The 115343-nt window shown below is 36.6% G+C and carries 108 protein-coding genes and 1 tRNA gene (2 of these 109 cut by a window edge); 53 read left to right on the top strand and 56 right to left on the bottom strand.

Annotation, left to right across the window (positions count from 1 at the left end):
- From uvrB to BMW39_RS08140, 3 genes are all read right to left on the bottom strand, one after another.
- A protein-coding gene (gene uvrB / locus BMW39_RS08150) for an excinuclease ABC subunit UvrB (protein ID WP_034973693.1) crosses the window boundary here: on the bottom strand, positions 1 to 1817 show its 5' portion. The gene continues 175 nt to the left of window position 1, outside the view; the window shows 1817 of its 1992 coding nt (coding positions 1-1817); it begins with the start codon at positions 1815 to 1817; its stop codon lies off the left edge, out of view.
- Between the two features lie 66 nt (positions 1818 to 1883).
- On the bottom strand, positions 1884 to 3242 hold the full coding sequence (locus BMW39_RS08145) for a M56 family metallopeptidase (protein ID WP_074719315.1): 1359 nt from the start codon (positions 3240 to 3242) through the stop codon (positions 1884 to 1886).
- Positions 3242 to 3613, bottom strand: a complete 372-nt coding sequence (locus BMW39_RS08140; protein WP_034973689.1) for a BlaI/MecI/CopY family transcriptional regulator — start codon at positions 3611 to 3613, stop codon at positions 3242 to 3244. Before BMW39_RS08140 ends, BMW39_RS08145 begins: the two co-directional genes overlap by 1 nt.
- A gap of 75 nt (positions 3614 to 3688) precedes the next feature.
- Between BMW39_RS08140 and BMW39_RS08135 the strand changes: the two genes are divergently transcribed.
- On the top strand, positions 3689 to 4138 hold the full coding sequence (locus BMW39_RS08135; protein WP_034973687.1) for a hypothetical protein: 450 nt from the start codon (positions 3689 to 3691) through the stop codon (positions 4136 to 4138).
- 27 nt (positions 4139 to 4165) lie between these two features.
- On the opposite strand, the gene BMW39_RS08130 is transcribed toward BMW39_RS08135, so the two are convergent.
- Positions 4166 to 6610, bottom strand: coding sequence for a TonB-dependent receptor plug domain-containing protein (locus BMW39_RS08130; protein ID WP_245750465.1), 2445 nt, complete (start codon positions 6608 to 6610; stop codon positions 4166 to 4168).
- A 217-nt stretch (positions 6611 to 6827) separates the two neighbouring features.
- Between BMW39_RS08130 and BMW39_RS08125 the strand changes: the two genes are divergently transcribed.
- Positions 6828 to 8027, top strand: a complete 1200-nt coding sequence (locus tag BMW39_RS08125; RefSeq protein WP_083391908.1) for a PQQ-dependent sugar dehydrogenase — start codon at positions 6828 to 6830, stop codon at positions 8025 to 8027.
- 1 nt (position 8028) lies between these two features.
- Here BMW39_RS08125 and BMW39_RS08120 read toward each other — a convergent pair whose 3' ends face one another.
- The 8 genes from BMW39_RS08120 to BMW39_RS08085 all read right to left on the bottom strand — a co-directional run bounded on the left by BMW39_RS08120 (position 8029) and on the right by BMW39_RS08085 (position 13972).
- Positions 8029 to 8745, bottom strand: a complete 717-nt coding sequence (locus BMW39_RS08120) for an energy transducer TonB (RefSeq protein ID WP_034973685.1) — start codon at positions 8743 to 8745, stop codon at positions 8029 to 8031.
- Complete coding sequence (gene tsaB, locus BMW39_RS08115; RefSeq protein WP_034973683.1) at positions 8745 to 9437, bottom strand: tRNA (adenosine(37)-N6)-threonylcarbamoyltransferase complex dimerization subunit type 1 TsaB; 693 nt, start codon at positions 9435 to 9437, stop codon at positions 8745 to 8747. Before tsaB ends, BMW39_RS08120 begins: the two co-directional genes overlap by 1 nt.
- Positions 9434 to 9979, bottom strand: coding sequence for a hypothetical protein (locus BMW39_RS08110; protein ID WP_131474279.1), 546 nt, complete (start codon positions 9977 to 9979; stop codon positions 9434 to 9436). Before BMW39_RS08110 ends, tsaB begins: the two co-directional genes overlap by 4 nt.
- Positions 9961 to 10530, bottom strand: coding sequence for a virulence RhuM family protein (locus BMW39_RS08105; RefSeq protein WP_083391907.1), 570 nt, complete (start codon positions 10528 to 10530; stop codon positions 9961 to 9963). Before BMW39_RS08105 ends, BMW39_RS08110 begins: the two co-directional genes overlap by 19 nt.
- A 42-nt stretch (positions 10531 to 10572) precedes the next feature.
- On the bottom strand, positions 10573 to 11004 hold the full coding sequence (locus BMW39_RS08100) for a nuclear transport factor 2 family protein (RefSeq protein ID WP_131474278.1): 432 nt from the start codon (positions 11002 to 11004) through the stop codon (positions 10573 to 10575).
- Positions 11005 to 11011: 7 nt separating this feature from the next.
- Positions 11012 to 11764: an SDR family NAD(P)-dependent oxidoreductase gene (locus tag BMW39_RS08095; RefSeq protein ID WP_034973677.1), complete on the bottom strand. Its 753-nt coding sequence runs from the start codon at positions 11762 to 11764 to the stop codon at positions 11012 to 11014.
- Positions 11765 to 12021: 257 nt separating this feature from the next.
- A complete protein-coding gene (gene msrB, locus BMW39_RS08090) occupies positions 12022 to 12564 on the bottom strand; it encodes a peptide-methionine (R)-S-oxide reductase MsrB (RefSeq protein ID WP_034973675.1) in 543 nt (180 codons plus the stop codon).
- Positions 12565 to 12613: 49 nt separating this feature from the next.
- Positions 12614 to 13972 carry an acyl-CoA dehydrogenase family protein gene (locus tag BMW39_RS08085; RefSeq protein WP_034973673.1) on the bottom strand — a complete coding sequence of 453 codons (1359 nt, stop codon included), beginning with the start codon at positions 13970 to 13972 and terminating at the stop codon, positions 12614 to 12616.
- A 359-nt stretch (positions 13973 to 14331) separates the two neighbouring features.
- Here BMW39_RS08085 and BMW39_RS08080 point away from each other — a divergent pair, with 359 nt between their 5' ends.
- From BMW39_RS08080 to BMW39_RS08060, 5 genes are all read left to right on the top strand, one after another.
- Entirely contained in the window at positions 14332 to 15207 is an 876-nt protein-coding gene (locus tag BMW39_RS08080) for a DUF4349 domain-containing protein (RefSeq protein ID WP_034973671.1), read from the top strand.
- Between the two features lie 251 nt (positions 15208 to 15458).
- On the top strand, positions 15459 to 15803 hold the full coding sequence (locus BMW39_RS08075; RefSeq protein WP_131474277.1) for a hypothetical protein: 345 nt from the start codon (positions 15459 to 15461) through the stop codon (positions 15801 to 15803).
- A 140-nt stretch (positions 15804 to 15943) separates the two neighbouring features.
- Positions 15944 to 16336: a heavy-metal-associated domain-containing protein gene (locus tag BMW39_RS08070; protein ID WP_034973667.1), complete on the top strand. Its 393-nt coding sequence runs from the start codon at positions 15944 to 15946 to the stop codon at positions 16334 to 16336.
- 20 nt (positions 16337 to 16356) lie between these two features.
- Positions 16357 to 18687, top strand: coding sequence for a TonB-dependent receptor domain-containing protein (locus tag BMW39_RS08065; RefSeq protein ID WP_034973665.1), 2331 nt, complete (start codon positions 16357 to 16359; stop codon positions 18685 to 18687).
- A gap of 200 nt (positions 18688 to 18887) precedes the next feature.
- Positions 18888 to 19334 carry a hypothetical protein gene (locus tag BMW39_RS08060; RefSeq protein ID WP_051879837.1) on the top strand — a complete coding sequence of 149 codons (447 nt, stop codon included), beginning with the start codon at positions 18888 to 18890 and terminating at the stop codon, positions 19332 to 19334.
- A gap of 81 nt (positions 19335 to 19415) precedes the next feature.
- Here the strand turns inward: BMW39_RS08060 and BMW39_RS08055 are convergent, their stop codons facing one another.
- The gene (locus tag BMW39_RS08055) at positions 19416 to 19640 is read right to left on the bottom strand and encodes a putative signal transducing protein (protein WP_034974276.1); all 225 of its coding nucleotides are present in this window, start codon (positions 19638 to 19640) and stop codon (positions 19416 to 19418) included.
- 89 nt (positions 19641 to 19729) lie between these two features.
- Positions 19730 to 20737, bottom strand: a complete 1008-nt coding sequence (locus BMW39_RS08050; RefSeq protein WP_034973663.1) for a quinone-dependent dihydroorotate dehydrogenase — start codon at positions 20735 to 20737, stop codon at positions 19730 to 19732.
- A gap of 373 nt (positions 20738 to 21110) precedes the next feature.
- Here BMW39_RS08050 and BMW39_RS08045 point away from each other — a divergent pair, with 373 nt between their 5' ends.
- On the top strand, positions 21111 to 22670 hold the full coding sequence (locus tag BMW39_RS08045; RefSeq protein WP_165569336.1) for a tetratricopeptide repeat protein: 1560 nt from the start codon (positions 21111 to 21113) through the stop codon (positions 22668 to 22670).
- A gap of 101 nt (positions 22671 to 22771) precedes the next feature.
- Positions 22772 to 25066: a T9SS type A sorting domain-containing protein gene (locus tag BMW39_RS08040; RefSeq protein ID WP_034973659.1), complete on the top strand. Its 2295-nt coding sequence runs from the start codon at positions 22772 to 22774 to the stop codon at positions 25064 to 25066.
- An 85-nt stretch (positions 25067 to 25151) separates the two neighbouring features.
- Here BMW39_RS08040 and BMW39_RS08035 read toward each other — a convergent pair whose 3' ends face one another.
- Positions 25152 to 25853, bottom strand: a complete 702-nt coding sequence (locus BMW39_RS08035) for a pseudouridine synthase (RefSeq protein ID WP_034973657.1) — start codon at positions 25851 to 25853, stop codon at positions 25152 to 25154.
- Between the two features lie 125 nt (positions 25854 to 25978).
- Here BMW39_RS08035 and BMW39_RS08030 point away from each other — a divergent pair, with 125 nt between their 5' ends.
- The 4 genes from BMW39_RS08030 to BMW39_RS08015 all read left to right on the top strand — a co-directional run bounded on the left by BMW39_RS08030 (position 25979) and on the right by BMW39_RS08015 (position 29396).
- A complete protein-coding gene (locus tag BMW39_RS08030; protein ID WP_034974275.1) occupies positions 25979 to 26464 on the top strand; it encodes an RNA polymerase sigma factor in 486 nt (161 codons plus the stop codon).
- The gene (locus BMW39_RS08025; RefSeq protein WP_034973655.1) at positions 26451 to 27050 is read left to right on the top strand and encodes a hypothetical protein; all 600 of its coding nucleotides are present in this window, start codon (positions 26451 to 26453) and stop codon (positions 27048 to 27050) included. The genes BMW39_RS08030 and BMW39_RS08025 overlap by 14 nt, the downstream gene beginning before the upstream one ends.
- A gap of 44 nt (positions 27051 to 27094) precedes the next feature.
- Positions 27095 to 27580, top strand: a complete 486-nt coding sequence (locus BMW39_RS08020; protein ID WP_034973653.1) for a hypothetical protein — start codon at positions 27095 to 27097, stop codon at positions 27578 to 27580.
- Between the two features lie 274 nt (positions 27581 to 27854).
- A complete protein-coding gene (locus BMW39_RS08015; protein WP_034973652.1) occupies positions 27855 to 29396 on the top strand; it encodes a glycine--tRNA ligase in 1542 nt (513 codons plus the stop codon).
- A 71-nt stretch (positions 29397 to 29467) separates the two neighbouring features.
- Here the strand turns inward: BMW39_RS08015 and BMW39_RS08010 are convergent, their stop codons facing one another.
- From BMW39_RS08010 to BMW39_RS07995, 4 genes are all read right to left on the bottom strand, one after another.
- The gene (locus BMW39_RS08010) at positions 29468 to 29896 is read right to left on the bottom strand and encodes a hypothetical protein (protein WP_034973650.1); all 429 of its coding nucleotides are present in this window, start codon (positions 29894 to 29896) and stop codon (positions 29468 to 29470) included.
- A gap of 95 nt (positions 29897 to 29991) precedes the next feature.
- Positions 29992 to 32112, bottom strand: coding sequence for a prolyl oligopeptidase family serine peptidase (locus BMW39_RS08005; RefSeq protein WP_034974274.1), 2121 nt, complete (start codon positions 32110 to 32112; stop codon positions 29992 to 29994).
- Between the two features lie 85 nt (positions 32113 to 32197).
- Positions 32198 to 32839, bottom strand: a complete 642-nt coding sequence (locus tag BMW39_RS08000; protein ID WP_034973648.1) for a tetratricopeptide repeat protein — start codon at positions 32837 to 32839, stop codon at positions 32198 to 32200.
- A gap of 107 nt (positions 32840 to 32946) precedes the next feature.
- Entirely contained in the window at positions 32947 to 35136 is a 2190-nt protein-coding gene (locus BMW39_RS07995) for a TonB-dependent receptor (protein WP_245750464.1), read from the bottom strand.
- Between the two features lie 289 nt (positions 35137 to 35425).
- Here BMW39_RS07995 and BMW39_RS07990 point away from each other — a divergent pair, with 289 nt between their 5' ends.
- Positions 35426 to 35926 (top strand): superoxide dismutase family protein, encoded by a 501-nt coding sequence (locus tag BMW39_RS07990; protein ID WP_034973646.1) that lies wholly within the window; start codon positions 35426 to 35428, stop codon positions 35924 to 35926.
- Positions 35927 to 36017: 91 nt separating this feature from the next.
- Here BMW39_RS07990 and BMW39_RS07985 read toward each other — a convergent pair whose 3' ends face one another.
- The 6 genes from BMW39_RS07985 to rpiB all read right to left on the bottom strand — a co-directional run bounded on the left by BMW39_RS07985 (position 36018) and on the right by rpiB (position 43048).
- Positions 36018 to 36386, bottom strand: a complete 369-nt coding sequence (locus BMW39_RS07985; RefSeq protein WP_034973644.1) for a YraN family protein — start codon at positions 36384 to 36386, stop codon at positions 36018 to 36020.
- Between the two features lie 34 nt (positions 36387 to 36420).
- Positions 36421 to 37356 (bottom strand): S66 peptidase family protein, encoded by a 936-nt coding sequence (locus BMW39_RS07980; protein ID WP_034973643.1) that lies wholly within the window; start codon positions 37354 to 37356, stop codon positions 36421 to 36423.
- Between the two features lie 323 nt (positions 37357 to 37679).
- Positions 37680 to 38357 carry a LysE family translocator gene (locus BMW39_RS07975; RefSeq protein WP_034963621.1) on the bottom strand — a complete coding sequence of 226 codons (678 nt, stop codon included), beginning with the start codon at positions 38355 to 38357 and terminating at the stop codon, positions 37680 to 37682.
- A gap of 206 nt (positions 38358 to 38563) precedes the next feature.
- A complete protein-coding gene (gene rnr / locus BMW39_RS07970; protein WP_034973641.1) occupies positions 38564 to 40714 on the bottom strand; it encodes a ribonuclease R in 2151 nt (716 codons plus the stop codon).
- 63 nt (positions 40715 to 40777) lie between these two features.
- Positions 40778 to 42439 (bottom strand): ATP-binding protein, encoded by a 1662-nt coding sequence (locus BMW39_RS07965; RefSeq protein WP_034973639.1) that lies wholly within the window; start codon positions 42437 to 42439, stop codon positions 40778 to 40780.
- A 177-nt stretch (positions 42440 to 42616) separates the two neighbouring features.
- Positions 42617 to 43048, bottom strand: a complete 432-nt coding sequence (gene rpiB, locus BMW39_RS07960; protein ID WP_034973637.1) for a ribose 5-phosphate isomerase B — start codon at positions 43046 to 43048, stop codon at positions 42617 to 42619.
- Between the two features lie 682 nt (positions 43049 to 43730).
- Between rpiB and BMW39_RS07955 the strand changes: the two genes are divergently transcribed.
- Positions 43731 to 44921 (top strand): phosphoglycerate kinase, encoded by a 1191-nt coding sequence (locus tag BMW39_RS07955; protein ID WP_034973635.1) that lies wholly within the window; start codon positions 43731 to 43733, stop codon positions 44919 to 44921.
- 223 nt (positions 44922 to 45144) lie between these two features.
- Here the strand turns inward: BMW39_RS07955 and BMW39_RS07950 are convergent, their stop codons facing one another.
- The 6 genes from BMW39_RS07950 to BMW39_RS07925 form a co-directional block, all read right to left on the bottom strand.
- Positions 45145 to 45966, bottom strand: coding sequence for a class I SAM-dependent methyltransferase (locus BMW39_RS07950; RefSeq protein ID WP_034973633.1), 822 nt, complete (start codon positions 45964 to 45966; stop codon positions 45145 to 45147).
- A 92-nt stretch (positions 45967 to 46058) separates the two neighbouring features.
- Positions 46059 to 47921: a tRNA uridine-5-carboxymethylaminomethyl(34) synthesis enzyme MnmG gene (gene mnmG / locus BMW39_RS07945; protein ID WP_034973631.1), complete on the bottom strand. Its 1863-nt coding sequence runs from the start codon at positions 47919 to 47921 to the stop codon at positions 46059 to 46061.
- Positions 47922 to 48147: 226 nt separating this feature from the next.
- Positions 48148 to 48564, bottom strand: coding sequence for an rRNA maturation RNase YbeY (gene ybeY / locus BMW39_RS07940; protein WP_034973630.1), 417 nt, complete (start codon positions 48562 to 48564; stop codon positions 48148 to 48150).
- A gap of 4 nt (positions 48565 to 48568) precedes the next feature.
- Positions 48569 to 50725 (bottom strand): patatin-like phospholipase family protein, encoded by a 2157-nt coding sequence (locus tag BMW39_RS07935; RefSeq protein ID WP_034973629.1) that lies wholly within the window; start codon positions 50723 to 50725, stop codon positions 48569 to 48571.
- 1 nt (position 50726) lies between these two features.
- Complete coding sequence (locus BMW39_RS07930) at positions 50727 to 53171, bottom strand: bifunctional UDP-N-acetylmuramoyl-tripeptide:D-alanyl-D-alanine ligase/alanine racemase (protein ID WP_034973628.1); 2445 nt, start codon at positions 53169 to 53171, stop codon at positions 50727 to 50729.
- A gap of 18 nt (positions 53172 to 53189) precedes the next feature.
- Positions 53190 to 53777: a thymidine kinase gene (locus BMW39_RS07925; protein WP_034973626.1), complete on the bottom strand. Its 588-nt coding sequence runs from the start codon at positions 53775 to 53777 to the stop codon at positions 53190 to 53192.
- Positions 53778 to 53902: 125 nt separating this feature from the next.
- Here BMW39_RS07925 and BMW39_RS07920 point away from each other — a divergent pair, with 125 nt between their 5' ends.
- The 5 genes from BMW39_RS07920 to BMW39_RS07900 all read left to right on the top strand — a co-directional run bounded on the left by BMW39_RS07920 (position 53903) and on the right by BMW39_RS07900 (position 58364).
- Positions 53903 to 55261 carry a hypothetical protein gene (locus tag BMW39_RS07920; protein WP_034973624.1) on the top strand — a complete coding sequence of 453 codons (1359 nt, stop codon included), beginning with the start codon at positions 53903 to 53905 and terminating at the stop codon, positions 55259 to 55261.
- A gap of 163 nt (positions 55262 to 55424) precedes the next feature.
- A complete protein-coding gene (rsmI, locus tag BMW39_RS07915; protein WP_034974272.1) occupies positions 55425 to 56099 on the top strand; it encodes a 16S rRNA (cytidine(1402)-2'-O)-methyltransferase in 675 nt (224 codons plus the stop codon).
- Between the two features lie 3 nt (positions 56100 to 56102).
- Positions 56103 to 56927, top strand: coding sequence for an XAC2610-related protein (locus BMW39_RS07910; protein ID WP_034973622.1), 825 nt, complete (start codon positions 56103 to 56105; stop codon positions 56925 to 56927).
- Positions 56928 to 56978: 51 nt separating this feature from the next.
- Entirely contained in the window at positions 56979 to 57722 is a 744-nt protein-coding gene (gene fabG, locus BMW39_RS07905) for a 3-oxoacyl-[acyl-carrier-protein] reductase (RefSeq protein ID WP_034973620.1), read from the top strand.
- Between the two features lie 69 nt (positions 57723 to 57791).
- Entirely contained in the window at positions 57792 to 58364 is a 573-nt protein-coding gene (locus BMW39_RS07900; protein WP_034973617.1) for a 5'-methylthioadenosine/S-adenosylhomocysteine nucleosidase family protein, read from the top strand.
- Positions 58365 to 58401: 37 nt separating this feature from the next.
- Here the strand turns inward: BMW39_RS07900 and BMW39_RS07895 are convergent, their stop codons facing one another.
- Together BMW39_RS07895 and BMW39_RS07890 are read right to left on the bottom strand one after the other, a co-directional pair.
- Positions 58402 to 59097: a hypothetical protein gene (locus BMW39_RS07895; RefSeq protein WP_034973615.1), complete on the bottom strand. Its 696-nt coding sequence runs from the start codon at positions 59095 to 59097 to the stop codon at positions 58402 to 58404.
- 10 nt (positions 59098 to 59107) lie between these two features.
- The gene (locus BMW39_RS07890) at positions 59108 to 60148 is read right to left on the bottom strand and encodes a GMP reductase (protein WP_034973613.1); all 1041 of its coding nucleotides are present in this window, start codon (positions 60146 to 60148) and stop codon (positions 59108 to 59110) included.
- Positions 60149 to 60382: 234 nt separating this feature from the next.
- On the opposite strand from BMW39_RS07890, the gene BMW39_RS07885 reads away from it, so the two are divergent.
- From BMW39_RS07885 to BMW39_RS07875, 3 genes are all read left to right on the top strand, one after another.
- Positions 60383 to 61585 carry a glycosyltransferase gene (locus BMW39_RS07885; RefSeq protein WP_034973611.1) on the top strand — a complete coding sequence of 401 codons (1203 nt, stop codon included), beginning with the start codon at positions 60383 to 60385 and terminating at the stop codon, positions 61583 to 61585.
- A 16-nt stretch (positions 61586 to 61601) separates the two neighbouring features.
- A complete protein-coding gene (locus BMW39_RS07880; RefSeq protein WP_083391906.1) occupies positions 61602 to 62336 on the top strand; it encodes a DUF3667 domain-containing protein in 735 nt (244 codons plus the stop codon).
- Between the two features lie 62 nt (positions 62337 to 62398).
- On the top strand, positions 62399 to 63007 hold the full coding sequence (locus BMW39_RS07875) for a hypothetical protein (RefSeq protein ID WP_034973609.1): 609 nt from the start codon (positions 62399 to 62401) through the stop codon (positions 63005 to 63007).
- Here BMW39_RS07875 and dcm read toward each other — a convergent pair.
- The 3 genes from dcm to BMW39_RS07860 all read right to left on the bottom strand — a co-directional run bounded on the left by dcm (position 62995) and on the right by BMW39_RS07860 (position 65673).
- The gene (gene dcm, locus BMW39_RS07870; protein ID WP_034973607.1) at positions 62995 to 64242 is read right to left on the bottom strand and encodes a DNA (cytosine-5-)-methyltransferase; all 1248 of its coding nucleotides are present in this window, start codon (positions 64240 to 64242) and stop codon (positions 62995 to 62997) included. The two genes, BMW39_RS07875 and dcm, sit on opposite strands and share 13 nt — an antisense overlap.
- Positions 64243 to 64430: 188 nt before the next feature.
- Positions 64431 to 64763: a hypothetical protein gene (locus BMW39_RS07865; protein WP_051879835.1), complete on the bottom strand. Its 333-nt coding sequence runs from the start codon at positions 64761 to 64763 to the stop codon at positions 64431 to 64433.
- Positions 64764 to 64818: 55 nt separating this feature from the next.
- Positions 64819 to 65673 carry a hypothetical protein gene (locus BMW39_RS07860; protein ID WP_131474276.1) on the bottom strand — a complete coding sequence of 285 codons (855 nt, stop codon included), beginning with the start codon at positions 65671 to 65673 and terminating at the stop codon, positions 64819 to 64821.
- 79 nt (positions 65674 to 65752) lie between these two features.
- On the opposite strand from BMW39_RS07860, the gene BMW39_RS07855 reads away from it, so the two are divergent.
- Positions 65753 to 65974, top strand: a complete 222-nt coding sequence (locus BMW39_RS07855; protein WP_034973602.1) for a helix-turn-helix domain-containing protein — start codon at positions 65753 to 65755, stop codon at positions 65972 to 65974.
- A gap of 380 nt (positions 65975 to 66354) precedes the next feature.
- Here the strand turns inward: BMW39_RS07855 and BMW39_RS07850 are convergent, their stop codons facing one another.
- Positions 66355 to 66753, bottom strand: coding sequence for a hypothetical protein (locus BMW39_RS07850; protein WP_317041084.1), 399 nt, complete (start codon positions 66751 to 66753; stop codon positions 66355 to 66357).
- Positions 66754 to 67130: 377 nt separating this feature from the next.
- On the opposite strand from BMW39_RS07850, the gene BMW39_RS07845 reads away from it, so the two are divergent.
- Genes BMW39_RS07845 through BMW39_RS07830 form a run of 4 tightly spaced genes read left to right on the top strand, consistent with a single transcriptional unit; the run spans position 67131 to position 72432 of the window.
- Positions 67131 to 68477: a DNA methyltransferase gene (locus BMW39_RS07845; RefSeq protein WP_051879834.1), complete on the top strand. Its 1347-nt coding sequence runs from the start codon at positions 67131 to 67133 to the stop codon at positions 68475 to 68477.
- Positions 68478 to 68480: 3 nt separating this feature from the next.
- On the top strand, positions 68481 to 69470 hold the full coding sequence (locus BMW39_RS07840) for a phosphoribosyltransferase-like protein (protein WP_034973600.1): 990 nt from the start codon (positions 68481 to 68483) through the stop codon (positions 69468 to 69470).
- 3 nt (positions 69471 to 69473) lie between these two features.
- Positions 69474 to 71510, top strand: coding sequence for an ORC-CDC6 family AAA ATPase (locus tag BMW39_RS07835; protein WP_034973598.1), 2037 nt, complete (start codon positions 69474 to 69476; stop codon positions 71508 to 71510).
- The gene (locus BMW39_RS07830) at positions 71503 to 72432 is read left to right on the top strand and encodes a hypothetical protein (RefSeq protein ID WP_034973597.1); all 930 of its coding nucleotides are present in this window, start codon (positions 71503 to 71505) and stop codon (positions 72430 to 72432) included. The genes BMW39_RS07835 and BMW39_RS07830 overlap by 8 nt, the downstream gene beginning before the upstream one ends.
- A 28-nt stretch (positions 72433 to 72460) precedes the next feature.
- On the opposite strand, the gene BMW39_RS07825 is transcribed toward BMW39_RS07830, so the two are convergent.
- Complete coding sequence (locus BMW39_RS07825) at positions 72461 to 73741, bottom strand: DUF3871 family protein (protein WP_034973596.1); 1281 nt, start codon at positions 73739 to 73741, stop codon at positions 72461 to 72463.
- Complete coding sequence (locus BMW39_RS07820) at positions 73731 to 74669, bottom strand: ATP-binding protein (RefSeq protein ID WP_034973595.1); 939 nt, start codon at positions 74667 to 74669, stop codon at positions 73731 to 73733. The genes BMW39_RS07825 and BMW39_RS07820 overlap by 11 nt, the downstream gene beginning before the upstream one ends.
- A gap of 196 nt (positions 74670 to 74865) precedes the next feature.
- Here BMW39_RS07820 and BMW39_RS07815 point away from each other — a divergent pair, with 196 nt between their 5' ends.
- The gene (locus BMW39_RS07815; protein ID WP_034973594.1) at positions 74866 to 76299 is read left to right on the top strand and encodes a hypothetical protein; all 1434 of its coding nucleotides are present in this window, start codon (positions 74866 to 74868) and stop codon (positions 76297 to 76299) included.
- An 11-nt stretch (positions 76300 to 76310) separates the two neighbouring features.
- On the opposite strand, the gene BMW39_RS07810 is transcribed toward BMW39_RS07815, so the two are convergent.
- From BMW39_RS07810 to rseP, 3 genes are all read right to left on the bottom strand, one after another.
- Complete coding sequence (locus BMW39_RS07810) at positions 76311 to 77510, bottom strand: site-specific integrase (protein WP_245750463.1); 1200 nt, start codon at positions 77508 to 77510, stop codon at positions 76311 to 76313.
- Positions 77511 to 77696: 186 nt separating this feature from the next.
- Positions 77697 to 77770 (bottom strand) — tRNA-Asn (locus tag BMW39_RS07805).
- 85 nt (positions 77771 to 77855) lie between these two features.
- On the bottom strand, positions 77856 to 79355 hold the full coding sequence (gene rseP / locus BMW39_RS07800) for an RIP metalloprotease RseP (RefSeq protein ID WP_034973593.1): 1500 nt from the start codon (positions 79353 to 79355) through the stop codon (positions 77856 to 77858).
- A gap of 340 nt (positions 79356 to 79695) precedes the next feature.
- Between rseP and BMW39_RS07795 the strand changes: the two genes are divergently transcribed.
- Positions 79696 to 80595 (top strand): pirin family protein, encoded by a 900-nt coding sequence (locus BMW39_RS07795; protein ID WP_034973592.1) that lies wholly within the window; start codon positions 79696 to 79698, stop codon positions 80593 to 80595.
- A gap of 3 nt (positions 80596 to 80598) precedes the next feature.
- A complete protein-coding gene (locus BMW39_RS07790) occupies positions 80599 to 81420 on the top strand; it encodes a GLPGLI family protein (RefSeq protein WP_051879833.1) in 822 nt (273 codons plus the stop codon).
- 76 nt (positions 81421 to 81496) lie between these two features.
- Here the strand turns inward: BMW39_RS07790 and BMW39_RS07785 are convergent, their stop codons facing one another.
- From BMW39_RS07785 to BMW39_RS07765, 5 genes are all read right to left on the bottom strand, one after another.
- Entirely contained in the window at positions 81497 to 83167 is a 1671-nt protein-coding gene (locus BMW39_RS07785) for a RagB/SusD family nutrient uptake outer membrane protein (protein WP_034973591.1), read from the bottom strand.
- Between the two features lie 13 nt (positions 83168 to 83180).
- Entirely contained in the window at positions 83181 to 86087 is a 2907-nt protein-coding gene (locus BMW39_RS07780) for a SusC/RagA family TonB-linked outer membrane protein (RefSeq protein ID WP_083391905.1), read from the bottom strand.
- A gap of 440 nt (positions 86088 to 86527) precedes the next feature.
- Positions 86528 to 86950 (bottom strand): DUF6646 family protein, encoded by a 423-nt coding sequence (locus BMW39_RS07775; RefSeq protein WP_034974257.1) that lies wholly within the window; start codon positions 86948 to 86950, stop codon positions 86528 to 86530.
- A 108-nt stretch (positions 86951 to 87058) separates the two neighbouring features.
- Positions 87059 to 88072, bottom strand: a complete 1014-nt coding sequence (locus BMW39_RS07770) for a cytochrome d ubiquinol oxidase subunit II (RefSeq protein ID WP_034973589.1) — start codon at positions 88070 to 88072, stop codon at positions 87059 to 87061.
- Position 88073: 1 nt separating this feature from the next.
- On the bottom strand, positions 88074 to 89411 hold the full coding sequence (locus BMW39_RS07765) for a cytochrome ubiquinol oxidase subunit I (RefSeq protein WP_034973587.1): 1338 nt from the start codon (positions 89409 to 89411) through the stop codon (positions 88074 to 88076).
- A gap of 246 nt (positions 89412 to 89657) precedes the next feature.
- On the opposite strand from BMW39_RS07765, the gene BMW39_RS07760 reads away from it, so the two are divergent.
- From BMW39_RS07760 to BMW39_RS07715, 10 genes are all read left to right on the top strand, one after another.
- A complete protein-coding gene (locus BMW39_RS07760; protein WP_131474275.1) occupies positions 89658 to 90359 on the top strand; it encodes a hypothetical protein in 702 nt (233 codons plus the stop codon).
- A 176-nt stretch (positions 90360 to 90535) separates the two neighbouring features.
- Positions 90536 to 92179: a glucose-6-phosphate isomerase gene (gene pgi, locus BMW39_RS07755; RefSeq protein ID WP_034973583.1), complete on the top strand. Its 1644-nt coding sequence runs from the start codon at positions 90536 to 90538 to the stop codon at positions 92177 to 92179.
- Between the two features lie 3 nt (positions 92180 to 92182).
- Positions 92183 to 92911 carry an FkbM family methyltransferase gene (locus BMW39_RS07750; protein WP_034973581.1) on the top strand — a complete coding sequence of 243 codons (729 nt, stop codon included), beginning with the start codon at positions 92183 to 92185 and terminating at the stop codon, positions 92909 to 92911.
- A gap of 13 nt (positions 92912 to 92924) precedes the next feature.
- A complete protein-coding gene (locus tag BMW39_RS07745; RefSeq protein ID WP_034973579.1) occupies positions 92925 to 93809 on the top strand; it encodes a bifunctional 5,10-methylenetetrahydrofolate dehydrogenase/5,10-methenyltetrahydrofolate cyclohydrolase in 885 nt (294 codons plus the stop codon).
- A gap of 78 nt (positions 93810 to 93887) precedes the next feature.
- Complete coding sequence (locus BMW39_RS07740; protein WP_034973577.1) at positions 93888 to 94520, top strand: 7-carboxy-7-deazaguanine synthase QueE; 633 nt, start codon at positions 93888 to 93890, stop codon at positions 94518 to 94520.
- A gap of 9 nt (positions 94521 to 94529) precedes the next feature.
- Entirely contained in the window at positions 94530 to 95897 is a 1368-nt protein-coding gene (locus BMW39_RS07735) for an exopolysaccharide biosynthesis polyprenyl glycosylphosphotransferase (RefSeq protein WP_034973575.1), read from the top strand.
- 30 nt (positions 95898 to 95927) lie between these two features.
- Complete coding sequence (locus BMW39_RS07730; RefSeq protein ID WP_034973573.1) at positions 95928 to 96680, top strand: MlaE family ABC transporter permease; 753 nt, start codon at positions 95928 to 95930, stop codon at positions 96678 to 96680.
- Positions 96680 to 97498 carry an ABC transporter ATP-binding protein gene (locus tag BMW39_RS07725; RefSeq protein ID WP_034973572.1) on the top strand — a complete coding sequence of 273 codons (819 nt, stop codon included), beginning with the start codon at positions 96680 to 96682 and terminating at the stop codon, positions 97496 to 97498. The genes BMW39_RS07730 and BMW39_RS07725 overlap by 1 nt, the downstream gene beginning before the upstream one ends.
- Positions 97482 to 98096 (top strand): porin family protein, encoded by a 615-nt coding sequence (locus tag BMW39_RS07720; RefSeq protein ID WP_034973571.1) that lies wholly within the window; start codon positions 97482 to 97484, stop codon positions 98094 to 98096. The genes BMW39_RS07725 and BMW39_RS07720 overlap by 17 nt, the downstream gene beginning before the upstream one ends.
- 219 nt (positions 98097 to 98315) lie before the next feature.
- Entirely contained in the window at positions 98316 to 99161 is an 846-nt protein-coding gene (locus BMW39_RS07715; protein WP_034973570.1) for an AraC family transcriptional regulator, read from the top strand.
- A gap of 3 nt (positions 99162 to 99164) precedes the next feature.
- On the opposite strand, the gene BMW39_RS07710 is transcribed toward BMW39_RS07715, so the two are convergent.
- From BMW39_RS07710 to BMW39_RS07695, 4 genes are all read right to left on the bottom strand, one after another.
- Positions 99165 to 99437, bottom strand: coding sequence for a hypothetical protein (locus BMW39_RS07710; RefSeq protein WP_034973569.1), 273 nt, complete (start codon positions 99435 to 99437; stop codon positions 99165 to 99167).
- Positions 99438 to 99474: 37 nt separating this feature from the next.
- Positions 99475 to 100281 carry a M48 family metallopeptidase gene (locus tag BMW39_RS07705; RefSeq protein WP_034973567.1) on the bottom strand — a complete coding sequence of 269 codons (807 nt, stop codon included), beginning with the start codon at positions 100279 to 100281 and terminating at the stop codon, positions 99475 to 99477.
- Between the two features lie 51 nt (positions 100282 to 100332).
- Complete coding sequence (gene thiL, locus BMW39_RS07700) at positions 100333 to 101388, bottom strand: thiamine-phosphate kinase (protein WP_034973565.1); 1056 nt, start codon at positions 101386 to 101388, stop codon at positions 100333 to 100335.
- Between the two features lie 78 nt (positions 101389 to 101466).
- Positions 101467 to 101961 (bottom strand): acyl-CoA thioesterase, encoded by a 495-nt coding sequence (locus BMW39_RS07695; RefSeq protein WP_034974255.1) that lies wholly within the window; start codon positions 101959 to 101961, stop codon positions 101467 to 101469.
- A gap of 122 nt (positions 101962 to 102083) precedes the next feature.
- Here BMW39_RS07695 and BMW39_RS07690 point away from each other — a divergent pair, with 122 nt between their 5' ends.
- Genes BMW39_RS07690 through BMW39_RS07670 form a run of 5 tightly spaced genes read left to right on the top strand, consistent with a single transcriptional unit; the run spans position 102084 to position 105860 of the window.
- On the top strand, positions 102084 to 103295 hold the full coding sequence (locus BMW39_RS07690) for a BaiN/RdsA family NAD(P)/FAD-dependent oxidoreductase (protein WP_034973563.1): 1212 nt from the start codon (positions 102084 to 102086) through the stop codon (positions 103293 to 103295).
- 40 nt (positions 103296 to 103335) lie between these two features.
- On the top strand, positions 103336 to 103668 hold the full coding sequence (locus BMW39_RS07685; RefSeq protein WP_034973561.1) for a bacteriophage spanin2 family protein: 333 nt from the start codon (positions 103336 to 103338) through the stop codon (positions 103666 to 103668).
- 10 nt (positions 103669 to 103678) lie between these two features.
- Positions 103679 to 104314 carry a DUF2306 domain-containing protein gene (locus tag BMW39_RS07680; protein ID WP_034973559.1) on the top strand — a complete coding sequence of 212 codons (636 nt, stop codon included), beginning with the start codon at positions 103679 to 103681 and terminating at the stop codon, positions 104312 to 104314.
- The gene (locus BMW39_RS07675; RefSeq protein ID WP_034973557.1) at positions 104311 to 105225 is read left to right on the top strand and encodes a YARHG domain-containing protein; all 915 of its coding nucleotides are present in this window, start codon (positions 104311 to 104313) and stop codon (positions 105223 to 105225) included. Before BMW39_RS07680 ends, BMW39_RS07675 begins: the two co-directional genes overlap by 4 nt.
- 11 nt (positions 105226 to 105236) lie before the next feature.
- The gene (locus BMW39_RS07670) at positions 105237 to 105860 is read left to right on the top strand and encodes a hypothetical protein (protein WP_034973555.1); all 624 of its coding nucleotides are present in this window, start codon (positions 105237 to 105239) and stop codon (positions 105858 to 105860) included.
- A 19-nt stretch (positions 105861 to 105879) separates the two neighbouring features.
- Here BMW39_RS07670 and BMW39_RS07665 read toward each other — a convergent pair whose 3' ends face one another.
- Positions 105880 to 106254, bottom strand: coding sequence for a ribosomal maturation YjgA family protein (locus tag BMW39_RS07665; RefSeq protein WP_034973553.1), 375 nt, complete (start codon positions 106252 to 106254; stop codon positions 105880 to 105882).
- Positions 106251 to 106856: a hypothetical protein gene (locus tag BMW39_RS07660; protein ID WP_165569335.1), complete on the bottom strand. Its 606-nt coding sequence runs from the start codon at positions 106854 to 106856 to the stop codon at positions 106251 to 106253. Before BMW39_RS07660 ends, BMW39_RS07665 begins: the two co-directional genes overlap by 4 nt.
- Positions 106857 to 106938: 82 nt before the next feature.
- On the opposite strand from BMW39_RS07660, the gene BMW39_RS07655 reads away from it, so the two are divergent.
- The 3 genes from BMW39_RS07655 to BMW39_RS07645 all read left to right on the top strand — a co-directional run bounded on the left by BMW39_RS07655 (position 106939) and on the right by BMW39_RS07645 (position 108052).
- Positions 106939 to 107325: an energy transducer TonB gene (locus tag BMW39_RS07655; RefSeq protein ID WP_051879832.1), complete on the top strand. Its 387-nt coding sequence runs from the start codon at positions 106939 to 106941 to the stop codon at positions 107323 to 107325.
- Positions 107326 to 107387: 62 nt separating this feature from the next.
- The gene (locus BMW39_RS07650; protein ID WP_034973549.1) at positions 107388 to 107582 is read left to right on the top strand and encodes a hypothetical protein; all 195 of its coding nucleotides are present in this window, start codon (positions 107388 to 107390) and stop codon (positions 107580 to 107582) included.
- Between the two features lie 80 nt (positions 107583 to 107662).
- Complete coding sequence (locus BMW39_RS07645) at positions 107663 to 108052, top strand: energy transducer TonB (protein ID WP_051879831.1); 390 nt, start codon at positions 107663 to 107665, stop codon at positions 108050 to 108052.
- Here BMW39_RS07645 and mutS read toward each other — a convergent pair whose 3' ends face one another.
- Entirely contained in the window at positions 108053 to 110608 is a 2556-nt protein-coding gene (gene mutS / locus BMW39_RS07640; RefSeq protein WP_034973547.1) for a DNA mismatch repair protein MutS, read from the bottom strand.
- Positions 110609 to 110780: 172 nt separating this feature from the next.
- Between mutS and BMW39_RS07635 the strand changes: the two genes are divergently transcribed.
- The 3 genes from BMW39_RS07635 to BMW39_RS07625 all read left to right on the top strand — a co-directional run bounded on the left by BMW39_RS07635 (position 110781) and on the right by BMW39_RS07625 (position 113208).
- Positions 110781 to 111257, top strand: coding sequence for a hypothetical protein (locus BMW39_RS07635; protein ID WP_034973545.1), 477 nt, complete (start codon positions 110781 to 110783; stop codon positions 111255 to 111257).
- A gap of 181 nt (positions 111258 to 111438) precedes the next feature.
- Positions 111439 to 112848 carry an MBL fold metallo-hydrolase gene (locus BMW39_RS07630; protein WP_034973543.1) on the top strand — a complete coding sequence of 470 codons (1410 nt, stop codon included), beginning with the start codon at positions 111439 to 111441 and terminating at the stop codon, positions 112846 to 112848.
- A 57-nt stretch (positions 112849 to 112905) separates the two neighbouring features.
- Positions 112906 to 113208, top strand: coding sequence for a thioredoxin family protein (locus BMW39_RS07625; protein ID WP_034963504.1), 303 nt, complete (start codon positions 112906 to 112908; stop codon positions 113206 to 113208).
- Here BMW39_RS07625 and BMW39_RS07620 read toward each other — a convergent pair.
- Complete coding sequence (locus tag BMW39_RS07620; RefSeq protein WP_034973541.1) at positions 113201 to 114022, bottom strand: hypothetical protein; 822 nt, start codon at positions 114020 to 114022, stop codon at positions 113201 to 113203. The genes BMW39_RS07625 and BMW39_RS07620 overlap by 8 nt on opposite strands.
- 24 nt (positions 114023 to 114046) lie before the next feature.
- Positions 114047 to 114802, bottom strand: coding sequence for an amidohydrolase (locus tag BMW39_RS07615; RefSeq protein WP_034974249.1), 756 nt, complete (start codon positions 114800 to 114802; stop codon positions 114047 to 114049).
- A gap of 244 nt (positions 114803 to 115046) precedes the next feature.
- On the opposite strand from BMW39_RS07615, the gene BMW39_RS07610 reads away from it, so the two are divergent.
- Positions 115047 to 115343 carry the beginning of a murein L,D-transpeptidase catalytic domain family protein gene (locus tag BMW39_RS07610; protein ID WP_051879830.1) on the top strand. It continues 498 nt past the right edge of the window, so the window shows 297 of its 795 coding nt (coding positions 1-297); its start codon is at positions 115047 to 115049; its stop codon lies beyond the right edge, outside the window.

Genomic DNA, 115343 nt, shown 5'->3' with positions numbered 1-115343 from the left:
TTTTCGTCTGGGAAATCCTTGCTTCTACCAACCAGATTTTCACTGATCTTCTTGTTCAATGCCATCGGAACTTTGCCGTGCTCGGTATTGTACTGCATTTGTTTTTCACGACGGTAAATGGTTTCATCAATTGCAGCCTGCATTGATTTTGTCATTTTGTCGGCGTACATGATCGCGCGTCCATTTAAATTCCTAGCCGCTCTACCAACGGTTTGGATCATCGACCTTCTGGAACGCAACATTCCTTCTTTATCAGCGTCCAAAATCGCAACCAAGGAAACTTCCGGTAGATCCAATCCTTCTCTCAAAAGATTGACGCCCACCAAAACATCAAACAAACCAAGACGAAGATCCTGCATGATCTGGATCCTTTCCAAAGTCTCCACATCGGAGTGGATATATCTTGTTCGGATTCCAACTTTCGTAAAATATTTGGTCAATTCTTCCGCCATTTTTTTGGTTAAAGTCGTTACCAAAACACGTTCGTCCGCTTCTTCTCTTTTATGGATTTCTTCAATCAAATCATCAATCTGATTCATCGTCGGACGAACCTCGATGATTGGATCCAAAAGTCCTGTTGGTCGGATGATTTGCTCGATGTAAGTTCCTCCGGATTTCTCCAACTCATAATCTGCAGGCGTCGCAGAAACATAGATCACCTGGTTTTGCATTGTCTCGAACTCATCGAACTTCAAAGGTCGGTTGTCCATCGCAGCAGGTAAACGAAAACCGTGTTCTACCAAAACTTCCTTTCTACTTCTGTCGCCTCCGTACATGGCGTGAACCTGCGGAATCGTGACGTGACTTTCATCAATCACCATCAAGAAATCTTTCGGGAAATAATCCAACAAACAGAAAGGTCTTGAACCAGGCAAACGACCATCCATATATCTGGAATAATTCTCGATTCCAGAACAATAGCCCAATTCACGGATCATTTCCAAATCCAACTCAGTTCTTTCTTCCAAACGTTTGGCTTCCAATGGCTTTTCAATTTCTCTGAAGAAATCGACTTGCTTCACCATATCATCCTGAATTTGGCGAATGGCGCCTTGCATCGTCTCAGGCGTAGTTACGAAAAGGTTTGCTGGATAAATATTGATCGTATCAAAATTCGAAGTCACGTTTCCTGAAATCGGATCAAAACTTTGAATCGTCTCGATCTGATCACCAAAAAACTGAAGTCTGATCGCTGTGTCCGCATAAGCCGGATAAACATCGATCACATCGCCTTTGACACGGAAAGTCCCACGCTGAAATTCATTCAAAGCTCTGGAATATAAAGCACTTACCAAAGAATTAAGCAATCTCGTTCTGGAGATCTTTTCACTTTTGGTGATTGTGATCAATGACTTTTCAAATTCCTTCGGGTTTCCAACACCATAAATACAGGAAACCGAAGCTACGATCAAAACATCACGTCTTCCTGAAAGCAAACTTGCAGAAGCAGAAAGTCTAAGTTTCTCCACTTCTTCATTGATGCTCAGATCTTTTTCGATGTAAGTATTTGTGGAAGCAATGAAGGCTTCCGGCTGATAATAATCGTAGTAACTCACAAAATATTCCACGGCATTATCCGGGAAAAACTCCTTGAATTCCATAAAAAGCTGAGCGGCCAAAGTCTTGTTGTGCGCCAAAACCAAAGTTGGCTTCTGAACCTGATTCACAACATTGGCCACCGTAAACGTTTTTCCGGAACCTGTGACACCCAAAAGCGTCTGATATTTTTCACCAATATTGATGCCTTCCACCAATTTCTCGATGGCTTTTGGCTGATCTCCAGTAGGTTGATATTCTGATTGAAGTTTGAATTTCATAACACAAAAATACGAAAAAACGTTCCAAAAAATGGAACGTTTTAGCAATGGGGAAATTCTTAGTTTTTAATGAAAATTCATGGTGATTGGAAGCTGGAAAACTGTGGCCGCAGGTTTTTCGTCTTCTGTTGCTGGTTTCCAAGTGACATTTTCTGTTGCTGCTTTCATTGCTCGTATAGCTTCAGCATTAAAATTTGTATTTGGTCCTTCCGCTCTTACATCTGTCGTTTTTCCGTTCTCATCGATTTTGATGTAGAGATTAGTTTTCACAACACCTTTTTCCTTTTTGTCATCTCCGAATTGTGAACTATTGAAAGAGTCCTGAAAATTTCTTCTCAATGTGTTCAAGCCTTCTGGGAATTCTGCCGGCGTGCTGTTCCTTGCTGGCGGTGGCGGTGGCGGAATTGGTAATTCATTCTCCTTCATTACTCTTGGAGTTGTCGAAGCAGGCACTTTTTTCTTGTCTTTGATTTTTGTACTACTTTGAATAGATTTCTTTTGCGGAATCGTGTCAAATTTTAAAAATTCGTTCTTTGTGATTTCCGGAATTACAGACTTTACTTCAAGTTTGGTTTCCGTTGCATAAACTTTCTGCACAAACAGAATACTTAAACCTGCAAACGCAGAAACAGCAAACAGCTTTTTGAATTTTTCTAATTTTGATCTTTTGGTGGTCATCATAATAAATCGTTTTTTGGTGTTATTGAAATTGAATTGGTTTACTATTGATAGATTTTGAGCGTTCAAAACCTCGGCAAGAATCAGATTTTGATAATCTTTGATGTTAAATTCTTTACGCACAATCACTTCATCTGCGAGGAATTCGTGGTTGTCTTTGATGGCTTTTTTATAAAAGTAAATTGCAGGATTGAACCAGGAAATGGCTTGCAGAATTTCTACGAATATCAAATCTAAAGAATGTTTCTGAATCAAATGGGTTTTCTCGTGAAGGAAAATTCTGTTGTCTATATGGTCTTCAAAGTGTTTTTTGCTGAGATAGATCTTGTTCCAAAAGCTGAACGGCGGCAGATCTTTTTCAATTAATTTTACTTTTTGACCTTGGTAAATAATCTCTCTTCCTTTTAATTTAAAAATTTTCGTGATTGACATCAAAGACTTGATAATCAATACAACCGAAATTAAAATGTAAATCATTAAAATCAAATTCATCCAATTGAAATTTGACGCTTGATCTGTTTTTTGGATCAATTGCTGCGTCGTAATTTCTTCAAAAATTAGTTGATTATTATTTTCTGAAATCGCTGGCAAATTAATTTTAACAAAAGGAATCACGTAAGAAAAGGTCAACGCGGCCAAAAGGTAGAACCGATTGAAGCGGAACATTTTTTCTCTCTGCAAAAACAGATAGTAAATCACAATTAACAGCGATGAACAAAGGCTAATTTTTAAAATAACAGTTTCCATTATGGTTCTATTTCTTTGTCAATAATATCTCTTAGTTCTTTCAGTTGTTTCTGAGAAAGTTTGGAATTCGATGTGAAAAAAGACGCAAACTGACTCACGGAACTGTTGAAAAAACGGTCAATCATAGAAGTCATTTCGCCTTGGAAATAATCTTCTTTCTTCACTTTGGGGAAATATTCTCTCGAGTTTCCGTAAAGTTTGTAGCCTACTAGATCTTTGTTCTGCATCCGTTTCAACAAGGTTGCGATGGTTGTTGACGCAGGTTTCGGATCAGCATAATCTTCCAAAATATCCTTCATGAAGACCTTTTCTCTTTGCCAAAGGATTTCCATTAAAGTCATTTCGGTTTCTGTCAATTTTTGCTCGTTCATTTCTACAACATTATATTTTGTTCTACAAATGTAGAATTAAATTTGGATAAATTGTTATCTTTGTAAAAATTTTTGATGAAAAATTTATTAGCATTCTTTTTTTTGATTTTAATTTCCTGTAAAAGCGAAGTCAATCAATATCAAAATATTAAGAAAAATGTTCAGGTAAAAACCGGGAAATGGGTAGAACAAGATGATTATCCCAATCAAAAATATGTGAGCATCGGAAAATACAAGAAAGGAGAAAAAGTTGGCGTATGGAAAGTCTTTTTAAATGGTAAAATTTATCAAAAAGATAGATTTAAAGATAGCATAACGCATACAAAATTCTATTACCCTAATGGAAAAATTCTGAAAAGAGGAATCTCGAAAACCATCAGAGATCACAAATCGATTTTTTGGTATTACGACGGAAAGTGGAAATTCTATGAAGAAAATGGAAAGTTTGAATACATCAAAATTTATTACAAAGACAGTAACAAAACGGATAGCATCAATGTAAAAAAAGGACTCAATAAAAATTGAATCCTTTCAAAAAGTAGTTAGTTATCGTTAAAATTTAAAGTTCACTCTTGTAAAGATCTGTCTCCCAGAGAATCCCATCTGTACAGGATCAAAGATGCCGCCAGATTCCGTATTTCCATCTGACACTGCACCATACTGCAATGTTGCATATCTGTTGAAAACGTTTTTCCCACCAATCGTCCAAGATAGATTTTTGGTAAAATCATAGCCTACAGAAAAATCCGTAGTCACCCTTGGTGTGTAAGTTTGATAATCATCTGGTCCGTTGTAGCCTACCAAAGTCACTTTGTCAAATCTTACCAACTGTAAGTTAGCATTGAATTTTTCAATCTTGTAATTCAGATTAAGATTGATTTTCGTTTTAGGAGCCGAAGCTAAGATAAAAGCTCTTTCTCGTGCGCTAAGAAACACATCTTCTTTGCCAGCCAATTGCGACGGCGTATGAACATCGGTAATTTCCATTTTGTTGTAATTTCCGGCCAATGTTGAGGATAATCTTCCAGGACCTAGATCTGTAGTATAGGTCAAGATCACATCTACACCTTGGGATTTTGTGTCCACCGCATTGCTGAAAAACTGAGCCTGATCAACTTTCAAATTGGCGAGTGTTCCACCAATCACATCATCTGTCTGGTCAAATGTTCCCGTTAAAACAATCCTGTCTTTTACCTTGATGTAATAACCATCGACAGTTGCCGTAAATTTTCCTGAATTAAAGGTAAATCCAGCACTTCCATTCAAAGAAGTTTCCTGTTTCAATTGCGGAATGAAGGCTTGTTTTGCTAGCTCGCTGTCATTGGAAGCGAGCTGAACAGTCACCAGATTTCCGCCTTGAAAGTTGGTGAATTGCAAGCTGTAATATTTCTGAACCAAAGAAGGCGCACGGAAGCCTGTAGAAACCGAACCTCTGAATGCAAACTGTGGCGTGATCGCATATCTGGTTGCAAACTTTCCGTTCAAGGTGCTTCCGAAATCACTGTAATTCTCGAAACGTCCGGCTAAACTGACCATCCAATTTTTTGTGATGTCCAATTCTGTGTCGACATAAGCAGCAAAGTTATTTCTACTTTTTCCAACTTCTTGAGAATATCCGGGAAAGCCCTGGGATCCTCCTGGTCTGATGTCGCCTGATAATGGATTTGTAACGAGTAACTCTATCGGCGTCTCTGCTGTAGCCACATTTCCATTGACATCATAAGTTGCGTAAGAACTTTCCTGACCTTTTATCAGATTGAATTTTTCATAACGGAATTCTGTTCCCAAAGCCAAATTAAAGCCCTCCAAAAAGTCAAATGCTTTGCTTGTGCTAAGTCCAGTGACATTTTGAGAAAGTGAATGTCCACCAGCATCAAAACTAGTAGGAGAATTTACACCTAAAGTTGCATTGATGGTATTATCAATCTGATAAATGAATCTGTTGTTGCCAAAAGCATTGTAGAAATCAAAGTCCCAATCGCCAAGTTTGAACTTCAAACCGTTATCAAATGTAAAATCTGAGATCTTTGTATTCTGGATCGGGTTGAAGCCATCAGGATAGATTTCCGGAATATTTCCGTCGGCATCCGCCGATCTCGTCCACGCATAGGCTTTTGTATTTCTATAAGAAAAACCAGGTTGAGAATAGAATGTCAATCCATCTGTCAGAGGCACTTCTATATTTCCGAAAAAATATATATTGTTCGATTTTGCATCTCCGAAACGCTGTCTCGGTGCGTCGTATTTCTCCGGATTCGCATTTCGGATTGCATAATCTTTATTTATTAATTCTAATGTAAAGTTACCGAAACCACCTTTGGTTCCAATCTTTGTTCCGAGGTTTCCGCTGAAATCGAAGGTGTTTCCATCTAATTTTTTATCAGAGACCACATCACTATTTCCTGGACTTTTAAAAAGATTGGCACCATAGAAAGCACTGCCCTCGAAACCGTGATCTCTGTCATTAAGGACGACGTTGATGACACCCGCAATCGCATCAGAGCCATATTGTGCAGAAGCACCATCTCTTAAGATCTCAACTCTTTTGATGGCTGCAACAGGAATCGTATTTAGATCTGAACCACTATTGCCGCGGCCTCTCGTTCCAAAGATATTGACCAATGAGGATTGGTGGTATCTCTTTCCATTGAGCAACAACAATGTCTGATCAGGGCCCAAACCTCGCAAAGTTGCGGGATCTACGGCATCTGCGCCATCAGAACCTGATTGTTTATTAGAATTAAAAGAAGGCGCTGCGAATTGTAAAAGTTGATTGACCTCTACTTGTCCTGTTGACTGACTGATCTGCTTTACATCTATCACATCCACCGGAACAGCAGTATTAGTAACGGTTCTTTTTTTGTTTCGGGTTCCAATGATATTTACCTCATCCACAGAAGTTTCTCCGGAAAGGCTGTCTTTTGTCGTCTGTGCAAAATAAAGCGCGCTTGCTCCCAAGAAAAAAACAACACTGATTTTTTTAATTCCAATATTCATTTGTCTAATTTTTAATCAAAAATATAATATTTTTAAATACACATTAAATAAATCACACTTATTTGTTCAATTTATATCAAATATGAATAAAACCCCAGCAAAAACAAGGGTCTGCGCAATAAATAAACATTTTTAAAATAATCAACCCTTAAATATTGAAAAAATAATAGCAATTATCACTGGCACTATTTTTTCATTGACCTTGAAAATAAAAATTATGCTAAAATCCACATTACCAACTATTTTTTGTTCATTCTTTCTTATTTATTCTTGCAATTGGAAGGGACAGGCAAGCAAACCCACCTCGCAGGAAGAAAAGGCAAACACAGATTACAAACCCGCATTTGCCGGACAAACCAGAATTGCACCTGTAAAAACAACAACACCTTACAACGTTGACATCATCAGTACTTCTCTAGGGAAACCTTGGGGAATCATTAATTTGCCAGACGGTAGATTTCTAATCACAGAAAAATCTGGTTTCATGAACGTGGTCTCTGCGGATGGAAAACAGATTTCGAAAATCAATGGATTTCCAAAAGTGGATGACAAAGGACAAGGCGGAATGTTGGACGTGGCTTTGGACCCGGAATTTAAAACAAACAATATTATCTACTTCAGTTATTCTGAACCTTACGAAGGCGGAAATCATACCGCTGTGGCAAAAGGAAAATTGTCTTCAGATTTAAAAACAATTTCTGAGGTCAAAGTAATTTTTCGTGCAACACCAACTTATGATGGTGATAAACATTATGGCAGTCGATTGGTTTTTGATAAGGACGGAAATCTTTTCGTGAGTACAGGCGAAAGGTCCGATAAACAGACACGAGTTTATGCCCAGAAAACGGATAATTATCTGGGAAAAATCTTAAAAATAACTAAAGATGGGAAACCAGCTCCAGGAAATCCTTTCATCGGGAAAGCCAATTACAAACCAGAAATCTATGCTTATGGAATCCGCAGTCCACAAGGTTTGGCTTTGGACGAAAAAGGACAGCTTTGGGATATTGAAATGGGACCAAGAGGCGGCGACGAGATCAATCTCATCCAAGCTGGGAAAAACTACGGTTGGGGCGATGTAAGTTATGGAATAGAATATACTGGTGGGAAGATCAACAATGGAACCACGCAGAAAGCTGGAACAGAACAACCCGTTTATTACTGGGATCCTGTTGTTTCGCCAAGTGGTGTGACCTTCTATACGGGAAACATTGATGAATGGAAAAACAATCTATTCATTGGCTGTCTTAGTGGTGAACACATCAACAGAATCGTCATCAAAGACAACAAAGTCGTTGGAGAAGAACGTTTGCTGCTTAACCAAAAAGAAAGGTTCCGCGATGTATTGAACGGAATGGATGGTAATCTGTATGGAATAACGGACAGTGGAAAACTTTACAAAGTTTCAAAGAAATAATTTAATATTGAAAAGTCATTGGCATATTAAAATTGCTTTCGATAGACACACCATTTCTAGTGCCCGGCTTCCATTTACTTAGTTTTTTAAAATCCAGTAAAAGGTCTTCTATCGTTCTAAAAGGTATATTTTGAGAAAATTTAATATTTTTCATATAACCTTCTTTAGAAATTGTAAAGCTTAAATGTACCGTTTCATAATTCAAATTTATTCTATATTTCGACATTGTGGTCTGAATTATTCTTTCAACATCTTTAACAAACCTTTTATGACCACCTGGATATTCGGCATTTTTAATATCAAATGATAAGTCGTCTGTAATCTTGTAAGATAAAACATCAGCAGGATATATATCGTAGTTAACCAAAGCTGCATAAGCTTTTCCTTCGATAATTACGGGATTCCAGTCCTTTAAATATTTAAATGTCTCTTTTGCAAATTCGTAGGCACATTTACTTTTACCTACACCTATGCTATCAGAATCTTTTACAAACTTTACCGTCTTATCTGGATAAACAATCAGAGTCAGTTTGTAGAAATCGGATTTATTATCGCAAGGCTTAACACCATAATCTTTTGCAGCTTTTTGAAGGCTTTTAATGAAGTTAAGTTCCCCTTTCTGATAAAAATGTTGAGTTGGTGGATATTTGTCCAAAATCGTTGTTTGAGAGTAAGAATTTGAACATAATAATATCAAAAGAAAATAAAGAAATTTCATCAATTAATGTTTTTTTTTACGCGGTCTACTTTCTTAATACCTTGGAAGTCTTTCAAATAAAATGGCTCGAAATAAGCAACATCTTCAAAATCTTTTTGATTGAATTTCTCTACAGATTTCTTAACTAAACCTTTTGCAGAAGGATAAATATCAAATCGATATTCTGCGTTTGGAAGATTGAGAATTTCTTGTGCTTTTTTCGCGCCATCGCCAATAAACAAAACTTTCTTGTGAGCCAGTTCTGAAAAAGAATTTTCATCGAGGATTTTAGCTTCGGTTTCCTTTATTACTTTGCCAGAAGTTCCATCGAAAAATGCGGTATAAACTTCCATTCTTCGGGCGTCAATCAAAGGAATAATTAATTCAAAACCTTGATTGACAAATTCTTCCACCATAGAATCCAAAGAATTGACGGCAATCAAAGGAAGCTTCAACCCATAACAAAATCCTTTTGCAGATGCGGCGCCAATTCTAAGTCCCGTGTACGATCCTGGACCTTTTCCTAACGAAATCGCGTCCAAATCTTTCAAAGAAATTTCTGCGCCTTCCAAAGCCCATTCTACAAAGGAATGAAGACTTTCTGACTGTTTGTAATTATCGGAAACTTCCTCGCAAAGACAAAGGATTTCTTCGCCATCCGAAATGGCAACTGAACAGTTTTTGGACGAGGTTTCTATGTGGAGGATTTTCATTCTGCTAATTTGTTAATTTTTGGCTGTAAAAACCAAATTCCAATTGGAAAAAACCATAAAAGAAAAAATTCTCCAGCAAAATCTACAAATTTTACCGGTTTTTGAACTTCCGCCACTTTAATTGTTTTAGCCGTTTTGTATATTAAATAAAATATACAAAACATTGAAAAAAAATGAACGGGAAACATAACTAGTAACCAAATAGGGTCAGCATCGCTATCGCCCTCCGTTGAAATATTAAAGTCGCTTGGAAAAATAGTGAATGCAATTAATATATAAAGAATAGGAAATATTATCAAAAATAATAAATTACGTGTACCTGCTTTCAAATTTTCATTTTTGATTTTCTTATTTAATCCAATTATTAAAAAATAAAACCACGATAAAAAGCAACCCATAAAAACTGCTGTTTGTAGGCCAAAAAAATCAATACTTTCATTTAGCTCAATTTGTAGTAAAAATGATATTTGACATACAAACATCAAAATGAAAAAAATTAAGAATAATTGCCAATGTTTAGATTTTAAAAAGAAGTTTTCCACATTCGTTTTTTATTAATTTGATATTTTTTATAATCGATGCTGCATTCTGCAAAAATGTCCGTCACTTGTTGATATATCCGCCTTTCACTTGCTCGAATCGAACGAACTCTCTGCAATAACTCTTTAAAATAATCTTTGCCGAAAACAGTTTGTCCTTGCTTCAATCGTTCATCATCCATCACAAAACCTTTGATGATAAATTCTTTCAAAGTCTGTGTTGCCCAAATCCTAAACTGCGTTGCCTTCGCAGAATTCACGCGGTAACCGACAGAAATAATTGCATCTAGATTATAGTATTCCACATTTCGTTTCACTCTTCTATTGCCTTCCTGTTGAACTGTTTCCAAAATGGAAATAGTTGCCTCGGGATTTAATTCATTCTCTTCAAAAATATTGGAAAGGTGCTTGCTGATTGCAGGAACATTCACATCAAACAAAGCGGCCATCGCTTTCTGTGTGAGCCAAAGCGTTTCGTTTTGCAAAAAAACATCTACCCGAACTTCATCGTTGGGCAAACTGTAAATTAGAAATTGTTTAGCTTGGTCATCCATTTTTTGTGTTTTATAAATCTTAAAACAAAAATATAATAATATTTACGATTTCAAAGTCGCACTTTGCCGGCTACACAGTTTCCAAATCCCTCTTTGTTTAATCCAGAATTCCAAGACAGAAAGTTTCATTTCGAAGATTTCGTTTTTGTAAAGTCCTTTTACCGCGATGATTCTTCTGATGTTTGCGAATTTATTTTTAATTTTAAATTCTTTCAATTCAGTTTGATTGACGGATTGATATTTTACTTTTCCGGATTCAAAATCTGTCTTGAAATCCTGATAATTCTGAACCCAACCGTTGGAATGTCCAAATGAAACGTCATTAGAAAATAATCCGAGAATTTTTGAATCGTTATTTTGCATCAAAGAATCAAGCTTTGAAATTTGCGTTATCAATGCTTTTTCTTTTTTGGAATAGGCCTGCGAAAATCCAAAAATAAAGTTGAGCAGAAGAATAAGAGTTATAAATTTCATTCTTAAACTAAACATTTCGGTAAATCGTTCTCGGCTCAGCCTGTGCCTTCGGATAAATCGTGAATTCTGCAATCGAAACTCGCTCTGGAACATTGATGCAATAAGCAATCGCATCGGCAATATCTTCCGCAATCAATGGCTCGTAACCAGCATAAACAGTTGCTGCCCTGTCACCATCACCTCTGAATCTGACTTTAGAAAAATCAGTTTCCACAGCACCTGGCTGTATATTCGTAACACGAATTCCAAATTCTGTCAACTCCAGTCTCATTCCTTCTGAAATCACATCCACAGCTCTTTTGGAAGCACAGTAAACCACGCCATTTGCATAAGTCTGTCTCGCTGCAACCGAGCTGATATTGATAATTTGTCCGTTCCCTTTTTCTTTCATTAGTTTAATAATTGGCTGAGAAACGTAAAGCAAACCTTTCACATTGCCGTCCATCATTGCGTTCCAATCATCGGGATTTCCGTCCGCGATGGAATCTAATCCGTGCGCATTTCCAGCGTTATTAATGAGAACATCAATGTTTTTCCAATTTTCGGGAAGAGAATTGATGGCTTCAAAAACCTCATCAGAATTTCTAACATCAAAACTTAATGTGATTACTTCGGTTTCTTTTGATAATTCCGATTTTAGTTCTTCGAGAACGGTTTTGTTTCTTCCGCAGAGAATGATTTTGTTTTTTTGTTTTGCCAATAGAATTGCAGTTGCTTTTCCTATTCCGGAAGTGGCTCCGGTAATGAATATTGTTTTCAATTTACTTTAGATTTAGATGTACAAAATTAAGAATGATTAAGTTCAAATCTATATACTTTATGTTCATATTTTGCAGCGGATTGTGCAAATTTTGGATTCATTGTAAAATAAAAATCCCGAAATTACTTCGGGATCTTTTATTCTTTTAAAACGTCGAATCACTCGCAGCCCGACTTGAACGGAAATCCTTTTTTGCTGCTGGAAAAGCAAAGGCAAAAAGATTGGGAGTGGAAGGCGGAAAAGCTGCCCAAATAATTCTATTTCTGACTATCAGCCTGGAAATCCAAACTTACAGAATTCATACAGAATCGTGTTCCAGTCGGCGGCGGACCATCATTGAAAACGTGACCTAAATGCGAATCGCAACGTTTGCAAAGAACCTCAATTCTCTCCATTCCGTGGGTGGAATCTCGTTTGTAGCTCACACCTTCTTTGTCCGCCTCGAAGAAACTTGGCCAGCCACAAGTGCTTGCAAATTTGGAACTTGAGCGGAACAAATGATTGCCACAAACTGCGCAATAATATTCGCCGAGTTCATCAAATTCATTGTATTTTCCGGTGAAAGGATATTCTGTGTTGGCTTCTCTTGCGATGGCGTAAACTTCTGCCGGAAGGATTTTTTTCCATTCTTCGTTGGAGACGTTTAGTTTGGTTTTATCGGTTCTTGAATAGTAAGGATTGTTTGTGTGTGTATTATCTTCCATTGTTTTTTGTTGTGGTTGTTTGGTTAAGTCAACTTTTTTCTGCGCACATTGCTGCAAAAATAAGGTCATTAAAATTAAAAAAACTACATTTTTCATTATTGTAAATTTACGAAATCTAATATTAGATTCCATTATCATAAGTTAGTTAAACAAACGCACTCATTCCCGTAATCGAACGGCCGACAATCAACGAGTTGATTTCTTTGGTTCCTTCGTAAGAATAAATAGCTTCTGCATCGGCTACGAATCTGGCAACATCGTGTTCCAAAAGAATTCCGTTTCCGCCCATCACTTCTCTTGCCTGTGCGACAACATCACGCGTTCTCAAGCTACAGAAAACTTTTGCCAATGAAGCGTGTTCGTCTTTCAGAATATCTTGGTCTTGCATTTCCGACAATCTGAAAACCAGAGTTTGCATCGCTGTAAGGTTTGACAACATTTCCACAAGATGTCCTTGAATCAGCTGGAAAGATGCAATCGGTTTTCCAAATTGTTCTCGTTTTCTGGTGTAGTCCAAAGCGCTTTCATAAGCACCCCGTGCGCAACCAGTTGCCATCCAAGCAACGCCAGCTCTCGTCATTTGAAGAACTTTTGCGGTATCTTTGAAACTGTTGGCGTGTTCCATTTTTTGGGAATCTGCCACGAAGCAGTCTTTCATTGTAATTAATCCGTTTTGGACGATTCTGAGCGCCATTTTTCCTCGGATTTTCTCAACTGAAAACCCTTCTGTATCTTTTTCAACAATGAAACCTTTCACTTGATTATCTTCGACATCTCTTGCCCAAATGACTGTCACGTCTGCAAACGTCGCATTTCCAATCCATTTTTTCTGTCCGTTTAGAATCCAGCCACCTTCTACTTTTTGACAAGTCGTGGTCAATCCGCCAGCTGCGCCGGAACCAACTTCTGGTTCGGTCAATCCAAATGCGCCAATCAAATCGAATTGTTGCATTCCTGGAAGGTATTTTTGTTTCTGTTCCTCGGAACCGCACATATAAATTGAACCCATTGATAATCCGGATTGAACACCGAAAAACGTTGCCAATGATGCATCAACTCTGGCAATTTCCATTGCGATGACGCCTTCCATCAGGAAAGGTAAATTCGGGCAACCGTAGCCTTCGTAAGTGACACCGCAGAGATTAAGCTTTTTGAATTTTGGGATGAGTTCGTGTGGGAAATCGTCTGTCAGCCAATATCTGTTGACCAAAGGTTTGGCTTCTTTTTCCATAAACTCACGCACTTTCAGTTGGATTGCTCGTTGTTCGTCTGTCAGTTTCAAATGCAGTTCATAAAAATCGCCATTGATGGGTGGCAATTCTCTTTTCTTGCCAGAAGAATCCAGCATTTTGGTCAAACTATTCAATTGATTTTTATCGAGTTTTGAAAACTGATGCATCAATTTTGGAAGGTCGACTTTTTGTGAGATTTGGGAAAGTTGGTCTATGTCGATATTTTTTAAAAGGTTGAAAACGCCTTTAATCTTGGAGATTGTGCTGTTCATAGATTCTGTTTTTATAATTAATGCAATTAATATTCCTAAAAAGAACTTACAATTCTAATCTTATCGATTATTTTCTGAAAATCTATTTTACAAAAAACTGATTGTCAACATTTTAAAATCTGGATTGATTTACAATTAGTTTCGGATTGATTTGCAGAATTACTTTCATTTTAATTATCAATTTTGGGAAATAAGGTCTCAAATCATTGACAAAACTTGATTTGGAAACGAATGCCGCAGCCCGACTTGAGTGGAGCTCTTTTTTTGCAATGGGAAAAGCCTGGCAAAAAAAAGCGGGAACGGAAGGCGGATAAAGCTGCCCAAATCAATATCAATAATTAACTCAAAAATAATCTATTATGAAAACGAAAATCTTATCAATAAGCTTAATGGCTTTACTTTTAATCGGATGTAAAAAGGGCGAATACGCAGAATCAGCTTACGCAACTGCAGATAGCGCGGCGGTTGTTTCTGATGATGTTTCTGTGGCGGCAACGCAAACCGTGGAAGGGAAACAATTTGTGAAAACGGCGGAAGTGGATATGGAAGTGAAGGACGTCTATGGCGCGACGATATCAATCGAGAAACATTTGATTTCGCTTGGTGGATTTGTGACGAAGAGCCGAATGGAAGCGCAGACTTTGTCGGAAAACACTTACAACATTTCCGACGAATCATCGATGTTGATTAGGAAATTTCAGAATCAGAATAGAATGCAAGTGCGCGTTCCGACAGAGAAATTGGGAGAATTTTTGGATTTCATTAATGACAAAAAAGTGTTTCTGAATTCCAGAATTATTTCTGCCGAAGATGTTACAGCAAATATCAAACTGTCTAAAATGGAAGCTGAAAGACAAGCGAAAACCAGCACCAACATTTCTCAATTGAAAACCGGAAAAGACAAAGTGAAACTTGATGACGACAATATGTCTCAAGCCAATTCTCAGAAATATTCTGACGAAATCCTTGCCGACCAACTGAAATATTCCACAGTGGATATTTACATCAAAGAACCAAGCACAAGCGTTGCGAAAATCCCAATCGTAAATACTAAAAACATTGATAATGAGTACAAATACAATTTCTTCTTCGATGTGAAAAATGCTTTTGTGGAAGGGTTTTATTTGATTCAGCAGATTTTTGTTTTCCTGATTTCTATCTGGCCGATTGTTTTGCTTGGCGGATTGGTGTTTTATTTTTGGAGAAGGAGAAAGCCACTCGCTAATACAAAATAAGGGATAGTTTTTTGAACCACAAAAGTCACAAAAGATAACACTTAAGTTGATTAGTGATTGAAAAATCAGCGCAAATAAGTTCACATAAGCTGTTAAAATCACAGATTTTCTTCTGATGTGAACTTTTCGCTATAAACATTATTTAAATCTAAAGTGACTTAAGTGTTTTGATAAAACTTTTGTGCCTTTTGTGGTTAATATAAATTTCCTAATTTTGCAAAACGATGTTGAGAAAACTGCAACTTTTTTTTATGATTTTCTGTTTGGGGTTTTTTGTATTTCCGAAGCAGAATTTCAATGCGCAAGTGGCCCAAAGTTCTTGTTGCGAATCTCAAGCCAATAATTCTGATTGTTGTGAGAAGGAAGATGCATCTTCAAAATCTTGCAGTCACGATTCGAAAAAGGAAAAAGACTGCAAAGACAATTGCACGACTTGCAAAACCTGCAGTTCCGGATTCGTGTTTTCTGTTGTTTTGAATAACTTCGACAACAAATTGAGAACGCCAATTTTCCAAATCGAAAATCAATATTCTTACTATTCTCAATCGCCGTTAGCGCGCGCATTCATTATTTGGCAACCGCCTAAACTTGGTTAATTTTAAATTATTTTCTCTCGCTGATTAAGCAAATCTTGCAGATTTTTATTCTAAAAGTTAATCTGCTAAATCCGTAAAATCTGCGAGAATATAAATTCAAGATTTATTAAACATAAATCAAATAATTAAAATTAATCAAAATGAATACAATCATAAAATCAGGAATGTTGTTCCTATCTATATTTCTATTTTCAAACTTTTCTGCACAGACAAAAACCTTCAAAGCCAAAGTGGAAGGCAACTGCGGAATGTGCAAAGACCGCATCGAAACGGTTGCAAAGTCCGACAAGAACGTAAAATCTGCCGTTTGGAGCGTGAGCAAAAAAACCTTGACTGTGAGTTATGACGCTTCGAAAACCGACAAAAAATCTATTCTGAAAAGTGTAGCTGAAGTTGGTCACGACAACGAAATGTTCCGTGCGTCAAACAAAGTCTATGACGATTTGGAAGTTTGTTGCCAGTACGACCGTCCGGACAACAGCAAAAAGTTGGCGAAAAACTGCGACCCAAAACAAGTTTGCGAACTTAAATAATCCATTCAAAATTTTTGACGATGAACAATTCAAGTAAAAAACTGATGTTTTTTGTGCTGTTGCTGACGTCTGTTTTTTCCTTTGCCCAAGCTGTGACAGAACAGTTTTTGGTGAAAGGAAACTGCAATATGTGCAAAGCCAGAATAGAAACTACTGCGACAAAAGCAGGTGCAATCTCCGCCAATTGGAGCGCAGAAACTCAAACCTTGACAATGGTTTTGGACGAATCCAAAGTCACTTGCGACACAATTCTAAAACAAGTGGCAGAAGCCGGTCACGACAACGAGAAATTCAAAGCGTCGGAAGATGCTTACAAAGCTTTGCCTGCGTGTTGCCTTTACACGAGAGGTGCTGATAAAAATGAAAATGTCCACACAGATTCTGACTCGGATGCAAAGCAAATCGAAGGTGTGAAAATTACCCGAGAAAAGGAAACAACCGCAATCAGCAAAAAGGAAGCAGGCTTGATTTTCAATATCAGTTCCAAGGAATTGTTGAAAGCGGCGTGTTGTAATCTCTCCGAAAGTTTTGAAACCAACGCCACTGTGGATGTTTCTTTCAGCAATGCGGTGACCGGAACCAAGCAATTGAAAATGTTGGGATTAGACCAAAAATACACACTTCTAACCAAAGAACAATTGCCGGAAATCCGTGGTTTGGCTTCGGCTTATGGGCTGAATTTCATTCCAGGAAAATGGATTGGCGGAATCCAATTGACGAAAGGCGGAAGCACGGTTGTGAACGGCTACGAAAGTATCACAGGACAAATCAACACCGAACTTTTGAAATCTCACGACGATGATAAAAAATCGGAAACAGAAATCAATTTGTTCTCTGATAACAATGGACGAGTTGAAGCGAATGTGACCAGCACTTCACCAATTTCTGACAAATGGAATCAAAGTGTTTTGTTACACGGAAACGGAACTTTTGGTGATACGGATATGAACGATGATAACTTTCTTGACCGACCAAAAGGAAGTCAGCTAAATGTAGCTTATTTGTTGAATTACAATGACTTGGAAAGCTCTGGATTCGCTTCGCATTTTGGAATTAATTTTCTGAAAGATGAGCGAACTGCCGGACAAATTGGATTTAATAAAAGGATTCCACAAAAGGAACAATCACTTTATGGGGTAGGGATTGATATTTCGAGGTTTCAATTGTGGAATAAGACGGGTTATATTTTCAAAGGGAAACCTTACCAGAGTTTGGGTTGGATGAATCAATTGACTTATCATCAGCAAGACAGCTTTTTCGGATTGAGAAATTATTATGGAAAAGAAACGTCTTATTATTCCAATTTGATTTTCGAAAGCATCATCGGAAATACGAACAACAAATATAAAGTTGGGGCGAGTTTCCTTTATGACAAATACGATGAGGATTATCTTTTGGACAATTACAAAAGAACCGAAACAGTTCCAGGATTATTTGCAGAATATACATTGACAGGCGAAAAATTCACCTTGGTAACTGGTGCTCGAGTGGATTTTCACAATCTTGCAGGAACGCAGTTTACGCCGAGAATGAATTTCAAATATGATTTGACACCAAAAACCATTTTCAGAATTTCAGCCGGACGAGGTTTCCGAACTGCGAATATTTTTGCGGAAAGTCAGTCTTATTTCGCTTCGAATCGAGAAATTCAAATCATCAATAATGGCGGAGAAATCTACGGTTTGAAACCAGAAATCGCGTGGAATTATGGTGTGAGTCTTCAGCAGGAATTCAAATTCTTTGGAAGAAAATCAACTTTGTTAGCTGATTTTTTCAGAACCGATTTCCAGAATCAAGTCGTGATGGATTTGGATGAATCAGCTCAGAAAATTTTGTTTTATAATCTTGAAGGAAAATCATTTGCGAACAGTTTCCAGACGCAATGGGATTTTCAGCCTGTGAAAAACTTGGAATTCAGAATTGCTTACAAATATTATGATGTAGCTTTGGATTATTTGAGTGGATTGAAAAAAGTCCCGTTTATGGCGAAGCACAGAGGATTTGCGAACTTGGCTTATTCAACCAATAAAACTGAGAAAGGCAGATTCTGGAGTTTTGATACGACATTAAATTTAGTTGGAAAACAAAGGCTTCCAAACACAAAATCAAATCCTGCGGAATTCCAGATTGGAGATTATTCGCCAAGCTATTCCACTTTGAATGCTCAGATTTCTAGGAATTTCTCAGAGAAAATCAGGGTCTATCTGGGTGGAGAGAATTTGACGGGTTATCAACAGAAAGTTTCAATTCTGGATGCTGGAAATCCATTCGGAAATTACTTTGATGGCGGAATGGTTTATGCGCCAGTGATGAAGCAGAATTTTTATGTTGGTGTGGATTTTAAGTTTTAAAACTAATTCCTAATTAATAATAGAAAATTTTATTAACCACATAGACACATAGTTTTCTGTATGGATTTAAGAAAAAATAGATGTGTATTCTATTTCTTCTTTATCAAAGCATCTTGTACATTTTTCTATGTGCCTATGTGGTTTTATTATTCTAAACAGTGTTTTAATTTAAAAATCTTAAATTTGATAAAATTAGAAAATTGAAAAAAATAACAATCCTTATAGCAAGCGTTGCACTTTTATATTCGTGTGACAAGGCAAAGACAAGCACGAACGAAGCGGAAGTTTTGAAAAGCGATTCGGCAGTTGTTGGGAATGATTCCGCAACGTCGGTTTCTACGGCAGACAATGTGGTAACTCCAGCACCATTGAACGCGTCTCCAGTTGCTTCCACTTCTGGAAAACCAGCATTGAATCCGGAACACGGGCAACCTTATCACCGTTGCGAAATCGCTGTTGGAGCGCCAATTGACAGTGCGCCGTCTCAGCAACAAGCAACGCCACAAGCGCAAACGCCATCGATTTTGAGTCCAAATGTTGCACCTGCACCGCAAGCTCAGTCGTTGGGACCAAAACCAGCTTTGAACCCAGCTCACGGGGAACCTCATCACCGTTGTGATTTGGCTGTTGGTGCGCCTTTGACTTAGAATTTTTGAAAATTCAGATAAATAAAATGCAACTTGAAAAAAGTTGCATTTTTTGTTTTTTTTAAAGATTTGGAATAAAATTTAAGATTCCTGATTGTAAAAACCTTCCATCAACTCATTCGCTTTTTCGAAGTCATTTTCTGAGACTTTGAGCTGAACACCGCCACTTGTCGTGTTGAACAAATTGTAAGTATTCGCCAAAATATTCCCGAAGACAAAGGTTTCTACGCCGTTGGTTTCGAGGAAAATCTTGAGCATTTCGGCTTCTATTTCTGTGTTGAATATTTTGAGTGTGACTAGTTCCATAAGTGATGATTGATTAATGATGATTGATTTGGATTCATCGGATTTAAACTAAAAAGTTAATTCAAATTAATATGTTTTGAACCAAAAAATTAGCCACGTCTTAATATTTCCCGATTGATTTCATTAATCAACTCCGGACCTTCGTAAATAAATCCTGTATAAAGCTGAACCAAACTCGCGCCAGCATCAAGTTTTTCAATCGCATCTTGCGCTGTATGGATTCCGCCAACGCCGATGATTGGGAAAGCTTTTCCGCTTTTTTCTGAGAGAAATCTAATAACTTCTGTAGACCGTTTTGTCAATGGTTTTCCGGAAAGTCCGCCGGTTTCGGTTTTGTTTTCTGAGATTAAATTTTCTCTTGACAAAGTCGTATTCGTCGCAATCACGCCAGCGATTTGAGTTTCTTTAATGATATCAATAATATCCAAAAGTTGCTCGTCCGTCAAATCTGGTGCGATTTTCAGAAGGATTGGTTTTTGTTTTGGCTTTTCGAGATTGAGGTTTTGAAGCGTTGACAACAATTCTGTCAAAGGTTTTTTGTCCTGAAGTTCGCGGAGATTTGGCGTGTTTGGCGAACTGACATTCACAACGAAATAATCAACGTAAGGAAATAATTTTTCGAAACAGATTTTGTAATCATTGACCGCTTCTTCGTTTGGCGTCACTTTATTTTTTCCGATGTTTCCGCCGATGAGAACGTTTTTATTTTTCTTCAAACGTTCAATCGCTTCGTCCACACCACCATTATTGAAACCCATTCGGTTGATGATAGCAGAATCTTCCTTCAATCGGAACAATCGTTTTTTATCATTTCCAGCCTGAGGTTTCGGTGTCAAAGTTCCTATTTCTATGAAGCCAAATCCGAGGTCTGAAAGTTCATTGAAGAGTTTAGCGTCTTTGTCAAAACCTGCGGCCAAACCAACCGGATTTTTGAATTTCAATCCGAAAACTTCACGCTCGAGACGTTTGTCAATAATTGGTTTTGGTAAAAATAATTTGGTCAGAAAACCAAAATTCTTGAGGGCAGAAAAGGTAAAGTGATGAACTTCTTCTGGGTCGAATTTGAAAAGAAGCGGACGAATTAGGCTTTTGTACATCGGAGAAAAGTTTTACAAATTTAAGTTTTTGTGAGGATAATTGATTAAAAAAATCACTAATAATGAGTTAAACACAAAGGCACAAAGGTCAATTTTTAATGTACTGTGTTTTTACGGCACAAAGTATTTAAAATCTTCGATTTTCCTTGTGCCTTAAAACTGTTATGAATGAGATTATTTTTGTGCTTTTGTGTTTTCTAAGATGCATTTTCATAATTCAAAAAAATAAAGCAAAATCTTTATATCTTTACTTAGATTTTATCCAAAACCTTCAATGATTTCACGTTCGTATTATAAAAGTTTAGTTTATATATTTTTCCTTTTGTTTCTGCCTTTTCAAGTATTTGCAATCACACCAAAAGATTGTGAAAAGATGATTATTGAAGGCGTGGAAGCGATGAACAAAAAGGATTACGCCAAATCTCTGGAAATCCTGACCAAAACTCGGAAAATAGCGCAGGAAAACAAATGGTACCGCGAGGAATTCCTTGCTACGAACAACATCGGCGCGAATTATTATATGCGATTGGACTACGGCGAAGCGCTGAATAATTATCTTGATGCCTACAAGATTGCCGTTGCCCATTTGGATGAAAAGTCAGAAATGACGGTGCTAAACAACATCGCGATTCTCTATTCCCGAGACAAAAAAACTGAGAAGGCCGAAGAATATTTTACCAAAGCTTACGAATTGGCTGGAAAGGTTAACAACAACACTTCCAAAGGTTTATACGCCATTAATCTGACAATAGTCTCCAACGAAAAGAAGGATTATAAAAAAGCCAAACAATTCATCGACGAAGCTTTGAAGCTGACAGAAAATTCGCCTTATGCTTTATTGGCAAAAGCGACTTTGGTGGAAACATTGGTCAATCTGAAACAATATGATGAGGCAGAAAAAATCTCTGCGGAATTGCTGCCAAAATTAAATGGTATCGAACATTCGGAATATAAGACGCAGATTCTGTACAACTTATCATCGATTGCGGAGCACAAAAATGATTTGCCTAAGTCTTTTCATTACCTAGAAATGGCAGAGAAAAGCAATCTGAATTATGATTTTAAGGAAAATCTGTACGAGCGATTCAGTCTTTTGTACAAGAAAGCGAACAATATTGAGCGCGCTGTTGCTTACAAAGATTCGGTGATGATGATTAAAGATTCGGTGAATCAAATCAAGAATGGACAGCTTTTCGAGAATAGTAAAATCAAATTTGAACTTCAAAAATCTCAGAAAAATCTGGCGGAAAGTCAGGAAAAACTGACAACTGAACGTTCTTTTTTCATCAAAGGAATTTTGCTGGCGATTTTCATTGTTATCATTATTTTTTGGGCCTTGAGAAACAGCATTGTTAAAAATAAACAGCAGAAAATCATCGAACAAAGTAATGCCGAAATCGCAAAACTGGAACTCGAAAAAGAAAAGAAGAACAAGGAAATTCTTGAAAATCAGTTAAAAGAAAAAGAAGTTCTGGCATTATTGGAAGAGGAAAAATATAAAAACGAAATCGAAGCCAAGAATCGAAAACTGACCACCAAAGCGCTTCAACTTACCACTAAAATTGAATTGATAGACGACCTCGTGAGAACGCTTTCCAGACAAACGGATAACGATTTCGAAAATCAGGACGTCAGCAACATCATCAAACAACTGAAAATTTTCCAGAGACAAAGCCGCGAGGAGGAAAGTTTCTTCATCCATTTTGAAGAGGTAAATCAAGGTTTCATTAACAAACTCAAAACACTTCATCCCGACCTAAACTCGAACGACCTTCGTTTTCTTTCTTACGTTTATATGAATCTGTCGATGAAGGAGATTTCTTCCCTTCTGAGCATCACAACAGAGGCTTGCAGGAAGCGAAAAGAGCGCATCATCAAGAAAATGAATCAGGATGACAACATAGACCTATATAACTATATTACAAGTCTTTAGCCAATTTGTCACACTATTTCTGAACTGTCGTCCAACTATTTCCGCTGTATTTTTTTGCATTGCTAATTTTTATCACAACATTTGAGTATAAAATTAGATATATGAGAAAAATTACTTTTTTAGCTGGCCTTTTGCTTGCGCTTTTCACAGGCAATGCCAACGCCCAAACAGAAGTTTTGAGCAAAAATGAGTTTGGGAGAATCTTCGACCTGACCTATAGCGTACAAGAACAAAACACGATCTACGCGATTACCATCACGAGCCACATCGTCGTTTCAAAAGACAACGGAAATACCTGGAATGTCTTCTATTCTTTACCATCTGCTGGTGGTGGAATCAGTATTTCAAAATTAAATATCAGTAAGGACGGTTCGTTTCTTTCTTTTACCACACTTCAAGGTGGAATTGGCGAGCTTCATATCCTTGATATTGCTACAAAGACCATTAGCAAAACCTACTCATTACCAAATCTTGATGAGATTCCTTTTGTCAATGCCTACAACTTTTTCGGTAGCGACAAGAACAACCTCATCGTAAGTTCACAGTTTCCATTTGGCTGGGGAACGGCAAATCGCGTTTACACAACCAATGACGGCGGAACGAGCTGGAAAGAAGTTTACTATTCGCCAGACCACAACAACATTATCACCAGCTTTGTCGCATTTTCACCAGTCAACCAAAATAAACTTTATATTGCCAACGGAAACGGAAGTGAAGGTGTTTACGGTGGATTGAGGATCTCTACCGACGGCGGCGATAATTTTACTGAAAAACTAGCAGGAAGTGTTCTCAGCACTTTGGAATTCAATCCGAATAATCCAGAGGAAATCTACGCTGGTACAGGAATCAGTTTTGGGGCAGCGCCTGAAAAACTTCACCATTCAGCTGATGGCGGTGAAACTTGGGAAGATGAGAATATCACTTTCGGAACCAACGGAATTTTAAATGACATTGTTGATATCCAGTTCGATCCGTTCGATAACAACCACGTGATCGTTTTGGAAGAAGATGAGATCATCTCTACTAAAGATGGCGGAAACACTTGGCAGAATGTAGAATATCCTTACGATAATCTGGACAGCTATTATTACGGGATCAAAGCGAGTTTTAATCCTTTCAAAGCAGGCGAATTGGTCATTACTTCCAACTATAAACCTTTGTTCTCTGCGGACAATGCGACAACATTAACACAGATCCAGACGCCATTTTACAGTTCTACTGGCGGTGTGAATCTGTTTGAAAATTCAAATTCCAGACATCTTTTCTATAGTGTTCAGGGTGGTTTTGTCCATAGAAATCTTTTGAATAATACAGAGACCGCGCACAACATCGTTCCGCTTAATATTGTAAGCAACAACAACGCGACTGCTTACATTCCTGATTCTAAAAAAGAAGGTCGTATGTATTCTTTTTCAGGTGGTTTTATGGGATCGATCTTGTCTTTGAGTGATGATTTTGGCGCGACCTTTAGTCCAATCTTCAACACTTTCTCTGCTGGTTTGTCTAGTGTGGTTCCAGATCCGCAGGTTACCAATCAGATCATGACCACTTTCAACAATTGGGGTCAAGGTGAATTGAACAAGATCAATTTTAATGATCAAAACAACATTGTCGTTACCAATATTACTTTGCCAACAGCCAGTCCGGTCTTCAAACTATTACATCCTAATAATATCTCGAATGAGTTTTTCATCCTGATCGGATCGGAAGTTTATAAAACGATTGATGGCGGCGAAAATTGGACAGCGGTTACAATTGGCGATGACATTACTTTTGATACAGCGATCTACGACATTACACAAGATCCAAACAATACTAACCGTCTGGCTTTAGGAACTTCTTCAGGCGTATTTGTTTCTAATGATCAAGGTTTGACCTGGAATCTGGTTTCCCAGTTTGTGGCGAACAAAGTGTTCTATTCCGATATCAATCCTGGCGTTCTTGTGTCAACCACTTACACCAGTCAGTTTGATATTTTCAATATTCATTATTCTGTGGACAATGGGACGAACTGGACCACAGTACCGAGAACTGATCTTTTGGAAACAGAAAGTAATTCGATCACCGTTGATTTCTCCGACAAGAAAGCTTACATCTATATTGCTTCTACCGATCTGGGTCTGTTGGGATATAATTTGAATCTGGACGTCTTGGCAAACAACGAAGTTTCGACAGGAAAAGCGAAAGTTTTAGTTTATCCAAATCCTACGGTAGATATTGTTCACATCGATAGCAAGAATATGAAGTCTGTCGCTTTATACGATATGAACGGCAAAAAACTATTGGAAAGCAACACGAACGAAGTGAATGTTTCGAAGCTGCCAAAAGGTGTTTACGTTCTTAAGATCGTAACCGCCGATAACAGCATTGTCAGCAGCAAGATCATCAAAAAGTAATAATCAGTAAAAATAAACTGATGAAAATGAATTGGAAAAGCTTCTCGAACTGAGAAGCTTTTTTTGTTTTTATAGTCTTCAAAAACTAAATATACGCTTTGAAATCAAAGCCCAAAATATTTCCTATTTCCAAAAAACCAGGATTCACACTCAAACTCGCATTGATGGAAATATTTTGATTGGTAATGGGATGCTTAAAATTAAGTTGGTGAGAATGCAAAGGCATTGCAGTGATATTAAAAGTATTCAGCCACAATTTGTTCTGCTTATTGCAACCGTGTTTTCTGCAACCTAAAATGGGATGCAAAATATGTTTGAAATGCTTTCTCAGCTGGTGAAATCTGCCTGTTTCAGGAATTGCTTCTACCAAAGAATAACGAGAGGTCTGATGTTTAAGAAATGGCAGATCAATTTCGGAAATCATCAATCGTTTGTAGTACGTAATGGCGTTTTGAACGATTTCATTTTCATTGGTCAAATCGTAATCGATTGTTTCTTCCTCTTTTGTCCAACCACGAAGAATTGCCAGATATTTTTTTTCTACTTCACGATTCATAAATTGGTCACTTAATAATTTTAGCATTTCTTTATCGAAAGCAAACAATAAAACGCCAGAAGTTTTTCGGTCTAATCGATGAACAAGATGAACCTTTTTTCCAATTTGATCCGTTAGTTTCTCTACCGCATATTCATCTGCTGGGCCAGCATATTTGGACTTATGAACCAAAAGTCCACTCGGTTTGTTGATGGCGATAAAGTAGTCGTCTTGATAAAGAATCTCTAACATTGGGCAAAAGTAGAAATTTTCACCTCAACCCATTCTTTAAGAATAATAAAAAGATCCTATCTTCACTAAGATTGTAACATTTTTGGTTAAATGTTCTCTAAACTCTAAACAAGACAATGCAGGTTATAAACTTCGATGACATATACCACGATTATTGGAAGAAGATCTTTCGGCTCTGTATGGGTTATGTGAATGACGATGACGCGGCGAAAGATCTCTGTCAGGAAACCTTTGTAGCGGTTTTCCAGCAGTTGCCGAAGTTCCGGCAGGAAGCTGCGGTTGGGACCTGGATCTACAGGATCGCGACCAACATTTGTCTAAGGCAGATCAATATCGAAAAACGAATGCCGAAAAGTGAATTGCCTTATCAGATCAAAGACAACTCGGAGAAAGACAACAAGATCGAGCAGGATCAAATGACAGATTTCCTTTACCAATGCATTTCCGAATTGCCAGAATTGGAGCGGATCATCATCTCTCTGGAACTCGAAGAGATGAAACAGGCTGATATCGCAGAAGTCGTCGGGATCTCACCAGCGAATGTAAGAGTCAAGATCCACAGGATCAAAGAAAAGTTAACCGAAAAATTTAAGAATTATGCAAACAGATAACATCAATTTCCAAGACATTTGGAATAAGAAAAGTGCGGAAATTCCTAACATCCAAGAAATAAAATCTACCGCAGATAAGTACAAAAAGAAACAACTGCAATCTACAATGTGGCACATCTTCAGTCTTTCGATCACGGCTGTGATGATCATTTTCATTTGGTATGTGATAGATTTTAAGATGTTTACAACAACTCTTGGAATCGTTTTGATTTTGGTTGCTTTGGCCTTATATATTTATTTGTTCTCTCAGAATGTCAATGTCATTCGGACAATCAATCCTTCGATATCGAATCAGGAATATCTGGCTTCTTTGAAAAAATTGCAAAAGCAACAGCTTTATATGCAATCGAAAGGCATTAGTATTTATTATGTTTTGTTGACGGCTGGTTTTGCTTTTTACTTTTATGAATTTGCCTTGAGAATGTCCACATTTGGTGCAACATTGGCTTATGGATTGACATTTTTGTGGTTGGCAATTGCTTGGTTTTTCTTAAGACCAAGACAGATCAAAAAACAAAATGAGAAAATCTCCAAGGTGATAGATTCTTTGGAATTGATCGAGAAAGACCTGGATGAAAAGATTTAAAAATGAATGGTTTAATTTTCTATTTTTGCGCAAATTATTAACCAATGAAAAAATCGATTTTAATTTTGACGGTCATTCTGGGTCAGATGAGTTTCGCCCAAGTAAGTCTTGAGAAAAACAGACTGATGAAAGATGGTGTGAAGTACAAATTCTCAGATTACAAAACCGTATTCTCCAATCCAGAAGCACAAAAAGCTTTTGCAAAAACACGAACCAATAAAACCGTAGGAGAAGTGTTTGCTTACACTGGTGGGTTTTCACTCGGGTTTGGAATTGGAAGATTACTGGCTGGTGGTAACAAAACTGTCTATGTCAATGGTACCAAGCAGACCTTCAAAGCTAAATCCGAAGGTTGGGGATTTGTGGCAGCTGGAGCTGGACTTCTTGGAATTGGAATTCCTTTTGCGTTGGCAGCAAATAAAAATGCAAAAAAAGCAGTCGCCATAGAAAATGGTGAAGCAGTTGCTTTCCAGCCTTATTTCAAAATCGAATCCGGCGGAAATGGAATTGCGATGAGCTACAATTTCTAAATTTTCTCTTTTTTAAAATAAATAAGCTTTGTCAAATTATATCTTTTGATAAAGCTTTCTTTTTATCCGAAAACGTAACTAGCCCTGATGGTAGCGAAAATCCCACAGCAAGCGATGGGAAAGCATGGCGCGAGGAATTGCAGCGGACAGCAGGTTCCCGGCTCCGAAAAATCCAAAGTTTTGAAATTCAAAATTCAAGGTTAAAAAAAACTTCCATCTTCCATCATCTCACTTCCGGCAAAATCCTTATTTTTGCACTTCAATTAAACTAAATATGGCAAAGCAAGAAGATGTTTTCAAGAAAGTGATTTCTCACGCAAAGGAATATGGTTTTATTTTCCCAAGTTCTGAGATCTATGACGGACTTTCTGCGATCTACGATTACGGACAAAACGGTGCGGAACTGAAAAATAACATCAAACAATATTGGTGGAAAGCGATGGTTCAGCTGAACGAAAACATTGTGGGCATCGACTCTGCCATCTTTATGCACCCAACGATCTGGAAAGCTTCCGGACACGTGGACGCGTTCAACGATCCATTGATCGACAACAAGGATTCTAAAAAGAGATTCCGTGCGGATGTCTTGATCGAGGATTATTGCGCAAAAATTGAGGATAAAGAAAATAAAGAAATAGAGAAAGCGGCCAAGAGATTTGGTGATGCTTTTGATAAAGCTGAGTTTGAAGCTACGAATCCAAGAGTTTTGGAATATCGTGCGAAAAGAGCGGCAATCCTTACGAGAATGGCGAAATCTTTGGAAAACGAAGATCTTGCTGATGTGAAAGCCCTCATCGAAGAATTGGAAATCGCAGATCCAGACACAGGTTCTAAAAACTGGACGGAAGTGCGACAATTCAACCTGATGTTTGGGACCAAATTGGGTGCTTCTGCTGATACGGCGACGGATCTATATTTGAGGCCAGAAACGGCTCAGGGTATTTTCGTAAATTATTTGAATGTTCAAAAAACTTCCAGACATAAACTGCCTTTCGGGATTGCGCAAATTGGAAAAGCATTTAGAAATGAGATCGTTGCAAGACAGTTCATCTTCCGAATGAGGGAATTTGAGCAAATGGAAATGCAATATTTTGTAGCGCCAGGAACGGAGCTGGAATTCTACGAACAGTGGAAAACAAAGCGTCTAAACTGGCATTTGGCTCTTGGATTGGGTTCTGAAAATTACCGTTTCCACGACCATGAGAAATTGGCGCATTATGCCAATGCGGCGGCTGATATTGAGTTTAATTTCCCATTTGGATTCAAAGAATTGGAAGGAATCCACTCGAGAACTGACTTTGATTTGAAGGCTCACGAAGCACATTCTGGTAGAAAATTACAGTATTTCGATCCGGAAAGAAACGAGAATTATGTGCCTTATGTTGTGGAAACTTCCGTTGGTTTGGACAGATTGTTCTTGGCCTTGTTCTCGACTTGTCTTAAGGATGAAGTTTTGGAAGATGGCTCTGAGAGAACAGTTTTGAGTTTACCGCCAGCTTTGGCGCCTGTAAAAGCAGCAATCCTTCCATTAATGAAAAAAGATGGTTTGGCAGAATATGCTGAGACGATCTTCAACGATCTGAAATACGATTTCAATTTGTTCTACGAGGAGAAAGATGCCATCGGGAAACGTTACAGAAGACAGGATGCGATTGGAACACCACTTTGTATTACCATCGATCACGATAGTTTGGTAGATAATACAGTGACCATCAGAGATAGGGACACCATGAAACAAGAGAGAGTTCCTGTGGCTGACTTGAGAAGAATTATTGATGAGAAAACTAGTTTTAGGAATTTGCTTTCTAAGATTTAATATAAAATCAATTTACATAAATAAAAATCCCGACAATTAATTGCCGGGATTTTTTATGATTTCAAAGTAAGTTACTTCACTTTTCCCAAATGGATCACATTATCACCTTGAGAAATGAATAATGAATCTGGTGTGGTCTCTGCGGAAATACTATTTCTTTCGTAAAGTTCACCCGTGGCAGTCGCCTTTTTGAAGTCCAAGACATATTTGGTGCTGTTGGCTTCTATCGTCACTGTTTTTGATTTTCCATTGTCATCGAAGGTTGCTTTTGCACGGCTTCCGTCCGATGCTTTGTATGGAAAAGAGTAGTTTTTGGTCACTGAGCCGTTGACGTCTTTTTCAGATGACGTTGTGGTTGCACTGTCTATCTTTCCATTGTCGTCTACGATCGTCGTGTCTGTGGAGTACGTTTGTTTCATCATTTTGCTGTCCTCATTTTTTTTGCAAGAAGCTAAAGCTAAAACAACTGAAACGCTTAGGATCAAGTAATTTGTTCTCATCTGTAAAATTTTTTATCTCCGATTGAATGCAAAATGCTATCCAAATCAAAAATCCTGAAACTAATTTCAGGATTTTGATGATATATTTTATTGAATTATTTCTTTAAAGCTTTGATTCCCATTTCAAACAGGGCAAAACTTAGCAGATCGGCATTTTCGCCAATAACTTGTTCTGTAGAACGTCCTGCGCCGTGACCAGCATTCTTTTCAATTCTCAATAGAATGGGATTGCTACAAGCTTGTTTCTCCTGCAACTCAGCACCAAATTTGAATGAATGCGCTGGCACTACTCTATCATCGTGATCACTTGTAATGATCATCGTTGATGGATAGCAAATCCCTGCTTTCACTTGATGAACTGGAGAATAAGATTTCAAATATTCAAACATTTCTTTGCTGTCTTCCGCCGTTCCGTAATCGTACGACCAGCCTGCGCCAGCCGTGAATTTGTTGTATCTCAACATATCCAAAACACCGACGCCTGGAAAAGCCACTTTTGCAAGATCTGGTCTCATCGTCATCGTGGCACCAACCAAAAGTCCACCGTTGGAACGGCCAGAAAGTGCCATATATTCCTTCGAAGCGTAACCTTTCGACTGTAGATATTCCCCAGCAGCGATGAAGTCTTCAAACACGTTTTTCTTCTGTTGTTTTGTTCCTGCATCGTGCCATTTCTTTCCATATTCGCCACCGCCACGGATGTTTGGCACTGCGTAGATCCCGCCGTTTTCCATCCAGATGGCATTCACAACAGAAAAAGCTGGCTGCAGACTGATGTTGAAACCACCGTAGGAATAAAGGATGGTTGGATTTTTCCCGTTCAGCTTTGTACCTTTTTTATAATTGATCATCATCGGAACTTTGGTCCCGTCTTTTGAAGTGTAGAAAACCTGCTCAGAAACGTAATCTTCCGGATTGAATTTCACATTCGGTTTTTGATAGACTTCTGATTTTCCAGAATCTACATTATACTTATAAATTGTTCCAGGCGTAATGTAATTCGTGAAAGAATAATAGATGTCCTTTTCTTTTTCCTTACCGCCGAAACCTGAGATATTCCCTTTTCCAGGAAGTGAGATGTCTCTTACAAGTTTACCCGTTTTATCAAATTGCTTCACGATATCAATCGCATCTTTCATGTACGTTGCGAAGAAATAACCGCCACCTTCTGAAACGCCAAGTACATTTTCAGTCTCTGGGATCACATCTTTCCAGTTTTCAGGACTTGGATTTTTCATGCTGACTTTTACCAATCGCATATTCGGCGCATCTTTGTCTGTGAAGATGAAAAGGTCGTCGCCTTGCGTGTCCACAATATTAGCATTGATGTCAAAACCTTTGTTGATCTGAACAAAATCACCTCCGTTCTTCAAGTCTTTGATGTACAACTCATTTCCATTGGTTGCATTGGCTCCGGAAACGATCAGAAATCTCTGGTCTTCCGAAACGCCTGCAGTAAGATATCTTCTCGGTGTTTTTTCACCTCCGAAAATCAATTGGTCCTCAGATTGCTTCGTTCCTAATTTGTGGTAATAAACCTTGTGTTTGTCGGTCATTCCAGACAAAACGGTTCCTTCTTTCGGCTTGTCGTAGCTTGAGTAATAGAAACCTTCGTCACCTTGCCAAGCAATCCCACTGAATTTCACATCAACAATGGTTTCATCGATTTGCTTTTTGGTAATGGCATCGATGATGATGATCTTGTTCCAGTCACTTCCACCTTCTGAGATAGAATACGCAGCGAGTGTTCCTTTTTTGTTGAATGAAAGATTGGATAGTGAAGTTGTTCCTTTCTCAGAAAATTTGTTTGGGTCCAGGAAAACCTCGATGTCTTTGGTTTTAAGACCTGTTCTGTAGATCACAGATTGTGCCTGCAATCCGTTGTTTTTGGAGAAATAAGTATAATCACCTTCTTTGAACGGTGCAGAGATCTTCTCGTAGTTCCAGATGGTTCTCAGTTGCTCTTTGATTTGATCACGGAAAGGGATTTTGGAAAGATAATTTTGGCTGTAAGCTACTTCCTCGTCCACCCATTTTTTGGTCGCTTCGGAATCGTTTTCAAGATCGCGAAAAGGATCTGCAACCTGGGTTCCGAAATAGTTGTCGGTTTGACTTCCTTTGATCGCTTTTGGATAATTTGACTTTGACATAGATTGAGCATTGGCACCAACATAGAAAACAACAGCCGCTGTTGCAAAGATTGATTTTACTTTCATTTCTAATTTTTTGAATGTTCCCAAAATTAATAAAAATTCCCTCGCCAACGACGAAGGAACTTGATGAAATATGAATGTTTGTGTTTTATTTCTGACTCAAGAAATATTCTGCTTCCGCTTTTCCCCAATTTGGATCCAAGGCTGTTTTCGGTTTGTAAACTGCAAATTGTTCCAAAGATTTTTTGAACAGCTCGACGCCTTTTGGTTTGCTTCCACCGTATTGTTCTGGCGTGAAATAAGCATCTTCTGCTAGAAGCACCGTAATCCTAGGGTTTTCTGGGTCCAATTCTTTTGCTTTTGATATTGCATTTTGAGCAATTGGCGCTTCTTGCATATAGCGTGACATAGGATCGACCATCATTCTGAATCCGCTTGTGATTTTCTTCAAAATGTAGATTTCCGCGTTGTTTGGACTAAGCGCTTCCGCTTTGGCAATGTACTTTTCTGCTTGTTCTGCCACAGGATCCAAGTCTGCGGTCTTGCCTGATCTCATCAAAACTCTACCTTTTTGAATGGTTGAATAAGCGGCGTAATAATACGGCAACCATTGCGAATTTTCTTTGGTTCCGATCCTTTCGAAATCGTTGGTCAACGCTGTCAATTCATCTGCCGTTTTTGCAGTTTCTATTTTGCCAATTTTCTCTGTCATTGCTTTGTCATAAGTAGTTTGTGCAAATGCTGTGAATCCCAATAGAGAAAGGCTGAAGGTTAAAATCAATTTTTTCATAATAGTCTATTTTAGTTGTTTGTTTTAATTTCTGATTCAAAGATAGAGTGAGTTTTTGCTGAATTAAATTTTATTCTACCGAACCGTAATTTTTGGTATCCGAAAGGTTATAAATTATTATTGATCGCATCATCCGTTTTATCAACACCAAAACTTACGAAGACACCAACGAAGACAAAGGTATTGACTGGCGGTCTCACGGCTGTTCTGCTATTTCCATTCGCTGAATAATTGAAACCATAGACATTTTTATTCCCCAAAATATTATTGATGCTCAAAACAAAAACAGTAAATGATTTGGAATCTTTTTTACCAACGCTAGGTACATAATTCACGCTAAAGTTGAGTCCGCTGAAGTCTTTCAATTTCCCTTGATTACGGAGAATGTTTTTGCCATCATCAGAAATGATATCGTAGTAAGGACGGCCTTTCGCATAAGTGTAAGACAAATTGAAGCCTGTTTTCCAATCCATCACGAACTTCTTTGCCACTGCGTTCAAAGTGTGTTTTGAAGCGAAATTGGGCGCTAAACTAAAAGGATAGTTTAAGAAGTCTCTTTTGGAATCCAAATACGAATAGGTAAGCCAATAATCGATGTTTTTGAAGGTCTTCTTATCTCTCCAAAATAACTCGATTCCTTTCGCAAAACCACCGCCGGAATTGTTGTCTGCAAACTGTGTATACTGATTGCTTGGCGAAGTAGAACTTTCATTGGCAATCGAAGAGGTTTTAATGAGTTGATCATAATTTTTATAAAAAGCCTCGAACCTCAAATTCCTTCCCTCAGCGTTTTTCTGAACCTGAAATATATAATGATCCGCTCTTTGAAAATCGAAATTGTTTGAGATGATATATTTGCTTTCCGGATTTTGGTAGAACATGCCGTAGGCTAAAGATGTTGTCCATTCCTGTGAAATCCTGTAGGCCAAAGCCGCTCTTGGCGAGAAATTCCATTTGTCGAGATAGGAAGAATGTTCTGTTCGCGCACCGATTTTTGCAGATAGATCATTGGTGAAGATCAAATCCGTTTCGGCAAAAGCAGATGAGATCATATCTTTATAATTCTTTTCGAAAGAGCCATAATTCATATTCTCATCGGCATTGTTTAGTTCAAATCCTGCTCGTACAGTATTTCTCCCAACTTTCCTTTCTACGACCAATTTTCCATTGATGTAATTGGATCTATTATTGATTTTGACGTTATTCATTTCAACATTATTCTGAATATTTGCAAAATCCAGATCGCTTGAATTAAAAGAATAAGACGTTCCAACATTTACCAGATATTTTCCAAACTTTTCTTTGTACGATAGATTGTGATAGGTGTTATTTCCTTTTAGGCTTACCTTATTCTTATCGTAATTTTCTTCAAAACTTTCAGATTCCACTGACATTTGATTAGCATCTACACTTCCGTAATATTTGATGAAGCCACCTTTTTTGGTTTTGATTCTGAAGTTTCCATCGAAACCATAACCTTGTGGATATTTGTCAAAATCTGTATTGAAATTGAACAGTTTTCCCATCAACCCAAGATTGGAATAACTACCGGCAATTCCCCAAGAGGCGGTTTTATTTTGATTTAATTTTTGATAATTGGCACTGAGAAAAATCGGAGAAGCACCAAAGTCGAATGACGTCGTTTCTGGCAAATCCACACTTTCCAAAATCAAAACCGACGACAAAGCCTGACCATAAACCGCTGAATAACCACCACTTGAAAAGATATTACCTTTAAACAATGAAGTATTGAATCTATCTCTTCCAGCAATTCCTGGAACCGAATTTGTGAAATAATTATTAATGAGATTGCCATCCATAAAGATTTTGGTTTCAGCACCAGTTCCGCCTCGTACAAATAGGCCTTCGCTCTCTCCTACTTTCTGAACACCCGGCAAATATCCTAAAGCTGAAGTGATCTGGCCATTCGCACCAGCCGTTGTATAGATATCCAAGGGTGTGAGCAAGGCCGCAGCACGCTTCTTGTCACTCGCCTCAATACTTCCAGCAGTGATCACGACTGCATTGATTTCATTGATTTGAGCTTTCAGATTGGCAGGAACTGTAATATTTTTCCCTTCCAATTTGACTGGAATTTCGATTTCATCATAATTCAATCCAGAGAAAACCAAAACCTTATCGCCTGATTCTGAAGTGATAAAAGAATAATTTCCGCTCTCATCAGAAGTGGCTCCATCATAAGTATCTTTCAAAGTGACATTGATGTCTTTCAAAGGTTTATTTTTGAACGTGACCTTTCCGGAAACAGTTGTTTGAGACCAGATACAGATGCTCATTAAAAATGACAATAGAATTAAGTTCTTACGCTGCGTTTTCATATAGTTTAATTATGAGCCAAAGATATTTCAACACCTTTCAAAAATAAATTTATTCTCACTGACTTGTCAATTTTGATGACCGAATCGTTAGATGTTTCACGTAAAACATTTTTTTATCACCTTGGCTTTAAAATTGTTATAGATGATTTGCAATAATTTAATTTAAAACTGTGAAATCGCAAGGCAAAATTTCATCAAATCAAAATGCGATTTCGTTAGACCTTTAAAAACAATAAATAAACTACGTATGAAAAATCTATTACTCATTGGGATTGCTGGATTGACGCTGGCATCCTGTAAAACTGTTTCGAAACAATATACGGTTCGTCCAAAATCAAAAACCTTAACCCAAGGTACCGCTAACTTCATTCAGAAAAAGGGAAATGTTGAAATGGACCTTAGTGTTTTCAAACTGGCACCTGGTCTGCACGCCGTTCATATCCATGAATTTGGGAACTGCGGGGCGACAGATGCTTCATCTGCTGGTGGACATTGGAATCCTTCCAAAGACGACCACGGAAAATGGGAAGGACAACACTTCCATATGGGAGATATCGGAAACCTTGAAGCTGATAAAGACGGAACTGCAAGGCTGGTTTTCAACACAGATAAATGGTGCTTGGGCTGCGATGACCCGATGAAAAACATCATTGGAAAATCAATCGTCATCCACGCTGGTGTTGATGATTTTCATACGCAACCGACTGGAAATGCGGGTGGACGTGTAGGATGTGTGGAAATCAAATAAGTAAGACTTTTGAGAGAATAAACGGATAGAATATAGACTCTTAAAACAACGTCTATTATCTATCCCTTCTATTATCTTTTATTCTAAAAAATCAGATTTCAAAACTTTGGAAAGCATCAATAATATGGTGGATTTCCAAAGTTTTTTGTTTGTTGGGAAGTACAGAAATAATATCAAATCTGACTTCTTTATCAATATTATTTTCTTCGATATAGTAATTGGTGGCTGATATTAACAGCTTGATTTTCTTTTTGTTAACCGCTTCTTGAGGTTCCAAAAATGTATCGGTATGTCTTGCTTTGACTTCAACAACTATGATTTGATTTTCAAATTCTGCGATGATGTCCACTTCTGCTTTTAGGTAACGAAAATTGCGCGCAAGGATTTTATATTTTGCTTTAACCAAAAAATCTACAGCCAGGTCTTCTGCTATTTTTCCAAATTCGTTGTGGTCTGCCATAATCTATGAATGATGAATGATAGTCGATAAATAATTAAAACTTAATCTTCACATCCTTCCCTACTTTCATTGTGATTTCTGAACCGATAATCAAGGGTCTGTTGTCATAAATGTGTCCGTTGGGAAAGTTGAAAACTGTTGGGAAATCGTACTGGGAAACTCGGTTTGCAATCTGTTGGTTGACGAATGGGTCGAAAGATTCTTCGTAGCTTTTGTTCTCGTTTTCTTTTCCCATATTGATCATTCCGCCGACGATGAGTCCTTTGATTTTTTTGAAAACGCCAGCCAATTCCAAGCTCATAATCATTCGGTCCATCGCATAGAAATTCTCACCAATGTCTTCTATGAATAAAATCTTATCCTGAAAATCGAAAGAATATTTGGTTCCCAAAAGTGCATAAATCAACGCGAGATTTCCGCCAACCAAAGTTCCGGAAGTCTCTCCTACTCTATTGTATTCTGTGGATTCGATTTTGTAGGTTGGGAATTTTCCTTTCAGAATGTCGAAGGTTAAGTCATAACTTTCGTCGATCACGCCAAAGCTTGACGTTTTGATGGTTTGTCCGTGGATGGATGCAAATCCTTTTTTCAACAGATAACTTTGAATTACTGTATTATCAGAATATCCGATAAACCATTTTGGATTCTTCTTGAATTCTTTCAAATCCAAATGCTGAACCAAATGCTGACAACCATAACCACCTCGTGAAGCCCATATTGCAGAAATATCTGGGTCGTTCAAAGCCCAATTGATGTCTTTAATCCGCTGTTCTTCTGTTCCGGCGTATGAATAGCCGTTTTGGAATTTTGTGTAGAGATTTTCGCCTAAAACGGGTTCGTAACCTTTGCTTTTGATTAAGGCTAAAGTTTTTTCTAATTGATTTTCTTCAACAGAACCAGCTGGGGAAATGATGGCGATTTTGTCTCCTTTTTTTAGGGATTTTGGGAAAATGGTGTTTTGGTTTTGCATTTGTGTTGGTTTGATGTGTTGATTTTAACGCAAAGGTCGCAAAGATTTTTTTTATTTTATTGAAAATTTTTTAAGATTCGCAAGGACGCTTCGCTCATCAAAGGCGTAATTAAAAAGTAATTTTGTCATTCCGCAGGAATCTAGACTATTGAGATTCCTACGGAATGACAAAATGCTGTTTTAAATTGACTGTTGTTCTATTCAGAATCTGCAACCCGACTTGAGCGGAAATCCTTTTTTGCTTTTTCTACGTTTTCTTTTGAAAACAAATCGTCTGCAAAAAAGATTGGGAGCGGAAGGCGGATAAGTTGCCCAAATAATTCTTATTTAATTTTCGGCTGTTGCTTCTCTGCTTTTTCTAATTTCTCTTCGAACTTGTTGAATTTCTTAAAGCTTTGCATAAAGATAAACACACTGAAAATCATTAAGATACATCCAACAGCTTTTCGAATTTTGTTAGCCACACGCTGGTTGAGTCTGTCGTGGAATTGTTTGGCTAAGATGATTTTGGACAAATCTATCAACAAATAAGTTCCGATTACGATTCCAATGTACAGGACGAAATCCTCGACTTTTGGATAGGCATTTCGGACGGAAACGACCGTTACAAGCCAGAAAAGGACGACGCCAATATTCAGCAAATTGAGTAAAAATCCGTTGAGGAAGGTTTTGATGTAGTTTTGGTCGATGAGTTTTTCTTCGCCTTCTATATGCATTTTGGTCCTCGAAAGGAGCATATAAATGGCATAAATGAGAATCAGAAAGGCGGAAATCCGGTAGAATCCTGGATGTTTGTCGATGAGACTCACTAAGTCCGCGCTGGCATAATAACTGACAACTATGCAAAGTAAATCCGCAGTAACCACGCCAATATCCAAGGCAATCGCGTGTCTGGGACCTCTGGAAAAACTGGTTTCTATGAGCAGGAAAAAGATGGGTCCGATGAACACCAAACTCAGCATAATTCCCAGGCCGACTGCGTATAAAATGAGTTCTAACATTCTTAGTTTTTTGTGAAAAGCAAAATGTATCTTGTGAAAGACGAAGACAAAAATACATTTTACTTTTTAAATAATGTCATCAGAGAATTTAAACTTGAAAAATTCAACCACATAGTCACATAGTTTTATCGGATATAAAAACAAAAAGCTAAAATAGAAATTTTTCTACTTTAGCTTTTTCTATGTGTCTATGTGGTTAATCTTTTTTACTCCACAATCTTGAAATCGAGTTGTTTTGCAATCAGATTGGCTTTCACCACTTTGATTTTCACTTCGTCTCCAAGTCGGAAAGTGTTGCCGGTTCTGGAACCGATAATTGCGTAATTCTTTGCATCCAACGAGTAGGAATCGTCCACCAAATCACGGAGCTTTATCATTCCTTCTGCGCCGTTTTCAGGGATTTCTACCCAGAAACCATATTCTGCAACGCCGGATATAACGCCCGTGAAAACTTCTCCCACGTGGTCTTCCATAAATTTGACCTGCATAAATTTGATGCTTTCTCTTTCTGCTTCAGAAGCCAATCTTTCCATTGCTGAACAATGTTTGGACTGCGTTTCCACTTCTTCCCTATTAGGCGATTTTCCGCCGTCTAAATAATGCTGAAGCAATCTGTGCGCAATCAAATCGGGATAACGGCGGATTGGCGATGTAAAATGCGAATAATATTCGAAGCCAAGTCCGTAATGTCCAATCGGGTCGGTGGAATAAACGGCTTTGCTCATACTTCTCATTGCCAGGGTTTCAATCATATTTTCTTCCCCTTTTCCTTTGACGTCGCTCAATAATCTGTTTAATGATTGCGCAACGGTTTGGGTATTTGCCAGGTCCATTTTGTAACCGAAAGTTCCTACGAAATCTCTTAAAGCGGTCAATTTTGCTGGGTCTGGGTCATCGTGGATTCTGTAGATAAAAGTATTTCCGGTTGGTTCGTTTCTTTTATTTAATGAAATAAATTCGGATACTTTTTTGTTGGCCAAAAGCATAAATTCCTCAATCAAATGGTTGGAATCTTTGCTGACTTTGAAGTAAACGCCAATTGGTTTGCTGTTCTCATCAAGGTTAAATCTTACTTCGCTTCTGTCAAACGTAATCGCACCATTTCTGATTCTTTCGGCTCTTAGGATTTTGGCTAATTTATCAAGTTGAAGAATTTCCGCTGTCAAATCCCCTTCCTGAGTTTCGATTCTTTCCTGAGCTTCCTCGTAAGAAAATCTTCTGTCTGAGTGAATTACCGTTCTGCCAAACCATTGTTTATGGATTTTCGCATCTTCATCCAATTCGAATACTGCTGAGAACGTGAATTTATCTTCATTTGGTCGCAGTGAACAAACATCATTACTCAAAACCTCCGGAAGCATCGGCACTACTCTATCGACGAGATAAACCGACGTTGCTCTTTTGTAAGCTTCATCGTCCAAAATAGTTCCCGGTTTCACGTAATGCGAAACGTCTGCAATGTGAACACCGATTTGCCACAATCCGTTTTCTAATTTTTGGATTGATAACGCATCATCGAAATCCTTCGCATCTTTCGGGTCAATCGTGAAGGTGCAAATGTCACGCATATCCCAACGTTTTGCTACTTCTTCATCGTTGATGCTTCTATCTATTTGGTCTGCGTCGTGCTCCACTTCTGGTTCGAAATTGTAAGGCAAACCATATTCGGCAAGAATCGCGTGGATTTCTGTTTCGTGGTCGCCAGGCGTTCCAAGAACGGTTACAATTTCGCCTTCCGGATTTTTACTTCCTGGTCGCCATTCGCGCATTTTGACGATGACCTTGTCGCCGTCTTGTGCGCCATTGAAATGATTTTTTGAGATGAACATATCTGTATTCATCGTTCTCTTTTCGAAAACTACAAATCCGAAATCCTTCTCTGCAATCTGCTGGAAAATCCCAACAAAAGTATCTTTTGCACGTTCCAGAACTTCTGCAACGGAACCTTCTACTTTTTTACCTTTGAAGTTGTAGGTTACCAAAAGGACTTTGTCGCCTTGCAAAGCATCTTTCACATTTTTCTGATGTACGAAGATATCATCCGGCATTCCTTCTACTTTTACGTAGGCATTTCCAGACTGATTGAAATCTATGACGCCTGTCAAAGTCCCTTCAATATTGAGATTAACGATGTACTTTCCTTTCTCGGTTTCTTTGATTTTCTGTAGCGCCTGCAATCTGTGAAGCGCCTGGATTACAAGTTCTCTTTGTCTTGGATTCTTGTAATCTATCCCATCCGCAATCTGTTTGTAATTGTAGATTTTGGATGTTTTCTGATTCATAAAACGAAGAATTGTTCTTCCTAAATCCAGAAGTTTCTGTTCGTTTTTATGAGATGTATTTTTTTTGTTTTTCATTTAATTTATTTAAAAAGTGTTTAAAAAAGCTTTTAAAAGTATTTAAAAAGTGTTTAAAAGCTTTTAAATTTTCTCCCAAAGATATCCTGGTAAACTTTTAATTTTACCCTCCACTCGTAAGTAAGTAAGAAGATTTGTTACCTTATTTTTTTTCTTTGAATCATTAAGAACAGGAGATAATTTAGGTATAATAAGATTATCTATATCTTTTCTTTTTGCTTTGCCTGACTTAGCTAAAAATTCTAATATTAACTCTTTAAAATACTTATCGTCTAAGCCTCTATTACTAATATATTCTGCTAAAAGGTCTTTGTCTTTTGTTGGTTCTATTACATTATAAGATAAATAATTACTTCCTTTTCTTCCCTCTATGAATCTCTTCTTTTTAAGATAATTAAATTCAACATCATCAAGACTTTTTTTCTTTTGGACCTTATCTAGAACTAATGTATCTTCTAATGTAATCTCAGGATTTTTAATGAGAATTTTAGCAAAATCTTCGTTGATTACCTTACCAGTAATTGTAACTTTTACTTTTCCGTCAGCAAAATCATATTCTGGCAACGGAAAAAATCTTTGTTTCTGGAAATTAAAAATTTTTCTAATTCCACCACCTTGCGTTTCAATCATTCCGAGATTCCTCATCGCTTCGACCAAAAAAGGATTTCTATAGGATTCTTCTGGCGTAGCTTTTAAAACAACGTCTTCTACAGAATTTGGGAGAAAAGTTCCATAGTTAGAAAAAACCAAATGGTCATCTTCAAACTCCACAACATTGATGCGGGATTTTTTGCTATAATCCTGATGCGCAATAGCATTGTTCAAAGGCTCTCGTATTACAAACGGGTCATATCTCAAGACTTCATCCGGAAATAAGGTTCCTTCTCTCAGATATCTGTATTTAAGATTTCTGATTTTTAAAAAAATTTCATCAACCGAAAGAATTAATGGAATAGAGAAAATTTCAAAATCTTTGTCCTGATTATCAACAGTTTTTAGATTCCATCGTATTTTAACTGCAGAATCCAAAAAGTGCTCCTCTTCTTCTTTCCCCAGAAGAATAAAGCAAGTTCTGGTAATTTTTCCTTTGATTGTTAGCTTAGCTTTGTTCAGAAACTTAGCATTATCCCAAGAATCAATATCATCGTTATATTTTGGATTCCTCTTTATAAACTCTTGTCTTGCTTTTATAATGGCATTTTCGTCCAAGTCATCAATTGTAGCTTCCTCAATTATTTCTTTTGACCAATCTTCAATCAATACATTTTCATAGATAATGGCTTCTTTTCGTTCATCTCTAATCTCAATAAGATGTTCACCAATTCTTTGCCAAGCTTTTTTATGAGCAAAAACACATTGTCTAAAAGGATGTTTTGGGATTTTAAAAATCCATATAGTCTTGTTTGTATCTGACGTCGTTATTTCTTCAATTTCAAAATTATCCGAATCAAAATGCGTTAAATTACCTAATATTCTGAATTTAATATTATCAATACTATAGTCGTGAAAGTTTTGAATTCCAACTATCTTTAAAGTACCATCTTCAATTCCAATAATAAGATTTCCACCACCTGAATTAGAAATTCCTGAGATATAAGAAATAATATCTTCGCCTAAATGACCAGAAACAGAATGCTTTAAGTTTTTAAACTCTTTCCACTCACATTTCTCATCCTCTTTAGGAAAATTTTTCTTCAGGAAAAGATGTAATTCATTTTCAGTCATAGAAAAAAAATTAGTTTTGTAAATTAGTTAATAAAGATAAAATAAAATAGGGGAGTTTGGGAAACCTTTGTATTAATTTATGGTTTCGTGAGAAAGAACTTTCTCTGTGAAATGCGTTGCAAAGATATAACTTTAAAAATAAAGCCTGTAATCTTAGAAATTACAGGCTTTTTATGTTTAGCAAATTGCGATTTTATCAACTCTGTTTTGGTGTCTGCCACCTTCAAAATCCGTGGTCAGAAACTTATCTACAATCTCGAATGCCAATTCTTTTGAAATGAATCTTGCAGGAATCGAAATCATATTTGCATCGTTGTGTTGTCTTGCCAAAGATGCAATTTCTGGCATCCAGCAAAGCGCACATCTGATTTTTTGATGTTTGTTAGCGGTGATTTGTACGCCGTTTCCGCTTCCACAAATCAAAATTCCCAGTTCATTTTCTCCATTTTCTACAGAGGTTGCAGATGGATGCACAAAGTCGGGATAATCAACAGAATCAGCAGAGTAGGTGCCAAAATCTTGGACTTCATACTTGCCGTCGAGGTATTTTTTGATTAGTTCTTTATACTCAAAACCCGCGTGGTCACAGGCTATTGCAATCTTTTTCATTTCGTTTGATTTAATAGATTTATTTCAAGGATAAAATTAATACATATTTTATTAATGTTGGCATACTATTTTAATACAATTATCAAGAATACATCGGATTAATTATTTAAATATCAACAATATAAAATTAATGATGACAATTAAATAATCAAATTTTACAATCATTAATAAAAAGATAATAGAATGTTAGAAATTGTTAGAAAACCTGTGGATAACTTCTGCCAAGTATTTCTTTTTATAACTAATAATTTTTAGTAATGGACTATTTTCTGACAACTTCAATTCTTTATTTCAAATTAGTTTTGGTTCACTTCAAGGAAGTTTATCCCCAGAATGGTTTCTAATATTGATAACGGAAATTAATTACAAACATTTGTTGATAACAATCATAAAGATTTGATTATCAATATTAAATTAATGTTGAAAACCTACTCATTAATCCACATTTCGTGTGATGAAATAATCAAGTTTTATTTCTCCGCATACTACCGCACTACAACAATAGACTACAATATTATTTTTTTATAAAAAGAAAAAGAGATGTATAATAATGTAATGAAGGTTTGTGGATTCTTTTTGCAAATTAAATTTTTGAAAGGGAAGAATAAGTTTTAAATTTGTGAAACAAAGAGGGCAGGATTTATTCTGTTCTTTTTAATAAAAACTTTAAAAATATTATTTAATGAAAACGATAAAAGATTTCGATTTTAAAAACAAAAAAGCCTTAGTACGCGTTGACTTCAATGTTCCTCAGGACGAAAATCTGAAAGTGACGGACAATACCAGAATTGTTTCTGTGAAACCAACTGTAGATAAAATCCTTGCTGATGGCGGTTCTGTAATCCTAATGACGCACCTTGGAAGACCAAAAGGCGAAGTAAACGACAAATATTCTCTTAAAAATATTCTGGATGAAGTTTCTTCTGTTCTTGGTAAAGAAGTGAAATTTGTGGACGAATCAATAGGAGAGAAGGCTGAGCAAGCTTCTGCTGAACTTCAACCTGGCGAAATTCTTTTGTTGGAGAATCTACGTTTTCATAGTGAGGAAGAGAAAGGTGACGAAGCTTTTGCTGAGAAGTTATCAAAATTAGGTGATGCTTATGTGAATGATGCCTTTGGAACTGCTCACAGAGCGCACGCTTCTACTGCTGTAATCGCTGAGTTTTTCCCTTCTACTAAATTTTTCGGTTTACTGATGGAAAATGAATTAATTGCCATCGATAAAGTTTTAAAATCTGGTGAAAAGCCTGTAACTGCGATACTTGGTGGTTCTAAAGTTTCTACAAAGATTACAATTATAGAAAATATTCTTCCAGCAATTGATAACTTAATCATCGGTGGTGGAATGTCTTTCACATTCATCAAAGCATTGGGCGGAAAAATCGGACAATCAATTGTTGAAGATGATAAATTAAGTTTAGCGCTTGAAATTCTTGAGAAAGCAAAAGAACACAATGTAGAAGTTTATCTTCCGACAGATGTTATTATTGCTGATGATTTCAATAACGAAGCTGAGAAGAAAGTAGCTGACATCAGAGAAATCCCTGAAGATTGGCAAGGTTTGGATGCAGGCCCAAAATCAAGAGAAATCTTCAATGATGTCTTGTTAAACTCCAGAACGATTCTCTGGAATGGTCCAATAGGTGTTTTCGAAATGTCAAATTTTGCTGATGGAACTAAAGCTTTAGGTGAAAGTATTGCTGAAGCAACTAAACTTGGCGCGTTCTCATTAGTTGGAGGAGGAGACAGTGTTGCGTTTGTGAAACAATTCGGATATTCTGACAAAGTAAGTTATGTTTCGACTGGTGGAGGAGCAATGTTGGAAAGTTTGGAAGGGTTAGAACTTCCAGGTGTTGCTGCAATCAACAAATAGGAATAATTTATTTTCTAAAATATAAAAAAACCGACAAAGTAATTTGTCGGTTTTATTTTTGTCTGTACTTGAATTATCTTCAAGAAAAATATTTTAAGCGATTCTCAAGGACTTTTGTAAAATTTAGAAATTCGGCCAAATTCCTAGATTTTTGTAATTATTAACAAATTTTGAACAAAATGTCTGAAAATTGACCTTCAGAAAGTACTCAAAAATCGATTTTCTATCTTTTTTCAATAATATATATCAAACTCGAAAATTCGGTGTTAAAAAGTGCTTTTACGTTAGAAATAGTTCCGTGGATGACAGCTTTTAGCCAAAAAAGAGGTGATTTCTTATATTTTTCACTCAACATTGAGATATAAAATGAATCGAGTAGGAGCGGTTTGATTTTTCTTAATTTCCAATCTGGATTTTTAGAAATCAAATTTTCCATTCCGTTTTTTGAAAAATGATAGATGTGTCTTGGTACATCATAAGCCGCCCAAAATTCTTTGTAATGTTTCGCATCGTAAGAAGTAGGGTTAGGAACTGCGATAATTAATAAACCTTTTTCCTTTAATTTTGAATGAAAAGCATCCAGCATTTCTTTTTGATTTTCGATGTGTTCGAAAACGTGCCAAAGCGTAATGGCGTCCAGACTTTGATTTTCTATTGAACTTAAATCATCAATAATTTTTGCCTTTGAAGTCTTATTTTTGGCTGCATTTCTTGCATCCGAATTTGGTTCAAACCCGAAAGTTTCAAAATCATTTTCAATATATTTTACAAATTCTCCCGCACCGCAACCGTAATCTAAAACTTTAGAATCCTTTTTTATTCTGTCCAGAAGAATCGTTTTCTTGTATTGAAGATTGAAAGATTGTAAAAACTTGTAAACTTTCTCCTTCAAACTTCCTGTGTCCTGATGATGCGAAATATAATCTTCACTCTCATAATATTTGGAAATATTCGATGGGATAGGAGCTGTTTTGAAAACACCTTTTGTTTCAGATTCTATAATTTCGAATTCTTCCTGAGAAAGAAAATGGTCTTTAATTTTCATATATTAATTCAAAGTTTAAAGTTCAATAATCAAAGTGATAAACTCGGAATATTGAACTTTGAATAATAATGTTTCACGTGGAACATTATAAATTATCTTCCTAAATAAATCAATAAAACATTGATATCAGAAGGAGAAACACCGCTGATTCTTCCAGCTTGAGCGATAGTTACTGGTCTTACTTTCGTCATCTTTTGCTTGGCTTCTGTAGATAGAGATGATAGTTTAGAATAATCGAAATCTTCAGGGATTTTGATGGTTTCCAAACGGTTTAGTTTGGCCACATTTTCCTTTTCTTTCTCGATGTAACCTTTGTACTTTATGTTGATTTCAGCTTGTTCTCGGACTTCTTCCTTATAGGCTGAAGTAATATCTTTTATAGTTTGAATTTCTTCTAGCTTTTCCAACGTCATATTTGGACGAGTCAAGTAATGAGAAGCTCTGTAAGCTTGGTCTACAATAGAAGATTCAATGCTTTCAAGAATTGGATTGATAGTGTTTGGTTTTATAGAAGTTTCTCTTAAGTAAGCTTCCAATTCATCACTTTTTGTGATTTTTTCTTGGACATTTCTTAATCTTTCTTCTTTTGCTAAACCTAGATTGTAAGCTTTTTCTGTTAATCTGATGTCTGCATTATCTTGTCTTAGAAGCAATCTATATTCTGCACGGGAAGTGAACATTCTGTAAGGCTCCTCGGTTCCTTTTGTAATCAAATCATCGATAAGAACGCCGATATAAGCCTCATCTCTGTTGAGAATGAATTCACCCTTGTCGTGGACTTTGTTGTGCGCATTAATACCCGCCATCAAGCCTTGTCCGGCTGCTTCTTCATAACCAGTCGTTCCATTGATTTGCCCAGCGAAATATAGGTTTTGAATCAGTTTAGTTTCAAGCGTATGATAGAGTTGGGTAGGAGGGAAGTAATCATATTCTATCGCGTATCCCGGACGGAAAACTTTGACGTTTTCGAAGCCTGGAATATGTCTCATTGCTTTGATTTGAACATCTTCCGGAAGTGATGAACTGAAACCATTCACATAGATTTCAACTGTTTTCCAACCTTCTGGTTCTACGAAAAGTTGGTGTCTGTTTCTTTCTGCAAAACGGTTGATTTTATCTTCAATACTCGGGCAATATCTTGGTCCAGTACTTTGAATCGTTCCGTTGAACATTGGGCTTCTGTCAAAACCTTCACGTAAAATATCGTGAACTGTTTCGTTGGTATAGACAATGTGACAGCTTAATTGTTTGGTTAACTTTGGTGTATCTAAATAACTGAATTTCTGAGGATTTTCATCGCCTTTTTGTTCTTCCATTTTGGAATAATCGAGGCTTCTTCCGTCAACTCTTGGAGGCGTTCCTGTTTTCATTCTTCCAGATTCGAAACCTAATGAAACCAATTGCTCTGTGATTCCGAAAGCTCTTGGTTCGCCCATTCTTCCACCACCTAATTGTTTGTCCCCAACGTGAATCAAACCATTAAGGAACGTTCCGTTTGTGAGAACTACAGACTTTGATTTGATTTCAATTCCCAAGCCTGTGACAACGCCAACTGCCTTACCATTTTCGATAATTAAGCTTTTTACCATATCCTGAAAGAAGTCAAGGTTTGGTGTATTTTCCAATGCTAAACGCCATTCTTCGGCGAAAAGCATTCTGTCGTTTTGAGTTCTTGGTGACCACATTGCCGGACCTTTGGAAAGGTTCAACATCTTGAATTGGATGGCTGATTTGTCTGCGATGATTCCGGAATATCCGCCCATTGCATCAATCTCACGAACGATTTGTCCTTTCGCAATACCTCCCATTGCCGGGTTGCAACTCATTTGTCCAATGGTCTGCATATTCATTGTGACCAAAAGTGTTTTGGAGCCTAAATTGGCTGCTGCAGCTGCGGCTTCACAACCTGCGTGGCCTGCACCAACGACGATAACGTCGTATATTTCTGTAATCATTTTATTTGCTTTTGGCTAGTAGCAAATCGCTAATAGCAATAAAATTTGATAATTTAAATCGATATGTTCCACGTGAAACATTATCGAAAATTTCTTTTAAATACTAATCGTAACTAGCCCTGATTGCAGCGGCATCCTTTTTTGTTTTTTTGCGCAATCACTTCTATTGGATTGACAAATGTTCTGAAAAAAACAAAAAAGATATAGCGGAAAGCAGGATTAGCTCCTAAAAATTTGAATATCGGTTGATATAAAAATCTTCTTTTTGGCGCATTGTGGATTCTTCTTCCTCTGTTTTGTCCTTGTAACCGCAGAGATGAAGAATGCCGTGAGCCAAAACTCTGCGGAACTCCTTTTCTGAATCCTGCGATAGGGTAGAAGCGTTGTCCAAAATGCGGGGCAAAGATACGAAAATATCTCCTGAGATGGTTGTCCCCTTCACATAATCAAACGTGATGATGTCTGTGTAATAATCGTGGTCGAGATAATCTTGATTGACCTTCAGCAAATAGTCATCGTCGCAAAAGATGTAATTGATGTCACCAAGCTTTTTGTTCTCGGAAAGAATCAAATCCTCCAACCAAATTGAAATGTTGGAATCTATCTTTTTTGGGTCGATGTTTTCGAAAAAATAGTTTATCATAATGTTAAAACCAGTGTCCTAAAATAACACTGAAAATAGCTTTGTGGTTGTTGAGTGATTTGCTCAGATTCAATTTTACTTGCCCGAAGGGCGATTTGTAGCCCGCCGTCAAACCGATGGAACTGTAATTAAGTTTGACTGCATCTTCGAATTTGATGGAGTCGAAAAGGTTTGCAAAACTGAAATTACCGACCAGAAAATAATTCTTGCCGAATCGCAATTGAAAATCATTGGATGCAAGGAAAATATTGTTGTCATTGAGTAATCCAAATTGAAAGCCTGCAAATCTTTTAAAGTTAACGATGTTCTGTTCAAAGATTCCACCAATTCTGTATTGGTAAAATGATGGGAGATTTTCCCCAATCGTAATTCCACCGTATAAATTCAGGCGATACGTGAAAAGCTTAGAGATGTAGAAATTCATCTTGATGTCTGCTTTCACTAGCAATGGTTTCTTATCTATTTCGTCGCTAAACAAGTCAATGATTTTCCCTTCAGCATTGAAATAAAATCCTTTCGTAGGAAAATCTTTGTCATTCTGCGTATCACTTTTCAGGAAGACATACGGATTCATAAATTTGGCATCTTTCTTATCTGCGCCATTTTTATCGCTTTCGAAATAATCGTAGCTGAGTCCGCCTCCCATTGCAAATTTATCTTTCCAAACGGATTGGATAAAAACTTCGTTTCTGAACCAGTCCCAACTTTCTATCGTGTTGTTATCAGAATTTTTCAAATCAAAACTCATTGCTGAGGAGTAAATCCCAAATCCTGGAATGTAGCCATTATCGATAAAATAATTGAAATAATACCGAGGTTTATCTCCCACGACAATATCCAAAGAAAGATTCGAATTTCTAAATAGCAGTCGTTTTGCTGAGTAATTTAAAAGCAATCCGGTTTTGAAAATCTCATCGTAATGCAGACCGATTTTCAGGAAATGTCGGGTTTCGTCTTCGGTTACATTTAGCTTGAGGTAATTGCTGTTGTTCTCCTGCACGATATCGTAGTTGATGAACTTGTAATTGTTGGTCGCGTAGAGCTTATCCAGCATTTTGTTGATGCTTCCGTAAGTCTGCATAGAAGGGATTTTAAGCCCCATTTTTCCACGAATGTAGTTCGACCTGTAGATTTTGGCGTTATCGACCACGAGGCTGTCAATTTTGTAAACGTTTGAGAAGATGGGGTTGATGGAAGACCTGACCCTTTCGAAATTTCGTTTTGGTAATTCTTTCAGTATATCCGTGTATTTCAAGGCTTCCACGTAACCACTGTCAAGGATTTGACGTTTGCTGTCGTAGCTGGTCGCCGTGATGCCAGTAAGATTTGGTTTGATGTTGATATCTGTATATTTATATTGGTTTTTGGTTTCTTTTTGAATACCAAAATCAATGACCTGATTCAGAATTGAAATTACACTATTTAGATTGTCTCGCTTCGTTAAAGGTTGATTTAAATCCACGCCAATCACAATGTCAATGCCCTTGTCTTTCAAAGGTTTCGAAGGATAATTAACGCTCATCGCACCATCAACATAAATACTGTCACCAATTTTCACAGGCTCCAAAAGTGAAGGAAAAGCTGAACTTGCCAATATGGAAGACACCAAATCTCCTTTTTCAAAAACCTTCATTTCGCCACTTTCTATGTTCGTAGCAACGCACATAAATGGAATTGGCAATTTGGAAAAATCATCGATGTTCGAGACGTTTTTCATTAATTCTTTGAGGAGATAAATGTTTCTTTGACCAGTACTGATGGATGATGGAAAGGAAACTTTACCATTTCTTAGCGGAATTGTCAACAGATATTTGTCCACACTTTTATTGAAAAATGACGTTTCCTGACGCGTTTTTGGGTCGGTAATCAATGAATAGAAATCCGTATCCATCACGATTTTCTCAATGTCTTTTCCCGTGTATCCGGAAGCGTACAAACCACCCACAATCGCGCCCATACTTGTTCCGGAGATGTAGTCTATTTTAACACCAAGAGAATCTAAAACCTTCAAAACACCAACGTGTGTAAAACCTTTGGCTCCACCGCCGGACAGCGAAAGTCCAATTCTTGGATTTTTTGGGATGACAAGATTTTCCTTTACCTGAGAATTTATCATCAGATAAGTCAAGAAAATTACCAGATAAAAGAGTTTCTTAATCATTTTAATTTTTTATATAAATTCTTTTTACTCGCGGAGAAATAGAAGTTAAAACTTCGTAAGTAATTGTATTACAATATTTTGAAAATTCTTCCAAGGTTGGATGCGAATTGAAAATCACCACAGAATCACCTTCTTTCACATTCGCATTATCCACATTTATCATCATCATATCCATACAAACGTTACCGACAATTGGGCAAAGTTTTTTATTAATGCCGACATTTCCGACATTATTTCCGACCATTCTCGGGATTCCGTCTGCATAACCAACGGGAATCGTTGCGATTTTTATATCGTGTTCAGCTTTGAATTTTCTGCTGTAACCAACTGATTCACCATATTTTACCTCAGAAATTTGAGACACAACAGTTTTAAAACTAACAGAATCCTGAAGTTGTTTTTTAATCTTTTTGTTAGAAGATTCACCAATCATTCCGATTCCTATTCTCACCATATCGTATTGATAATCAGAATAATTTGAGATTCCCGCTGAGTTGAGAATATGTCTTAAAGGTTTGTAACCAAGTTGATTGATGAGATAATTTGAATTTTTCTCAAAAGTTTTAATCTGGCTTAATGTAAATTCTTTCTCTTCCGGAACATCGGACGAAGACAAATGACTGAAAATACTTTGAACTTTGACATTCATTGTATTTAATTTTTCATTTAATTCATCCAATTCAAAATCCTTAAAACCAAGCCGATGCATTCCTGTTTCGAGCTTAATGTGAATCGGATATTTCTGCTGATTTCCAGATTTGATTAATTGTTCATTGAATAATTCTAAAACTCTGAGACTATAAATTTCTGGTTCCAAATTGTATTCAATCACCGCATCATAACTGTGTTGCTCAGGATTCATTACAATGATTGGCGTTGTGATTCCTTTTTTTCTAAGTTCAACACCCTCGTCTGCAAAAGCAACACCAAGATAATCAATGTGATGCAACTGTAAGAATTCTGAAATCTCATAACTTCCCAATCCATAGGCATTTGCTTTCACCATTGCCATCATTTTGGTTTCTGGTTTTAATAATGATTTATGGAAATTAATATTATGAAGAATCGCATTCAAATTAATTTCCAAAACTGTATCGTGCTTCCTTAATTCAAGAATTTCTTTGATTTTTTCAATCTCGAATTTCCTTGCACCTTTCAGAAGAATAACCTGGTTTTCAATTTCATTAATGATTTTGCTATCAATGAATTGATTGGTATTATTAAAAGTAAAAGTTTCCGATTTAAAAAATTCGTAAAATGCGCTAATTTCTTCTCCAATTAGAAAGACTTTATCAAATTTTTGCTCATTCACGAGCTCCGAAACTTCAGCATAAAGTTCTTGTGAATTCTCGCTGGAATCTAAAATATCAGTAAGAATAAGCGATTTTTTTGGCTTGTTATATTCACCGATAAACTGAAAGGCAATCTTCAAAGAATCCAAATCCAGATTATAAGAATCATTGATTATCAAATTATTTCTAATGCCTTCAATACTTTCCAGACGCATCTCAATCGCTTTCAGAGCATCAATTTTTTCTTTGATGTCAGAATTTGAAATTTTTAGTTCTTTCAAAATCCCAAGCAAAGCAAGGACATTTGTCAAAGTTGCTTCGTCTCTTTGGAAAATCGGAAGCGTGATAATTTCATCAAAATATTTGATTTGAATATCCTGAGTTCTATCATTCACATCAGAAATAATATGAATGTCATTGCTAATTTCTAATCCGTATGATATTAATTTTTTACTTGAATATAATTGATTTATAATTTTGACTGTCAATAAATTATCAGCATTATAAAATATAATTTCTGAGTTTTTGAATAGCTTTAATTTTTCATAAATCAATTCTTCCTCAGAACTGAAATTCGCCGAGTGAGCAGTACCAATATGCGTCAACAAACCAATGTTGGGATGGAAAATATTTTCCTGATTTTTCATCTCCTCTGGCTTGGAAATTCCAACTTCGAAGATTCCCAACTCGTGTTTTTTCTCGATTTGAAGTAAGGATAAAGGCAATCCAATTTGAGAATTAAAACTCTTCGGACTTTTCACAGTCACGAATTCATTTGCCAGACATTGATAAAGCCATTCTTTCAAAATAGTTTTTCCATTACTTCCGGTAATTCCAATTGAATTGATATTAGAATTTTCAAAATGATATTTTGCCAAAGTCTGTAAAAACTCAACCGAATTTTTTGTAATGATTTGATTGATAGAAGAATTATCAATTTGATTTTCAGTGATAATCGTCTCAATCCCTTTCTCGATGACAGAATCAATATATTTTTGACCAGAATTTTTTTTGGTATTGATGGCAAGAAATGCAGTGTGCTTCGTAGAATAAATCGTCCTACTGTCAAAAGCAATATTTTTGATTTTGATTTCGCCATTTCCGATGATTTCGGAATTGGTAATGTCTGCAATTTCTTTGATGGTGTAATTCATTGATTTAGAAAGAATAAACTATTTATTTTTTTCGATAACTTCTTCTACAAAAACACGTCTGCTGACTGCATCATACGCTTCCGTTTCGCCCAATTCCACAAGGTCTTGTCCAGCGGAAGTTCTCATAGAATAATTGGCTAAATTCCCTGTTCGTCGGCAAATTGCGTGAACTTTCGTCACATATTCTGCAGTCGCCATCAGATTTGGCATTGGGCCGAACGGTCGTCCAAGAAAATCCATATCCAGACCTGCAATCACGACTCTTATTCCGTTGTTTGCCAATTGATTAGCAACATCAACAATGCTTTCGTCAAAAAACTGGGCTTCGTCAATCGCAACCACGTGACAATTTGAACCCAGCAAAAGTATTTCGGAAGGATTTTCCACAGCTGTACTTCTGATTTTATTTTGGTTGTGGGAAACCACATCTTCGTCGGAATATCTCGTATCGATTTTCGGTTTGAAAATTTCCACATTTTGACCCGCCATTTCTGCACGGCGAAGCCTTCGAATCAATTCCTCCGTTTTGCCGGAAAACATCGAGCCACAAATAACCTCCATCCAACCACTTTGTTTGGAATGATTGATTGTATTTTCTAAAAACATTATTAATTTAGCAAAAAATTGTTTTAAAATTCAATTAAGAAAAACTTAACGAAATCCTTTTACAGAACAAAATTGTTCTTAAATTTATAAACATCAAATTTAAGTAAAAATTAATAAGATTTATTATGCAAAACTTGCAACATCCATACGAAGAAATTTTCGGTGAAATCAAGATTCTACTGACAGAATTGTCGAATTCCGATTCTTATGAAAATCTTTTGACCAAAGAAAATCAGCTGAATCATCTATATCAAAAATTCTCTTTTCTGAAAATTTCGAATGAATTTGGTTTCTTGTCAATCGCAAATGAACCTTTAGAAGTTATTGACAATCAAGAAACAAATCTTGATTCTAATTTGATTTCAGTTGAGGAATTTGAGGATGAAAATAAAGTGGCGGAAATCATTGTGGCAGAAACTGAGGTTCACGATATTTTTGATGATGTTCCGGAAGTGGAAGAAGTTCATTCATTTAAAGAAATTGATGAGCAAGAGCATTCTCAGGAAGATGTGATTGATGAAGTTTCGAATTTTGCTGAAATCGAATCTCAAGAAAATGAAGTTGAAGAGGAATTTCAATCTGGAGAAATTTCAGTTTTAGAAGATGAATCTGTAGAGGAAGTTTCCAGTTTTTCAGAAATTGATTCTGAGGAAAATGAATCGGTGGAAGAAGTGTCTAACTTCGCTGAAATTGATTCTGAGGAAAATCAAATTGATGAAGAAATTCACGCAGAAGATTCGCAAATTGTAGAAAATGAATCTGTTGAATCTGTTTCGAATTTTAACGAAATCAATTCTGAAGAAAATAAGGTTGTGGAACAAATTGAAGAAAACGAATTTGTTTCTGAAATCGAGGAAAACCTGTTGCAAGATAGTTCTCAGAAATTAGAACCAATGCAAGATAGCCAGTTCTCTTTTGCGATGAATAGAGAAGAAATTCAAGCGCCGAAAGAAGAGAATTATGAAGAACGGCTTGCTGAGAAAGAAGCCAAACTGAAAGAATTGGAAGAGAACCGCAGAAAAATTGTGGAGCTTTCCAAAAATACAGTTCCACAGGAAAAGCCAAGGCAAGATTACGAAACGCAGGACGAACATCCAGATAAAAAATTCAAACTTGCAAATATCAAAGGTTTGAAAGTGGCCAAATCGCTTTTCGATGATGACCATTTGGAAGATATGGAGCAACATCAGCCAAAACAAGAATCTGGAAGTCTTTTGAAAAACAATGTGCCGACAGATTATATGGAAGCTCCAAAACCAAAACCAGAATTCAAGCTCGACCTTAATGACAGAATTGCTTTTTCCCAACATCTTTTTGATGGCAGTCAAAGTGAACTGAATCAGGTGGTTACGGTTCTTAATTCTTTCACTTCGTTGGATAAGGCTCAAGAGTTTTTGAGTGATATCTATTATGAAAGAGATTGGAAAAAAGTGGATAGTTATGCGCAGAGATTGTGGACTTTGGTGGAAAATCGGTTTTTGTAGAATTCCCTAAGATTAAAATCTTAGGTTGGGAAATAGGTCGTCGCTCTGCGACTGTGGCTACAAAGAATAGTTCCGTAGGAACGACCGATATTTTAGTGTTGGAATTTATTCCAACGAAATGTTAACGTGGGAATTTATTCCAACGACAATGAAAAAAGAAAAAATGAGTGGAATTTTATATTTCGTACCAACGCCAATCGGGAATTTGGAAGATATGACTTTCCGTGCGGTAAAAGTATTGAAAGAAGTAGATTATATTTTGTGTGAGGACACCAGAACTTCGGGATTTCTCCTGAAGCATTACGAGATTTCAAAACCTTTGAAGTCCTACCATTTGCACAATGAGCATAATATGACGGAGAAAGTCATTAATGATTTGGAAAACGGACAAACGATTGCGATAATAACTGATGCTGGAACACCAGGAATTTCTGACCCAGGTTATCTTTTGGCGAAAGCTTGTGCAGATAAAGATTTGGAAATGATATGTTTACCTGGCGCAACAGCCTTTGTTCCGGCGCTTGTAGTTTCCGGATTGCCGAATCACGATTTCTATTTCGCAGGTTTCCTTCCACAGAAAAAAGGACGACAAACCAAACTAAAACAATTGGCAGAAGAAAAGAAAACCATCATTCTCTACGAAAGTCCGCACAAAATCAATACAACCTTGGAGCAAATCAAAGAATTCTTCGGCGATGAGACCAAAGTCAGCTTGAGCAGAGAGATTTCCAAGAAATTTGAGGAGACAAAACGCGGGAATATTGATGAATTGATTGCATTCTCAAAAAGCAAAACTTTGAAAGGCGAGATTGTTTTGATTGTGAATAATTCTATTTAGAAAATGAATTTGCTGAGATTCTTTTTTCTATTGATTCCGACTTTTTTCATTGCTCAAATTAGCTATGAAGGAAAGATTGGAGATTATCCCGTCGAAATGGTTTTGAAGGTTGAAGAGAATTCTACAAATGGAGTTTATATATATTCAAAATATAATCAACCAATTTCTATAACAGGAAAACTCGAAAGTAGAAATCTTGTTTTATTTGAATCTGAAGGAAAAATTAAAACAGGAAAATTCGTTTTTGAAAACTTCGAAGATTTAAAAGAAGAATATTTTGGAACTTGGACAAATCTCAAAACGAAAACAAAGCTGAATATCCATTTAAAGAAAAAGGAAAACCAAAAATCTTTCTTGCAAGCTGAAAGTACAAAGCAGTTTTATTTCAGAGGAATTCAGGAAGACGAACAATCTTACCTTTTGATTATCAATAAAAAAGATAATCAGATTTTTCAAAGAATGAAGATGGAAGAATGTGGCTTTGATGGCATTTATGACGTTGCGGTGGATGATTATAATTTCGATGGTTATGAGGATTTTTCAAGTTGCACACAATCTTACGCAGGTCCCAATACAAGCAAAACTTATTTTTTATTCGACTCAAAAAAGAACCAATTTTTTGCAAGTGATTTCTACGGAACTTCTTTAGAATTCGATTCTCAAAAAAAGGAAATCACCGAAACCAACCAATGTTGCGCAGGTGCATCCATCATCAAGAATATTTACAAGGTAGAAAAAAATCAGATGAAGTTGGTAAAAGCGCATTGTTATAAATGGAATGATAAGCTCCAAAAACACGTAGAAAGTAAACCAAAAGATTGTGAATAATTCTTAAAATACTATTTTTGCCATAACAATTAGAAAATACGATACAACTATATGGGACTATTAGAAGGAAAAGTTGCAATCATCACAGGTGCAACCCGAGGAATCGGACGAGGAATTGCGGAAGTTTTTGCCAAAGAAGGAGCAAAGATTGCGTTCACTTACGCCGGTTCTGTTGAGAAAGCCAAAGAATTGGAAGCAGAACTCAGCAAAACCACTCAAATCAAAGGTTATCAGTCAGATGCGTCAGATTATGATGCTGCTCAGAAATTGGTAGACGATGTTTTGGCAGAGTTCGGAGCGATTGACATCTTGGTAAACAACGCCGGAATCACGCGCGACAACCTGTTGATGAGAATGTCAAAAGACGATTGGGACACCATTATCAAAGTGAATTTGGACTCCGTTTTCAACCTGACGAAAGCCGTTATCAAACCAATGATGAAAGCAAAATCCGGTTCCATCATCAATATGACTTCCGTGGTTGGCGTGAAAGGAAATGCAGGACAGGCAAACTACGCAGCTTCTAAAGCTGGAGTGATTGGTTTCACAAAATCTATCGCTTTGGAGTTAGGTTCCAGAAACATCCGTTGCAACGCCATCGCGCCAGGTTTCATCGAAACTGAAATGACCGCTGCACTGGACGAAAAAACAGTTCAAAACTGGAGAGACGGGATTCCGTTGAAACGTGGCGGACAGCCCGAGGACGTTGCCAATGCGTGCGTTTTCTTCGGTAGCAATATGTCATCCTACATCTCCGGCCAAGTCCTGAATGTGGACGGCGGAATGTTGACTTAACTACGATAATATCAATTAATTATAAAGCTTTTTGTACAACACGCAAAAAGCTTTTTTTATAAATAGATTATGAAAATCAACGGAAAGAACTACAACAATATTTTATTGGTTTTTGCTTTGGAATCTGAAGCTGGAAAAGAGTTTGAAAATTACAATAAAGTCTTTGTGGGAATAGGGAAGGTTAAAGCAACTTATCATCTGACTAAAGCCATACAGAAAACGAATCCGGATTTGATTATCAATCTTGGAACTGCGGGAAGTACAACTTTTGACAAAGGAAGTGTTGTCAATTGCTGTCGTTTTATCCAGCGAGATATGGATGTCAGGGCTCTGGGCTTTCAGAAGTTTGAAACACCATTTTCTAACGAATCAGTTCTTCTGGAATACGGATTGAATATTGAAAATCTTCCCAACGGAATCTGCGGTTCTGGCGACCAATTTGAGATAGAACACAACAATCCCGAATACAATGTTATCGATATGGAAGCTTTTGCTCTTGCGAAAGTGGCTGAGCAGGAAGAAATCGATTTTCTGTGTCTGAAATATATTTCTGACGGAGCAGATGGAAATGCTGCTGATGATTGGACAAACGAAGTGAAAAAAGCTTCGATTGCATTGAGAAAAGAACTTGATAAACTTTAAACAAAAAACAGCCTAATTTTGGCTGTTTTTCTATCTATTATTTTTCTCTAAAAAATTCAATTTTTTTAGTATTCAAATTAATTTTTACGATTCCACTTCTCATTCCTAAGAAAATATTTTCTTCATCAAAAACAGCAATGGAATTTGGATATAAACTTCCCCAAAATTCTTTCTCGAATATTTTAGTTTTTTTGAAATTTTCTATCTCATAAAAATTTTGATGAGACGCTATAAAAATTTTATCCTTATAAGTTGTAACAGCTTCTGGAGCATCCTCAAAATCTATTAACTTTTTATAACTAAAATCTTTTGGATTCAGTTCATATAGTTCACCTTCGCTTGTGCTTAAATGAGCTAAACCCTCAATAAAAAATATTTTCTTTTGAAATTTGAAGATTTGGACAATATTTCCAGATTTGATTTTCTTAACGGGCAAACTATTATCATTTGATTTAAAAGATAATTTTCCGCCCCATTCTCCTCCATTTTCACCAATAAGATTTCCTCCAAGAATATTTAATTTTGAGGAGTTTCTGTATTTAGTTTTTTCAACAACAAGTTTTCCATTTTCATTTTTCACTAAATAATCATCATTAGAATTGTTAAGAATATACCATTCATCACTGTAAAGCTTTGGTATTTTATTCTCGGAAAAATTTTCTGGAATGCTGATAGATTTTTGATTTGTACAAGAGACTATGAAAAGTAGTAATAAAAATGAGAATTGATTCATATTAACATTTCTATCCGTTAAAAACCTGATTCTCCTGCTCCTGAACGCGGATAAAAGTCGTCCTCTTAGAAAGTTCTTTCAGCTTAGAAGCACCAACATAAGTGCAAGTCGAACGAACGCCACCAAGAATATCTTTCACAGTTTCAGAAACCGGACCTTTGTATTCTACCTTCACAGTTTTACCTTCGGAAGCACGATATTCTGCAACGCCGCCAGAATGTTTGTCCATCGCAGTTTGAGAACTCATTCCGTAGAACAATCTGAAGGTTTTTCCATTCTCTTCCACGATTTCGCCACCGCTTTCGTCGTGTCCCGCAAACATTCCGCCGAGCATCACGAAATCTGAACCGCCACCAAAAGCTTTTGCCACATCGCCAGGAACTTTGCAACCGCCGTCGCCGATGATTTGTCCGCCTAATCCGTGCGCCGCATCGGCACATTCGATGATGGCGGAAAGTTGTGGATAGCCAACACCGGTTTTTACCCGTGTTGTACAAACCGAACCTGGACCGATTCCTACTTTGATGATGTCTGCGCCAGCCAAAATCAATTCTTCTACCATTTCGCCAGTTACGACGTTTCCAGCGATAATGATTCTATCTGGGAAATTTTCTCTGGCTTTCTTCACAAATTGCACAAAATGCTCAGAATAACCATTCGCAACATCGATACAAAGAAACTGGATTTTAGGATTGGCGTCCAAAATGGTTTTGATTTTATCTTCGTCCGCTTTTCCGGTTCCGGTGCTGAGTGCGATGTATTGATAGAATTCGTCGGATTTTCCGGCTAGGAATTGATTCCATTCGTCAACGGAATAATGTTTGTGGATGGCTGTGATTATTTTTTCTTTGGATAAGGCTTCTGCCATTTCGAAAGTTCCGACTGTGTCCATATTCGCGGCAATCAACGGAACGCCGCTCCATTTTTTCTGGGTGTGCAGAAAAGTGAATTCTCTTTCTATCGTAACTTCGCTGCGGGATTTGAGTGTGGAACGTTTCGGGCGAAACATCACATCTTTGAACCCCAACTTGATTTCGTTTTCTATTCGCATACTTCAAAATTAGGATATTTTTTTTTGAAAAGAGTGGTATTTTGAGTTGAAATTTTGATTTAAGACCAAACGTTTTTCTGATGCCAAATCTGCAGCCCGGCTTGAGTGGAGCTCATTTTTTGCGGACTGCTTCCGTTTCTTTGGAATTGGAAATTTGTGGCAAAAAATAGCGGGAACGGAAGACGGAAAAAGCTGTCCAAAATATTCAAATAAGAATTTCTATTTTTGTTCCACATGAAACATCTCGTCATTATTGGTCTCGTGATTCCTGAGCCGGCTTCTACTGCAGCTGGTCATCGGATGATGCAGTTGATTCAAGTTTTTTCTGAAGCAGATTACAAAATCACTTTTCTCACAGCTTCCAACAATATTGAGTTTTCAGAAAATATTGAGATTGAGAAAATTGAAATCAATAATGAGAGTTTTAATGAGAAAATTAGAGATCTGAATCCCGATGTTGTGCTTTTTGATCGTTATGTTACCGAGGAACAATTTGGTTGGCGTGTTTCTGAAAGTTGCCCGAATGCTGTGAAAATTATTGATACGGAAGATCTGCATTTTCTGAGAGAAGCAAGGCGAAAAGCTTTTGTGGAGAAAAGAACTGTCGAGAAGAAGGATTTGATCAATGATATTTTCGTGCGTGAAATTGCATCGATCTTGCGTTGTGATCTGTCGTTGGTCATTTCGGAATTTGAATATGATTTGTTGGTTGATGAGTTTAAAATCAATCCGAATTTGCTTTTTTATATTCCTTTTTTGACTGAAAATTTTGAGAAAAGTAAAACTTCATTTGACGATCGAAAACATTTTGTGAGCATAGGAAACTTCCTACACGAGCCGAATTGGCAGACAGTTTTGAAGTTGAAACAGATCTGGAAATCGATCAAGAAAAAACTTCCGGAAGCTGAGATTCATATTTATGGTGCTTACACGAGTCAGAAAGTTTTGGAACTTCATAATGAAAAAGATGGTTTTTTGGTGAAAGGAAGAGCGGATTCAGTAAAAGATATTTTTAATCAAGCAAAAGTTCTTCTTGCGCCAATTCCTTTTGGCGCTGGATTGAAGGGGAAACTTTGGGAAAGTATGAAATTTGGATTGCCCAATGTGACAAGTTCAATTGGCGCAGAAGCGATGCACGGCGATTTGCCTTGGAATGGTTTCATCGAAGATTCTGATGAAGTTTTTGTTGAGAAAGCGGTTGAACTTTATCAAAATCAAAATATTTGGAAACAGGCTCAGGGAAACGGTTATCAGATTTTGGATTCATTATTTAGAAAAGATCTGTTTGCGGATTTTTTCATTAATAAAGTTTCAGAATTAATGGAAAATCTGGATAATCACAGAACTGAAAATTATCTTGGGAAAATCCTGCAACATCACCAACTGAATTCGACAAAATATATGAGTCGCTGGATCGAGGAAAAGAATAAGAAATAAACTAAAACTGGAAATTATGCAAACGTGTAAAAATTGTGGTCATCGTTTTGAAGGGAAATTTTGCAACAATTGTGGGCAAACTGCGGAAACGGAAAGAATCGATTTTCATTTTTTGAAACACGAGATGCCGCATAGTTTTTTCCATATCGATGCAGGTTTGTTATATACCAGCAAGCAGCTTTTTACAAGGCCTGGACACGCCATCAGAGAATATCTGGAAGGCAAACGTGTTAAGCACATAAAACCATTGTCATTCATCTTGATATTGGCTGGATTTTACATTTTGCTAAGTCATTTGTTTCATATCAATCTCTTCAATATCTCGATAGAATCTGGAAAAGGAGAAAGTGGTTCCTTCAATCTGAATGAGTGGTTTCTGGCACATTTTGGCTGGGTCACATTGGCTTTGATCCCTTTGTACACGGTAGGAACAACGGTTTGTTTTCCTGGGAAAGGCTATAATTTTGTAGAATATCTGGTCTTGAACATCTTCAAAGCGGGTCAACGGCTGATCGTTCAGATCGTTCTATTGCCATTTATTTTTCTCATTCAGAAATCGTTGGATTTGAATACCATCGTTTTATACGTTTATCTGATTGACCTAATACTTAATTTTTGGACCAATATTCAATTCTTCAACCAGATGAAAGTTTCTGCGGTTATCATCAGGTCCACAATCAGCCATCTGATACTTTTGATTTTGATGTTTTCAATCGTTTTTGTGGTGATGCAGATCATGCCTTATTTTTAAAACCGTTGATCATCAGTTTTTAGAATAAGAAAAAATGTTATCTTTATTCTAAACACAAACCGATGTCAACATTTGATCAAGACCTCAATAAGGAAGCCTTATTAGGTCAATTTTTGGATGGAATTTATAAACAACTTGATTATGATTTTAAGAGGATCCATGACCTTGACCTTCAAAATAAAGGCATCGATCTAATCATTCTTCATCATGGAACCGAATATTTGATTGATGAAAAGGCGCAGTTGGATTATCTCAACCATTGCTTGCCAACGTTCACATTTGAATTAAGTTATCTCAAAAATGGAAAGTGGAGGAAAGGTTGGCTTTTTGATAAGAACAAGGTGACCGACCATTATTTTCTGGTCACCAATATTTCACTCAAAACTCAAAATATCGAAGACGGTTTCAAAGACTGCTCGATTACAAGCGTTAATACCGAAAAACTTAGAAAGTATCTGGAGAATATCGGATTGGGTTGGGATATTTTGAGTGTGATGGATGGCCAGATCAGGCATTCTGATCAGAAACAGAACATCCCGCTTCGTCATTTAAAAGAAAAAGAGGGATGTTTATATTATTCCGTTCAAAAAGATGAGAAACCTTTGAATCTTAAGTTATATCTCAAATGGCTGATAAAGATCGGTGTTGCTAAAAGAATCTACCCTTTTTGACCAAATTTCAATAGCGTTTCGCCGACTTTCTCGATTACGCCGACAACCAAGGCGTTTCCCATGAAGAAAGCCCGTTTTACATCGCTTACGCCTTCCAATAAGGTGTGGTCATCCGGAAACATATTAAGTCTTTCCAATTCAATCGGCGTCAACCTTCGCAGGCCTTTGCTCGTTCTCACCACATGTTTGAATCTCGAAGCTGACTTTCCGCCTTCACCTGTAATGATCGTTCTGGAAGGACTTTCGAGATTATCAGGGAAGACCATTGCGCCTTCGCCATAATTGTATGCGAAACCACCTGTAGATTGGCGTACTTCTTTTTTGGCGCCTTTCAGATAGTTCCATTTGTCGAGGTCTTTTTCATCAATGAAATAATCTTCCGGAACTTCATCGACAGGAATCAGAATATCTTTTAATAAAGTCCTTTTTCCTTCGTAATTTGGAGAAGTTTTTAGTGTGGTGACTTTTCCATTCACAATCATTCCAGCATTTTGGAAAGGCGAATCTCCTCTTTGTTTGTTGAATGACTCCGAGATATCCTCTACACTTTGATCCAGGTCAAAAGTTTTAAGGTCAGAAACTTGACCAACTTCGAAGGTCTTTGCAAAAACACCTTCATCCAGAAGCCAATCACTTTCTGAGGTTTTTACCAATGCATTATAGATTTCGGAATCTTTCAAATAGCCTAAGATAAAAGTTCGTCTTCTTTTCTGTGGCATTCCATAATCTGCAGCGTTGATCACTCGCCATTCCACGGCGTAGCCTAGATCTGATAAACATTTTAGCATGATGGCAAAATCTCTTCCTCGTTGTGTGGTAGGTGATTTCAAAAGACGATCGACATTTTCCAGAAAAAGAAATTTAGGTTTGGCTTTTCTCGATTCCAGAATCCTGTAGATCTCCCACCAAAGAACACCTTTTTTACCCTGTAATCCTTTTGAGTTCTTCAAAGTAGTCGCCACAGAATAGTCCTGGCAAGGAAATCCACCTACCAGCATATCATGCTCCGGAATCTCATCGGAAGGAACTTGGGCAATATTTTCATTGGAGTGTCCTTTTTTACCGAATTTTGATTCGTAGACCAAAGATGCGTGTTGCGTTTTGGTAGAAGGCTCCCACTGGTTGCTCCAGACGATCTCGAAATTCTCTTTCGAAGAAGTTTTGTTGCTGTTCTGCAAACCTATTCTGAAACCGCCCACACCGGCAAAAAGTTCAACTACTTTTAATTTTTTCATTTGTGCACAAAAATAAAAATATGGTAAAAATAAAACTTACCTAAAATAAGATAAAATTTTTAGAAAACTTCCTAAAAACAAAAAACCATCACATTTCTGTGATGGTTTTGCTCCTCTTGCTGGGCTCTCCTCACAGTTGTATTTGATTGATTTTTACTAGGGTGCAAAGATACATTTTTTAGGTATGCCTAAAAGTGTGCCTTATCCTTAAGTTTTCCATAATACAACTCTGCATAAAGACCATTTTCTCTACAGTACAAATCTGTGTATTGATTTTTAATTTTAGAGGTAAATTCTATTAATTCTTCTTTGGAACTAAATGAGAACATCAGTAAGACAAATTCTAAAATATCAAATAGAAATATCAATTCTATATAATATGCTTTGTTGTCAAAGATTTGAATTTCTTTAAAATACAAATAGCTATCATATCCTCTTATTCTTTCTATCTCTAATATCTCCAAATCAAACTCCCAATTCTCATAATGCTCTCCTAATTGGAATGGTAAAAGATTATTCATATGTTTTGGGTATTAAAAAACCACTCTATATCTGAGTGGCCTATTCAAGTCATCTTCATTGTTTGGATTTGCGATAGTTGTCAATGTGCTCGAGTTTTTTTTGCATTTCTTCAAAAGTAATCATACCTTCTAAATGAAACCTTCTAAATTTTTCTTTCTCTTCATCTAGCTCTCCTTCATCATGTATGAATTTATACTTTAATAGTTTATTATGATATTCTTCTTCTGTTAATAAGCCTTCTTTAAATGCTACTTCTAACTTTGAAATAAGTTGGTTTTTCCGCTGTACCTTATCATCATTTTTAATTACTAAATGTTTTATTTTATACTCATTTTCAGCTTCTAGTTTCTTCTTGCTGAATTCATTTTCATTAATTAGGTTTTCTTTAAACATTTCATTAAGTCTAACAAGCTTCTCATTATATGAAGAATCTACCTCATTATCATTTTTCTTTGTGGATAGCAATCCTTTGCTCAAAGCTAATACAATAAGAGCTGAATGGTATTCAAAAAAACCTAAGAACCACCACAATACAGGATTTCTATTCTTTTTATTTGCGTAATAACTTACAAAAGAAGCTACAATTATTTTTATTGGAATCACAGCAAGATATAGGTTGAGCTTATTTATATAAAGTAAATAGAATAGTCCTGACACGAGTACAATCAATGCAACTAATAAAGCCCAAAGCTCGGAATTTATTGATTTATGACTATAATCTTCATTTTTATTATTCCCTTCAAAATATGCTATCAGAGAGAATATAAAAGAGAATAAAATAATCATAATTAGTAATGGAATTATGATATTTTTTAATAAATCATTACCAACATCATTACTACTTGAAATGTAACTTTGGGCTGATAATAACTGCCCAAACAGTAAAGAGACAAATAAAATTTTTTTCATAGATTTAAGTTTTATTGCCATATATGGCATTACAATTAGTAAATATATTAAGTTCCTTTGACTTGTCAAATAAGTCAAGTTGGATAAATCTGAAATTCTTAAAAAAGTTGGTAAAAGAATTAAAGAAGTGAGATTACAAAATGGAATTTCACAAGCTGATTTAGTTGGTAGAATGCAGGGAGAAATAGACCCCACTAATATTTCCAGAATAGAATCAGGCAGAACTAATCCCACTGTTTTCACATTATTCAGAATTGCAGAAGCTTTGGAAGTAAAAGCTAAAGACTTATTAGATTTGTAAAATTCCTCAAAACTAGATTTGGCTATTTACTAGTTTTCACAAAAAATTATTCAGTTTCTATCTTCCTCTAGAAAACAGAGGAGTAGTATAAAAATTCTCAAATTATTCTCATCATAAACTAGATTACTAAATCTATTTAGAACTAATTTGGCTATGATATATATGTAGATGTTTTATTACATTTTATATCAACTAGGAGATTATTAGTAGTTATTAGTTCCTCCTTGCTAGTGTAAATCTTAAATTATAAATGTCCATTTTGTGTATAACTTAGATATACTTCTGCAAAAAAGAGATACTTTAAAAAAGAAAATACGTCCAGTTTTCCTAAACCTATATACAGGATTTCAGAATTTTGGACGTATTTGTTTTCTTTTTGTCTAAGCCATTGCTTCTTCAAGCTGTCTTGCCATTTTCTCCTCACTTGTCTCAATACCTTCAGGAATATAAATGTACCTGTGCTCAAGTGTTATAACTTCTCCAGATTCTTTGATTGAGTACTGATAAGGCTCTGTTTGAATCTTAACAATCTTTCCATCCATTTGAGTTCCAATTAGAGCCTTACAGGTTTCTTCATCAAAAGTTGTAGAAACTGTGGCTTTCTTAGCTGTAGCATAGAACTGTTCTGAGGTTTTGGATTTTACCATTTCTATTCCACCTTGTACTTCCAGAAGATAAAACTCTGTTCCATCTTCTCTTTGTCTTGTTTTGTAACTGATAATTCTTACCATTGTTTTTAAGTTTAAAATTTGAATTGAAAAACTTGTCTGTTCAGACATCAACAATAAGTGAAGGTGTTTGGTGGGGAGTTCAATAACTAAAAGGTAAATTATCTACCTCTAAAAAGGATTTATTAAGAATTGGGTAGGGGGAGATGTGGAAATCAATTAGAACGGGGGAGTGATTTGGAGGGAGCTTACGTGTAAATAATTGCTTTAAAAATTTTTATTTTTTAGAATTTTTATAACTTTAAGTTCTACACTTCTAATAAAGTTTTTAAAAAAGTCAGAAAGAAGTTTCTCAGTTCTTAAAAAGTTGATTTAGTAGTAGGTATATAAATTTAATCTGCTTCTAATTATATTATATTTCCAACGTAAAAATCAATAGTTGATAATTTAATCATATTTTTGTACAAATGATTTTATATTAAAGGGTTTTGAGAGGAGAAAACAATAAGGAATTCGATAGATTGATTAAAGAATTCAAAAGTAATTATAAAAAAAATAAAATACCAATAGAAATAAGCTTTAAAGAAATAGTAAATGGTGTTAAATTTAATGAAAGGTATACGCATCAAATTCATGCATATCCTGCAAAATTACTATCGCACATACCGTATTTTTTTTTGAACAATTCATATTTTTCAAAGTGTGAAGATATTATAGTTGATCCTTTCAATGGATCTGGTACTGTAGCTTTAGAATGTGTATTATCTAAAAAAAATTTTTATGGTGCTGATGCAAATCCATTAGCAAACTTAATTTCAAAAGTTAAGGTTACAAATTTAAATTTGGAAAATGTAAAATTAACTTTAAAATCAATAATAGATTTTTCTCCTTTATTAGAAAGACCATCCATTCCGGAAGTCAGAAACTTGAATTTCTGGTTTCCTTATAAAACAATAGATTCTTTATCTAAAATTTTAGCTTCTATTATGGAAATTAGTGATATTGAAGAAAGAAACTTCTTCTTAATATCATTTTCAAGTATAATTAAAAAGGTAAGTTATTGTGATACACGAATTTCTGTACCGGTAAAATTAAATCCTGAAAGATATTTAGATACCAAAGTAAAGAGGAAAGTAAAAGAAAAAATAGATGGAATTGAAAATATAGATGTTTTTGAAAAATTTTATCAGGCTTGCTCAGATAATATTGCAAGATTAGCAGAATTATATTCTACTAAAAGTGATTTGTCAAAATTTAAATATCTATCAACAGATGCTAGGAAATTGATGATCTCTGAAAATGAAATTATGCCAAATGACTATGCAAAATTAATTATTACTTCTCCCCCATATGCAGGTGCTCAGAAATATATCAGATCCTCTAGCCTAAATCTAGGATGGACAAATCTGGCATCTTTATCAGAAGTTAGTAAATTAGAAAGAAATAATATTGGTAGAGAAATACACAAAAAAGCTGATATAAAAATTAGCTCGACAGGAATTATTGAAGCTGATTTAATAATTGAAGAGATAAACAAAACAAATAGTGAGAGAGCTTTCATTGCAAATAAATATTTAGAAGAAATGAAAACATCCATAGATGAAATGTATAGGGTGTTACAAAAAGGTGGGCATATTATTTTAATTATTGGAAATAATAAAATTACAGGTAAAGAATTTAATACACAATCATACCTTACACATTATGCTATTTCAATAGGAATGAAACTTCAATTTAAACTAATTGATAATATTAAATCTTATGGGTTAATGACAAAGAGAAATAAAACTGCTGATATTATTTCTCGAGAATATGTATTAGTATTTAAAAAATAGAGTATGTCGAAACATTTTGATACTTTACCAATCAAAGATAGACTCGAAGAAAAGATAAGAATATTTCTTGACTCTATTTGGAAAGAAAAACAAGAAGATTTTCTATTAGAAAATTGGTCTAGAAATTTTGATACTGAAGAGGAACAAGTCCATATGCTATTTTTACTTAGCAAATTTATGTATTTTGGAAACCAAGAAATAAGAGAGCTTTTAACTACCATATATAGGGATTTATTTAGATATCCCCACATTCATAAAATAAGAGAAGATAATTTTGATACAATTGATGAATCTATAATTGAAAAAAAATTTAGTGAAGTATTATCAAAAACTAGATTTTTGGGGATTGGAAGCCCAGCAGAGAGTGGAGTACATTTGCTATATTATTTTAGACAACAAAATCGTCTAAAAAAAGAATCCTTTATTACTTTATCAGAGATTTTTAAGTTTATTGAAAAAGATAAATCAGCAGGAGGGAAATACGTAACTGTTGAAATTAAAGATAATAAGATTGAAAATTATATATTCATTGATGATTTTTGTGGAACAGGTAATCAAGTTGTATCAGAGTTAGCAGATAATCTGATAACAATAAAAAGAGCTAAACCAGATGTTAAAATCCATTATTTTGTAATGTTTGGAACCAACCTAGGAATTGAAAAATTAAAAAACATCGAGTACCTAAATATCACCACAAATGTAATGGAAAAAGTTTTCGAAGATGTAAAAGCTATTTTTAAATTAGATGATAGTTTCAAGGCATTTAATGGAAATTCGAGAATTTTTGCGAAAGTTCCAGATGAAGTCACTCAAAAAGAATGTGAAGCTATAAATAAGAAGTACAGCGGAAGTATGAGTTTTGGTCCTTTGGGTTATGAGAATTGCGAGTTAATGCTTTCTTTTACTCATAATACACCAGATAATTCATTACCAGTTTTTTGGAATGAAGAAAATATATGGAATCCTTTTTTCAAAAGATTTAATAAAATATAACTTATGTCTAAAAATATTTCAAATCCTTTTTCAGTTACAAAAGCTATAGAGTTTAGCTATGATGAAATATATGAATATTGGGTAGACTATGATAGTAAAAATTCTGTAGAGCATTTTTTAAATACCTCTGAGATTCTCCCAAAATATGTTTTAGGAAGTAGGGGGTGTGGAAAAACTCATTTATTGAGATATTTTTCTTTAAAAACTAGATTAAAAAAATATGATAATAATTCTGAAGAGTTAGTAAGTAATGATAATTTCATTGGATTTTATAATACTTTTGGTGTGTTAAACTCCGGTAATTTTAATGGAAAGTTTTTAGATGAGGAGCAATGGTTGCAGATATTTAAGATTTATTTTGAGTATTATTTATGTGAAATTTTTATTTATGATTTAATTGAACTTTTAAAGAACCTCAATAATGCTGAAGCTACTTATTGGGAAAAAGATGTAACAAAAATCATAGATGCAACAATAAATTTTAATAAATCAAGCAACGAAAAAATATCTTTTCATACGCTTTCAGACTTACTCAATTATTTTCAATCTCAAAAATCAAAAATTGATAAAGAAATAATATTAGCTGCTTTTACAAGAGAGTTTAATTATTCAAATATCGAAATACCTTTTACTCCTGGAGAATTTATTAAGAATATCATTTATGAAATATCAACTAAAATTAATTTCTTTAGCAATATAAAATTTATATTTATTTTGGATGAGTATGATAAGCTTTTAGAGTGGCAGAAAATTTATATAAATACTTTAGTTTGGGACAAAAAGCCTCCAATGACTTTTTGGATTGGTGCTAGAACCTATGGCTACAAAACAAGGGAAACACTTACTAAAGGGACTACTTTAGCTTCTGGTTCTGATATGCAGGAAATTCATCTTGATGAATATTACAGAAAAGATGAAAAAACTTATAAAATATTTTCAAAGAAGCTAATAGAAAAGAGATTAAGAAAATATTATCATAATGAAATAGATGACGTAGAGAAAAATTTTGAAAGAAAATTTGAAAAGTATACAGAAGATTCACTGATTTTTAAGCTTAGAGAAAAAGAGAAAGAGTATAGCCACATTCAGAATCTTCGGGAAGTACTAAAGCAAAACATTAGTAACCACGAGCTGATTATTCAAAATCTTTTGTATCAAACAAATGATAACCCTCTCTTCCAAAAATATAATATTCTTCTTTTTTATAAAAAATGGTATAAGTCTAAAAAAAATATAGACTTTGTAGATATATCTGAAAAAGTTAAGAGTAGTTTTATAAAGTATCTTGAAGGGACAAAAAGTGACCATACTAATTTAGTAAATAAATCTAAAAAAGATTTAATTTCTCAATTAGCCACAGAGAATGGTTTGAAAAATTATGAATACGTAGGATTAGATAATTTTATAGAATTGAGTTATGGTAATACAAGATCACTAATATTATTATTAAAAAACACAATTGAAAATTCAAATATTAGAGGAGAAAAACCATTAAGTGAAAATGGACGTATTAGTTTAGATGCCCAATATATGGCTGTTTATAAAGTTGCGGAATGGTATTATAATGACGCAGAGATATTCGGAGATAATTTGAAAGTTTTTTATAAAAATATTAGAAGATTATCTGATTATTTAAAACTTTACAGAATAACAGATAATTTAACTGAAACTAGTGTGCTTGGATTTTCATATAATAAAAAGGAGGTTTCGGCAGAAATAAATGATAATATTGAAGTGCTACGAGATTATTCTATTCTAATTGAATCAGATAATAAGAGAAAGGGTAAAAATGGGTTAGGTATAGGCGAGCCACAATATCATCTAAATCCTATTATGAGTCCTTTGTGGAATTTGCCAACAAGTGTCAGGGGAACTCCAACATTTTCGAACGAGACAATGAAATATATTTTCGATGAAAAAATAAAAGAAGAAGAATATCTCAAATTTTATAAAGCTCGTAAAACTAAACTTACTGCACCATTTCTGGAAAAAGAAGTGGAGATAAAAATTAAACCAAATTTATTTAATCTTGATGATTGATTTTTCCTATTTCTATAAAGAAAAGTACTCTTTTGATGAGATTCCTACTACAAACAAATATGATCTGTTATTATCAGCCTATGATGGATGTGATAGGACTAAAAAAATTTTTGATAAAATATTGGCTGAGAACAAAAAATGGATAATTTATCCGCATTATGATATTTCAGATGATGTATCAAATTCTTTTACTGTTAACTCTTTTCAAGAGGATGATGATGGGTTAGTAAATTTCGTAAAGGATCTACATATAACTACTGATACTAAGATTTGTATTGATATTACAGGTTTTCTTAGACCACATCTGATTTATTTAACTTTATTATTAAACACAATTTATAAGGTTAAAAAAATTGATTTTCTTTATACAGAACCAAACTATTACAAAGATGCTGAAGAAACAGTGTTTTCGGGGGCAATAAGTGAAGCTCCTCGATTAATTAAAGGGTGTTCATCTTCTAAATCTTATTCTAATTTTGACAAAGATATTTTAATCATTAATGCAGGATATGATGACAAATTAATTTCTGCTGTTACAAAAGATAAATCTAAAGTGTTCAAAAAGTTTATCATTTTAGGTTTCCCCTCACTACAACCAGATTTTTATCAGGAAAATGTTTTTCAAATAAGAAAAGCAAAGGATGAGATTGGACAAGTCGAGAAGAAAAGTTTTGCACCAGCTTATGATCCTTTTGAAACAGCTAACAGAATAAAAGAGATTGTAGAAGCTAATTGTGATGATTCTAATGTATACTTGAGTCCATTATCAACCAAACCTCAAACATTAGGACTATTAATTTATTTCCTGTGGTATAGAGATACAAAATCATTAAATATAATTTTCCCTTTCAGTAATGTGTATAAAGCTAAAACCGCTGTAGGAATAAATCATACTTGGAGATATTCTGTAGAATTAAATTAAGCTCACTTTTAAGTAGTGAGCTTAATATTCAACTCAAAAACCAATGATAACATTCATTACCACTGAGAGTTTTTTGAAGTCCTTTTGAAAAGTCAAAGGCATTCAAATTCCTATCAAGGAAAGTATCTATGTATGAAGATTTATTGGCTTGTGTAAAAAGATTGTAAACATCCCAAAGATTTATTCTACCATCTTCTAACCTACAAAAATTCTTGTCTTCATAATAATCCTTTGCCATAGTATTGATGTGGCTATCAGTAAAATTAAGCGTAGGAATATTTTCTCTTTCTAGCTTAGGCAAATGTTGATACAATCTACTTTTTCCAATTAATTGAGCAAACTGATGTTCTGATAGATAACCTTGGGTAAGTTCTTTCATTTCCATAAGATGAACCTCGGCATTATAATTCTGAATAGTCTCTAGAACCTTTGAGTATAAATCTTGCGTGTTTGATACTTTCAACTCTGCTAGAAACCCATCTGTTGATACGCATAAATTACAACAAACCTTATTCTGAAATCCAATGAAAAACTTAAACTTTTCAAAGGTTTTCTTATTGTAAAGATTTTCCAAATTATAGCTCCTTACACCTCCAACACAAAGAGATAGTTCATTACCATTCACTACATCTGTAATACTAGGAATTCTAATAATAAAAGCCATTCTCTCATAATATATGGTTTTTTGATGGTCTGATAAATCTTTGACATTTAAATACAAAGCATCTGGAGTTCTACCCTTAATCTGGTGTGAAACTCTTATCTCAGGAGCAGTAATGCTCTGATTTGGAAAAGCTCTCTGAGTAGCACTAATAACTGCACCAATAAATTCTTGGTGTGCAATAGTCTTCTCATTGTCTTTGGAAAATACAGGGATTATGCAATCATTTTTCAAATGATGTAATTGTACTTCCATTGTGTTGGCTAGGATAAAAGGACTAGTTAAATAGTTCCCATTTAAGGCTAGGTTACTAGTGGAAGAGTGATGATTTGTAATAGTTTCAGATTCAGAATTTTTGTAAGATTTGTCCAAAGAAAAAGCCTGAACTATATTTTTAGTTTCAGGCTCTATTTCATTATTGATTAAGGTAGCTTCATTCATTTTGCTAGGGTAAAAAATATTTGCATCCTCGAAAATATTTTTACTCTGAAATCCACTAATTACAGGATCACCACTATCCTGCAACACCAACCTACTAACAGGGTAATCCTTATTAAAACTTATATCTATTATGTTGGGAGTTTTTAATAAATCGTTTCCAAAAGCTTCTTCTAAAGTAGCTGGCTTAATTTTGTTTTTAGTTTCCATTTCGTGAAAAATTATTTGGTTTACTTGAATAAATAAGGATGGATTTTCTTGCTTCAAAATCGGGTTTTAAGCTAATATGATATTGTGGGAACTGTCTGTATAAGGATAATAGTTCTCCAACAGAATTACAGTCTTGAATAGCATTATAAACCTCTTCTTCTGTGGCTTCAAATTGATGAGTAGAGTTCTTTAGTGTACTTTCAGAAGATTCCTCTTTTTTAGGGGCTAATGGGGTCTGAGTAATAGGATTTAGTTCAACTCCAGAAGTACACCATTCTAATATTTCCTTGCCTGTCTTTTCTGAGATTATAAATTCTGGTTTCCCCATAAACAAGCCTGTTCTATCTTTGCTTGATATTGTAAAATGCTTTATATCTATATCAAATACTAAAGTGAATTCATAATCCAGACCATCACGCTGTACAGCCCGAAGACCCACTTTTTCAGGAATGAACTTACCATCTTTTTGGTTTAATACATAATCCTGTTTAGTTCTCATAGTAGCAATTATGTGAGCATTGCATTGAAGAATCTTGTCCATAAATAGTTTTTCCAAAGGCTTAATTTTAGCCCAGTTAGTAAAGCTATTTCCTGCTAGTGAACTGTGATAGTCAAGAAGATAATCCCAGCAATGTGATATTGAATCTAGAATAATTACTTTCATACCTGCTTTCTCACAAATGTCAATGGCATCAATATATTGCTGAGGAGTGAATGGGGGGTTTAGAGATATTACATTGTATCCTCCTAAATGTGCATATAAATCTGCACTTCCATTTTCTGTATCAATAATAGCTACCTTGGAGAATTCCCCAGTAACTAATCCTTTGGCTAGTAACAGAGAAGAGTATGTTTTCCCTGAACCAGCACTTCCTTGAAGAGCCATCTTTATTTTGGCTTGTTTTCTTTCTGATTGTCTTAATTTCATTGGATTGTAACTTTAATGTTAAAATGAACGTGTATTAATATAAATGTTAATAATTTTTAATTATAAAAGGGGATAATTATGATTTTTGATTTTAAAATTGTAATTTTGTAAAAATTTATATTTTCCACTTGCTTTGATACAAAGCACCTCTTGAGATTAGCACCTCAAAGGCACAGCTCCTTCAAGAGAAGGGGTAATGGATGTACCATTAAAAGTGAACAATGCTTCAGCAGTTCACTTTAATTCACAAAGTAGCCCAAGTGCAGAAGCATCACTTGCAGTAAAAACTAAGGGTGGCTACCCATTTATTGATAAACTAACTTTCCACTTGCCAGAAAATTTGGATATAGACCAAATTTTACAGGAAAACCCTCCTCAATTCAACTATTGTAGAGATAGGTTTGTGTATATTCTTAATCTCATTTATACTCTTCCTTCAAGAAAAAAGAAAAATATTGAAGAATATTCTGGGTTTACTCCTATTAGCAAAAAGATTTTAGGAAGCACAATTAAGGATTATAGAGCTTACATTAAGTATTTAGTAGAACAAAATGTTGTTAAAGAAGATAAAAAATACATTCCTGACATAAAATGTGGAGGGTTGAGATTTACTGAAGCTTATGGACAAACATTATATCAAAAGCCTATTGTAATTACTTCGTGGACATTAATCAAAAACATAACATACTTAAGAAAGAATTATAACAAAGGACAAACACAAGAATTATTGTTTTTAAGGAAGTGGTTTAGTGAGCTTGATGTTGATATAAGGGGGGCTACAAAATATTTGAAAAGAGAATATAGAAAGGACAAAAGTCTTCTTGTCAAATATCCTGAATTGAGGTATAATAGCAGACTTTTACCTATTGCAAAGCTTCATACTAAAGAAGTTCCACTCTTTTTTGTTGACAATACAGCAGGTAGATTACATACTTATATTACTCAGCTAAAATCAGAGTTAAGAAAATTTTTAACATTAAAAGGAAAAATACTTCACAGTATTGATATTTCTAATTCACAACCTTTTCTACTACAATGCCTCCTAGATAAGGAAGTGTTTGATAGATGTAATATGAGTGAGAAACTCGACAGAATTCAGCCAGAACTTAATACTATTATGTTAGGAGTTTTGATAGAAAGTATATCTCAAGAGGAAGATGTTCTGCAATACAAAAAAATTGTTTCTTCTGGAAAATTTTATGGAGAATTTGGAGCATTACTTAAAGAAAATGGAGAACTTGATAACTCTCTTACAGGAACTGACTTAAAGGCTTGTGTAAAAGATATTACTTTTGCATCTTTATTTAGCAAGAATAAAGCTATAAAATATTCAAAGTCTATAAAAATCTTTGAAAGGTCATTTCCAAATGTTTACAAAGTAATGAAGTATGTAAAAAAATTAGATCATTCTGTTTTAGCTGTAGTTCTTCAAAATCTTGAGGCAGAGATAGTCTTAAATAAGACTTGTAAGAAAATTCATAGTGAAAATACGGATGTTAGAATGTATACTCTTCACGATTCTATAATTACAACAGAAGAAAATGTTGAGTATGTAATGAATGAAATGGCTAAAAGTTTAAAAGCCTGTATTGGAATTGAGCCAAATTTTAAAATTGAAAAGTGGGTATAAACCCACTTTTTTTATTTTAATCTATTTTTAAGCTTATTCAGGTTTTCACTTAACTTTTCAGGCATCAACTCTGCATAATATTCCTGTGTAGTAGATATCTTGGAATGACCCAAAAGCTTAGAAACCACTTCTATTGGAATATCATTATTAAGCAGGACTGTAGATGCAAATGTTTTCCTTGCAGTGTGATGGGTTAGATTCTTTGATATTTCCAGAGTAAATGCTATTTCCTTTAGTAGTCTATTAAAAGATTGATTACTAATTCTTGGTAAGACAAAAGGACTGTCAGAATTATACTTACTTATTATTTGTAAAGCCTTTGGTAATATAAGAGGTACAGAAAAATTTCTTTCTGTCTTTTCTCTTTTTTGATATATCCAAGTTATACCATCAGGCTTTGTTATCAAATCATCTTTTCTTAATTCAAACATTTCCCTGTAGGCTAATCCTGTATAACAGCAGAATATGTAACAATCCTTAACTCTATTCAGAGGGTCAGATTGAAAGGTGTGATTTTCTAACCTATCCAGTTCTTCTTGGGTAAGAAATACAATCTTACTGTACACTTTCTTTGGACTATGTTCCTCAAAAGGATTCTTATCTAAATAACCATTGATTACAGATTGTTTGATTACCTTTTTTAGTCTCTGTAAGGATTTGTTAATAGTGATTTGCTTGTGTTTTAACTCTGTCTTACAGTAATACTCAAACTCAGAAATAAAATTGAAGTCTAAATTCTTTAGCTTGACATCTGGTTTCTTGTAATGAGATTTTATAAACTCAGAAACATCTTCTTTGATGTAGTTGAACTTATTCCAAGTAGCCTGCTTTATCTCCAGTCCTACAAGCTTTTGAAGCCTGTCTAAGTAAATCTTGTAATACTCAATCAAAGCATACTCTTTGGTCGTTGTCTTGCCTGCATACTGGTTGTAAATATCACTTGCATCAAAAGGCTCATCCTTGACTTGTAGAAATAAAAAAGCCTGATTAATTTTATTCTTAATCAGGCTTAGTTGGTTGTTGGTGTTGTTATTCTCTTCATTAGGAGGTCTTGTAAGCTGTTTATTACTGTCCCAATTCTTTGGGTTGATGAAGATTCCTGTAGAGAAAGGCTTTCTTTGTTTATCTAATGTTATTCTACATTCAATAGGACAAAGACCTCTACTGTTAATCTTGTTCCTTCTCAAAAGGAATAGTATTGATAGTTTCATTGTATTAATGGGGGTTTGAATGGGTAACCTGAAAAATAAAATGGGTAACCTAAAAGGTAACCTCAATTTCTCAGAAATGTTGGAAATATGGAAATTAGAAGAAATTCAGAAATGCCATAGAATCAAGACAAACCCAATACAGTACATATAAAAACAAAAAACCACCACATTTCTGTGATGGTTTTGCTCCTCTTGCTGGGCTCGAACCAGCGACCCTCTGATTAACAGTCAGATGCTCTAACCAACTGAGCTAAAGAGGAATGTTTCTTTTTGCTTTAAGCGTGTGCAAATATAGAAACTTTTTTAAAAACTCCAAAACTTTTTTTGAAAGTTTTTTTAATTTTTTTAGCCTATAGCTTGCACTATCAGCTTAACTATGTCATTTCCAAATATTAACGCCATAAGCCCTAATAAGAAAATAACGCCTACCATTTGTGCATTTTCCAAAATCTTCTGCGGCACTGGTTTTCTTGTGATGATTTCCCACAAGGTAAACAAGACATGACCGCCATCCAAGCCTGGAATCGGGATTAAATTAAGGAACGCCAACCAAACAGAGAACATGGCCGTAAAGCTCCAGAAAAACTCCCAATTGATAGATAAGCTTCCGTCTTTGCTTTTGTCAACGTGCATATTGTTTACAATCGCAATCGGACCTCCAACTTTTTTATAACCTTGTATCTTTTTGTGGAAGATAAGTTTGAATTGCTTCACTTGCTTTGTCAAAGAAGCAATACTTCTGTCAAAACCTCTTGGAATCGCTTCTAGGAAAGTATAGCTTTTTACGACCTCACTTTTATTAAGATAAGTCTGAGCGAGTTTCAGATCTGGTGCAAAACCTATTTTTCCGTCTTTGGTTACATCAGAAGTGATGGTCAAAGGTTGGTTGTTTCTAACAACTTCCAAAGAAACTTTTCCACCTTTGTTTGTGGTAAGAATGTCTCCCAGCTGGTCATAGAATGCAATCTTTTGTCCATTGATGCCAACTATTTTATCGCCGCTTTTCAATCCTGCTTTTATGGCGGGCATATTTGGAGCAAGACTGTCAACTACAGCTGGGAATCTTGGCGTAATGTAAGCCTTCGCTTCATTAGCACCCAAAATATGTGCAATACCATCCTCATTTGGAGCGAAACTCACTTCTTTCCCTTCTCTCAGAACAGTTATTTCATTACTCAATAAGATATCAAGAAAACTGTCTTCCAATCTTTCTTCTGGTTTGCCGTCAATTTTTAGAATTTTATCACCAGTTTTGAAACCTAATAATTTTGCTGGTTCAGAAACCGCAATCCCATTTTCGAACTTTGCATTATCGTGATATGTTTCGCCATTGAAATAAGAAAGCGAAGAATAAATCGCCCAAGCCAAAAAGAAATTGACGGTCACACCACCAAGCATGATGATTAATCGTTGCCACGCCGGTTTTGCGCGGAACTCCCAAGGTTGTGCTGGTTTTTTCAATTGTTCGGTGTCCATACTTTCATCCACCATTCCGGCGATTTTCACATAACCTCCGAATGGAAGCCAGCCGATTCCGTATTTCACACCTTCGTGCTTTCTCCAGTCCGAATCCGGAAGACTTGAAACATCGATAGGCTGAAGGACTTTTTTACCGTCTATTTCAACTTCTTCTTCAGTAGGATCGTTTTTAGAAAAGAATCTGTATTGCCATTTTCCATTGATTTTTTTCATGGCGAAAATGGAAAAATACGGGTCAAAGAATAAAAAGAATTTGTCTACTTTGGTTTTGAACCATTTCGCTGGCAGGAAGTGCCCGATTTCGTGTAGTGTTACAAGGATAGAAATGCTCAGGATAAACTGAAATATCTTTAATGCTAATTCCATTAATATGTTTTAAAATTATAAGTTGTCAAAGGTAATCAATTAGTCAGAAAGTATACCAATGTAAAATACGGGTCATAAAGTCATTTTTTAACTATGTTTCATTGATTTTATTTGGGCAGCTTTTGACATTCGTCGAATAGCTAGTTTTTATTTTTTATGGCAGCTTTATCCGCCTTCCACTCCCAATCTTTTTTGCAGACGATTTCATTTGAAATAGAACTTGAGATGACGCAAAAAAGGATTTCCGTTCAAGTCGGGCTGCGAGAGATCCGGTGAATAATTAGTGTGTGCGTATTAATTATTATTCAGTAATTTTAAATCTTAAAATAAAATAGAAATTATGTCAAATATTCAAATGATCATAGAGGAACGCGCTGCCGATATTGGGAATTTCCTGGTGGGAAGATTGTTGCCGTTTTCTCAGAAAAGAAGTGTTGGTCCGTTTGTTTTCATCGATCATATGGGACCAGCGGCACTCAAGGATTATGAAAATCTGGATGTTCCACCGCATCCGCACATCGGACTTTCCACTTTGACTTTCCTGTTCGAAGGCAGTATTATGCACAGAGACTCCATCGGGACAGAAATTGAAATTAAGGAAGGTGCCGTGAACTGGATGACCGCCGGAAAAGGTGTTGCACATTCTGAGAGAACGCCAGAATATCTCAGAACTACCGATAAAAACCTTCACGGATTGCAGATCTGGGTCGCTTTGCCAAAAGAACTTGAAGATATGGAGCCGGAGTTTTTTCACATCAACAAGGAAGATATTCCTCATTGGAAAGACAACGAAGTGGAATACAAACTGATCGCAGGTGAGATTCTGGGACGCAAATCTCCGGTTCCTGCTTATTCACCACTTTATTTTCTTGAAGTGAAAAATACCTCTGTGCAAGATAAAGAGATTGTTTTGGGAGATTATCTTTTCGGGGAATCGTCGCTTTATATTTTGGAAGGCAACATCGAGAGTGAAGGCAATCTTTACAATCCGAAGCACATCCTCATCGCGAAAGATGCCAAACTTTGTCATTTCATTTTGAAGCCAGATTCTACGGTTTACATCTTCGGAGGCGAGCCATTTCCAGAACCTAGGAATATCTACTGGAACTTTGTTTCCTCAGAAAAAGAAAAGATCGAGGCATCCAAAACCAGATGGGAAAACCACGAGTTCCCGAAAGTCATCAATGATAACGGCTACGTTCCGCTCCCGCCACAGAATAAGAATCTTAAATTAAAATAAACGATGAAGAAACTTTTAACCATAGCCTCGCTATTAATTTTAACTTCTGTGAATGCGCAAGTCCATCGGTTTTATTATGAATTGACCTATAAGCCAAACAAAGATTCTGTAAAGACAGAGAAGGAAATGATGGTCTTGGATGTTGCAAAGGACGAGTCGGTTTTTTTGCCTTATAAGCAACTACAGTATGACTCTTTGTTAGCAGCCAGCATCAAAAAACAAAAAGAATTAGGTTCTAGTTTTGACATGTCAAAGTTTGCTAATCCTCCGCATCTTGGTTTTAGGATCATTAAATTGAAATCAGGAAATCTTAATTATAAAGATATTGTCGGGGTTTCCGAAAATTACAACTATGATGAAGATCCAGATTTGAAATGGGAAATCTCATCGGATAAAGAAAAAATAGGAACTTACAATGTGCAAAAAGCAACAATAGATTATGGAGGAAGAAGTTGGACGGCTTGGTTCACTTCGGAAATTCCGATTCAAGATGGTCCTTATAAATTTTCAGGTTTGCCCGGTCTGATCATCAAACTGGAAGATTCTGGAAAAAATTTCATTTGGAATTTGGAAGGCAATAAAAAACTAAAACAGAACATCAATTCCAACAAGCTCAATTATCTTGAAGAACAGGGAATGATATCTAAAAAAATCACAAAGAAAGCTTTCTTGAAACGCCAGCAGGAATATAGTAACAATCCGATGGGACAGATGATGCAAATGTTTGATGAAAAAGATGCGGTACTAATGAAGAAACTAAAGGAAGAAGAAACCCGAGTAAAAAGTCAGATCATACGTTACAACAATCCTATCGAGATTCATTAAATTGAGTCATCAGAAATAAAAAAAGACCGGAAATGCTCCGGTCTTTTTTTTGAAATAATTTGATTTTTCCTGGCTATTAGTATGCTGGATTCTGCGGGAAGTTTTTGTTTTGGTTAAGGTCTATCACAAGTTGTGGGATAGGTCTTAGAATTTTCAGCTGTCCATTATTTCCTGCAAACTGAGACGCATTTGTGATCTTGTAATTGTACTTTACTGTGCGCTCAATTAGTTTTCCTGTTCTTTTCAGGTCAAACCATCTGGTGTATTCGCCTAGCATCTCTCTACCTTTCTCATCCAAGATGTAATCGATGTTGAATTCTCCGGCGGTTGCAGGCGTTACGCCAGCTCTTGTTCTCACGGCATTTAACCTTTGCAAACCAACCGATGGATTTCCAGCTTTCAAATAAGCTTCTGCTGCAACCAAATAAGTTTCTCCCAATCTTGCGGTGATGATGTCCCTTGTGCTTACATTACCTGTAGTTGCAGGAGTAGTTGGACTAGGATCATCAAATTTTTTCACAGGAATTGTTTGAGCATCTATGTTTTTAATCAATGTATAGGCCGCAGAATATGTTCCCCAATCATGATAGACAAATAACGAAGATAATCTGGAGGCATTATCTGTCATCCAAGCTGCTTTGTCTGCCGCAGTGAACCATTTCGGCGCATAGAAATGACGAACCTTCAAATTCGCATCTCCGGCGTTTCGATAGTAAGGGTAATACAGGATTGTTTTATCACCTTGTTTTAATTCTAATATCTCGGTCATGAATGTGGCTTTCCATCTGGTATCATCTTTTTCAAAAAGACCCAATGCATAATCGGTTGGACAAAGGTTATAACTCCTAAGTGGAGCTCCTGTTTCTGCCGCTCCTCCTAAATAGGAACTAAAGAAATAGAATTGTTTATTCCCAAGTGTAGTAGGTGACGTGGAAGTAGAGTTTTGATCGTACTGAACAGAGAAAATAGTTTCAGCGGTGAGATCTTTGTTTGATGGTTTGAATATTTCGTCGTAAGGAACCGATAATGCTTGTCCAGCAATGGCTGCATCTGCATAGGTTGCCGCGGTTGCAAAGTCTGTAGGTTTTCCAAATGTTTCATACCCTCTAGTTAGATGTACTTTCGCCAAAAGATCATTTACCGCTCTTTTGTTTACTTTTCCTGTGCTGCTATAGGCAGATGTTCCAACAGTTGCAAGAGATGCTTCCAACTCTGTGATGATGAAATCATAAACTTGTTCTGCAGTGTTTCTGTCAAATTGAAGAACAGGCGAAGTGAAGTTTTCTGTTACAAGAGGTACGCCTCCGTAGGTTTGAACCAACAAGAAATAAGCATTCGCTCTTAAAAATCGTGCTTCTCCAACCAAAGCCGGAAGATTTGCGGTCTGCTGTGTAACCGTAGAATAATAGATCGTTTTGTTAACCGACTGTATCAGTTGATAGCAAGTGGTGTATAGTTGTTCTACGCCTTCTGCCGCTGGTATCAGCTGGGTATATTGGCTGAGTCCTGCCGGTTCTGGAGCTCTTCCTTCTGCGTACATATCTGTTCCTGAAACAAACAACCAAGGATCGCCGCCGTAGATTCCTTTTTGCCATGCGTAGTTTGTATTGACGAGCAATTGGAAACCTGCCGCTGTTTTGTAAGTGTCATCTGCGGAAACGAAAGATAAATTGTCTTCTTCGATAAAATCATTGCAAGAACTGAATAATGCTGCAACGATGCTTAATATGAATATTGATTTTTTCATGAGATTTAATATTTTAGAATTTAGCACTTAAACCAAATTGAGTCGTAATAGAAGCCGGTCTGTTGACACCGAAGGATGCTGCTGCCCATTCTGGATCGTAACCATCAAATTTTGTGAACACAAATGGATCCAGAACGTTTACATAAATCCTTAAAGAATTGATTTTCAAATCGCTCAATAAACTATTGCTGAATGTGTATCCCAAAGATATGTTTTTAACTTTTACAAAAGAAGCATCTCTGTAGTATCCCATTCCAGAAGCCCAGAATGCACCAGCTCCTGTTGCTTGCGGTCCTGGTCTAGGATTTTGATTATTTGGGTTAGCCTCTATCCCTGCGCCGTTGGTTGGGATGAAGTAGTCCATTTTGATTTTTTGTCTTCCTCTATCGGTGACGTTTGCAAAGTTGGCATGAAATGTACTGTAAACTGTTTGTCCTTGGCTAGTAATTACTGAGAAGTTAAAGTCAAAGTTTCCAAATGTTAATTTATTGTAAAAACTACCTTGCCACTTTGGTACAGAGCTACCAATGACAGTTCTGTCGCTTGCATCAAATTTGCCATCACCATTTAGATCTTTTATTTTTGCCATTCCTGGATTTTGACCAAATGTTGCGGCTACTGCGGCTTCGCTTTCCTGCCAAACTCCATCGTAAACATAATTATAGTTTGGATTCAAACTGCTTCCAAGAATTAAGTTATTTCCAATATCGCTTACCTGATTTTGACCATAGATAGAAACCAGCTCGTTCACATTTTTAGTGAATGTAAATGTGGTTTCCCAAGATATCTTCTGGCTTTGGATGTTTTTAGTTGTTAATAAAACTTCAACCCCTTTGTTACTTACAGATCCCACGTTAGAGAAGGTGTATCTCCAGCCCGTTTCCGCTGGCAATTGTTGCTGATAAATCAGATCTTTAGAAAGTCTATCATACACATCTACCGTACCGGTGATTCTATTTCTCAAAAACCCAAAGTCTAAACCGAAATTTAGTTCACGCGTCTTCTCCCAGGTTAGATTACTGTTCGCCAATGCTTCAGTTTGCCATCCGGACACTAGATTTGCGCCGTTTGCATAGAAAGTTTGCTGATTAAGATAGGCTTGCGTGGTATAAGGATCTACATTGTCGTTTCCTGTATATCCCAAACTGGCTCTCAGTTTCAAATCAGAGACAATATTATTATTTTCCAAGAAAGATTCTTTGCTAATTCTCCAACCTAATGCAACGGATGGGAAGTTGGTCCATTTGTTACCTTCGGAAAGCACGGAAGAACCATCATATCTTGTAGAAGCAGTTAACAAATACTTGCCTTTGTAGGCATAATTCAATCTTCCTGCAAATGAGTTTAAGGTTTTCTTATCATAACCTGAGTTTATTTGAAAGCTGGTCTGTACGCCTGAACCTAAATTGTAGATGCCGGTGTCAAATGGCTGACCATTTGAATACGAGTATGATGATACATTCTCTGTATAGTACTGACTTTGTAGCAATAGTAAACTGAAATCGTGATCATCTCCGAAGGTATGCTTCATGTCAATTTGGTTGTCCCAAGTGTAGTTAAAGTTGTCCATTCTTCTGATGGAAGAAGATCTAAGACCTGATAAAGCTACTCCAGCATTGGTTTCTGCTCCATAAGCAGCGCCAAGCTGAGTATTAGTAAAACCTGTGGCGAATGTTGTTTTAAAGGATAACCATTTTTTTGCCTGATATTGAAAAAACACATTGGCTATACCTTGCCAGACTCTCTCAGTTTGACTAGAATTAGCGATTTCACTAAGTGGGTTTGGAGTACTTGTTTTATCTATTGCCCAAGTTCCATTAGGATAAGTTAACTTGCCTGGAAGGAAAAATCTTGTTCCTACAAGTTCGTTCCCATTGGCATCTATCGCCCAAGGAGACATCAATGGACTAAGCCTGAAAGCTTCTTGCATAGCGAGATCACTCCCCAGTTCCGTAGTGATTTTTGCAACACTAATGTTTGCTCCCGTTGAAAATTTATCATTGATTTTATGAGTGATCCCTAGTTTCAAATTGTACTTTTCCTGAGAATCATTATCAATCAAACCTTCGTCTTTTTGAACTCCGAACGCCAAATTATATGCTAGCCCATTGTCAGATCTTCCAGAGAGATTTAGATAATGGTTTTGCATTGCGCCCGGTCTCAGGACTGCATCGTACCAATCAAAACTATATCCAGCATTTGCCCTTTGAACCATTACGGGGCTTCTAAGACTGTACAAGTTGGCTAATGCTTCTGGCGTTTGAGTCGCCGGAGAAGTGCTCATATAGGCAACTTGATGAAATTTCCACCATTCAGCTCCAGTCATCATCTTTGGCAGTCGTGTTGCGTTTTTAACGCCATAAGATGTATCAAACTGTACAGAAAGTCCTCTTCTAGCTGATGAACCACTTTTTGTTGTCACGATTACAACTCCACTTCCTCCTCTTGATCCATATATTGCTGCAGACGAAGCATCTTTCAAAACATCCATTCTGGCAATATCTCTCGGATTAAGAAAATCGATATTGTCCATAGGCACACCATCCACAACATACAAAGGACTACTGCCAATCAAAGAGTTGTTCCCGCGAATCACCATACTGAATCCGTCGCCCGACCTACCCGTATTAGAGCTGATATTCACCCCAGGCGTGCTTCCTTGGATTGCTTCTAAAGGATTTGTGGTGTTTCTTTCCTCAATCGTTTTAGAATCAATCGTGTTTACAGATCCCGTAACGTCGGTTTTCTTTACAGAGCCGTATCCGACCAATACAACTTCCTCAATTTTTTTTTCTGAGCCTTTGATCGTATCACTCGTCCCTGTTTCCTGAGCGAAGGCAACAGCAGATGAGAACAAAAAGAAGACTGCAATAGTTTTCCGAAAATCTAGATGCGATCTCGAGAATTTTTCATGTGGCATAACTTGACTTTTTAGATTATTTTATTTATTTAATGCAATCGATTGCACAACAGCAAAAAATGTTTTTCCTATATTAACACTTTTTTGAGATATCGTAATATTTTGTTAACAATTATTACACATTTAATCATAACCAATTGAAAATCAATCATAAAAATTTTAGATTTTAACATTTGTTTTGTGTGAACAAAAAAAAACAGCATGATTTCTGTCACATTTCTTCAAACAAAGTTTACAGAAAATTGGAGCTAAAATCGAAAATATCGTTTTGTTGAGAAAAAAGTAAAGATTTGGATGAAAAATTATACAATGATCAGCATTCTCAAAATGCAGTGGTCAAAAACAGAAAAATCATCTGCTAAAACTGTGATATTTCGCATCAGGTCATAAAAAAAGCACCTGAATTTCAGATGCTTTGATATGATGATTAATTTTTTGTTCTAAAAAGAATAAGAAACTCCGAAGCTTCCATTGTTCCCAGCTTCTACAAATGCGCCCCAGTTTTCTGTAAAGAAATAACGCGCCCCAATGTAAACGGCCAGACCAAAGTTCCGACCTGCAACGCCAACATTCGCACCAGGATAGATGTCAAGCTCCGAAGGCAAAGACAAAGTCTCCTGCAAATGGAAACCAACACGGCCGAAGACAAACGGATTGTCTTCATCTTCATTAAAATAGACATTCGCACCACCACCGACAGAGATCAGACTCGTCAGTCCATAATCATAACTCGCCGCAATCCCGGTCCCAAATCCCCATGCGTTGATTCCACCTTGTGCTTTCTGATCACCAGAACCCGTCCAGGCCTGAGAGTAGCCTAATACACTTAAACCAATTGCTGCAAATGCAAATATCTTTTTCATACGCAAATTTTTATTTTTTAAGGTCGATTGCCATGTCATATTCTCCATATGAGATTTTTAAAGGCAGATTTTATTATTAATTCAAAATATAATTTCAAACGGTGGATTCTAGTTTTTATTTTCTTTTTCACCAAATGAAAATAGAAGGTAAAACAGAAAAGGTAGGATGAAAATACTACCTAATAGTAATGCCCAACCCAAAGCCGCAATGGTTTTCGGCGCTGCACTTTCATCAAATAAAGAAAGCGAACTGCCATTGGCGAAAAGAATAATATCCGGATTGTGTTGATATGTAGCTGCCACCAAGATCATGATGATCTGAAAACCACCAAGAACCCGAGCCAGGAGGAAATTGCTTTTTTTAATAGCATCATTAGTAAATAGTAAACTGATGGTTGCCAAGGTGATCGCAACGATTCCCAAAGCTTTTGAGAAGATCCATTTTAGTAAAGGAATATCAGAAAAGTAAGCACTTATAAAAACCAATACACCAGTGATCACAACATAAACGGCTGTTTGTCTGGTCTTCCGGATCATAATAGGCAAAGCATCTTCATTGAATCTGGCCTGATGCAAAGAAAAAAGCGACGCCAGATAGCCACAAAGTGCAACCGTGAAAAATCCCACGCAAACACCAAACCAATTAAACCAACTGAAAATGTAAAGTCCTAGAAAGTCCTTCGCTTCTGTGTCTATAGACCCTGAAATGGTTGAAGCGGCAATCATTCCCAAAAAGAAAGGCGTCAATAAACTGGAGTAATAGAAGATCTGTGTATAGAGTTTCTGCCAGCTATCGTGCACCGCATCATAATTTCGGAAGGTGAAAGCCGTTCCCCGTGCGATGATTCCCACCAACATCAAAACCAAAGGAATATGAAGATAAGTTGAAACCGTGGTGTAAATTGTAGGAAACCCAACGAAGAGGATCACAATTGCGATGATCAGCCACATATGATTGGCTTCCCAAATTGGTGCAATCGATTTCAACATGATGGATCGGGTCTTATCACGATACGATTTCCTCGAAAATAATTCGATGATCCCAGCACCAAAATCGGCGCCGCCAGTTATTAGATATAAACAGATCGAAACCCAAAGAAATGCAATTACAACGTAGATCATTTTATTTGGTTTTAGGATTATAATTAGGGTCGGTCGGGTCGTACAACTTCGGAACCATTTTGATCTGTCTTAATAGAAGAAAAACGATAATTAATGATAACGAGAGGAAAACCAAAGTGAAAAAATAAAACGAATATTGGATTCCTGGCATCGGCGTCACAGCGTCTATGGTTCTCATGATCCCGTAGATGATCCACGGCTGTCTTCCAACTTCTGTCACGGTCCAACCTGCTTCCAAAGCTATATATCCAAATGGAATTGCCACGACGAACATCTTTAAAAACCAGGATTTCGTGAGCCAATGTTTCTTCCAAAAACTGGCGATCAGATAGAGTGCACCGATTCCCATCATCACAGTCCCAAAAAATATCATGATTTGAAAAGCGTAATGAACCACAGCAACTGGCGGCCATTCATCTTTCGGGAAATCTTTCAGACCTTTCACTTCTGCATCAAAATCGCCCCAGGCCAAGAAACTCAAGACTTTCGGAACTTTGATCGCGTATTTTATTTGTTCATTTTCTTCATCCGGAATTCCGCCAATCACGAAACTTGCACCTTTTTCGGTTTCGAAGTGCGCTTCCATGGCTGCCAATTTGATGGGTTGTCTTTTTGCCACAGATTTCGCTGCCACGTCACCACTGATAGGTGCCAGCAACGCTCCGAAGATGGCAAATCCTGCAGAGATCCTGAACGCTTTTGTGTGGAAACTGATATTTCGTTTTTTCAATATCATCAACGCGTGGATCCCTGCAACGGCAAATCCTGTTGCTGCAAACGCTGCTACCGTCATATGAAACGCCTGCGGAAACCAAGCTTCGTTGAACATCGCTTTGATAGGGTCGATGTTCAGATATTGTCCATTAATATAATCAAATCCGGCTGGACTGTTCATCCACGCATTCGCTGCTACAACCAGTATTCCTGAAGCTAATCCGCTGACACCTACGACAACACCACAAAACCAATGAAACCATTTGTTGAATTTTTCCCATCCATAAAGAAAGAAACCAATCGCAATGGCTTCAATGAAAAAAGCTGTTCCTTCCAATGAGAACGGCATTCCAAAAATAGGACCTGCGTGTTCCATAAACTTTGGCCAAAGCAGACCGAGTTCAAAAGACAACATTGTCCCGGAAACAGCGCCGGTTGCGAAAAGAATCGCAACACCTTTGCTCCAGGCTTTGGTAAGTCCTTTGTAAACTTCGTCTTTGGTCGTGAGGTATTTGTAATGGGAAAATGCCATCAGGAAAGGCATTACCATCCCAACGCAGGAAAATATAATGTGAAAGCCCAAAGACATCGCCATCTGCGAACGGGCAGCCATAAAATCATCCATAATCTTTATTTGATGGTAAAGTTAGTTTTAATTTCAAAGTTTCAATGGCGATCTGTCAAGACAATTGTCATATTTTGAGCAAAAGAAATTAATAGAAAGGATTAGATTTTATTAATTTTACAGATAATGCAAAAACTATATCAAAATAACTCAAGAGTTGAAGCCATCATATCAAAATCATAAAGATTTGGAAGTAAAATAGCGATGTGAAATCAATCATCTCGATAAAAAACGAAATAGAATAATATGAAAAACATCTCGATACTGAATATTTTATGTTTAATCATCTCAATAGGAATACTGTTTTCTGTTGACTCAATTGTAAGTTGGGCATTTCAGAATCATTTTGAAAAAAACATTTTACCATTCAGCCCACACGCCCAGTTTGAAATGTATTTTTCGGATTCTAGAATCTCTTTTGACAAAAATGTGATGTATCGAATATGGAGCGTTATTCTCACCATGTTTTTATTACTTATTTATCTCGATATCAAGCTTATCTCTATCAATTCTTCCAACACTCCAGATAGAAAAAAACAGCTTAGAATTTTTATGCTTAGAGTTTTTGCGTATGCAATTATCTTTGTTGCATTTCCGATGAATCTTCTTGTTTTTGACAAAGGTTCTTCCGGTGAATTACTTTCATTTTCAGATAAGATCATTCTATCTTCATTTGTTTTGGTAATGCTCAATGCTTTAGCGTTGATCCCTTATTTAGCCCAAAGAAACATTGCCCTATTTTTTAAACTCAAAGATGTTCTGATCTACAATGTAGGAATGGTCGTATGCATGTTGGTATTGCTCTATCTTGGTGTTAGTCAATATATGGCCCCTGCCATTGCTGGGCTTTTGTCAGGTTTTGGATTTTTAAAAAAAATGTTGGACGCCTGGGATCACATCAATGAATTTTTTGATATCAAGGATAAACGTATTCATGAGATGTTTTGAAAATTCTGACAAAAAATGGAAATGGAAAAAACGCTTCTAATCAGTAATTTTAATATTCCTCTTTCATGGATTTATAAGTTGTAAAAACAAACCAAATCAAGTGGCTAATTTTTCTTAAATTTGCAGGTCTTACGGCATTCTCTGTAAGATCGATTTAAATTTAAACTTTAAAAAGAATGTTACCAAAAATAAATCCGCTTCAAACTTCCTCCTGGAAAGCTCTTAATGACCACTTTGCAAACAACGATTTCGAACTGAGAACGCTGTTCCAGTACAACGAAAACCGTTTCAAGGAATTTTCATTGGAGACAGAAAATTATCTTTTTGATTATTCCAAAAACTTGGCAGATTCCAGAACCATCGAATTGTTGCTTGATCTAGCAAAAGAAACCGAATTGCAATCGGCGATCAAAAGTATGTTTGCGGGAGACAAGATCAATGAAACGGAAGGCAGAGCAGTGCTCCACACAGCTTTGAGAGATTTTTCTGATAAAGAGATTTTGGTGGATGGTGAAAATATCAAACCTGGAATCAAAAAGGTTTTGGATCATATGAAAGCTTTTTCGGAAAGCATCATTTCTGGTTCTCACAAAGGTTTTACAGGAAAGGAGATCACGGATGTTGTGAACGTCGGAATCGGAGGTTCAGACCTTGGACCCGTGATGGTTTGTTCTGCGTTGAAGCATTTCAAAACAAGATTGAACGTTCATTTCGTTTCCAATGTTGATGGCAATCACATGGCTGAGGTGGTGAAAGATCTTAATCCGGAAACTACTTTATTCATCATTGCTTCCAAAACATTTACAACTCAGGAAACCATGACGAATGCCAAATCTGCAAAAGATTGGTTCCTAAAATCTGGCGCAACTGAAGCGGATGTTGCAAAACATTTTGTAGCTTTATCAACTAATATTCAGTCGGTTAAAGCGTTCGGAATTGCGGTAGAGAATATCTTCGAATTCTGGGATTGGGTTGGCGGTCGTTACTCACTTTGGAGTGCGATTGGATTGAGCATTGTTTTGGCCGTGGGCTATGAAAACTTCGAACAATTGTTGAGAGGTGCTCATGATACAGACGTTCATTTCCAAACTGCGGAATTAGAAAACAATGTTCCAGTTTTGATGGGACTTTTAGGAATTTGGTACCGTAACTTCTTCGCCGCTGGAACTTATGCGATTTTGCCTTACTCTCAATATCTTGACCGTTTCGCCGCATATCTTCAGCAAGGTGATATGGAAAGCAACGGAAAATCGGTGGACAGAAATGGCGAATTTGTGGAGTACGAAACCGGCCCGATCATCTGGGGAGAACCTGGAACCAACGGTCAGCACGCCTTTTATCAATTGATTCATCAAGGAACGGAATTGATTCCGGCAGATTTTATCGCTTATGCAAAATCTGTGAATGAAGTTGGAGAACATCAGGATATTTTATTGGCGAATTATTTCGCGCAGACAGAAGCTTTGGCTTTCGGGAAAACGGAAGATGAGGTTTTCAATGAATTAAAATCATCTGGAAAATCTGAAGAAGAAACAGAATTCCTTTTACCTTATAAAGTTTTTGCAGGAAACACACCAACCAATTCTTTCTTATTTAAGGAATTGACGCCGTTCACATTAGGGCAATTGATTGCTTTGTACGAGCACAAGATCTTCGTTCAAGGGGCGATCTGGAATGTGTTTAGTTTTGACCAGTTTGGTGTCGAATTAGGAAAAGTATTGGCTGGAAAGATCCTTCCAGAATTGGAAGCAGAAGGAAATGTGGAAACGCACGACAGCTCTACAAACGGCTTAATCAATTATTACAAAGGAAATAAATAATTGATGCTGAGTCGGGAATTCAAAGATAAAATCAAGAGGAAGATCAATTATTTTAAGTTGATCTTCAGCGGAGAGACCGGGCATTTGAAAAAGGAGATCAGCATTTCCAAAAAATGGTTTGGCAATGACTATGGCGGTTTTTTCGTGGCGACAGATTTTGTTGATGAAAACTCGGTGGTTTATTCATTCGGGATTGGAGAAGATGTTTCTTTTGATACAGAGATCATCAAAAAATATAATGCGAAGGTTTACGGTTTCGACCCGACACCAAAGTCAGTGAAATGGATCTCTGAGCAAATTCTGCCAGACAAGTTCAGATTCTATGATTTTGGAATCAGTGATAAGACTGGACTGGCGACATTCTATTTCCCGAAGAATCCGGATTTTGTTTCCGGAAGTGTTGTGGAACAAAGTAATATCGATCTCGAAAACGGAATCGATGTTCAGTTGAAAACATTGGACGATACAGCTCATTTTCTTGGACATCAAAAAATTGATATTCTGAAAATGGACATCGAAGGTTCGGAATATGATGTGTTGGAAAACATTGTAAAATCGGACTTGGTCATCGGTCAGATCTTAATAGAGTTTCATGATCGTTTTTTTGAAAATGGTAAAGAAAGAACATTGAGGGTTCTAAAAATATTGAAAGAGAAAGGTTTCATTATTTTTGGAATTTCGGAAACCTTTGATGAAGTTTCTTTTATTAATAAAAATCTAATTAAAAAGTAAAAAGAAAAGTAAAATGGCACAAATTCTAGATGGACTCAAAGTCTCAAAAGAGGTAAAAGCTGAAATCAAAGAGGAAGTTGAAAGGATCCTCGCCAACAATAGAAGAGCACCACATTTGGTAGCGATCTTGGTTGGAAACAATGGCGCAAGCAAAGCTTATGTGAACAGCAAAGTGAAAGATTGTGAGGAAGTTGGATTCCAATCTTCATTGATTAAATTTCCAAGCACGGTTTCAGAATCTGAATTATTGGAGAAAATTGATGAGCTTAATAAATCAAAAGCAGTTGACGGATTCATCGTTCAGTTGCCGTTGCCAAAGCAGATCGACCAGGAAAAGATCATTATGGCCATCGACCCGAGAAAAGACGTGGATGGTTTCCATCCGGAGAATTTCGGGAAAATGGCTTTGGAAATGGACACTTTTCTACCAGCTACACCATTTGGAATTTTGACCTTATTGGAAAGATATAACATCGAAACAAAAGGTAAAGACTGTGTGATCATCGGAAGAAGCCGCATCGTAGGGAAGCCAATGAGCATCCTGATGGGAAGAAAAGATTTTCCAGGAAACTCTACCGTGACGCTTACACACTCTTACACAGAGAAAATAGAAGAATATACAAAGAAGGCAGATATTGTGATCACAGCTTTGGGCGATCCTAATTTCCTGAAAGGAGATATGATCAAAAAAGGCGCTGTGATCGTAGATGTTGGTATCACCCGCGTAGAAGATGCGTCCGAAAAAGGCTATCATCTTGCTGGTGATGTAGATTTTGACAGCTGCGCAGAAAAAGCAGATTGGATAACGCCTGTTCCCGGTGGAGTAGGACCAATGACGCGTGCAATGCTGATGAAGAACACCATCATTGCATACAAAACGTCTGTCTACAATGACTAATTTATAAAAAATGTAATCCTACCTACGGAGAAACTGAAAAGTCCCTCTCCTGTTGGAGAGGGATTTAGGGAGAGGATAATGACTAAAGAACAAGAAGACATATTATTAAAAGAAGGTAGAATGCTCCCAGTGATGGAGCATTTTTACACTATTCAGGGAGAAGGATTCCATGCTGGGAAAGCGGCCTATTTCATTCGCTTGGGCGGATGCGATGTCGGCTGCCATTGGTGCGATGTCAAAGAAAGTTGGGACCCGACACTTCATCCGTTGATGAATACGGAAGAGATTGCGGAGACAGCGGCGAAACTTTGCAAGACCATAGTTTTGACTGGCGGCGAACCATTGATGTGGAACCTCGATATTCTAACTTCGAAGCTGAAAGAATTGGGTTGCACGATCCATATCGAAACTTCCGGAGCTTATCCGATGAGCGGACATCTGGACTGGATCACACTTTCACCAAAGAAAACTGGACTTCCGTTAGCAGATATCTATAATGTTGCAAGCGAATTGAAGATGATCATCTTTAATCAAAATGATTTTAAATTTGCTGAAGAACAAGGCAACAAGGTGAATGCAAACTGTGAACTTTACCTTCAAAGTGAGTGGAGCAAGCGCGATGCGATGTATCCGAAGATCACAGATTTCATTTTGGAAAATCCAAGATGGAGGTCTTCTATCCAAACGCACAAATATTTGAATATTCCTTAAATTTAGCTTATGCAAAGACTTCGATATTCTAGATATTTCAAAACATTTGTCATCCTACTTGATATGGTTCTGGTAGCGGCGGTCTTTTGTTTTTATTATTTTAGGAATTTTGAAGTGAAGTATGATTCTGAGACTGTAGAACAAAATCTTTTGTCGATCTTACTTCTTTGCTTTTTTTGGCTTCTCCTCAGTGGTAGGACCAAATTGTACCATATTCCAAGAAACGTGACGTACACGATATTTTTGGAAAGGATCCTTATCCACGTTTTTTTCTTTTTCATAGGCGTTGTGATGATGGGAAAAGTCAGCAACAATGACTTCTTGAAGACCGAACGTTTCTATTTGGCAGGCATTCTCTTATTGGTGGTACTACCGATAAAAAGTTTCATTTTCTTCCTATTGAAATATATTCGGACCATTGGGATCAACCACAGAAATGTCATGTTCCTGGGCGAGAGTGCTTCTTCGGATATTCTGAAAGACATTGTGCGCCAGAGGAAAGATTACGGTTACAAGATCTATGATTACAACGATGCGTACGAGATTACAAAGATCATCAAGTTTTGGAAAGACAATGGAATCCACACCATTTTTCTTCCATCGGAGCATTGTTTGGAGAAATCATTTGAGAACATTCTTTTCCATCAGGCGGAACTTAATAAGGTAAGGATCTCGCTTGTTCCCAATATCATTCAGAATCATTTTTTTGAATATGAGTTCAACTATGTAGAGACGGTTCCAATTTTGTCTCAGGCAAAATATCCACTGGATTTTTTCACGAATCTTACAATCAAAAGGGTTTTCGACCTAGTATTTTCGGTCATTGTTTTGGTTGGGATTTGCTCTTGGCTTTTCCCGATCATTATTTTATTGATCAAACTTAATGATCCCAAAGGCTCGATTTTCTTTATCCAAAAAAGATATGGTTATCATGATGAGGTTTTTAATTGCCTGAAATTCAGAACAATGAAGTCCAACACTGGAAGTTCGGAAAGAACCACAGAAGTCAATGACGACAGGATCACCAGAATTGGGAAATTCCTCAGAAAGACCAGTATGGATGAGCTTCCACAATTCATTAATGTTTTGAAGGGCGACATGACGATCGTTGGACCAAGACCACATATGCTTTTGGTGGATGATTTTTATAAGCCAAAGATCAGCAGATACAGCCTTAGAAGCATGGTGAAACCAGGAATCACGGGATTAGCACAAGTAAGTGGATTGCGCGGCGACGAAGGCGATATGAAGATCGGAATGAAGAAAAGAATACTGGCAGATTCTTTTTATGTGAGAAATTGGAGTTTTAGCATGGATATTGTGATCATTCTCAAGACCGTATTTTTGATCATCGTGGGTGATAAAAATGCACGCTGATATTTATTAGAAAAAAACTAATTTTGTTTTATGTTAAAAGGACTATTCACATCCATAGGAGAATATTTTATATTGCTGGGAAAAGCGCTCAGCAAGCCTCAAAAGCGGAATGTATATCTCAAACTCTTGGCAAGAGAGTTTTATGACCTTGGGGTCAACTCATTCGGTCTGGTACTCTTCACCTCATTTTTCGTAGGTGCGGTTGTAGCGATCCAGATGTTCAACAACTTCAATGCTTCATCATTTCCGATTCCTAACAGTTTTGTAGGTTATGCGACCAAAGTGGTTTTGATCTTGGAATTTTCACCAACGATCATTTCCGTGATCCTTGCTGGAAAAGTAGGCTCATATATCGCCTCAAGTATTGGAACTATGCGAGTGACAGAGCAAATCGATGCTTTGGACATCATGGGTGTCAACTCTGCGAATTTTCTGATATTACCAAAGATTGTTGCCAGTGTGGTTTTCAATCCGATATTGATCGCGATCAGTATTGTCATGGGAATCCTTGGTGGATACTTTGCTGGTGCAGCTACAGGAAGCTGGACCAAAGCAGATTATATCACAGGGATCCAAATGTACATGCCAACTTATTTCATCTGGTACGCCTTTTTGAAAACCGCAGCTTTTGCTTTTCTAATTGCAACCATTCCAGCCTATTTTGGGTATAACGTGAAAGGTGGTTCTTTGGAAGTAGGACGTGCTAGTACACAAGCCGTGGTTTGGACCATGATAGCCGTTATCATCATGAATTTACTATTAACCCAGATGTTTCTCAGCTAATGATAGAAGTAAAAGAATTAAGAAAAAGTTTCAATAATGAAGTTGAGGTTTTGAAAGGGATTACCACTTCTTTCGAAACAGGAAAAGTGAATCTCATCATCGGACAAAGTGGATCTGGAAAAACGGTTTTTCTGAAGTCACTGTTGAATGTTTATGAACCATCCAGCGGAAGCATTTTGTTTGACGGTCGTGATATCATGACAATGTCCAGAGAAGACAAGCAGGTTCTGAGGTCAGAGATAGGCACCGTTTTCCAGGGAAGTGCACTTTTCGATTCTATGACCGTGGAAGAGAATATCAGTTTCCCTTTGGATATGTTTACCAATTTGACCTATCGCGAAAAGAAAAGAAAAGTTCTGGAAGTGATCGGAAGGGTAAACCTGGATAAAGCCAATAAAAAATATCCATCCGAGATCTCTGGTGGAATGCAAAAAAGGGTAGCCATTGCAAGAGCGATCGTCAATAACCCAAAATATCTATTCTGTGACGAACCCAATTCCGGATTGGATCCTTACACATCAAACGTAATTGATGACCTTCTGTTGGAGATCACCAGAGAGTACAACACGACCACCATTATCAATACCCACGATATGAACTCCGTGATGACCATCGGGGAGAAGATCCTGTATCTGAGATTAGGGATCAAAGAATGGGAAGGCGACAAGAATATGCTGACCACAGCAAAGAATAAAAACCTTATAGATTTCGTTTATTCATCAGAACTGTTCAAACAGCTGAGAGAATTTATGTTAGAAAATGATCAAACAAGTTTAATTAATGATAAACCAGAAGACAACAATGAAAAAACTGATTAGTACTATCGGCGTATTAGCAAGTGTATTTGCCTATTCGCAAGTAACATTTGGAGTGAGAGCAAATGCATTATTCAATACATCATCCGCAAGTTGGGACAACCTGAAAGGGACTTTCAACAATGCAATTGATAGCAAAGGAGACAATACTTCAGGTTTCAACGTAGGTTTGGCTGCAAAGATCGGTTCACCAGTTGGTGGCTGGTTTGTGATGCCAGAGATCTACTATACATCTTTCAAAAACAAAAATACGGTAGAGGGTGTAGAGTTAGAGGCAAAAAGTGACAGAATTGATGTTCCAGTTCTATTGGGACACAACTTTTTGTTAGGGAAATTGGCTGCATTCGTAGGTCCTGTAGCTTCTTATAACCTTAGTACAGACAAGACTTATGCAAGCTTCAAAGAGAATGCAAGAAACGAGTTCACTGTAGGTTACCAGTTTGGTGCGCAGGCTACACTTTCAAAGTTTGTGGTTAATGCAAGATACGAAGGAGCTTTCTCAAAGGATACAAGGATTTTTACATCCGTAGCAGGACAAGAGATCAGATATGACAACCGTCCAAGTATGTTCATATTAGGTATCGGTTATAACTTTAACTAATTCGTTACCTACAAAATATGAGAAGGCTGGAAAAATTAATTTCCAGCCTTCTTCATATATAGACCTTAAAAATTCACAAAACCAATACTTTGTGAGAAACTTGATTTTGTTTTACAAATTTAAAGGCAATCATTAAATATTTGTTTAACTCAAATAATAAAAAACATAACAATATTAATATGTTTTGCTTATTTTTACGCAAAATAAGTATTAACTGGAATGAAAGTAATTCTAGAACATATTTCTCCCGACGAGAATAGCTCCTTCAAAGTATTGCACATCAAAGATATTCCAATCTCGGAATTGAATTGGAAATACCACTATCATCCTGAAATTGAGATTGTTTGTGTGCTGAAAGGCAAAGGAACAAGACACGTGGGCTACCACAAAAGTCATTTCGAAGATGGCGCACTGGCTTTGATCGGTTCCAATATTCCCCATTCCGGACTTGGTCTCAATGCAACCGACCCACACGAGGAAATCGTAATTTTGTTCAAGGAAGAGATTCTTTCGTTGCCAGAAGGTGAGGTGGACAGCAACTCTATCAAAAAACTCCTAGAGATGTCCCGATACGGTGTTCTCTTTTCATCCGAAGTCAAAAAAAAAATCATTCCCAAATTAGAATTGATCACCAAAGCAGAAGGCTACACGAGATATCTATTGCTTTTGGATCTTTTGTTTGAACTTTCCAAAACGGAGGATTATGAGCTCTTGAATACCGAAATAATGCCTTACACCATTGTCTCCAGAAACAGGGTGAGACTGGAAGCTGTTTTTACCTATGTTGAGAATGGCTATCAAAACGAAGTTGATATTCAACAAGCGGCTGATCTTGCTAATTTGACAAAACCGGCTTTCTGTAATTTTTTCAAAAAAGCAACGTCCATCACTTTTGTAGAATTCGTGAACAGATACAGGATCGATAAAGCCTGCATTCTGCTGTCACAAGAAAAAAGCATAGCAGAAAGCTGCTATGCTACAGGTTTTAATAATATTACTTATTTTAATAAGATCTTTAAGAAATATACCAAGACGACGCCTGGACAATTTATCAGAAGTCTTTAACTATTAAAGACTTCCGCTGTTCAGATTATTTTCAAGACGTTGTTTTTCCAAATCCGCCTTTTCTTTCTGAAGTTGCTTGAACTCATTTCTCAAATGAGCTTCTTTCACTGCATTACCTTTGCTGACATAGCCGACCAATCCGCCTATGATCAATCCAATTCCAATTCCGGAAAGTGCGCCATAGATCACTCTAAGGTCAATTGCCATATCATTAAGATAAAATAGCAATGCGCCAAGTCCCAATAAGATAACACCGATTACGATTAAACTTTTCATCTTTTATGTTTTGATTATATAAATTTAAATAAAAAAATTAAAGTTTACCTCCTGCTGCTTTGTAATATTCCAATGCTTTTGGCATATCGGCATTCAGGTCGGCAATTCTGTTCTGAGGATTCGGGTGCGTAGATAGGAATTCCGGTTGTCTTGTTCCTGTGGAAGATGCTTCCATCCTTTGCCAGAACGAAGTAGCACTTCTTGGGTCATAGCCTGCCATCGCCATCAATTGAAGTCCCATTTCGTCTGCCTCAGATTCCTGTTTTCTACCATAAGCCAGCAATCCAACTTGCGCACCTACTGGATATACTTTTTCAAAGATTCCAGCCCATTGGCTGTTGGACATCGATCCACCGATCAAACTTCCGCCATATTGTGCTATCATGGCTTGTGAGATCCTTTCGTTTCCGTGTCCTGCCAAAGCGTGAGAAACCTCGTGTCCCATTACCACAGCAACGCCGTTATCATCTTTACAGATCGGCATGATTCCCGTGTAGAAAGCCACCTTTCCGCCTGGCATACACCAAGCGTTCAACTGTTTATCTTGAATCAGATTGAATTCCCAATTATATCCTGACAATGCGGACTCTCTACCAATACTTTTATAATAGGCGTAAGCTGCATTTTTGATTTTTGCACCTACGTTTTTCACTCTATTTGCATCTGCAGTTCCAGTCACTACTTTCGCACTGGAAAGCGTTGTTCTGTACTCAGTTGCAGCGGCAGTTGCAATTTCGCTGTTGTTGGCGATTTGTAGAGAAGAGCGTCCTGTAACAGGATTGGTTACGCAAGCCGTAATTCCCAGACCAGCTAACAATAAGCTTGAAATTTTTACAATTTTCATCGTTTTTATATTTTAAATATTATTTGTGTTTTACAAGTTCTGTTCCAAAAATTATTCCTTATTCAGGAACGCATCCCAACCTTGTGCAGTCAATGGGATCAATTGATTGGAACCTCTGGCAATTAGGAAATTACCTTCGTTGTTTTCCGTTGCATGGCCAATGATGGTGAAGTCCGGATGATTCTTGATCTTGTCAAAATCAGTAGGAGAGATCGTGAACAATAATTCATAATCTTCACCGCCGTTTAGCGCGGCCATTGCAGGATTCAGGTTGAGGTCATCAGCCGTGTGAATGGTGGTTTCATCCATCGGAATTTTTTCTTCATAGACATTGAAACCAACTTTTGATTGATCGGACAAATGAAGAACCTCAGAAGCCAAACCATCAGAAACGTCGATCATTGAAGTTGGTAAAATGTCCAACTCTGCTAATTTAGCTTTAATATCCGTTCTTGCTTCTGGTTTCAATTGTCTTTCCAAGATGTAATCAAAACCTTCCATCTCGGGCTGCATGTTTGGGTTCGCAAGAAAAACCGAATGTTCTCTCTCCAAAATCTGCAATCCAAGGTAAGCGCCTCCCAGATCTCCGGTAACAACCAAAAGGTCATTTGGTTTTGCGCCACTTCTCTTGACGATATTTTCTTCTTTTTCAAGTCCAATGGCTGTGATGCTTATCACCAGACCAGCGTTGGAACTTGTTGTATCTCCGCCAACTAGGTCAATTTTGTATCTGTTGCAAGCCAACGCAATCCCATCATAGATCTCTTCCAAAGCTTCCACAGGAAAACGACTGGAAACAGCAACGGAAACCAGAATTTGAGTCGGTGTTGCGTTCATCGCTGCAATATCGCTGAGGTTGACAACAACTGCTTTATATCCCAAATGTTTCAAGGGAACGTAGCCCAAATTGAAATGGATGCCTTCCGCCAACATATCTGTAGAAACGACAACTTTTTGACCTTCCGCATCAATAATTGCTGCATCGTCGCCAATGGATAGTTTTGTTGAATTCTGGACGATCGGGAAACTTTCCGTTAAATGTTTGATCAAACCAAATTCTCCCAATTTGGAGATAGGCGTGAGTTCTTGTGATTTATCTTCGAGCATTTTTTATAAATAATAATGGATTAATGATGATGGATCAATGACAACCGAAAAATCTTTTTATCGATTATCAGGACTCATCTATTTGAATATTTCGGGACTAATGTTCTCCGGACGGAAAGGCAAGGTTTTCAAGAAATCTCTAGTGATGATATTCACATTTTCAGACTTGAATTCGTTCATGACCAAGATGATATCTTCTGGTGGCGTTGTGATCTTTCTAAGCATCACATCGATCCAAACGCCGGTTGCTTCTGCAGTCGCACAATGCGTTCCGTCTGGCAGATAAAATTTGTGAACAAACTGATAAATGGAACCATCTTCCGAAATAGATGCGACTTCCAAACCTACAAAAACCGTCTGGTCTGCATAGATCTCGCGGAAGAAGGAATATTTCTCGTGCATCATCACCGGACCAACGCCCCAACGGTTGAGCTGCGTCAAACCGATCTTGTTTTTGTTGAGAAAAGCCATTCGGGTTTGCGAACAGTAATCTACATAAGTGGAGTTTCCAAGGTGGCGATTTGCATCGATATCGCTCCAGCGTACTTCAAATTTATGGTAATAGACAGACATGTTTTCGATTTTAATATTCTTCAAAATTAACCATTTGAGATGGATCTTAAAAATGTAATTTTGTGCATCGAATACAAAGTGACGAAGACGAGACATATTTGTTGCTGAAGAAAATTAGATCAATGTCAAAAAAGAAAAGAATCATCATCATTGGAGGCGGCGCTGCTGGATTTTTCGCGGCTGCAAATCTTGATGAGAACAAATATTACGTGACAATCCTCGAGCAAAATTCCGATGTTTTGCAGAAAGTAAAAATCTCCGGCGGTGGCCGTTGCAATGTGACGCACGCCTGTTTCGACCCAAGGGAATTGGTGAATTTCTATCCGAGAGGAAACCGCGAATTGCTGAGTGTCTTCACCAAGTTTCAACCTGGCGACACGATGGATTGGTTTGAAACGAGAGAGGTTCCTTTGAAGATTGAAAAAGACAACCGCGTTTTCCCGACCACAGATTCTTCGCAAAGCATCATCAATGCAATGATCAATGAAGTCAAAAATAAAAACTTCGAAGTCAAAACGCAGGTTTCGGTCTCTGAGATCATTAAACAAGATGAAGATTATCTGATCAAAACAAAACAAGGCGATTTCACGGCAGACATCGTTATCTACACCACGGGAAGTTCTCCGAAATCGGTCAAATTAATTCAAAATCTTGGACATAAGATCGTGGAAGCTGTCCCATCACTTTTCACTTTCAATATCAAAGATGCTTTGCTGAAAGACCTTCCGGGAACCAGTTTCGAAAATGCAGAAGTCAGCATTCCAAGTTTGAAGACGGAAGAATCTGGTCCGCTTCTCATCACGCATTGGGGACTTTCTGGTCCTGCGATTCTGAAAATTTCGGCTTGGGAAGCGAGAAATCTGGCGAAGTTGAAATACAATTTTGATATCGAGGTCAATTTCATCTCCAAACCAATTTCAGAAGCTGAGGAAGAATTGAAAGATTTCAAAAACAGCAATCCGAAACGGTCCATTGGGCAATCCAAGATATTTGATGTGACCAATCGTTTTTGGAATAAGATCCTGGAGATCAATCACATTGATGCAGAAAAACAAATTGCCAATCTTTCGGGAAAAGAAATGTCATTGATCCTGGAAAACCTTTGCGCAAAGAAATTGAAGGTCACAGGAAAGTCAACTTTCAAAGACGAATTTGTAACGGCCGGAGGCGTGGATCTGAAGGAGATCAACTTCAAAAATATGGCCTCAAAAATTCTTCCTGATCTTTATATTGCTGGCGAAGTTCTTGATATAGATGCCGTTACGGGTGGTTTTAATTTCCAGGCTTGCTGGAGTGAAGCGTGGCTGATCTCGCAACATCTAAATTCTAATTAATCAAATCTTTTATTAACTTTGAAAACAGATTAAGTTTAAAATGAAATATTCAAAAAATATATTTAGAATCCTGGTTTTATCGGTGTTTTTCATGCTTGCTTCTTGCCAAACAAGAGTCGTGTCTCCCAATAAACCATTGTACGACAACTCGATAGAACTTTACAAAAAATATACGATCCAAACTAAAGATGCAAAATCTCAAAAAATAGAAGTGCTGAAGCTGGATGCAACCAAGATCTACGGTAAAAACAAAGCCGGCGAAATGGTGGAGATCGAGAAAAGTGAGGTGAGAGAGATCAAGAAACCGGATATCTTGCTTTCTGCGGCCATTGCGCTGGCTGCTATCGCTGCTCTTATTTTCATTCCGATTTAAGAATAGAGCCATGCTCCGTTTCATCAAGTCCAAAATTGTCATTGTAAAAGCCATTGTCGCAATTACTTTTATTTACTTTTTTGGGTTGATGTTGAAGATCACTTTGGACTATATTCCAATCAGTTCCAATGTCAGTTTTCTAATGATCAAACAAACGGAAGTCACTTCCAGACCGGAGTATCTACCGATTTTTTATGTACACGTTTACAGCAGTATTTTCGCTTTGATGGCAGGATTTATTGCTGTTTTTTTTGATAAGAACTTAAAATATCTGCATCGGTTTTCCGGAAGGATCTATGTTTTTGTGACCTTGATTTTGTCTTCATTATCAGGAATCTACATTGGTGTTTTTGCGAATGGTGGATGGATTGCGAAAGTTTCATTCGTTCTTTTGGGAATTCTTTGGTTTTACACAACTTACAGATCTTACTCAGAAATCCGGAAAAGAAATATTCAGCAACATCGATTCTGGATGTGGCGAAGTTACGCATTGGCACTTTCTGCGATCACTTTGAGAATGTGGAAAGTAATTTTAGTATATTTATTCCATCCCAATCCTATGGATGTTTATCAGATCATCGCGTGGCTAGGTTGGGTTCCGAACTTATTATTAGTAGAATATTTGATCAAAAAACAAAAACGATGAAACACTTAAACTTGATTTTAGCGAGCCTGATTCTATCTCTTGCTGTGATTTCCTGCAAAAAAGAAAAGACAGAGATCACCGAAACGAAACCTGAGAAGGATTCCTTGATTGCAAATCAGACTCCCGAAATCCATAAGGAAATGTACGGCGTCTATTACGGTTATTTTTCTCCAGATTATAGTATCAATGATGGTGAATATGACGAAGAAGACATGGTGAAAAAGATCTCCTTTAAAATTAATAAGATCACCAAGGATAGCGTTTACGGACAAAGTGTTCTCAATGGCAACCAAAGACCTTTCCGTGGCATATTGAATGAAAGTACCAATTCCTTTATTCTGGATGAGCCAGGAGATGATAAAACCGATGGAAGATTTGACGTGAAAATAAAAGGCGACAGTTTGGTTGGAATTTGGACGGCATTTGATCAGACTGCTGTGAGGATAAAAAAGAAAGGCTTAAAACTCGTGAAGAAAGAATTTGTTTACAATCCAAACTTCATGCTGGATAAAGACACAGACGTTGTGGATTGGACAAGCCATAAAATGAAAAAAATGTCCTTCGGAAAAGACGAAGATGGTAATGACCAAGGAACGTACGAGACAGACCAACAGCGATACGCGACCAATGCGATTTTCACCATCAACGCTTCGAAGCAAAAACTCACGGAAAAAGATTTGAAAAACCTGCCAAAACTGGATATGGAGATCATCAAGAATGCGATATTTGCAAGACACGGCTACTCATTCAAGAAAGAAACTTTCCGCCAATTCTTCAATCAGTCAGATTGGTATGTTCCTGTTTCTAATAATGTGGACGCAGAATTGACGCCGTTAGAAAAAGAAAATGCCGCGCTGCTCAATCGTTTTATCAAATACGCTGAAGACCATTACGACACTTTCGGGCGGTAATCATTTGATATATGGTGAATAAACATCAATTGAATAATGGTTTCTGTCTTTGCATTGTAGCGATCTTAATTTGTTTCATAGCAAACTCTTGTCATAAAAATGCCGAGGATTCGACTCTGTATCAATTATTCAATCAAAAATATACCCAAGATACGATTCGAACAGTCAGTATGCCGGACAATACCGATATTATCAACCATTTGACAGAAGAACTGGAGAGGCACGACTTCTCCATTTCGGCATATACGGTGGAGAATGAAAAAGCAGAATATCGTTTTGTCCTCGATTGTGTGAAGCATATACAATATAATATTCAAAGCACTGGGGTGCGGGCATACTCGGTAAAGAGTAATTCAAAAAAGATCAGATACAATAGCCGAACGTATTCAAAAAAGAAATTAAGAAGCTATTATTATGAGTTTAAGATTTGTATTTATGAATTTGAAAATGAAGAAATTGCTCAGAAGAATTACGATCTATTAGATGAAGTGTCTCATTCTGGTAATGGCAATTGCAACCGAACATTTAATACAAGATATCTCATCAGAAAAAATGAGGTTTTCGAGTTCTCGACGATGAGTGACAGATCTTTGAATTTTATGAAAGAATATATGAGTTATGTGGAAGAACACTGATCGATCAGATGACTTAAAATTAAACTTTCGACAAATTCCGGACTTCAATTAAAAATAAGATCACGCAACCTGCGAAATAACAGAGAATATCGATCCAGCTAAAAGAGTTGCCAAGTACAATCATCACGATTCTATTTTCTTTAAATCCCAATAATTCGCCGAAATGGAAGTATTGGAGAAACTCTATCAAACAAGAGAAAACAAAAATTCCAATGATCAGTTTCGTAGCATCGAGTTTGAAAAAAGCTTTGATGAAATAATACATCAGCATCACCACGAAAACATCGCCGAGATAAGCTCTGACAAAGAAAATGTCCTTCAGTTTCGTAGCAATCAAAACTTCGAGAAGGAAAATTGATACTGCAATCAGGAAATATTTTAGATTGAATTTCATAAAAAGAATTTACGATTTGGATATTTGACTTTTCTATATTCCAAGTAAGCGATCAGGCCATAATAACTCACGAAGAGGAAAACCTTGCCGAATGTTGACATCACGACGCTGTTTTCTCCAACTCTCTCATGCTCGATGATTCCGATTTTACCTAAGATTGATTCTGTAACTGTTACCACAAAACCTACGGGAAATGCCAACAAAAACCTTTTGAACTTATCACCTGTCAAATTTGCTTGGTCTTCTGGACTTAAGTTGAATAGTAAAAACCGATTTGCCAAAAATATCGCAATAAATGTATTGAAATAAACGGAATTGAACCCAAATTTGAAAAAGAAAAATGCGAAAGCACTCACCAAGATAATTAATAAGATGATCCGCCTAACGAGATTTGTAAAGTAGGTCAAAATGATAATTGGAATGGCGAGGAAAATATCAAAAAACCAGAGGTAAATGTAATTTTTCTCAATATCGGAATTTTGAGAATTGGGAAACATCGCTATGAAAAGATACTGTACAGCGAGCAATGCATACACAATGGCAGTCTCATATTTCGAAAAGAAATTGTGCGTTTCTAAAATATTGTTGTTTCTCAAGATCATGATTTGTGCGTACTCAAATTTAAAAATTGTTTTTGACACTTCCATCAAATTCTGTAAATCAATATCTTTGAAAAAAATAACGATGAAAAAATTACTTTTACTTTTTGGAATTTTAATCCATGCGATGGTATTTTCACAGACAACGGTCGTCACAGCGAATGAGGAAGTCTATGAAATGGTTGATAAGGCTGCACAATTTCCTGGTGGAATGACGTCTTTCAGAACTGAGTTTGCAAAAAATGTAGATGTCAATAAAATTACGGGAAAAGGGACGTTCAGCACAGAGGTCACTTTTGTGGTAGAGAGGGATGGAACGATTTCCAGCCTGAAGGCCCTTGGACAGAATCGAAGTTTCAATGAGCAGGCGGTACGCGCAATCAAGAAAATAAAAACCAAATGGAGCCCAGCAAAAGTAAATGATGTTCCCGTGAGAGCAAGATTTAGGTTTCCAGCAAAGGCGAATATCTAAATTCATTTTCGGTTTGATTTTTGACCCATCTCTATTTTAACATAACCATAAAATTTACTCCGATGAAAAAGTTATTAATATTCAGTTCGTTAGCATTTTTGGCAACCAGCTGTATCCCAGACAAAGACAAGCGTGAGCAGCGAAAAGATGATCACAGCGCAGAACATATGAGAAACGAAGGCGTGGATTCCGCATCACTTTCTACAGATTCTAATAAAGTGGATACGGTAGCGGTAAAAAAAGATTCAGCTAAATAAATATTCCGGTTCGAAAGAATCGAATTTTTTTAGAAAATAGGTAGAATGAATTAAATGTTTATATTTGAAAAAATTTAAGTATGAGAAAAATTTTATTTGTTCTTACGTTAATTTTAAGTATTACTGTTTTATCACAGGAGACTTCTCAATCAACAGAATTGACAGAGACTGAATTTGATAAATTTGCAGAGTTTTCTGGAGGCATGGATGCCTTTCGAAATGAATTTACAAAAAAATTTGATTCTAACAAATTAGCTGGTAGTGGCCAAGTGAGTACGCAAATTACTTTTGTTGTAAATGAAAAAGGGATCGTTTCGGATATTAAAGCAAAAGGAAAAAACCTTACTTTCAATGAAGCGTCAGTTAATGCGATAAAAAAAATAAAAGGAAAATGGATTCCTGCAATGCATAATGGTATAGCAGTAAAAAGTAATTATAACTTTCCTCTCACAATGAATTTTATGAATTAACTATTTCCCAATCATCTTTTTAATAGAATTCAGCTTCATCAAAGCTTCAATTGGCGTCAAGGTATTGATGTCAATTTTTGTGAGTTCTTCCCGGATGTTTTCCAAAACCGGATCATCCAATTGGAAGAATGAAAGCTGAAGATTCTCCTCGGTCACACGTTTTATCTTGTCGCCAGACTCTTGGGTTGATCGGTTAGATTCCAAAGTTTTCAAGATCTCATTTGCACGATTCACCACTTTCGAAGGCATTCCAGCCAGCTTCGCGACGTGAATCCCGAAACTGTGTTCGCTTCCGCCAGAAATCAATTTTCTCAAAAAGATGATCGTTCCTTTCGCTTCTTGGATGGAGACATGGAAATTTTTGATTCTCTCAAAATTGATGGACATTTCGTTCAACTCGTGATAATGCGTTGCAAAAAGCGTTTTCGGTTGCGTCGGATGTTGATGGAGATATTCTGCAATCGCCCAAGCGATGGAAACACCGTCGTAAGTTGACGTTCCACGCCCGATCTCATCAAGCAAGATCAAACTTCTGTCCGAGATATTATTAAGGATATTCGCGGCCTCATTCATTTCCACCATAAACGTAGATTCGCCAGCCGATAGATTATCCGACGCACCAACTCGGGTAAAAATTTTGTCTAAAGTTCCAATCTCAGCGTGTTTCGCTGGAACAAAACTTCCAATTTGAGCGAGCAAAGAAATAATCGCCGTTTGTCTCAGAATCGCTGATTTACCTGCCATATTCGGTCCGGTGACCATGATGATTTGTTGTGAATCTCTGTCAAGGAAAACATCATTCGGAATGTAAGATTCACCGAGTGGCAAAGATTTTTCGATGATCGGATGTCGTCCTTCTTGGATGTTGATGGAAAAAGAATCGTTCAGAATTGGTTTAGTGTAATTATCTTCCACCGATAGTTCCGACAATCCAACCGCGCAATCCAATTCGCCAATCAATTTTGAATTTTCCTGCAACTGATCGATGTAGATCATCACATTATCGCAGACATTTCTGTAAAGTTTAAATTCAAGCGCGCTGATTTTATCTGTAGCGCCGAGAATCTGAGTTTCGTATTCTTTAAGTTCTTCTGTAATGTAACGTTCGGCATTCACCAAAGTTTGTTTGCGGATCCACTCAGCCGGAACTTTGTCTTTATGTGTATTTCGAACTTCGATGTAGTAACCAAAAACGCCGTTGAAATCGATTTTCAAACTTGTGATCCCGGTTCTTTCGATTTCGCGCTGGCACATCTCGTCCAGGAAACCGCGACCTTTACTTTGAATATTTCTTAGATGATCGAGTTCTTCAGAAATTCCTTCCCGAATGACATTGCCTTTGCTAATGTTGACGGGAAGCTCATCATTCAAATGATTCTTAATAAAATTGATCAAATCATCAAGGTTGATAATCGGGTCAAGCCAAGCCAAAACATTTGGGAACTTCAACAGTTTTGTTCTGATTTCCTGAATGTTGACCACCGATTGTCGGAGATAACCTAATTCTTTAGGTGAAATCTTTTCGGCGGCCAATTTTCCGATTAATCTATCAAGATCAGAAATGCCTTTCAACAAATCCTTGATGTCATACTTCAAAGCATCTTCTTTGTTCAGAAACTCGATGAGGTTGAGTCTTCTGTTGATATCGCTGATATTTTTAAGAGGAAGAATGATCCGTCTTCTCAACAATCTTCCGCCCATTGGCGTAGAAGTTTTATCGATAATATCCAGAAGCGATTTCCCTTGCTGACTGGCAGAATAAACAATCTCCAGATTTCTCAAAGTGAAACCATCCATCATCAGATAATCATCTTGCGGAATCAGATTGATTCTTGTAATGTGTTGTAATAGTGCGTGATGCGTATCTTCAACCAAATAAGCGAAGATGGCTCCAGCTGCAGTTACACCCAATTTATGTTCCTCGATCCCGAAACCTTTCAGTGATTGTGTTTTGAAATGCGAGGTCAGTTTTTCGTAAGCATAAGGATATCTGAAGGCCCAGTCTTCCAGCTTGAAAGCGCTTTTGTTTTTTAATTGACTCGGAAGTTCAGTCGTTCTTTGGTAGATAATTTCGCTTGGATCAAAAGTATGAACGATGTGAAGCAATTTCTCCAAGTTTCCTTCGCTCACGAGAAATTCTCCCGTGGAGACATCTACCAAAGCCAATCCGTATTTTTCCTTTTCTTTGTGAAGGGAAAGCAGGAAATTATTTTTCTTGGAACTCAAAACCTGATCGTTGAACGTCACGCCAGGCGTCACCAATTCTGTCACACCACGTTTTACGATGCCTTTTACCGTTTTTGGATCTTCCAATTGGTCACAAATCGCTACACGCAATCCGGCTCTCACAAGTTTTGGCAAGTAGGAATCTACAGAATGATGCGGAAATCCTGCTAACTCGATGTGACCTTCGCCATTGGCTCTTTTGGTCAAAACAATGCCCAAAATTTGAGACGTTCTGATCGCATCTTGGCCAAATGTCTCGTAGAAATCTCCCACGCGGAACAGCAAAAGTGCATCAGGATATCTTGCCTTGATGGTGTTGTATTGCGTCATTAACGGAGTTTCTTTCTTAGCCAAAGTTCTGATTTTTAGAAGCGCTAAAATACGAATTAATTCAGAGATTATTTGGCTACGTTAATTGCCATATTTGGAATTTTTGACTAATAATCACGTTCTTAATTAAAAGAAAATCAGAAATAATCCGTTTAATTCTTAAATTTGGCTAATGAAAAATATTTATCTCCTCCTTATATCGTTTTCTCTGATAAGCTGTTACACCTACAAAGTAAAGACAGAAAGTGATGAAAAACCTCAAGAAACTAAAAAACCGCCCGTAAAACCAGATATAGCGGTAGGCAAAATGACCGCAGCTAGGGCAAATATGGAATCTTCGCAGAGGAATAGAAGCTCCACTGGGAACAAACCAAACCAGCCACAGAGTATTCAGGAAAAGCTGGAGGCCAACAAGTACTTCAAAATCGACGTTGGCGGAAAACCATATAGGATTCAAGTGGACAAATGGGAAAGTGACACGTTGGTTGCTCACGTGATCCATAAACCAAAAAAGGTCCTCAAGTTTCATAAGAACCAGATCGATCAATCCACGATTGCAGAAAGACGTTTTTCCAACCGAACAGCCGATATCATCACCGTTGTAGCTTACGCCTCTGTCGGTGTGGGAATATATTTGTTGGTCAAGTAATTGTTTAGACTTGTAATTCTGTTTTAGTAAATTTAAGCAACTGTTTAATTTTATATCGGAATCATAAATAATATCAGTTAAAATTTATTTATAGTTATTTTAAATAGTCTCATATTTGTATGATCAAAAGTCGAAATGGAAGGTACTCCTTTGGCTTTTGAATATAATCTATTGATTTACAATGAAAATCGAACAAATATATACAGGCTGTCTTGCACAAGGAGCCTATTACATTGTTTCTGGGAACGAAGCAGCGATCATTGATCCGTTAAGAGAGATCAAACCTTATTTAGAACGCTTGGAAAAAGACCAGGTCAAACTCAAATATATTTTTGAAACCCATTTCCACGCTGATTTTGTTTCCGGACATCTGGACCTATCCAAAAAAACAGATGCACCTATCGTTTACGGACCAACTGCAAAACCGGAATTCGAAGCGATCATCGCCACAGATGAACAGATTTTCGAGATAGGAAAAATCAAAATAAAAGTCCTTCACACGCCAGGTCACACATTGGAAAGTTCAACTTATCTTTTGATTGACGAAAATGGAAAAGAAACGGCCATATTCTCTGGCGACACCTTGTTTTTAGGTGATGTAGGAAGACCAGATCTTGCTCAAAAGTCTGGCGAGATCACCGAAAGAGATCTAGCAGGAATGTTGTACGAAAGTCTTCACAGCAAGATCTTACCTTTGGATGATTCCATTACAGTTTATCCGGCTCACGGCGCTGGTTCTGCTTGTGGGAAGAATATGCAGAAAGAAACGGTGGATACTCTGGGAAATCAAAAAAGAACTAATTACGCGCTGAATCAGCCAACCAAAGAGAGTTTTATCGATGAGGTTTTGGATGGTTTGACAGCACCTCCAAAATATTTCGGGATGAATGTAGCACTGAACAAAGGTGGCTACGAAAGTTTCGAAAAAGTTCTAAAAAAGGGAAATAATCCCATCGCAGTAGAAGATTTTGAGATTGCAGTTGAAGAAACCGGCGCATTGATCTTGGATACAAGAAGTGCAGCAGATTTCCATAAAGGTTTCGTTCCAAATTCAATAAACATCGGGATCAAAGGTGATTTTGCGCCTTGGGTTGGAGCGATGATCGTGGATGTACAACAGCCGATTATCCTGGTCTCAGATTTGGGAACTGAAGAAGAAGTGATCACAAGACTTAGCCGAGTTGGATTTGATAACGTGGTCGGATTCTTGGAAGGAGGCTTTGAAAGCTGGAGGAATTCTGGAAAAGAAATCGATGAGGTCAAAAGGATCTCTGCAGAACAGTTTGTTTCAGAATATTCTGAAGGTCAGAAAGTTATTGACGTAAGAAAAGAAACAGAGTACGAAGCAGAACACATCGATGAAGCATATAGCAAGCCTTTGGCCTATATCAATGATTGGGTGGGAGCAATTGACAATTCTGAGCATTTTTACATTCATTGTGCTGGTGGTTACAGAAGTATGATCGCGGCAAGTATTTTGCAATCAAGAGGTTATCGTAATTTTACAGAAGTACAAGGTGGTTTTAACGAAATAAAAAAATTCGAAAAAGTGCCGACGAGCAACTTTGTTTGTCAGACCAAGACGCTTTAAATCATTATTGCACGGATTTTGGTGAATCACTAAAGTCTAACCTCTAAATCTAATAAAATGTCACAAAAATTTCAAGAACTTATCCAATCCGAACGACCAGTTCTCATTGACTTTTTTGCCACTTGGTGTCAGCCTTGCAAAGTGCAATCTTCGGTTTTGAATTCTGTAAAAGAAAAAGTTGGCGAAAAAGCCAGAATTGTAAAAATTGACATCGACCAATTTCCGTCCATCGCCAATCAGTACAATGTGCGAGGAGTTCCGACTCTTGCAGTATTCAAAAATGGAGAAATGCTTTGGAAAGAGAGCGGCGTTCACGATGTGAATTCTTTGGTTGGAGTGTTGGAGCAATATTCTAATTGATTATAATATTTCCACTCGAATCATACTTAAAAGTCCAAGCCTGTTCTGAATTTGATATAATACCTCCTGCCTCATTATATTTAACTTCTGTGTATTTTCTAAAATTATTTTTAGAGATTGATCTATAAAAATATTCATCCAACAAATAAAATCTTTTAAAAGGATTAATAGAATTATCATAGTCTCCAAAAGTCCTGACTATTTTTATTCCTTTATTGATACCATCGTGTTGTTCAAAGTATTCCGATTTTGTCAAATTTCCATTTGTGTCATAATAGAATTTTTCCAGATAAGTTTCTATATAATCATCTGGTGGAAAGTATGGCAGGTTTGGTAATGTTGTAGAGATTTCCACAACTTTATTGTTAGTATATTTAAAGGTTTGTTTTTCATCACGATAACTACCATAATAATTATTGGGAACTTCCTTTTGTATAATTTGATTGTTATCTATTGTATAATATTTAGAGTTTTTAGGAACTGTAAAGTCGGGAGAAGATGAGAAGTTTTCTACAGTGACTTTATTATTTATATAAGTTAATGTTGTATAAATTTTATCTGTAAAAAAGCCATTATATCCGCTAGAACCGGAAACAGATAAAAAGCCTCCTGTTTTTTTAATTAAACGTTTGTTGTTATCGTATTGAAAGTAAAAACTTAATTCAGAGTTATTGTAAGGTAAAGAATTTGGGTATAATATAAGACTCATTTTTGTAATCAGGGCATCATCATTTTGTGTTTGTACTTTATCATCATCTCTGGAACAAGAAAATAAGATGAAACTTGAAAACAGCAATGTAAATATTTTTTTCATATTTTATTTTTCGCAAAACTACAATTAAATTTCAAACTCATCTCTCTCCGCCAAAAACGGAAACTTGGTCCTAAATTCCTTTAGTTCTTCCAAATTCCATTCAGAAAGAACAATATTATTTTCTCGTTTCGAAATTTCTTTTCCATCAGGAAAATAGACCAACGAACTTTCTTCATAATCATTTTTGTAGCCATCAATTCCAATTCTATTCAATCCAAAAAGAAAAGATTGGTTTTCGATAGAACGGGCTTTTAACAAAGATTTCCAAGCTTCAACTCTGGAACTTGGCCAATTCGCAACATACAGAATCGCGTCGTAATCATCTTGATTTCTGGAGAAAACAGGGAAACGCAAGTCAAAACAAACCTGCAAAAGAATCCTGAAACCTTTGTATTCAACGATTTTTCTTTCTGTTCCGGCTGTATAGATCTTATCTTCACCAGAGTAGGAAAACAAATGTCTCTTGTCGTAATATTCAAAAGTCCCATCCGGAAAAACGAAGTAAAACCGGTTGTAGAATTTCCCATTCTTTTCCACAGACGCGCTTCCAGCAACAGCAGAATTTTTTGATCTGGCGAAAGATTTCATCCAGGTCAAAGTTTCTAAATGTCGGTCCGCCACTTCCTCAGCCTCCATACAGAATCCCGTAGAAAACATCTCTGGAAGCAGAAAAATATCAGCTTTTGTATCCAAAAATTCATTTTCTATCGTTCTGAAATTCTGTGCTTTATCCTTCCAAGCGATATCCATGTTTACACCTGCGATTTTGAGTATTGACATATCTTCCATATTAATAATGCAATTTATTAATTTATAATTCGTTTCTATCATTTGAATCAAGATTTCAAGCTTAACATTTAGCGTAATGATTTATCATAATGAAATCTTAATAAAAAGCTTCCATAAATTGTCATTTTGAGTTAAAGTTTCCTAAAGAACTGTTAAAAGCTACTGCAATAACTTATTGAAAATGATATAATTGTAATTTTGCACCACTAAAAAATAAAAGAAATATCATTAATTTATGAAGAAATTCCCATTGTTATTAGGATTGTTTTATTTGATCACAACCTCTTTTTTTCCAGCGAGCTCCGAGAATCTTTCTCCATCTCCAATGACGATCAAAGAAATAAAACTAAGTCCTAAAAAGAATTTCTCACCAGTAAATGAAGCGGAAGAAGTGTACAACAATCTACAGTTTGAAGGAGAAAAATTGAATTTTGAAGTCTTTGAAAAAGCATTTTTAGGATTCCAAAATTTGAAAAAATCTGGCAAACTGGAACAGACATCGAAAGTGCTTTCGATCTGTGATTTCAGCCTG

It is taken from the genome of Epilithonimonas lactis (genome assembly GCF_900110605.1).
Taxonomy (GTDB): domain Bacteria; phylum Bacteroidota; class Bacteroidia; order Flavobacteriales; family Weeksellaceae; genus Epilithonimonas; species Epilithonimonas lactis.
This window is presented reverse-complemented; position numbering and strand designations above follow the sequence as displayed.

What these genes read in the sequence shown, in the direction of transcription:
- BMW39_RS07765 (WP_034973587.1), bottom strand. Translation starts at nt 89,411, where the DNA reads ATGGATGATTTTATGGCTGCCCGTTCGCAGATGGCGATGTCTTTGGGC.
- BMW39_RS07820 (WP_034973595.1), bottom strand. Translation starts at nt 74,669, where the DNA reads ATGAAATTAAGACAATCAGAAAGAAAACAAGCCAAAATAAAGATGGCT.
- rsmI (WP_034974272.1), top strand. Translation starts at nt 55,425, where the DNA reads ATGAGTGGAATTTTATATTTCGTACCAACGCCAATCGGGAATTTGGAA.
- BMW39_RS08015 (WP_034973652.1), top strand. Translation starts at nt 27,855, where the DNA reads ATGGCAAAGCAAGAAGATGTTTTCAAGAAAGTGATTTCTCACGCAAAG.
- BMW39_RS08125 (WP_083391908.1), top strand. Translation starts at nt 6,828, where the DNA reads ATGCTAAAATCCACATTACCAACTATTTTTTGTTCATTCTTTCTTATT.
- BMW39_RS07880 (WP_083391906.1), top strand. Translation starts at nt 61,602, where the DNA reads ATGCAAACGTGTAAAAATTGTGGTCATCGTTTTGAAGGGAAATTTTGC.
- ybeY (WP_034973630.1), bottom strand. Translation starts at nt 48,564, where the DNA reads ATGATAAACTATTTTTTCGAAAACATCGACCCAAAAAAGATAGATTCC.
- rseP (WP_034973593.1), bottom strand. Translation starts at nt 79,355, where the DNA reads ATGGAATTAGCATTAAAGATATTTCAGTTTATCCTGAGCATTTCTATC.
- BMW39_RS07650 (WP_034973549.1), top strand. Translation starts at nt 107,388, where the DNA reads ATGAAAAAGTTATTAATATTCAGTTCGTTAGCATTTTTGGCAACCAGC.
- BMW39_RS07725 (WP_034973572.1), top strand. Translation starts at nt 96,680, where the DNA reads ATGATAGAAGTAAAAGAATTAAGAAAAAGTTTCAATAATGAAGTTGAG.
- BMW39_RS08145 (WP_074719315.1), bottom strand. Translation starts at nt 3,242, where the DNA reads ATGGAAACTGTTATTTTAAAAATTAGCCTTTGTTCATCGCTGTTAATT.
- BMW39_RS07655 (WP_051879832.1), top strand. Translation starts at nt 106,939, where the DNA reads ATGAAAAAATTACTTTTACTTTTTGGAATTTTAATCCATGCGATGGTA.
- BMW39_RS08080 (WP_034973671.1), top strand. Translation starts at nt 14,332, where the DNA reads ATGAAAACGAAAATCTTATCAATAAGCTTAATGGCTTTACTTTTAATC.
- BMW39_RS07830 (WP_034973597.1), top strand. Translation starts at nt 71,503, where the DNA reads ATGATTGATTTTTCCTATTTCTATAAAGAAAAGTACTCTTTTGATGAG.
- BMW39_RS07785 (WP_034973591.1), bottom strand. Translation starts at nt 83,167, where the DNA reads ATGAAAAAATCAATATTCATATTAAGCATCGTTGCAGCATTATTCAGT.
- pgi (WP_034973583.1), top strand. Translation starts at nt 90,536, where the DNA reads ATGTTACCAAAAATAAATCCGCTTCAAACTTCCTCCTGGAAAGCTCTT.
- BMW39_RS07865 (WP_051879835.1), bottom strand. Translation starts at nt 64,763, where the DNA reads ATGAATAATCTTTTACCATTCCAATTAGGAGAGCATTATGAGAATTGG.
- BMW39_RS07930 (WP_034973628.1), bottom strand. Translation starts at nt 53,171, where the DNA reads ATGAATTACACCATCAAAGAAATTGCAGACATTACCAATTCCGAAATC.
- BMW39_RS08045 (WP_165569336.1), top strand. Translation starts at nt 21,111, where the DNA reads ATGATTATTGAAGGCGTGGAAGCGATGAACAAAAAGGATTACGCCAAA.
- BMW39_RS07990 (WP_034973646.1), top strand. Translation starts at nt 35,426, where the DNA reads ATGAAAAATCTATTACTCATTGGGATTGCTGGATTGACGCTGGCATCC.
- BMW39_RS07795 (WP_034973592.1), top strand. Translation starts at nt 79,696, where the DNA reads ATGTCAAATATTCAAATGATCATAGAGGAACGCGCTGCCGATATTGGG.
- BMW39_RS07620 (WP_034973541.1), bottom strand. Translation starts at nt 114,022, where the DNA reads ATGAAAAAAATATTTACATTGCTGTTTTCAAGTTTCATCTTATTTTCT.
- BMW39_RS07890 (WP_034973613.1), bottom strand. Translation starts at nt 60,148, where the DNA reads ATGCGAATAGAAAACGAAATCAAGTTGGGGTTCAAAGATGTGATGTTT.
- BMW39_RS07860 (WP_131474276.1), bottom strand. Translation starts at nt 65,673, where the DNA reads ATGAAAAAAATTTTATTTGTCTCTTTACTGTTTGGGCAGTTATTATCA.
- BMW39_RS08005 (WP_034974274.1), bottom strand. Translation starts at nt 32,112, where the DNA reads ATGAAAGTAAAATCAATCTTTGCAACAGCGGCTGTTGTTTTCTATGTT.
- BMW39_RS07900 (WP_034973617.1), top strand. Translation starts at nt 57,792, where the DNA reads ATGAAAATCAACGGAAAGAACTACAACAATATTTTATTGGTTTTTGCT.
- BMW39_RS07965 (WP_034973639.1), bottom strand. Translation starts at nt 42,439, where the DNA reads ATGACTGAAAATGAATTACATCTTTTCCTGAAGAAAAATTTTCCTAAA.
- msrB (WP_034973675.1), bottom strand. Translation starts at nt 12,564, where the DNA reads ATGAAAAATGTAGTTTTTTTAATTTTAATGACCTTATTTTTGCAGCAA.
- BMW39_RS07920 (WP_034973624.1), top strand. Translation starts at nt 53,903, where the DNA reads ATGCAAAACTTGCAACATCCATACGAAGAAATTTTCGGTGAAATCAAG.
- BMW39_RS07760 (WP_131474275.1), top strand. Translation starts at nt 89,658, where the DNA reads ATGAAAAACATCTCGATACTGAATATTTTATGTTTAATCATCTCAATA.
- BMW39_RS08040 (WP_034973659.1), top strand. Translation starts at nt 22,772, where the DNA reads ATGAGAAAAATTACTTTTTTAGCTGGCCTTTTGCTTGCGCTTTTCACA.
- BMW39_RS07730 (WP_034973573.1), top strand. Translation starts at nt 95,928, where the DNA reads ATGTTAAAAGGACTATTCACATCCATAGGAGAATATTTTATATTGCTG.
- BMW39_RS07685 (WP_034973561.1), top strand. Translation starts at nt 103,336, where the DNA reads ATGAAATATTCAAAAAATATATTTAGAATCCTGGTTTTATCGGTGTTT.
- BMW39_RS08065 (WP_034973665.1), top strand. Translation starts at nt 16,357, where the DNA reads ATGAACAATTCAAGTAAAAAACTGATGTTTTTTGTGCTGTTGCTGACG.
- BMW39_RS08085 (WP_034973673.1), bottom strand. Translation starts at nt 13,972, where the DNA reads ATGAACAGCACAATCTCCAAGATTAAAGGCGTTTTCAACCTTTTAAAA.
- BMW39_RS07615 (WP_034974249.1), bottom strand. Translation starts at nt 114,802, where the DNA reads ATGTCAATACTCAAAATCGCAGGTGTAAACATGGATATCGCTTGGAAG.
- BMW39_RS07690 (WP_034973563.1), top strand. Translation starts at nt 102,084, where the DNA reads ATGTCAAAAAAGAAAAGAATCATCATCATTGGAGGCGGCGCTGCTGGA.
- BMW39_RS07875 (WP_034973609.1), top strand. Translation starts at nt 62,399, where the DNA reads ATGTCAACATTTGATCAAGACCTCAATAAGGAAGCCTTATTAGGTCAA.
- BMW39_RS07955 (WP_034973635.1), top strand. Translation starts at nt 43,731, where the DNA reads ATGAAAACGATAAAAGATTTCGATTTTAAAAACAAAAAAGCCTTAGTA.
- BMW39_RS07975 (WP_034963621.1), bottom strand. Translation starts at nt 38,357, where the DNA reads ATGTTAGAACTCATTTTATACGCAGTCGGCCTGGGAATTATGCTGAGT.
- BMW39_RS07935 (WP_034973629.1), bottom strand. Translation starts at nt 50,725, where the DNA reads ATGATTAAGAAACTCTTTTATCTGGTAATTTTCTTGACTTATCTGATG.
- dcm (WP_034973607.1), bottom strand. Translation starts at nt 64,242, where the DNA reads ATGAAAAAATTAAAAGTAGTTGAACTTTTTGCCGGTGTGGGCGGTTTC.
- BMW39_RS07980 (WP_034973643.1), bottom strand. Translation starts at nt 37,356, where the DNA reads ATGCAAAACCAAAACACCATTTTCCCAAAATCCCTAAAAAAAGGAGAC.
- BMW39_RS07950 (WP_034973633.1), bottom strand. Translation starts at nt 45,966, where the DNA reads ATGAAAATTAAAGACCATTTTCTTTCTCAGGAAGAATTCGAAATTATA.
- BMW39_RS08050 (WP_034973663.1), bottom strand. Translation starts at nt 20,737, where the DNA reads ATGTACAAAAGCCTAATTCGTCCGCTTCTTTTCAAATTCGACCCAGAA.
- BMW39_RS07885 (WP_034973611.1), top strand. Translation starts at nt 60,383, where the DNA reads ATGAAACATCTCGTCATTATTGGTCTCGTGATTCCTGAGCCGGCTTCT.
- fabG (WP_034973620.1), top strand. Translation starts at nt 56,979, where the DNA reads ATGGGACTATTAGAAGGAAAAGTTGCAATCATCACAGGTGCAACCCGA.
- BMW39_RS07925 (WP_034973626.1), bottom strand. Translation starts at nt 53,777, where the DNA reads ATGTTTTTAGAAAATACAATCAATCATTCCAAACAAAGTGGTTGGATG.
- BMW39_RS07810 (WP_245750463.1), bottom strand. Translation starts at nt 77,510, where the DNA reads ATGAAACTATCAATACTATTCCTTTTGAGAAGGAACAAGATTAACAGT.
- BMW39_RS07780 (WP_083391905.1), bottom strand. Translation starts at nt 86,087, where the DNA reads ATGCCACATGAAAAATTCTCGAGATCGCATCTAGATTTTCGGAAAACT.
- BMW39_RS07735 (WP_034973575.1), top strand. Translation starts at nt 94,530, where the DNA reads ATGCAAAGACTTCGATATTCTAGATATTTCAAAACATTTGTCATCCTA.
- thiL (WP_034973565.1), bottom strand. Translation starts at nt 101,388, where the DNA reads ATGCTCGAAGATAAATCACAAGAACTCACGCCTATCTCCAAATTGGGA.
- BMW39_RS07910 (WP_034973622.1), top strand. Translation starts at nt 56,103, where the DNA reads ATGAATTTGCTGAGATTCTTTTTTCTATTGATTCCGACTTTTTTCATT.
- BMW39_RS07825 (WP_034973596.1), bottom strand. Translation starts at nt 73,741, where the DNA reads ATGGAAACTAAAAACAAAATTAAGCCAGCTACTTTAGAAGAAGCTTTT.
- BMW39_RS07740 (WP_034973577.1), top strand. Translation starts at nt 93,888, where the DNA reads ATGACTAAAGAACAAGAAGACATATTATTAAAAGAAGGTAGAATGCTC.
- BMW39_RS07660 (WP_165569335.1), bottom strand. Translation starts at nt 106,856, where the DNA reads ATGATCTTGAGAAACAACAATATTTTAGAAACGCACAATTTCTTTTCG.
- BMW39_RS07695 (WP_034974255.1), bottom strand. Translation starts at nt 101,961, where the DNA reads ATGTCTGTCTATTACCATAAATTTGAAGTACGCTGGAGCGATATCGAT.
- BMW39_RS08070 (WP_034973667.1), top strand. Translation starts at nt 15,944, where the DNA reads ATGAATACAATCATAAAATCAGGAATGTTGTTCCTATCTATATTTCTA.
- BMW39_RS07815 (WP_034973594.1), top strand. Translation starts at nt 74,866, where the DNA reads ATGGATGTACCATTAAAAGTGAACAATGCTTCAGCAGTTCACTTTAAT.
- BMW39_RS08100 (WP_131474278.1), bottom strand. Translation starts at nt 11,004, where the DNA reads ATGAAATTTATAACTCTTATTCTTCTGCTCAACTTTATTTTTGGATTT.
- BMW39_RS07705 (WP_034973567.1), bottom strand. Translation starts at nt 100,281, where the DNA reads ATGAAAATTGTAAAAATTTCAAGCTTATTGTTAGCTGGTCTGGGAATT.
- BMW39_RS07775 (WP_034974257.1), bottom strand. Translation starts at nt 86,950, where the DNA reads ATGAAAAAGATATTTGCATTTGCAGCAATTGGTTTAAGTGTATTAGGC.
- BMW39_RS07675 (WP_034973557.1), top strand. Translation starts at nt 104,311, where the DNA reads ATGAAACACTTAAACTTGATTTTAGCGAGCCTGATTCTATCTCTTGCT.
- BMW39_RS07790 (WP_051879833.1), top strand. Translation starts at nt 80,599, where the DNA reads ATGAAGAAACTTTTAACCATAGCCTCGCTATTAATTTTAACTTCTGTG.
- BMW39_RS08055 (WP_034974276.1), bottom strand. Translation starts at nt 19,640, where the DNA reads ATGGAACTAGTCACACTCAAAATATTCAACACAGAAATAGAAGCCGAA.
- BMW39_RS07710 (WP_034973569.1), bottom strand. Translation starts at nt 99,437, where the DNA reads ATGAAAAGTTTAATCGTAATCGGTGTTATCTTATTGGGACTTGGCGCA.
- BMW39_RS08120 (WP_034973685.1), bottom strand. Translation starts at nt 8,745, where the DNA reads ATGAAATTTCTTTATTTTCTTTTGATATTATTATGTTCAAATTCTTAC.
- BMW39_RS08010 (WP_034973650.1), bottom strand. Translation starts at nt 29,896, where the DNA reads ATGAGAACAAATTACTTGATCCTAAGCGTTTCAGTTGTTTTAGCTTTA.
- BMW39_RS07895 (WP_034973615.1), bottom strand. Translation starts at nt 59,097, where the DNA reads ATGAATCAATTCTCATTTTTATTACTACTTTTCATAGTCTCTTGTACA.
- BMW39_RS08020 (WP_034973653.1), top strand. Translation starts at nt 27,095, where the DNA reads ATGAAAAAATCGATTTTAATTTTGACGGTCATTCTGGGTCAGATGAGT.
- tsaB (WP_034973683.1), bottom strand. Translation starts at nt 9,437, where the DNA reads ATGAAAATCCTCCACATAGAAACCTCGTCCAAAAACTGTTCAGTTGCC.
- BMW39_RS07995 (WP_245750464.1), bottom strand. Translation starts at nt 35,136, where the DNA reads ATGAGCATCTGTATCTGGTCTCAAACAACTGTTTCCGGAAAGGTCACG.
- BMW39_RS07665 (WP_034973553.1), bottom strand. Translation starts at nt 106,254, where the DNA reads ATGAAATTCAATCTAAAATATTTCCTGATTGCAGTATCAATTTTCCTT.
- BMW39_RS07645 (WP_051879831.1), top strand. Translation starts at nt 107,663, where the DNA reads ATGAGAAAAATTTTATTTGTTCTTACGTTAATTTTAAGTATTACTGTT.
- BMW39_RS07625 (WP_034963504.1), top strand. Translation starts at nt 112,906, where the DNA reads ATGTCACAAAAATTTCAAGAACTTATCCAATCCGAACGACCAGTTCTC.
- BMW39_RS07985 (WP_034973644.1), bottom strand. Translation starts at nt 36,386, where the DNA reads ATGGCAGACCACAACGAATTTGGAAAAATAGCAGAAGACCTGGCTGTA.
- mnmG (WP_034973631.1), bottom strand. Translation starts at nt 47,921, where the DNA reads ATGATTACAGAAATATACGACGTTATCGTCGTTGGTGCAGGCCACGCA.
- BMW39_RS07745 (WP_034973579.1), top strand. Translation starts at nt 92,925, where the DNA reads ATGGCACAAATTCTAGATGGACTCAAAGTCTCAAAAGAGGTAAAAGCT.
- BMW39_RS07680 (WP_034973559.1), top strand. Translation starts at nt 103,679, where the DNA reads ATGCTCCGTTTCATCAAGTCCAAAATTGTCATTGTAAAAGCCATTGTC.
- BMW39_RS07670 (WP_034973555.1), top strand. Translation starts at nt 105,237, where the DNA reads ATGGTGAATAAACATCAATTGAATAATGGTTTCTGTCTTTGCATTGTA.
- BMW39_RS08130 (WP_245750465.1), bottom strand. Translation starts at nt 6,610, where the DNA reads ATGAATATTGGAATTAAAAAAATCAGTGTTGTTTTTTTCTTGGGAGCA.
- mutS (WP_034973547.1), bottom strand. Translation starts at nt 110,608, where the DNA reads ATGACGCAATACAACACCATCAAGGCAAGATATCCTGATGCACTTTTG.
- BMW39_RS08000 (WP_034973648.1), bottom strand. Translation starts at nt 32,839, where the DNA reads ATGAAAAAATTGATTTTAACCTTCAGCCTTTCTCTATTGGGATTCACA.
- BMW39_RS07630 (WP_034973543.1), top strand. Translation starts at nt 111,439, where the DNA reads ATGAAAATCGAACAAATATATACAGGCTGTCTTGCACAAGGAGCCTAT.
- rpiB (WP_034973637.1), bottom strand. Translation starts at nt 43,048, where the DNA reads ATGAAAAAGATTGCAATAGCCTGTGACCACGCGGGTTTTGAGTATAAA.
- BMW39_RS07720 (WP_034973571.1), top strand. Translation starts at nt 97,482, where the DNA reads ATGAAAAAACTGATTAGTACTATCGGCGTATTAGCAAGTGTATTTGCC.
- BMW39_RS07750 (WP_034973581.1), top strand. Translation starts at nt 92,183, where the DNA reads ATGCTGAGTCGGGAATTCAAAGATAAAATCAAGAGGAAGATCAATTAT.
- BMW39_RS08135 (WP_034973687.1), top strand. Translation starts at nt 3,689, where the DNA reads ATGAAAAATTTATTAGCATTCTTTTTTTTGATTTTAATTTCCTGTAAA.
- BMW39_RS08140 (WP_034973689.1), bottom strand. Translation starts at nt 3,613, where the DNA reads ATGAACGAGCAAAAATTGACAGAAACCGAAATGACTTTAATGGAAATC.
- BMW39_RS08035 (WP_034973657.1), bottom strand. Translation starts at nt 25,853, where the DNA reads ATGTTAGAGATTCTTTATCAAGACGACTACTTTATCGCCATCAACAAA.
- BMW39_RS07635 (WP_034973545.1), top strand. Translation starts at nt 110,781, where the DNA reads ATGAAAAATATTTATCTCCTCCTTATATCGTTTTCTCTGATAAGCTGT.
- BMW39_RS08075 (WP_131474277.1), top strand. Translation starts at nt 15,459, where the DNA reads ATGATTTTCTGTTTGGGGTTTTTTGTATTTCCGAAGCAGAATTTCAAT.
- rnr (WP_034973641.1), bottom strand. Translation starts at nt 40,714, where the DNA reads ATGAAAAACAAAAAAAATACATCTCATAAAAACGAACAGAAACTTCTG.
- BMW39_RS07770 (WP_034973589.1), bottom strand. Translation starts at nt 88,072, where the DNA reads ATGATCTACGTTGTAATTGCATTTCTTTGGGTTTCGATCTGTTTATAT.
- BMW39_RS08025 (WP_034973655.1), top strand. Translation starts at nt 26,451, where the DNA reads ATGCAAACAGATAACATCAATTTCCAAGACATTTGGAATAAGAAAAGT.
- BMW39_RS07835 (WP_034973598.1), top strand. Translation starts at nt 69,474, where the DNA reads ATGTCTAAAAATATTTCAAATCCTTTTTCAGTTACAAAAGCTATAGAG.
- BMW39_RS07850 (WP_317041084.1), bottom strand. Translation starts at nt 66,753, where the DNA reads ATGTCTGAACAGACAAGTTTTTCAATTCAAATTTTAAACTTAAAAACA.
- BMW39_RS08105 (WP_083391907.1), bottom strand. Translation starts at nt 10,530, where the DNA reads ATGGATGACCAAGCTAAACAATTTCTAATTTACAGTTTGCCCAACGAT.
- BMW39_RS07840 (WP_034973600.1), top strand. Translation starts at nt 68,481, where the DNA reads ATGTCGAAACATTTTGATACTTTACCAATCAAAGATAGACTCGAAGAA.
- BMW39_RS07715 (WP_034973570.1), top strand. Translation starts at nt 98,316, where the DNA reads ATGAAAGTAATTCTAGAACATATTTCTCCCGACGAGAATAGCTCCTTC.